The organism is Pseudoalteromonas sp. BSi20495 (genome assembly GCF_000241185.1).
GTDB lineage: Bacteria > Pseudomonadota > Gammaproteobacteria > Enterobacterales > Alteromonadaceae > Pseudoalteromonas > Pseudoalteromonas fuliginea.
Genome location: NZ_BADY01000069.1, coordinates 1 through 115,343 on the forward strand (window position 1 = coordinate 1; position 115,343 = coordinate 115,343).

Genomic DNA, 115,343 nt, shown 5'->3' on the forward strand with positions numbered 1-115,343 from the left:
CCTATCACGTAGGTCGGGCGAGCGTAGCGACTCCCGACGCAAAGATAGTGTAGCATTTCACTGTGGCTCTCCACCGCTGTGGGCACTACGACATCCTACTGCGTAGCGCACCGACCTCAAATTGTAGAGAGCCCGACTAGAAATAGTCGGGCTTTTTTACGTCTGCAGAAAAGTGAAAATAAAAGCGGTAGCCAGAGCCCATGCCGAACTCAGTAGTGAAACAAAACAGCTCGAAGGCGAGCCCCACGGAAGGCCGCCCTGACACAATGATAGTGTAGCATTTCACTGTGACTCTCCACCGCTGTGGGCACTATGACATCCTACTGCGTAGCGCACCGACTTCACATTGTAGAAAGCCCGGATCTAGCGATTCGGGCTTTTTTTACGTCTGCAGAAAAGTGAAATTCGCGCAATTAACACACACTACATCAACACCCATCACGTAGGGCGAGCGAGCGAAGCGACTCCCGACGCTAGAATCACAACAAAACCCCTCAATATCTCAGTCGGCCATTATCCCAGTCCGACCTCCCAATAAAGTAGCATTTGCTACGTGACTTTCCACCGCTGTGGGTACCACGACATTCTACTGCGTAGCGCACCGACCTCACATTGTAGAAAGCCCGACTAGAAATAGTCGGGCTTTTTTACGTCTGCAGAAAATTGAAATATAAGGGAATAGCGAACATTACTCACTCGAGGTCCTGCAGTCACAACTTATGTATTGTGTGGGGCAAGTATGTAGAGCATTAAATGTGTTTTGCTCAAATGTTGCAGTTTTGAATGTATGTATTTTAAAAATGGATAAACCGAATCACTTAATAAATGATATTGGTATGATTGATAAATAATCAAACCATTTTTTGAAGGGTATATGGGCTGATAAAGTCATCAGCCCATATATTTAATAATCAGCCAAGTAGTTAGCAATTGGATAAAAATACAGTAAGTTTTTTACCTATTTTTAAATGGTCGCTTGAAAGGTTATTCCATTGTTTTAGTTTGTTAATACTGACTTTGTAATACTTAGCGATTATCCATAGGCTTTCGCCTGATTTAACTTTATGCTCGATTTCTTGATCTGCAAGTATAGGGAGTATCAGCTTTTTCCCTGCGCGAATACGATTGCTTTTTAGATTGTTAAAGGCCTTTAACTGATTAACTGTTATTGCATGGCGTTTAGCTATGACACTGAGACTGTCGCCAGATTGAATGGTGTAGTGTTGCCATTGACTGTAATCATTACTTTTTTGATTTGCGAGCATTGCTTTAAACTCTATTTGCTCATCGGCAAGAACAACGATATGAGGCGCATCAATAACTGCTGGAAAGCGGTTCACACCGTAATTTAATGATTCGAGTTGTTGCCACTTCTCTTTGTTATCTATGATAACGGATCCCGAAACTGGTATTACCGCAATGGTATTTTTGTTTGCTATCGCAGGAAATGCCATTTTTTGGCTTTTGAGTAGTTGGGCAGCAGCAAGTAACTTAGGGACATATTGGCTTGTTTGTTTAGGTAGTTTTAAGCTGAAGAAATCGGTTGGCTTACCCTGCCTTTTATTATTTTTAATTGCTCTTAAAACGCGGCCTTCGCCTAAATTATAAGCCGCAATAGCATGATACCAATCGCCATCGAAACGTTTGTATAAATACTCCATAAAATCTAATGCTGCACGAGTACTGTCGATCACGTCTTGTCTACCGTCATACCAAGGTGAAATTTTTACTTTAAAATATTTAGCAATAGAGGGCGTTAGCTGCCAAAGACCAGACGCATGTTTATGAGAATAGGCGCTTGCATCAAAATCGCTTTCAATAAGTGGCATTAATGCCAGCTCTATTGGTAAATCTCGTTTTTCTATTTCAGTCACTATATGATAAAGATAGGGTGTAGCGCGGCGGCTTATTTCATCCATATAATTAGGGTGAGATAAGTACCAAGCAATGCGCTTGTTCACATCGGGGTGGTTTGAATTAGCAAAACTTAGCTGTGCGCGAATACGTTGCCAAACATCGTCCAGTTCTTTAGGATTTAAAGGCGCGATTTGTTCAATTGCTTTACTTTGTTGATTAATAACAGGCTTAGCTTTAATAATTGTTTTAGGGGCTGGTTGCTCTGGTGTTGTCTCACAGCCAGATAAAATAAAAATCAGTGGCAAAATGCCGATATATCGATTTAAAAACACGTAAAAACTACTCCGTAATATAAATGCAGCTAGCTAAAAGCCGGTTAGCTTAACATAGGGAATGTTATAAACAGCGCTATAATCACCCGTTTAAACTATTTTACAGGTGAGTATTTTAGATGGTATGTATTGTTAAACTCAGTTAAATTAATAGGGTTACAATAAGTTATCGATTTAGTATTGGCCAAACGGGCTTATTTTTTAGGGATGATGGATGCGTTTAATCTTACTTTTTTTATTTTTATCGACTTTGCTGAGCGTAAATATTGTCGCAGCCACACAAGTAACACCTCCTGTAAATATAGCTCCTTCGTTGCCTACTACGCAAAATAACCATGATTTGGTATACCAGCAATTATTTAGTATGCACAGCCAACTTGCTAGTTTGGATGAAAAACTACAACAACAAAAAACACTCGGTAATGATGTTAAAGCCCTAGAAGCGGCGCAGCAAGCGCTAACAATTCAACTATCTAGATTCCAAGCTCAACTCGAAGCGCAAGATAAACTACAAGCTAGTCAATTTACTGGTTTTGATGGGCGGATAAGTGATATTGCAAGTAACACTAATATGTGGGGGGTGGCATTTACAATTTTTGGTTTGATTATCACGGTTGCTGCAATCGCGCTCGGCTTTAGTGCAAAAAATAGAGCTGTTTACGAAGCCAAACTTGCTGCTAATACAGCTTCAGATAGTCATATGCTGCAATGGTTAGAAGATAATAAGGGTAAATTAATTTCTGAGACCAAAGTTGAACTCGAACAAGTCAGCTTAGAGTTAAAAGATCGAGCCGAAAAGTTAGCAGCAGAAGCGAGAGCTGCACTGAGTAAGATTGAGCATGATCTCATAGAAGAAAGTAAAAGAATTGTCACTTCAAATAAAGGAGAGGCAAATAAAGGCTTAAATAAACACAACAAACCTCCCACAGGGGCTTCAGCTAAAAGTTGGTTTAAAGTTGGTTTAAGTGCATTTGAAAATAATGAATACGATGATGCGTTAAAAGCTTGGGCAAAAGTACTGGAGTTATTAGACCAAAAAGAAGAGCCCGAACTTTATGCTATCACACTGACGAACCAAGGCATTACTTATGGTCAGCAAGACAAACCTGATGACGAGCTCAACAGCTACGCAACTTTGATTGAGCAGTACAAAGACTCATCGAATGAAGAGATTCTAATTCAAGTGGCTAAAGCGATGGGTAACCAAGGTATAAGATATGGTCAGCAAGGCAAGTATAATGATTCACTAAACAGCTGTACAACCTTGATTAAGCAGTTCAAAGACTCTTCGAATGAAGAGATTCAAATTCAAGTGGCTAAAGCGATGTATAACCAAGGCGTTACTTATGGTCAGCAAGGCAAACTTGAGGGTGAACTCAGCAGCTACGTAACCTTGATTAAGAAGTTCAAAGACGCGCCTAATGAAGAGGTTCAAATTCAAGTGGCTATGGCGATGTGTAACCAAGGAGTTGCTTATGGTCAGCAAGGCAAGCTTGATGACGAGCTCAGCAGCTACGCAACCTTGATTGAGCAATTCAAAGGCTCAGCGAATGAAGAGATTCAAATTCAAGTGGCTAAAGCGATGGCTCACCAAGGCATTACTTATGGTCAGCAAGACAAACCTGATGACGAGCTCAACAGCTACGCAACTTTGATTGAGCAGTTCAAAGGCTCATCGAATGAAGAGATTCAAATTCAAGTGGCTAAAGCGATGTGTAACCAAGGCGCTACTTATGGTGAGCAAGGCAAACTTGAGGATGCACTAAACAGCTTTATAACCTTGATTGAGCAGTTCAAAGACTCTTCGAATGAAGAAATTCAAAAAACTATAGCTAATTCAAGAGCAAATATGGCCGAGCTTGCTTTACTTTATGAAACGCCGGAACAGGTGCTTTGCCGTGTTACAGAAGTTGAAGAGTTCATAACTGACCAGCAGGTTTTAGCTGTAATGCAGTTTATTCGCTTTTTATTGGATGATAAAACGATTGAAGAGGTGCTTAGTGCTTTAGCAGAAATTCCAACAGAGATGAAATTAACGTGGGGGTTTAGTGAAATCAAAGATTATTTAACAACTAATTTTGAAGGTGAAAAGCTGCAACAGGTTCAAGCTATTGTGAGCTTTTTTGAGCAACATAAAGATATTGAAAAGTTAAGAATTGAGTTAGGGTTAAAAAGTTAGTTTTTGATTTTAATATCTTAATTTGTCGCCATAAATGACGACCTACACGTAGGACGTGCTTTCGCGCGTAAAGCAGTTTGCTGTAGGGTTGTTACTTTGTATTGTCGCCATAAATGACGACCTACAGCAGGCATCCTTGGGATAACTGAGCTACCTTTTTAAATGAAACTTTGTTTAGAAGAGGGAATTTTGGATGAGTTGGAGTGATTTAAAAAAAGGGCGAGTATCAATTCAGACCGGAGAATATTTTATTACTATCACATGCCAGAATAGGCGGAACATATTTAGTGACTATGAGCTTGCCAATACTTTTTGCAAATGTATTGCTGATAATGAATTTAGCCACCAGTGCCGCTGGTTAACATGGGTTCTTATGCCTGATCACTTTCATGGTTTATTACAGCTTAAAGGGGCTAAGTTAGGCAATGTTGTTGGTCATTTAAAGGGGTTATCATCTTGGCGAGTAAATAAGGTTCGTGGATTTCGTCAAAACGTGTGGCAGCCTGCGTATTATGATCATGCTTTACGAGAAGAAGAAAATAGAATTGAAATAGCAAGGTACATTGCAGCGAACCCTTTAAGGCGTAGCATAGTCAATAAGCTTGGTGATTACCCTTTTTGGAATTCAGTATATTTGTAGGTATTTGTCGCCATAAATGACGACCTAGAGTGGACGTACTTTAGCGCGTAAGGCAGTTTGTAGTAGAGTTAAGCTACTCTGTGTTGTCATCATAAATGACGATCTACACGTAGGACGTGCTTTAGCGCGTAAAGTGGTTTGTTGTAGGGTTGCTGCTTTGTATTGTCGTCATAAATGACGACCTACAGTGGACGTGCTTTCGCACGTAAAGTAGTTTGTTGTAGGATTGCTGCTTTGTACTGCCACTATAAATGACGACCTACACGTAGGACGTGCTTTAGCGCGTAAAGCAGTTTGCTGTAGGGTTGCTACTTTGTGTTGTCGCCATAAATGACGACCTACACGTAGGACGTGCTTTAGCGCGTAAAGTAGTTTGCTGTAGGGTTGCTACTTTGTGTTGTCGCCATAAATGACGACCTACAGTGGACGTGCTTTAGCGCGTAAAGAAGTTTGCTGTAGGGTTGCTACTTTATGTTGTTGCTGTGAACGACGATCTACTGATTACTCACCCAAACACACACCTAAAACATGCCCCTTGTGGTTTTTGTACATAAACCAAATCACCGCCGTGGTTGAGCATAATTTGCCGCGACAAGCTCAAACCAATACCCGAGCCTTGTTGTTTGGTAGTAAAAAAGGGCACGAATACCATATCGATAACATGTTCAGCAATACCAGGTCCGTTATCGCTGACTTCAATGTAAAGCTGTTGTGCGTGATTTTGCGCGAGGGTGAGTTGAATCGTTGGTGTTTTATTAGGATTTTGCGCGTTATGTTGTTGGCTTGTGGCGAGTACTTCAAGTGCATTTTTTACTAAGTTAACCAGTACTTGTTCTATTTGGCTGTTGTCGAGCATCACTAATTGTTGGGTATTAATATTAAGCTCAAAAGTAGTGCCTTGGCTAAATGCTTGCTGCTGATGTAATGCAACTATTTGTGTGAGCACACTAGCTAAATTATAAGGCGCTAATTTAGGTGTAGGTAAGCTACTTACTTGGCGAAAGCGTGCTATAAAATCGCCTAAATGCTCTGTGCGAGACGCAAGTGTAGTTAGTGCGAGCTGCAAGTCTTGCTTATCTTCAAGCTCATTAAAGCACAGCGTTTGCGGTAATAAAGTGGTGCACGTGTTAGCGAGTGATGAAAGTGGCGTTATAGAATTCGCTATTTCGTGAGTTAGCACTTTAGTTAAGCGCTTATAGGCCTGCTGCTCTTTTAACTGCAATTGGTCGTGAATAGACTGTATGCTGACAACGCGGCGAACTTTACCTTGAATTTCGGCGATACTGAGTGCAATTGATAATGTATCTTGCTGTTCACCTGTTTGCCAATGCAGGGTATTACGTACGTTTCGCTCGGCTTTTGAAAGAAGATCACCCACAGCGCCCAATTCACTCAAGTGCTTAATGTTTTTACCTAAAAGCTTACTTACAGCGGGGTTTGATTCAATCACTTGGCCACTGTTATCAGACACCAATACAGCCAAATCGACATGAATTAGTAATGCTTGTAAAAACTGAGCTTGTTGCTCGGCATTAAAGCGTGCGGTTTGCATTTGTGCTTTTACTTGATCGAACTGCTGGCGCATTGGGTGATACTGGCTAAGGCCTAACGTACTATCGCCATTAGCGAGTGCGCGAATAACTATTTCAGCTTGTTTTTGTTGGCGAGTAAATAGTGTGAAAATATGGGCGCTCAACGCAATACTAACCAAGACGATTAACAATAATGTTGCCGAGAAACCTTTATTAATAAGTAAGTAGCACAGTAATGCACTGCAGCTGCTTAATGCGACTAGGTTAAATCCGAGGGAAAAGTAAGGTCGCATGTTTATAATCCATACTTTTCAAGGCGACGATACATAGCACCGCGCGTTAAACCAAGCGCTTTGGCAGCGTGGCTTACATTACCTTGATGATGAGTAAGGGCAGCTCGAACTGTGCGTTGTTCAAGAATTTCTAAATCAAAAGTGTCGTATGAATTATTGCTATTAACGGCTGTATTATTCGCATTATTATTGTTGTTAGCGGTAGCGCCAACCACTGAACTCACATCAAGATTTTCGCCTTCACTTAATATTACCGCACGCTCTATTGAGTGGGCTAGCTCACGTACATTACCCGGCCATGAGTATTGGCAAAGTGATGTCATATCATCTGCTGCAATGGTTAAGTCGCGTTTGTATTTTTGTGAAAAATGATTTAGGTAATAATCTACTAGTAATGGAATGTCGTCACTACGCTCACGTAAGGGAGGTAATCTGATTTCAACAGTATTAATACGATACAGTAAGTCTTGACGAAAGCGACCGTCGACGACGGCTTGCTCAAGATTATCGTTAGTGGCACAAATGAGGCGAATATCAATATCAATTGTTTTACTGCTGCCTATCGGAGTTACTTGGCGGTTTTGCAATGCGGAGAGTAACTTAGCTTGATGTTCAAGAGGTAAGTTACCTAACTCATCTAAAAATAAACTGCCGCCTTGGGCAAGTTCAAATTTACCAATTCGATCAGCTTTAGCGTCAGTAAACGCGCCTTTTTTATGGCCGAATAACTCACTTTCAAACAGGTTTTGCGCTATTGCGCCCATATCTAAGCTCAAAAAGGTGTGTTCGCTGCGCATACTTGCTTGATGAATTGCGTGAGCGGTGAGCTCTTTACCTGTGCCACTTTCGCCAGTGACCAATATATTAGCGTCGGTTTGCGCGGCTTTTTCGATAGTATTAAATACTTGCTGCATTGCTGCGCTTTGCCCTAAAAACTCAAATGATGGCGTGTTTAATGCCTGATTAAGTCCCTGCTTTTGGCGAGTAAGTTTACCAACTTGTTGCTTGTCTTTTGCGTGCGAGAACGCAGCAGCAACCGCGCCAAGTAATTGCTCATTTTGCCAAGGTTTAGCAATAAAATCAGACGCACCTGCTTTAATGGCATCCACCGCAAGCTGAATATCACTGTAAGCGGTCATCAGTAGCACCACGATATTGGCGTCTTGCTCAATGATTTTTTTGAGCCAATAAAACCCTTCTTTGCCGCTAATCGAATCTTGGCTAAAGTTCATATCCAATAAAATCACGTCAATGGGCTGATCGCTTTCTCGTTGCTTGCTAATAATGCCAGCAATATCAAAGGGATTATCAGTAGTTTTGACGCTTTGATAGTGTTGCTTTAATAGCAAGCGTGCTGCAATGAGAATATCGGGATTGTCGTCAACAATTAAAACTGAGCCTGTGTGTTTCATGGTTTTTATTTTTATAGAGTTTTATTTAGCCTAAAACAAAAAAGGAACAGTGTCCATAAATGGACGCTTATTAAAATAAAAAGTGTTCTATAAACGGACACTTAAAGTATCTATCTGTATAAGTAATTATTCAAGCTGTTGTAATTAAAGAATAATTAAAGTTGGCATACGCTTTGTAATAGCTATAGGTAATTAGTTAAATTAAACCTGTATCAAGGCGGCAACATGGATAAGAAAATAGAACGCTCATTTACTCAAAAGTATTTTAAAAAATTCATCTTTGCAACGATGGCCTTGGGGGTTGCAGCGGCTGCGTATGGCTTTACGCAAACTAGCGATACAGGTCGTAGCCAACATGTTGAGCGCAGTAGCCTCACCGTTAGTACAGTTAAACAAGGTGCATTTAAAGATGCGTTGAGCTTACGCGGTCAAGTGGTGCCAAAAACCAGTATTTATCTTGATACTATCGCCGGTGGCCAAGTTGAGGAGCGTTTGGTAGAGCAAGGCGAATTTGTAGAAGCAGGCCAGCCCTTGGTGCGCTTGAGTAATACTAACTTGCAACTTGATGTTATGGGCCGTGAGGCTCAAGTAACAGAGCAGCTAAATTTTTTACGTAATACGCAAATGAATATGGAAACCAGCCGCTTAAACTTACGCCGCGACTTATTAGAAATAGAGTTAAAGATTACGCATTTAACGCGCCGTTTAAAACAAACTAAACCATTAGTTAAAAGTGGGGTGTTGGCGCAAGATAAATTAGCAGAGCTTGAGGAAGATTTAAGTTATTACCATGCTCGCAAGGAGCTAACGCTTGAGCGTCAAAAGCAAGAAAAGTCAATACGTGAAGTGCAAGTCGCACAGCTTTCCGATAGCGCTAAAATGCTCGAGAAAAACCTTCAATTTGCTCGTCGAAACCTCGATAACTTATTAGTAAAAGCACCGGTATCCGGTTATTTAAGCGAGCTTGATGTAGAAATTGGTGAATCAAAAAGCAGCGGCGCACGCCTTGGACAAATAGATATTCCTAACGAGTACAAATTAGTGGTGCGTCTTGATGAGTTTTATTTAAATCAAGTTCAGCGCGATATGGCCGTGATGATTGAACTTGATGATGACGCTATTACTGCCAAAGTGAGCAAAATTGATAGCCGCGTACAGCAGTCTCAATTTCAAATTGAAGTGGATTTACCCAGTAACATTAAAAGTATTAAGCGTGGCCAAAGTATTGACCTTGAGTTGATGCTTGGCAACAACAAAAACAATGCCTTATTGCTTAATCGAGGCGCATTTTTCACAAACTCGGGTGGTAATTGGGTTTACGTAATTGAGCAAGGTAGTGATAAAGCACTGCGCCGTGATATTCGTTTAGGTAAAAAAAATCAACATTATTTTGAAGTGCTCGAAGGGCTAAAAGCAGGGGATCAAGTAATTACCTCAAGCTACAGCAACTTCGATAAAGCACAGCAATTACAATTTTAAGGATAATAACAATGATCAAACTAACTAATTTAAGCCGTGTATTTCGTACTCAAGATGTTGAAACAGCTGCACTAAGCAATATTACTCTAACCGTAAAAGAAGGTGATTTTTTAGCAATTATGGGCCCATCTGGCTGTGGTAAATCGACCTTATTATCTATTTTAGGCATGTTAGATTCGCCAACAAGTGGAAGCTTTGAGTTTGCAGGTACTGACATTGCAGGTTATAGCGAAAAACAATTAGCAGAGTTACGTAAAGCCTCGATTGGTTTTGTATTTCAGAGCTTTAACTTAATTGATGAATTGACAGTTTATCAAAATGTAGAGCTGCCTTTGCAATATCAAAAAATTTCAAAAAGTGAGCGTAAAGAGCGTGTTGAAACCATTTTAAAGCGAGTGGGTATTGATCATCGAGGCGATCATTTACCGCAACAGTTATCGGGTGGTCAGCAGCAGCGAGTGGCAGTAGCGCGAGCTTTGGTGATTAACCCTAAGCTAATTTTAGCTGATGAGCCAACGGGTAATTTAGACTCAAAAAATGGTGATGAAGTAATGGCAATGCTCCGCGAATTAAATAAAGAAGGCACCACGGTAATTATGGTTACGCACTCTGATAAAGAGGGTAATTACGCAGATCGTTTAGTACGCCTACTTGATGGCCAAGTGATGCTTGATAAAGCAAATAACGTACAACAAACGGTGGAGGTTGCATAGCATGTTTGTAAGTTACTTTATTACAGCGCTGCGTTCGTTCAAACAGCAAAAACAACATTTTATTTTAAATGTATTAGGTTTAAGTATTGGCTTAGCTTCAGCTATTTTAGTGGCGTTGTTCGCACAAAATGAGCTGTCTTACGATAGTCAGCAGCCACATGCTGAACGTGTTTACCGCGTAGGCCAAGACTTCTCGAAGTTGGGCTTATTTGTGATCCCAATCTTCAATTATTCACAAGGAGCGAAGGCAGTCGAGTATAGCCAAGTGGAAGAAGTCTTTGGTTTGACTATGGTGTCGATGACTAGAGAGGCGATGGTTGACGTACAGTATCGCGATCAGGGTTTTAAGCTCAGCGATTTATATGGAGCAACTCCAAATATTGAGAATTTTATCAATATGAACACATTGGCTGGCGATTTAAAAAATGCTATGAGTACACCTGGTAGCCTAGCATTGAGTGAGTCTGAAGCACTGCGTATTTTTGGTTCTGTGAATGTTATTGGTAATACGCTACAGCACGAACAAGGGCAATATACTGTACGGGCGGTGTTTGCGGATTTACCAAGCAATACTCACTTTGCATTTAAAAACCTAGTGTATGTAAAACATGACCCGAGCAACCTTATGATGAATAGTAGCTACGTTTATATGCGTTTAGCGCCACAGGCCGATCCAATCGCACTTGCGGATACACTTTCTAAACAATACTTTAATGGGCAAATGGCGGGGCAAATTGCCATTGAATTTCACCCACTATTAGACTTACATTTAATAGCCAAATCACCATTTGAAATGAAAGCGGGTGGCGCAAAGCAAGTCGTGATGATTTGTGTGGGTTTGAGTGTGTTGCTTATTTTAATTGCGGGCTTTAACTTTATCAATATGACGGTGGCGCAGTCCACAAGGCGTGCTAAAGAAGTTGGGGTGCGTAAAGCACTTGGCGCAAGTAAAGGGCAGTTAGTAACGCAATTTTTAGCTGAGTCTATGTTGGTTGCGTTATTGTCGATGATTACTGCATGTGTATTAGTAGAGCTGTTATTACCGAGCTTTAATCAGTTAGTCGATCGTGAGCTAGTCGTAATTTATTTTTCAGCCTTTGGTTTGGGTATTATGAGCGTGGTGATTGCTGTAGGCATACTTGCCGGTTTGTACCCTGCATTGTTTATCTCATCATTTAGCGCTAAACGAGTATTAAGTGGCGATTTACAACGAGGCAGTACAGCTACTTGGGTGCGTAAAAGTTTATTAACCCTACAAGCTTCACTGGCAATAGGCCTGATCATTGCCTCGATTACGTTATTAAACCAATTATCTCACTTACAAAGTCTTCCTTTGGGCTATCAAACACAGCAACGCTTAGTGGTTTCAGAGTTGCCAGTGCAATCGGTATTTACGCAGCAGCCTAGCGCACTCATTAATCGCTTGACGGCTATTGATGGCGTAGAGCAAGCAACGATTATTGATACCCGTTTAACCGTTTCAATTAATAATACATTACAGCCAACTTGGCCCAATGGAGAATCATCAGGTGGAATAACCCCTGTGATAGGTTCTGGTTTTGATGTCGTAAAAGGGCTAGGTCTTACGCTCATTGCTGGTAGAGACTTTAGCCGTGAGTTTTCCTCAGACTGGGCGACGCGAGCAAACGGGGTTACAACGGTGGGTACAATTATTACAGAAACCGTTGCCAAGCAGGCTGGTTATAGCAATGTGGCTGATATTGTTGGACAAACAATTAAAGACACAGGGCGTAATGTGGATATGCGGGTTGTCGGTGTTGTAAAAGATGTAAAAATTGGTAATGCACAAGATGCAAATTCTAACATTATGTTTTTATGTGGCTTTAACTATTTAGCACCGGTATCTGAAGTGATTTTAACAGTTAATTTGCAAAAGCTCCCAGCTATAAAGCAAGAAGTGATCGCAGCCTTGGCTGAGGTGTCTAATATTTATGAGCCAAAAATAAACCTACTAGCTGAAAACTATAAAGCGGTTTTAAAAGCTGATGAGCGTGTTTCTCTTGTGGTACTTATTTTTACGGGCCTTGCGGTATTCTTAACCTGCTTGGGTACATTTGGTTTAGCTTCATTTGCCACAATTCGTCGCCAAAAAGAAGTGGCGGTACGCAAAGTACTTGGCGCATCACGTATTAGTATTATGAACCTACTGGCAAAAGAGTTTTTAATTTTAGTATTGGTGAGTGTAGCCATTGCATACCCAATAACCTATTGGCTGGTGGGTGATTGGCTCGCTAATTTTAATGAGCGTGTTGATCAAGCGCTGTGGGTTTATTTAATTGCAGCTCTTAGTGTTGCAGTAATTACTTGGCTCACGGTTGCAAGCCTTGCATTTAAAGCTGCAAGCACACGGCCATCGCTTACTTTACGTTATGAGTAAATAAAGCTCCGTGAATTAAAAAAGGGTTAGTGAACACACTAACCCTTTTTTGTATCGTAAATTTTATTGATACGAAATGTAATACCCAGGTACATGTGCTTGGGTATACAAATGCCCGTCAATGTATGAATCTTGTATTAAAGTTCCAATATTTGCAGCGTTAATACGCATACGAGCCACCATTTCATGGACTGCTTCAGCTGTAAAAACGTCTTCGACAGGAGGATCACCAACAAAATTAGTAAACCACGGAAACCAGCTATTATCATTGCCACTTACGCTTTGGTCGGGGTGGTAGATACCGGCCTGCCAGCGATCAAATTTCAGACTTTCTAAACTAAATAGGCCAAAGTTTGCTTGCGTCATACATGCATCAGCGGCTTGGTATTCAGGGTAGCCAGAACTGGCAGCAAACTGATTGCACACATTGTGTGGAAGGTTGCTGGTATTTGCTGCAGAATATTCTACAGCTCTAAACATAACAGGACGAGAAGAGCTACCTGCGGGGAAAATAATATTTGCCGCAACAGGAGAATTCCAACGTTCATTATACATCGCAATTGATAGGCCTAAGTCCTCTTTGTTTATTGCAACGTTATTTTCATGTGTCCATGAGCCGCCAGGATCAACAGGAGTGCCGCTGTTATCGAATATTGTTCCATGTTGGTTTGCCTCCAGTTGGTTAAGTAGGTTTGGCGTTGTATTGTCGACAACCGTTACTGGGATCATGCTACTAGCTGCACTAGGTGTATAATTTGTAGTTGGGTTGTTCAATGCTTTCCAACATAATAAGCCATAACCATAGCCGTCATTTATCATCGGGCAGTTTGCCATATTTGCAGATGATTGGTTGCTTTGATAAGTGTGATTAACCGATGCAGCTGCGGCTTCACCTGTACCTACTAATACTCCCCACGATTGAAGTGTTATTTGTGCATACGGTAGTTCACTTTCTGGTAAATAGAGTGTGGTGCTAGATATTAAGTTAAGCGCTAAATCGAACTCATAGAGCACTACGGGGCGCATTCTATTTTGCTTTTTCTTAGGGTACTGGGCTATCACGGTTTGCTTTGAAGGTGGGGTTAGGTACTTATCACTCACTTGTGCTAATAAATAAATCTGATTTTTTGATATATAGCTGCTTATAAATTTGTTTACGTTCCAAGTTGATAGCTCGCGAGACTTTATAATTTTTGCATTATTATCAGTCAGCTGTAGAGTACTATCTTGTTGCAAAAGCCATGTATTTTCACTCAAACCAATTACTTTAGTATGTTCAAAATTATATTGATTTTGTTGATCATGACTCAGTGTATTTATGATGGCATTACTATTGACTTGGTAGCTAGAAAATGATGTTTCTTCATTGTGATACTGATGTAAAGGCGCCGAATATTGACCAAATAAAGCGGTTAATTCAATTCTAATAGTGTTATCTAATTCTTTAACAACCCACTGATCTTGCGCCTGCTGGTGGAAAGTTATTGGAGTGTATTGACCCTCCTTATCTACACTGTATGCCTGCCATGTTGTTTCACACTTTGATATGCATAACTTAGACGAGCGAACAAGGGCATGTTGTTCCTGTGAGATTAGAGAATCTTGTTCGTCTTCAAATTTGAACCGTAATGGTGTGCCTTTTTCAGCGATCTCGAAAGAAAAAAGAATGCGCCGTTGGTTACCGCTAACATGCAATGCATTGTGATTACTCTGGCCTAATCTGAGTTTGGAATAGGTATTTGATGTGTGTACTTTATCTGTTTTACCTAAAAAAGCTGAGCCATTATTCTGTTTATGGCTTTGCTCTCCTTCTTGGAGTTCTAAAAATTGTAAACGTTGAATACACGCTTCTTCTTTACACGTTTGTAGCTGTATTTTACGTTGCTGGTATGTAAAATTAAACCAAGGCGTTTGAGCTAAATAGCTTTCTTGGTTTGCATAAAATAGTACTGGTAGAGTACTTGTATCGAATTGTTTTGCTATTGCTGCACAATGCATACTTGCTGTTATTGTAAGTGCAGTGATAAAAAATGTAAGTAGTTTTTTCATGATGGTTCCTTTGCTTTAAACATACAAAAGAGGGTAGGAAACACCTACCCTTTATAAGTTTGATCGCAGTGCTTAATATACAACCCCTTGCTGCTGAATAGCATTAACACCTTGATTTAGCTGAATAGATAGCCAGCCTTCTACATCACTACGAAGAGATGCGGTGTTATCAGGACCTGACTGGCTGGCATAAAACCATAAACCGGTAGGCATAGGTGCGGTAACATTTGGGCCACAAGTAAAGTGATTAGCGGCATACATTACAGCGCCAGAGCTACCAAACTCAAAATGACTATCAGAATAACCGCCATAACCTCGTGCTTTAACATGGGCTTCTGAGTCCAGCGTGAAGTGGTAAACTTCGTTGGGTTGCAACAAAAATGGACTTACGTCAGATGAATCAAATCGAGCTCGCATCGTCGAATTTACGCTCGCTTCGTTACCCGAACGGGTAATTATGCCTGCAATATTAGTAATTAAATCACTGGCAAGTTGTGCATCGAGTAAGCTACCCGCATTGTCATTCACTATTGCAGCAGTAATACCTAAAGCTGCTTTTATAGTGCCCAGCACCGAGTTAATATCCCATCCAGTGTTAAAGCTCATTGCTGCACCACCGGCTTTATTAAACAATACAATCTCAGGGGCAGAACCAGGTAAATCAACGGCAAACTTTGCGCCATCGGCAGAGTGTGCATTAGTGGCTTTTGACCAAATTTGTTTTGCGGTCCCTTTTACATGGAAACGCGAGGCATAAGTGCCTCTAACTTCTAAGTTTCCTGAACATGAATTACTTTGATTACAATCAAAACCCGCTTTATCGGCACACAGCATTTTTACCGAAAACTCAGTAGAGTTATGGCTTATTGTGTTGTCGTAGCCATAGGCTTTGTGTTTTGACCAACGCTCACCATCGCCTGAATGAAATGCGCCGTAAGCAGTACTGGTAAAGTTAAGTCCGTGTTTAGACATTCCTTTATTGTCACTAGATGTTTCAGGTGCAGGTGATGATGGGGTTGAAGGGTAATTTGTGACCACAGTACCAGAGCCTGTATTTGGCACTACCATTTGGCAGGCACAGGCTGACTTTGGACCACCCTTTGCATCTTTATTTAATAACTCTTTAATTTCATTATAAGTAGTTGGATCCATTTCCTTGTTATAGCTTAAAACAGAGAGCCCTTTTTTCTTAGGAGCCGCGTAAGTTTCAAACCACGCTTCAAATAACCGTGGATTGTTTATTTCGACAAACTCAGCTAACGAAACCATTTTTTGCATCGTTAACCATTGCTTAAAAAGAGCCGGCTTATATTGTATAAGGTAGCGTGGAAGGTAATAGCTATCCTCTGGTGAGTGATCAGCAAGCACCGTAGACCACAAATCAAGCGCATTTACGTCTATCTCTTTTATTTGGCTTAAGATTTCTTCGGCCTGATAAGTTGCTGTTAGTTTTTCAATATAATGATTGAGTACCGCTTCTTCGTCGTTTTCAGCCATAAAATCAAGCAAAGAAAGCGAGTCAGTAGACCACGCTGAAATAGTCTGCCAAGTTTGTTTGCTAACTTGAGCAGGTGCCATTGCACCATAATCATTTTCTAAAGCGGTAGTACGGTGGTTGGTATTTTCAACAGTACCTGCAAATGCAGTGGTGCTTATGATTGCCATATATACAAGAGAACCTAAAGCAAGTGGTGTCATTAATGTACGTTTCATTTTTATTCCTCCATAAATAATAAATAAGCACAAATAATGTGCCCTTTTATATTGCTTGTTTATTTTCATCACGAAAGGAATTAGCAGGGTCAGCAGGGGGCGAGTTTGGTAAAAGTGAGAAAAGTAAGGGGGTGTAAACATGCTGGGCATTATTTTTTGAATTGAATAAATATATATATTTTTAAATACAAAAGCTTAAAAATAAATTTACCCGTTTTTACCCAATTGCCCCATGATTTTAAGTGTGATTTACCTCTCTTTGATGCACACTTTTTGAGTTGATTTTGTATTTAATAGATATGTAAATACAGTCTCAACAATAGGATTAAGTAAATAAATGGAGGTAAATATAATGAAATATACAATTTTAATATCAAGTCTGTTACTAACAACCTTTGCACATGCTCATAGTGCAAAAATGTTGCAAGAAGAACTTCAAGCTAATGCGCAAAACTGCCCTAAAAAGCAAACAATATTGCTCGCTTCAATGAAAATATCGACAGGAACGTTTTCATTTTTAAAAAGTGATACAAGTAGTGGGTGTACGGAAAAAAGGCTTTCAGCATCAGGTCGAGAAAGCCCGATGTTAGATTGTGGTCAGTTTGATGATTGGCGTTTAGCTTACGATATGGGAAACAATATGTGTGAGTCGTTACACTCAAATATGATGCGTTTTGACAATACATTAAACCCAGATATGCAAATATTTACTCGCTTTGAAGGCCCTTATGAATTTAAAGGGGACGAACATCATCAAAAATTTAAAGCCAACATGGGTGTTACATTAGCGTGTTATGCCTGTGATACAGCAAAATAGCTAAACCGTAGCACGAGGTGATATAAGTGATACCTTGTGCTTTTTAATTCTGATTCAGGTTAAGTAACCTGAACTCTGGATAATAAATCTATCTCGAGCAGCTATTTTCAGCGCTAACTGCGTTGAATTTACTTGCAATAGGCCCGCTATTGACGCGTAAATTCGCCTTGTTTTCATTGAAAATCTCCGGCTAGAGAAAATAAATTTAAATATCACCATGATTCAATATGTTAGTAAATCTCTTAACCAGAGTTCAGGTTAAATAGTGAGGTGAGGCTTTAGCAAGTACTTCAAGCTTTTGTACTTGTTGTTTTAGTTTATGTAAATCATCATGCTCTTCATTGCAGTGGTTAATAACATAATGTGCGGTTTTTATTATATTACGCCAGCGAGGTTTTTTAGGCAGTGTTTTAATCGCTAAATAACGCTCTAATGTACGCACCCGCAGCCGACCATCATCAATGTTTACTTTCCACATTTTACTTTCTTCTGCAAGCTCAATTCTTGTTTTTGAGCTTGTTTGTTCCCAAATACTCAGCGATAGCGTCATAACTTCTACAATTAATTGGCGAGTGTCTTGCTCTGTGTCGGTAGCTTCGTTGGGGGCGGCGTTATTCACTGTATTTGGAGGTTTGCTTATTTGTGCTAAATATTTATAACTGAGCAACATTCCTGCCATAAAGGCACTAAATACCGCTAATACATTATAAAGAGTGAAATAGTTATGTTGCGGCTTATTTGGGAGAATATCGGCTTGCTTCAAGCGTAGCTGGTATAGATTGGCCGTATCTGTTCGATTTTGGCGTAACATTGTATTGTAATCTTCAAGCGTACTTAGCGCATCACGGTATTGTTTTGATTGCTGTTGTGACTGAGCGAGTGCGATGTAAAATAACTCTGTTAGTTGGCTGTTTTGATTGTGGTTTTCGGCTAACCCTTGTTTTAATAACACTTGCGCTTCAGTGTCATTACCTTCTAGTTGTTTTAGCTTTGCCTCTATTAATAGCGCCCGTTGGTCGACTTTGTCATTTTGAATAAGGCTACGGGTACGTTTTTGTGTTGCTAGCCATTTATGTGCCTCATTAAGTTTATTTTGAGCTAAAGCGATTTCAGCGAGTAGTAAGTAGGCGCGTGAAGCTTGAGTATGTGCACCGCTATTGTTTAACTGCGTAAGCGTTGAATTTATAAGATTTATAGCTTTATCAAACTGTAACTTTTTAAAAAACACTTCAGCTAAGCTTATCAGCGTATGGTTTGCCTTTGTTTGATTGCCAAGTTGTGTATGTAGTAAATGTGCTTGTCGAAATGACACGATAGCATCATCTAATTGATTAATATCTCGCGATATATTACCTAAATTATTTAAAGTAACGGCTTGGCGTTTTAAGTCGTTTAATTGCTTAGCAATGTCGTAACTGTTTAAAAATAAAGTTAAAGCGGTGTCTAAATCCCCAAGCGCTTGATATACATTAGCAAGATCATTCGATGTTTGACCTTCATAACTTAAGTTTTTTAACTGCGTAGCAAGCTTTTGTGTTTTATGAAAATAAGTAAGAGATTGAATATAACCTCTTTGTCTGTATGCATTAATACCGAGTTGTCGCGTTACATGATATTGCTGTGAAATACTTAAACTTTGGCTAAGTAGTTGCTCAAGCTCGGAGTTTGCTAAGGCTAAATCACCTGCTTGCCTATACAGTACAGCTAATTCTAATTTAGCCTCAAATGATGCTGTTGAGTGTGGCTTGAGTTTACTGATTTTTTGCTTGCAGGTTAAAATGTCACTCGTTATATCAACCGATTTATCCTGCTCACAAACACTTGCCGATACCGGATAAGAAAAAAGTAAAAATATAATAAAAACAATATTTAGAAACATCACTAAGTACGAGTTGCATTTTTGTTAAATTAAAAATAACACACTATTAACTTTACGTCATAAAGATTGCAGAGACTATTAAACGTCGCGTATTTTTTGTGCTGGATTTCCTGCAACCACGGTATTAGCGGTTACGTTTTTGGTTACCAACGAGCCGGCACCTATCACGCTATTATCGCCAATGGTAATACCTGCTAAAACAATAGCTCCTGCGCCAATCCATACGTTATTACCTATAGTTATTGGTGCTGCAAAGTTTTCTTTCTGTAGTCTTTGTTTGGGCTCAACTGCATGAGATACCGCTAATAGCTGAACATTAGGGCCAATTAAGCAGTCACTGCCAATCGTTATTGCACCTTCATCAATTGGTGCATCTAATACAGTGCAATTAATGTTTATAAAAGTACGATCACCAATAGTGATCTGATTGCCGTAATCGCAGTGAAAACCAGCTTCAATTATAACGCCCTCACCACATTCCAAAAATAACTCTCTAATACGTTTTAAGTTGCCTTTGCTCGGACTTTTATTAAATAGGCGGCAGGTGTCGCCAGTTTGTTTGCGCAGCGCTAAATATTCTTTGTTTAAACTAGTAAATACTTGCATGTGGTTTCTTTTAAAATAAAGCTTATGGCATTCTACCTTTATTATTATTTGATTAAAGCTGCTTTAATTTCATTCATTCACTTGTCATTTAACTTGTTTCGTTTAAAATCTAATAACTTTCGAAACGAAACTTAATTTATGACTAAACGAAACACACAACAACGTCGTCACAATATCTTGGTTCAGGTTAATGAGCTAGGTGAAGTCGTGGTTGAAAAGTTAGCACAGCAGTTTCAAACCTCCGAAGTAACCATTCGAAAAGATTTAACCGCGCTTGAAAAAAGTGGTTTATTGCTGCGCCGTTACGGTGGTGCTATTGCATTGCCTAAAGAGATTGTTAGCGATGAAATAGATTCAAAGCGCAAAGTGGCTATAGCTAAAGCTGCAGCCGCCCTCATAAAAGATCATAACCGAATTATTATAGATAGCGGACGTACTACAGCCGCAATGATCCCTGAGCTTGCAAATAAACGCGGGTTAGTTGTTATGACCAATGCCATTAAAGTCGCGAGTCGTTTACTATCACTTGAAAACGAGCCGACACTTTTGATGACCGGTGGAACATGGGACCCGCATTCTGAGTCGTTTCAGGGGCAAGTTGCCGAAAATGTATTATGCTCTTACGACTTCGATCAGCTATTTATTGGTGCTGATGGCATAGATGTAAAACGTGGCACAACCACTTTTAATGAGCTGGTGGGTTTGAGCCAAGTTATGGCAAAAGCGGCACGTGAAGTAATCGTAATGGTTGAATCCGACAAGATTGGCCGAAAAATACCAAATTTAGAATTACCGTGGAAAATAGTAACCACATTAATAACCGACAATGGCTTAGCTGACGATAAACGCAAAGCAATTGAGGCATGTGGTGTAAAACTAATTTGCGCAGAGATTATACAATAGCTACTTAGTAGCAAGTATTTAAAAAATTAATGGAGACACTATGTGTGGAATAGTTGGGGCAGTTGCAGAACGTCCAGTAAACAAAATTTTAGTTGAAGGCCTTAAGCGTCTTGAATACCGTGGTTACGATTCAGCAGGCGTAGCATTGCTTGATGGCAACACACTTAATACTGTTAAAGCAGTAGGTAAAGTAGTTAACGTAGAAGCAGCGCTAGAAAAAGCAGGCGTTAGCGGTCATACAGGTATTGCACACACTCGCTGGGCAACACACGGTAGCGTAACAGAAGCCAATGCACATCCACATGTTTCAAATAGCCAGCTTGCACTTGTCCACAATGGTATTATTGAAAACCATGCAAGCTTACGTGCTGCGCTTAAAGGTGACGGCTATGAATTTTTATCAGACACCGATACCGAAGTTATGGTGCATTTAATTCATCAATTACGCCAACAACACACTACATTGTTAGCCTCTGTTCAAGCAGCTGTTAAACAGTTTGAAGGCGCTTTTGGTACCGTTGTATTTGATAAAGACAACGATAACGAAATTATCGTAGCGCGCTCAGGTAGCCCGCTTGTTATTGGTTTAGGCCTTGGTGAAAACTTTATTGCCTCTGATCAGTTAGCACTATTACCAGTTACTCGCAGCTTCATCTTTTTAGAAGAAGGCGACGTAGCGCGTATTACACGTGACACAGTCGAAATTTTTGATGCAGACGGTAACGCCGTTGAGCGTGAAGTGATTGAATCAAACATTACGCAAGATGCATCAGGCAAAGGCGATTACCGCCACTACATGCTAAAAGAAATTTACGAGCAGCCACTTGCAGTACGTAACACGCTTGAAGGGCGTTTAAACGACGACCGCGTAGCAATTGATGCGTTTGGCGAAAGCGCTCAGCAAATATTTAAAGATGTAAAACATGTGCAAATTATTGCCTGTGGTACGTCTTACCATTCAGGTATGGTTGCACGTTACTGGCTTGAGCAGTTTGCGGGTGTTAGCTGTAATGTAGAAATAGCTTCTGAATTTAGATACCGTCAGTCGTTTGTTCATGAAAATAGCTTACTTGTGACTATTTCTCAATCGGGTGAAACAGCCGATACGCTAGCTGCATTACGCCTAGCTAAAGAGCAAGGTTACATGGCATCAATGACCATTTGTAACGTACCGGGTTCATCGCTTGTACGCGAATCAGACCTTGCCTTTATGACTAAAGCGGGCGCTGAAATTGGCGTTGCATCGACTAAAGCGTTTACTACGCAATTAGTTGGTTTGTTAATGCTTACAGCGTCTATCGCGCAAGAAAAAGGCCTTGATCAAAGCGCAATTGTAAATGCAATTAAAGTACTACCCGCTAAGCTTGAAGAAACACTACTGCTTGCTGATGGTATTGCAGACCTTGCAGAAGAGTTTGCCGACAAGCACCATTCATTATTTTTAGGTCGTGGCTCGCAATACCCAATTGCAATGGAAGGTGCGCTTAAGCTTAAAGAGATTTCGTACATTCACGCAGAAGCCTACGCAGCGGGCGAGCTTAAACATGGGCCACTCGCGCTTATTGATGCCGACATGCCAATTATTGTTGTAGCACCTAATAACGAATTACTTGAAAAGCTTAAATCAAACGTAGAAGAAGTACGCGCTCGCGGCGGCATCATCTATGTATTTGCTGATAAAGATTCACACTTTGAGTCAGACGACACCATGCGCGTTATCAACGTAAACCATGTAGATGACGTGATTGCCCCTGTTGTATATACAATCCCACTACAGTTACTTTCGTACTACGTAGCGGTAATAAAAGGCACCGACGTAGACCAACCACGTAACCTAGCTAAATCGGTTACTGTTGAGTAAAATCAATAGGTTGAGAATTACCTGTTAAAGCTAAAAAGGCGCTCAATGCGCCTTTTTTATTGACCTCAATACATGGATTTGTCGCATTGATTTTAGCGAGCACTCTCAGGTATGCGTAGGAGCGAGCTTTAGCCGCGAATGTTTATCTCCATGCTTCACGTTATACGCTTCAAGATTAAATCGTTGCCGCACACTCATGAACGGTTTTATTTATTAATGATTTATCAATTGTTTATTTTCAGTGAGTGATGAAAAATCAGCAAAGGAAATGTATAAATAAACAGAAAAACTATGCACATAATCTAGCTTATGTATAATTTTTTATAAAAAGTATACACCCAACCACCTCTAGATTAGATGCAGAATTCAGCGTTTCACAGGGCTTAATATCAAGGCGTTACTTTTATTAAAGACTGATTTTAACAATAGAACCACTATTATACCAATCGGCTTAAATATTTAACCATTCTAGCGGGGCTAAATAAAGCCTAACTGCGTTAGTCATTTTTCATGTACGACTGCATGGAAGCAGGAGGTAGAGCAATGCAGGAGCAATTGCCGAGAACAACTAGATATAAAAATTTTTGCCTAGTTATAGCGCAATTTCTTGTCATTAAAGGGACCCCATATCCATTTCTTGATCTAAAGCTGATAATTCAGCAAGTGATGCTAAACGCTGCTCTTCTAGGCGTTGTTTATATTGCATAAGATCGGCAAAAGCGACTTTTCTACGATTCCCCGTACGAGTAAATGGAATTTCTTGTGAATCGAGGAGTTTTATAAATGTTGGGCGTGACATGTTTAGCATATCAGCACCTTCTTGCGTTGTTAGCTCTGCATGAATGGGGGTGATGCTAACGGAGTTGCCTTGCCCTAGCTGAGTAAGTACTTCGATCATCATATTTAATGCGCTTGCAGGAATTGTTACTCCGTGAGATTTACCTAGTTGATCAACCACATTAATTCTTTGCGCCTCACCATTGGCTTGCATTACGGCTGATAGCTTTTGGCTACCAAGCTTAGCGAGTGCTATTTCTTCAGCACTGGGTAATTTTGTAGCTGTGTTCATTTTTTCTCTCTTACATTGACGAGTGCAAATTGTACAATGCGGTAAGTATCCGAAATATTCGCAATAAAGTCAACATTCGAAATATTCGAAAGTTTAAATTGAGGCCAGCAAATAACATTAACCTGTTCGCAACGTGAATATACAAATATCACGTCTTTCCTTTGGCTTTACTTGCTTGTATTCAAACATCATTATTACGGTGCTTGCCAAGGTTTTGTTAATAATTAGGTGGATTTTCAACCTCCCCAATACCAGCCAAGATAAATGATTATTCAGGCATATGAGATCAATATAATTTGCCTTAAAAAGCCTTTTTCGCTAGCCTCGATGCATTATTATTTTTTGTGATTTTTGCTATGAGTGAATACCAGTTATATGAATTTCAAGCCATTGATGCCCCTTTGACGCATCAACAAAAACAGTACATGCATGATTTATCTTCTCGGGCGCAAGTCACCGCTTATAGCGCGCAATATCAATATCACTATAGTGATTTTCCCGAAGATATAAACACGGTGTTGTTGTATGGTTTTGATTTGGCGCTGTATCAAGCCAATTGGGGAGCTGTGCAGCTATTAATTCGGTTACCAACAGGGTTAGTGGATGTAGATAAATTACGCGTATTTTGTATTACTGACTTAATTAGTGTGTACGAAGAGCCAGATTCAATTGTACTTGATATTAGTTTTGATGATGAAGAAGGTGGTCGTTGGATTGAAGATCAGGGTGAGCTGGCTGAAATTGCAGGCATCCGCGCTATGTTGCTAAATGGTGATTATCGCCCGTTGTATTTGGCATGGCTAAAAGCCGTGCAGTGGCAAAATGAAAGTGATGTTGCAGTCGCTAGCATGATGATACCTGCTGGTTTTAACTCTCTTGAGCCATCGTTGCAAGCATTGGCTGGCTTATTTGAATTAGAGAGAGATTTGATCACTGCTGTTGCTAAATATAGCCCTGAGCTTTCAGATGCGTCTAAGTTAATGGCCTTGGGTAGTTTATCAGCACAAGAGTGCACCAACTGGTTGCAACGATTGTTAGATGCAGAACCATTGTTAGTGGAAAAACTCACCCAACGATTGACGCTCAATACCGATGAAGTAGCATCTTCTGATCCAGTAACCGTGAGTTCCTTATTAAAGCAAGCGGAGCAAATAAAATCGCAACGCTTAGCAGCGATATCTGAAGCTAAGCAGCAAGAGCGCTTGGCATACCTTACTTCTCTTATACCTAAACAAACGCAGCTTTGGCAAACGGTGCTGGAGTTGATAGAGCAAAAGCAAGCCAAGCCCTATGACCAAGCGATTATGATCTTAATTGATTTATCTGAGTTAGCTCAAATGCAGCATCAAAGCGCTGAATTTAAAGTGAAAACAAATGAATTGCTGGCACGTTATTCAAACCGTTCAGCGCTAAAGAGTAGATTTAAATCAGCTCAATTACTTTAATTATTGTGCATCATTATTATTCCAGAAAATAATTACTTCACATATTACAACTTCAAACATCATAGAGAGGCGCGGCAAACTCGCGCCTACAAACATAACAACCCTGCCCGTAACTTGTCGCTCGAATCGCGCAGTTGTTACCTATAAAGTGATTTAAATCACTAATCCCTACTTAACGGGCAATAAATACGCTAAAATTGCAGGCTATTTTTAGTAATGAGCCCGCACCTTTTATGACCTCAGCCGCAAATCCTAGTAATTTCAATGAACTTGGCCTAATTCCAGAGCTAATTGCTCGATTGTCTGATCTTGAATACACACAACCGACGCCGATTCAGGCAAAAGCAATTCCAAGTATTTTGGCGGGAAGTGACTTAATTGCAGGGGCGAATACCGGCTCAGGTAAAACAGCAACCTTTGCATTGCCTATGCTACAAACGCTGTTTTTAGCGCAAGGCGTTAATAAAGCGCCGAGCAAAGGTAACTTTGTATCAGGGCTGATTTTAGTGCCAACACGCGAGTTGGCAACGCAGGTGGCTGATAGTGTTAAATCGTACTCAGCTAACTTTAATGGCGCGATTAAAACGGTGGCGGTGTTTGGTGGTGTGTCGGTTAACACCCAAATGCAGGCACTTCGTGGTGGCGCTGATATTATCGTGGCAACACCAGGGCGCTTGCTCGATTTAATCTCAAGCAATGCGATTAAGCTCGATAAATTAAATACCCTTGTACTTGATGAAGCTGACCGTATGCTAAGCCTTGGCTTTACCGAAGAACTTGCTGAGCTTCTAGCGTTAATGCCTGCTAAAAAGCAAACTATGTTGTTTTCAGCGACCTTTCCTGAGCAAGTAACGCAATTAACGCAAGAGCTGCTAAATAATCCAGTTGAAATACAAGTACAAAACAAAGAAGAGAGCACACTTGTACAGCGTGTGTTTAGTGTTAACAAAGGTGAAAAAACCACGGTTTTAGCGCATTTAATTAAAACCTATAAATGGCGCCAAGCGATGATTTTTGTGAACGCTAAAAAAGATTGTGAGCACTTAGCCAGCAAACTTGAAAAACGCGGTGTGAACGCGCAAGTATTCCACGGTGATAAAGGCCAAAGTGAGCGTACTCGGGTAATCGAAAAGTTTAAAGCGGGTGAGATTGAAGTGCTTATTGCAACCGATATTGCCGCCCGTGGTTTGGATATTGAAAAGCTACCAGTGGTGATTAACTTTAACTTACCGCGCAGCCCTGCTGATTACATGCACCGCATTGGCCGAAGTGGCCGTGCCGGTGAAGTAGGTTTAGCGTTATCACTAATTGATTACGAAGACTTTCATCACTTTAGAATCATCGAGAAGAAAAACAAACTACGTTTAGAGCGCGAAGAGGTTACAGGCTTTGCTGTAAACCAAGCAAACCTTGATGCCGCTCAGGCGCTTAAAAACGACAAACCAATGGCAAAGCCAGAAGGCACTGGTAAGAAAAAGAAAAAAATAAAACCGATGATATAGATGATGTATGGAGTGGCTGGCGCCGTAAGTAAAGCTACTTTTAATAGCGATATAAAAAACGAAAAAAGACGCAACTGCGTCTTTTTTATTGAGCTTGTATAATTAGAGCAATGTTTAACTAATAGCGTATTTTTTCTCAAACTCAGCCACTTGTTGTAAAACTTCATCAACACTTTCTTGTAATTCACTGCCCATTTTAGTGAGCTCATGAGGGAAGTCATCCTGCATCAACGTCATTAAGGCATACCAAATTGCTTTAAATTTGTCTTTTAAGGCATAACCGTTTAATTCGAGTAGCTCTTTTGTTTTATAAAACTGTTTTTTGGCCATAAGCAAAGTAAAGTAAAGAGCAATAGTGTTATCGTGAAACTTTATGTCATAGGTTCTATCATTACTATCAAGACATTGCATAAATAAATCATAACTTTGCGGTAGCTTTTCAGCCCATAATAAAACTACTGAATAAAGGGGGGTTATGTACTCACTTGGCTGCTCTTCATAGGCTGTTTTAGTCAGTTCAAGTGCTTTTCCGTATTCATTACCTAGCTGAAAATAAAGCGAGGCTAATTGCATCCCTGCACCTTCTACATCAGCATTAATTGCTTTTGTAAAGTAATCTTTTGCTTTATCAAGTAGTTGTTGTTCTTGGTATAAAAAGCCTAAATGTAAAAGAGCACTTTTTTCTTTTAGTTCAAGTGCTTGAAGGTAACGTTTTTCCGCTTTATTAAATTGTTGTTGATCTTGATGTAAAAAGCCTAGGTTAACAAGTGTATAAGAGTTTCCCTTTTCTATCGCCTTTAAGTAATACTCTTCAGCTTCAAGGTACAATTTCTTTTCATGATATAGGTAACCAATAACCCCTAAAACGTTAGCACTATTTTTTTGTGAACTTTTGAGTAATTTAATCGCCTCATCAATTTTATTTTCATCAGTGAGTTGCCATGCCTCGATAATAATTTCTCTATCTGACGCTGAAATGTCATTAACGAGAGTAGAGTTATTTGAAGTTAAATAGGCTTTCGTGCTTTCTTTCATTTCATGTTCGGTGTTTATATCTAAACCAGCATAGCTTAGCGCTTCACACATGTGATAAACGTAAGACTCTTGTATTTTACCATTACGAATAGCGCTCATAAAACCTTTGGCTCTACGTTCAAGATCTTCTGGGCTGCACCACGAGGTTAAAAAGTTAACTAACCACTCGACTTTTTGGCGATCTTTTTTACGGCCAAAACGCATTAAATACCAAATATTAAAAAATCGCTCTTCAATTTTATAAATCTTATTTTTACCAATGGAAATAGATTCTACGATGCCGTATTTAGTTTCTAATTGCTTAAGCTGGGCGGATACGGTTTTACTCTCTAGGCGGGTTTTTTTGGCAATTTCTTTAGTGCCGATGCCGTCCCAGTTCATTGCTATGGTGTGCGTTATATCTTGTAACGTTTCAGGTAGGTCGTCCATGCGGTGTTTATACAAAGGGGTAGCATCATCGAGTATTTTTAATAAGTCATCAAATGCATTACCGCCATCATCTACAAAAATATCAAATAGCATCACCATTGTTCTTGGTACACCACCGGTTAAGCGGCGTAAAGTTTCTATGCGCTCGGGGGTGTTTTTAATGATATCGGCTATTTTTTTCTTTTGTTGCTCATCGCCCATGCTGGCAAGAAAATCAAAACATTCCTGTTTGTTTAAACCGATAAGTTTAATAATCTTGAAAAATTCGTAAAACGGTTTTCCGTAGTCAAAATGCTGCTCTAGCATTTTGGTTGAGCCACCAACGATTTTGAGAGTTGGCGATGTGAGGAGAATTTCTCTGAGTCTGCGTTGCTCTTTTTCTTTTAGTTTGCCTAGTAGCTCGTCAATGTTGTCTATCAACAGTAATAGTTTTTTATTTTTCGCTTTTACTGCTTTTTCTAAGTATGAAAAGCTTTTTAGTTCGTAATCGGCATCGTCAAAATGGCTTTCCATATCATCATGTATGGTAGCAAAGTCATCTTCAGCTGTGCATTGTAAGTAATCAGCAATTTCTTCCCATAAGCGACTGAGCGAACGAATTTGATATTGTTCTTCTGAGAATTTTATAGGGATTAAAAGATCAGCTAGCGTTGGCTCAGCTTGAGCTGCGAGTTTTATTTTTCTTAATAGGGTTGTTTTACCCTGACCTCGCTGGCCGACAATTATAAAGTGTTGGCTAGGAACTGTGTAATCACTGTTTTTAATGTCATCAAAAATGTCGTCAAAATCATGATTTCGCACAACAAACTTAGCTAAAAATTCTGTTTCATCAATTTCATCAGGCGTGTATTTATAGCGTGAGTAATTAGTTTGCGACATTTTTGTTCCACCACATTCTTAAGATCGGAGAGTTAAATTGATAGGTTTTATTGTTGTCGTTGTTGTTAATGTAGCCATCGTATATTAATGAGTGCAGGCAATCTTTTGCTTCATTGCCGTCTAAGTTATGTTTACTGGCAATATTCATGATATCGAGCAAGTTAGTCTCTTTTTGGTTCGAGATAGCGTTCAGTACTTCTTTACTAAATAAATACTCATTTTTACCTAATGCGGTTTTTAGTTTACTTTGCCAGCTCTCAAAGTGATTGCGATTATCTAGTGCATTATGAATTGCTTGATCAATAACAGTTTGGTCAAGTTTTTGCTCTCTGCGGTATATTTTTTTAATTTCTTGCGTAATGAGTTGGATATAAAACGGGATCAGCCAGTGTATGGTTGTAAGTAAATAATCAATATCTGTTTGATTGATTTTAATCTCTGCACTTTGAAACAGTGCTATTGTAAACTTCTCTGCTTCGGGGGGAGTTAAAGGCGGGACTTTTATATTGTTTAAATCGTTGATGTGTTTAATAGCGTCAATTTTGGATACTACGCTTTCTAGACCTATTGAACCTGCGTAGATAAAAGTCACTTTTTGTGAAAACTTTTGATCTTGCCTTAACTCTCTATGGGCTTTGAGTAGGCTTATTGCGTTTTTAGGTTCTTCGTACTTTATTATGTTTTCAATGGTTTGAGCAAACTCATCAATCATAATAATGAGCTTTTTATCATGATCTAAATCTTTAATTAATCTGTGAAAAGCCTGCTTGTGATCTAGCATTTTGCCATCACCAAACTCAACGCCGTCCATCGTTATTGAAGCTATTTTTATGCTTTTAATTTTATCCCAGAAGTTTTTAGTTTTTGTTTTCAGGCTGGCAATGAAGTCTTCTTCCATTAGTGCATTAAAAACTTTTGACCAAAATTCTGCCTCGGAATCAGCAGACTCTGTATCAATATAAATGGGGATATAATTTGCTTTAGGTTCATCAACTATTTTATACATTATTGATGTTTTACCTACACGGCGAGGGGCGCAAAGGAGAATATGGCTACCGTTGTCTATTGCTTCCCATATGTCCTCTAGTTCATAGGGTCTATCCCAAAAGTTCGCACTTCTCGCAGCCTGACCAACAATGTTTTTCATACGCACCTCCTGACAAATTATATTTTGTTAGATTAGTTGGCAAATTATTTTTTGTCAAACGTTATGGCAAATTATAATTTGTTATTTTTTAAATTAGAGGAATCGTTTTTAAACGTATATTTGAGTAGATATAAAAAACCCGTGATTAGAAATCTAATTACGGGTTTTGTCATTTTGTGGCTTTAGCCCAAAACTTTAATTGGTCAATACACGATAAACTTAATGTTCGTGAGCGTGCTCTTCTTCTTGTGCTATACCTAACCAAGTGATAGCAGCAGGTGGGAAGGCTAGTTCTAGTTCACCTTCCACTTCTAGGTCTTCTAAGTGCACCTGTACAACGTGTTGAGCAATTGGGTCTGCAACGTAAGCAAACTGACTATTTTGCGCCACTGTCATACTAAACTTCATGCCTTCAGGCATGGTTGTTACGTCTTGTTCAGTGATATCAACTTGACCTGCAAGTTCCCAGTGCGTGTGACCGTCGTGCGCATGTGCCTTAAGTACGTTTAAAAAGCCTAAACTGTCTAGTACTAAAAAGTGCTCGCCATTGGCTGAAAACGAATATGATACCGCACTTGCGCCATCCGCAAGTTGCCATTCTACTTCTTCCATTTCTGCGGTTGCTGGTTTAATAGTTACAATGACAGCCTCGCCTCCGCCTCCGCCTCCGCCTCCGCCTCCGCCATGGCCAGATGCTATGCCAATAAAGCTCTCGCTATCTTCGTGGCCATAAATACTACCAATACGAAGATCGCCTACAACTACAATGTTTGCTATTTTTTCAGCTTCGTACTCATCACCTTGCTGGTGGGCAATCAATACACCATCGCCACAACCAAATACAACATAATCGTGATTTTGTGCTGCGCCGTGTAAATCGGGGCAGGTTACTTCTAACGTTTGCTCTAGTTCGTAATTACCATCGTGAAGATGATATACACCCACTTGATCGGGAAGTACTTTGGCATTAGATGTGCTACTTGCATCGTCTCGACGAATGGTTGAGAGTAAATGCTCACCGCGAGGCTCAGCTACACCATGCATGTTAATATCGTAGTTAATGCCAGTAAGTGTGGCTGTTGCATTGGTAATATCGTTATCGGTTAGCACTTCTACTGAGGCAGGCGTACCGGTTTCTGCATCGCCATCGTAAAATATTGCTAATTGCCCGTCGTGAGTTATTAAGTGTGTAGGGCGACTACCACTTGTTAGCTCGTAGCTGCTAAACGCAGGGCCTTGCTCATAATCATGCAAGTGCTCTGCGTGATCTTCGCGCCACATACCGCCGTCTATAAACCCTAGGTAATCTTGAGTACGATTAGCAATAACAGCATAACGAAAGCCTGGTGATGCAGATAACGTGTTTGAGTCATTGTTTAGTGTAAATGTATCAAGTAATTCGCTGTTGTCTAAATCAAAAAAGCTAGCTTCGTTACTGTCACCTGCCAGAACGACAAGTCTGCCAAGTGAGTGTATGGTATAGCCGTCGTCATGGTCGTGATCATCATCATGATCGTGCTCGTCTTCTACAACAATAGGATCTTTTTCCACAATGTTGGTTTCTGCATCACCACAGGCGGTAATTAATGTGCTGCTTACTGCAAGTGCTATCAATTTTAGTTTGAATAATTTGGTCATATTAGTTTCCCTTTATTTAAAATTCTTTTTAGAAGTAACCACGAATACCAAGTGCGAAACTTCGTCCTGGGCGTGGCGCTATCTCTTTTAAAAATGAGCTATGCACGCGTGCTTCTGTATCTGTTAGGTTTGTACCTTTTAAATACAGAGATAGGTCTTGATTAAGTATCGATAGGTCGTAACTCACACTGGCGTCAATTAGGGTGTAACCGTCTGTCGCGGTTTCTTCAGGAGCCGTGCGATCTTGATCTTGGTAGCGAGTTACATGAATATGCGCACTGAATTTTTCGGTTTGGTAGCTAAATTCAGTACCGAAACGCAGTGGAGGTGTACGCGGCAGGTCGCCGCCGTCTTTAAGGCGTGCACGTACATAATCTGAGAATAAATCTAACTTGAACTCATCTGTTAATTGCCACGCAATTTGCGCTTCAAAACCGTGTAAAATTACATCATCTGTTTTAAATAAATAAACGGGTAGCTCTTCTGAGTGCTCGTCCTCGTCGCCATGATTGTGCTCATCTTCATCATGGTTGTGGCCACTTTCGGCGTATAAGCCGGTATTTATTTGGTAGTAATAGTTGTCTACTTGGTTATAAAAAGCGTTAAATATAAAGCCAATATCACCTTGGGTTTTACGAAAGGTTAAATCAATATTATTGGCAGTTTCTAGGTCTATTGTTTGCTCAGACAAACCTAAATGGCCATCTTCATCTAAATCAAATAAGGCGCCAACTTCATAAGTTGCGGTGCCAATATGTGGCCCAAACGACAATAATTCAGACGCAGAAGGTGCGCGCTCTGAGCGCGATACCGAAAGCCCTAAGTTATAGTTAGGTGTAAAGTCCCATACTACACCGGCCGATAAACTGACTGGCGTAAATTCATGCTCTGCATCAAATACGCGAGTAAAATTGGTTTCTTCTTCGTGATTATGATCGTCATGTTCATCACTTTCATTATGTGCATGAGCATCAATACTTGGCAGTAATACATTGCTTACGTTAAGTTCTACGCGCTCTATTCGGCCACCTAACTGCACTAAAAAGTCGCCAAAGTGCCTTTCTTCCATTAACGCTACAGCAAAGCTTTCGGTCTCTGATGGCGGTGTAAAAGCTTCTTCACCTTGCGCCTCTACATCACTATTTTTATAGTGAAAACTAAAGCCGCCATTCCACTCGCTAAATTGGTTATGTAGTAGGTCTATGCGTAATTCGTTTGTTTCGTTTTTAAAGGTGGTGCCAACAGCGCCACCCTCAATTTCAGCGTGTTCGTAGTCGGTATGGCCAGCGCGCAGATTTACTTTGTTTAGCCACTTATTATTTAAATTGTATTCACCTAGTAATTGCACTTTGGTTTGCTCTAAATCGGCAAATACGCTTTCCTCGTCACTATGCTCACTTTCATCACCATGAGAATGACCAGGAATACCGTATTGGCGATTAAATTGCTCAACCGCTATTCCAATAAAGCCTCGCTCAAGTAAGTAACTTGTGCCGAGCGTAAAACCATCAGATTTTTCATTACTGTTTTCAACGGTGTAGTCGCCAGTACGTTCTTCGTTATTATGGTTTAACTGGGCTGCGACAGGTATTTCATAGTCATCGGCTTCACGCCAAAACGCATCGGCATAAAAAGCAAAAGAGTCTGTACCTGTAGTGGCATTAAACGAGGCTACTTTTTGGTTATCTACTGAGTTGTGCTCTACGTTCCATTCGCCGCGTGTTGTGCTGTCGGTTGGTACGCGGTTGTCAACTATATTTACAACGCCGCCAATAGCGCCGCTACCATAAAATAGAGTTGCAGGGCCCCGTAATACTTCAATTTGTTGTGCGGTAGACGCTTCTGATGCTACCGAGTGATCGGGGCCAACGCGCGAAACATCACTTACATCAAGACCATTTTGAGTTATGAGTACACGAGGGCCACTTAAACCACGAATAATTGGTGTGCTGGCCACCTTGCCATGAAAATTGGTATTTACACCGGGGAGTTTTTCAAGGGTGTCACCTAGTGTAGCGGCTTGATCGCGCCTTAATTGTTCGCCTGATAAAACGCTGACTGGTGAGGCTGACTCCATAGCCGACATATGAATTGGTGTTGCCTCAATGTCTATTACTTCAATAGGTGAGCGCTGAAGCGTAAACGATACAGAGCGTGTTTCATCTGTGTCTATAGTAATATCACGATGTAAATGCGCATAACCTGGCGCAACGATGTGAAGCTCTTTGAGTCCATTGTTTAGTTTGGCTATTACAAAGTGACCGTTTTTATCGGTGGTGACTTTTATGTCTGAGCCTTCAAGTTCTATTACAGCATTACTTATAGTACTGCCTTGTGTATTTACCACTGTGCCTTGAATGGTTTTTGCAAGCACGCTCGCGGGCAATAAAGCGGCTATTAAAAGAGCTAACTGTGACCTTTTTTTCATTCTACCTTACTCTTGGTATGTTATATTGTATCAATTGTGCTTCAAATGTTATAATGTAGCAAGTGTAATTAACGATTGTTATTTAAATGCTCATGCAAAAGTAAATATTTATTTTTAGACATTGATTAGTAGAGGAAAAAATGAAATCGAGTCAAAGTGTAATGGATCGTCTAGCAATAGGGCTTTCGTTAATGTGTACAGTGCATTGTTTTGCAACGCCAATTATTTTAGTACTTCTACCTAGTTTGGCAGCACTACAACTAGATAACGAACAGTTTCATATATGGATATTAATGGCTGTGCTACCCACAAGTTTACTTGCGTTAAGCTTAGGCTGTAAAAAACATAAACAGTTTAGTTATATGGCTTTTGGGATTGTGGGGTTGTGCTTAATGTTACTTGCTATTTTTATAGGGCATGAAGGTGCAGAAAAGGTGCTAACTTTAACTGGCTCAGCTTTTATAGCTGTAGCACATTGGTTTAACTACCGCCAGTGTCTTAAAAAAGAAGATGAGGATTGTCCGTGCTCAGGTAATTAATCTTATCAAATAGTTTAATGCCTATATTATGGTGGTATAGCTCTCATCGACTAAATGAATATTGATTTATATTAAAGACTCAGCTTTAAAAGGCGAGTTTTATACCAATCAGCAATAATACTTGATTAATTTGAGGGCTTAAACCTGATGCTAACTGTGTTAAAAGTTTCTGATATACGACTGCATGGATGCAGGAGATAGAGCAATGCAGGAGCAATTAGTGATAACAACTAAATAACGAAATTTTTGCTTTGTAATCGACACGATTTTCTTAACTAAAAATAGCTCACTTAATTAAGCAGATTGGTATTAAATTTAAAAACACTATAAAAACACACAAAAAAAGCGACTACCTAATAAGGTGTCGCTTTTTTAGTAAGCATTATTAGCTTACTTGTAAAAGGCTTCAACAGTGCCTTTTCTTGTAAGTAAAAGTGGTTGCCCGCGACGATCAAGCCCTTTTGGAGAAGCAAATTTTATCCAACCTTCGCTGATGCAGTATTCTTCAACATCAAAACGCTCTTTGCCGTTGAACGTGATACCAATATCGTGTTCAAAAACGTCTTCCACATGATGTGGGCTGCGTGGATTAATAGAAAGGCGATCTGGTAAAGCAGGTTTTGCGGTAGTGTCGTTCATGGTCATATTCTATATTGAATGAAGTATGCGCTATTGTAGGCAATACAAAGCTTTCGCTCAAGAGAGATAGTCGTAAATGTGTTTAAAAATGTACTAATTAATGAGTTGTGTATACAAATGAGATTGAGCTTGGAAAATATTTACAGAGGAGGATTTTGAAGATATTTGACTAAAAAATGATAAAGGTAAAAATATTAATGGGTTATCTCTAACCCACTAAATTGTTTAGCAATTAGATGCAAACAATGTTTTCGGCTTGTGGGCCTTTTTGACCTTGTGTAACAGTAAACTGTACACGTTGGCCTTCAGCTAAAGTTTTAAAACCGTCGCCAGAGATTGCGCTAAAATGTGCAAAAACGTCTGCGCCAGATTCTTGCTCGATAAAACCAAAACCTTTTGCTTCGTTAAACCATTTTACTGAACCAGTAGTTGTATTAGACATAATATGTATCCTAAAAAATTAATATAAGTGTGCCTGAAAAGAGGCAATTGAGCCGGAAAAAATAGTTAACTTGAGGATATCGTGTAGGATTATTACTAAAACAACTCGGTACTAACAAATAAAACAGAACTTCTTTCAAACTAGTATTCAAAATGGGTTATTGCTAACCCATTTAACGAAAGCAATTAGATGCTAACGATGTTTTCAGCTTGTGGGCCTTTTTGACCTTGAGTAACAGTAAACTGTACACGTTGGCCTTCAGCTAAAGTTTTGAAACCGTCACCAGAGATTGCGCTGAAATGAGCGAAAACGTCAGGACCAGATTCTTGCTCGATGAAACCAAAACCTTTTGCTTCATTGAAAAATTTAACTGTACCAGTTGTAGTATTAGACATAATAGTATCCTAAGAATTAATAAAAGTGCGCCTTAAATTAAGGCAATTTAACAGGAAGAAAACATACATTTAACTGAGGATAACGCGAAGGATTATTACTAATATCAACGTGGTACTTACAAATAAATAGGGTTTTCTATCAACCCGATGCGAAGCAGGATAACAGTAAGTTAAGCCGTATACCAAGCTTTATTGTGATTTTATTTTAGAAGTACTACTTTTTTATCTGTTAATTATTAGCCAGTTTACTAACACCTATGCAGATTTGTTTTTTAAAATTAAATTAAAGCTTTTTAAATCAGTTTGTTATGTTTTATTTGGTATTCTTTTAAGTGAATTAAATAGAAACCTCAAGTGCTTAAAACGTCTATCACTTATCTGTTTAATTTTTATATGGATCTTAGATTATTTAATTGACTGGCTCTAAATTGCAAATTTAGGTGCTAATAATGTAATCCAAAGTGTTTCAGTAATTATTTAAATAATCGATTTTATGTCCACTTTGATGGGTTTTACCCCTTTTTATATTTATGGAGGCAAGCGTAATTAAAAAATAACAAAAGGTTATTGGCGTTTTTAATCACTATATAAAAGGTGAAAAGTAACTACTTGTTATACGGGCGATACTCAGTTCTATCAACATAGGCGAGTGTAACTCAGTCGCTTTAAGCCAGAGTTATAGCATTTAACATGCTGCGCTTTTTATGTCTTTTTTTTGTAAAATATTAGTCACTTTTTGTTCACCAAAATTACCTTTTTTAGTCATATCTTTTTTCTATAGTGCAGCGGTTACTCATTTGAGATTTTTAACTTCAAGCAAAAAATAACCACTAAACAATGGGAATTATGAATGAAAATTAAAAAAGTCGCTGCGGCAATCGCTCTAACGTTTGCGTTTAGCGCAGTGAGCCATGCAGATGTACTACCGCAAAGCCAAAAAGGCAGCAGCTGGTATAGCGCTGCGCAAACTAAACTAACAACAAAAACAGAACAAGCGCAGGCTACACAAGCCACTAAAGCTAAAAATGTCATTTTATTTGTGGGCGATGGCATGGGTATTTCTACTCTTACCGCAGCGCGCATTTTGCAAGGGCAGCGTAATAACCAACCCGGCGAAGAAGGTTATTTAAGCTTTGAAGAGTTCCCATACTCTGCACAAGTTAAAACGTATAACGTAGATGCCCAAACTCCCGACTCAGCAGGCACGATGACGGCAATGATTTCGGGTGTTAAAACCGATGTTGGCGTAATTGGTGTAGATGAAGATATTGAACGCGGCTTGTGTTCAACAGTGGCAGGTAATGAATTACTTACAGCTACAGAGCTTGCTGAAATTAAAGGTCTTGCAACAGGCGTTATTTCTACAGCACGTATTACTCATGCAACCCCTGCTGCAACGTATGCTAAATCGGCTGACCGTAACTGGGAAGACGTATCCGATATGCCAGAAGATGCCGTAACGGGTGGCTGTGAAGACATTGCATCGCAACTGGTTAACTTCGAAAAAAACCTAGAAGCACGATTTGTAGGGACCGACGTAGACGGCCTTGATTTTGTAATGGGTGGCGGTCGTCGTCACTTTTTACCGAAAGACGAAACAGCTAACTCAACAGATGCAGTAAGTGCTATAGAAGGCGACCGTACTGACGAGCGCAACCTAGTGACTGAGTGGCAAACACAATACCCAGATGCTACGTACGTGATGGATCAAACAGGCTTTGATGCAATAGCGGATGACGCCACTAAAGTATTTGGTTTATTTAACGAATCCCATATGCAATACGAAGCTGACCGCGCAAACGATGTAGCGGGCGAGCCTTCACTTACCGATATGACCACTAAAGCAATTGAAGTGCTTGGTAAAAACGATAATGGATTTTTCTTAACGGTTGAGTCGGGTCGAATTGACCATGCGCACCACGCGGGTAATGCATACAACGCGCTTAACGACACCATTGAGTTTGCTAAAGCCGTGCAAGCTGCGGTAGATAACACCAACCCAGAAGAAACCCTGATTTTAGTAACCGCCGATCACAGCCATGTATTTACTATTGCAGGCTACCCTAAGCGTGGTAATCCAATTTTAGGTCAAGTAGTTGCAGTAGGTGCAACAACACCAAGCCTAGCCGCCGACGATATGCCGTACACCACAGTCGGTTACGCAAATGGCTTAGGTTTTAGAAATTTAGGCGACGAGACAAATGCTGATGCAAGTTACACAAGTGCTGCTGTTGCAGGGCGTGTTGAGCTAAATGGCGTTGATACAACAACCCCAGGTTTTCACCAAGAAGCAACCGTACCAATGGGCTCAGAAACACACGCAGGTGAAGACATATCTTTACATGCTAAAGGTCCTGGTGCTCAGCTAGCCCAAGGTGTAATTGAACAAAACGTTGTATTTCATCTAATTAATCAAGCTCTTGAATTAACTCAGCAATAATGGCGGCTAACATGAACAAATTAACGGTACTTTCTTTGGCAGTAATGGTCGCGCTTGCAGGTTGCTCGAGTGACGATAACAAAAATGAAAATAATATTATCGCAGTAGATAATACTATTGCAGTGGGCTCTGAGCAGTGCGTTAATGGCGGCGTAGAGACGCAAGTAGGCGCAGATACAAATAATAACGACGTGCTAGACAGCGATGAAGTTAACTCAACTAATTTAGTGTGTAATGCACCCGCAACGTCGCTAACAAGCGAGCAGTTAGCCTCGCTCACTAGCAATACGTGGTTTAGTGAAGCACAAACAAAATTGGGTGCAGCACAAACAGCCAGTAGCAACATTGTTACTGAATCAGGCAAAGCTAAAAACGTAATTTTATTTGTGGGCGATGGTATGGGTATTTCTACCATAACCGCAGCACGTATTTTAGCGGGTCAGTTAGAGGGCGAAATGGGTGAAGATCACCAGTTAAGCTTTGAAACTATGCCTTTTTCGGGCTTTGTAAAAACATACAACGTAGATGCGCAAACGCCAGATTCGGCAGGCACTATGACCGCAATGGCATCGGGCGTTAAAACCGATGCAGGCGTTATTGGTATTGATGAAGCGGTTGAACGTGGTAATTGTGCATCAGGCAAAGGGCACGAACTTGTTACCTCGTTAGAGCTTGCTGAAATTGCAGGCAAAGCAACAGGGATTATTTCGACAGCGCGTATTACTCACGCAACACCCGCTGCAACGTATGCTAAATCGGCAGAGCGTAACTGGGAAGATATCTCCGATATGCCAGAAAGTGCTGCAACATGTGAAGACATTGCATCGCAACTGGTTAATTTTGAAGCCAACCTAGAAGCACGCTTTAGTGGTGTTGATGTAGACGGTATTGACGTAGTAATGGGCGGCGGTCGTCGTCACTTTTTACCAAAAGATGCCGCGTTTAATTCAACCGATGCAGTAAGTGCTGTTGAAGGGGATCGAACAGATAACCGCGACTTAACCGCAGAGTGGAAAACGCAATATCCAAATGGCACGTACGTAATGGATCAAACCGGTTTTGATGCAATAAGTGACGACGCCACTAAAGTGTTTGGCTTATTTAATGAGTCCCACATGCAGTACGAAGCTGACCGCGCAAACGATGTTGCAGGCGAACCTTCGCTTTCACAAATGACCGAAAAAGCAATAAACGTACTTGATAACAACGAGCAAGGTTTTTTCTTAACGGTTGAGTCGGGTCGAATTGACCACGCGCATCATGCGGGTAACGCTTATAACGCGTTAAACGACACTATTGAGCTTGCCAAAGCCGTTAAAGTGGCGATGGAAAACACCAACCCAGAAGAAACATTAATAGTTGTAACTGCCGATCACAGCCATGTATTTACCATTGCCGGTTACCCTAAACGCGGTAACCCAATTTTAGGTAAAGTGGTTGCAGTAGGTGCAACGGAGCCAAGCTTAGCTGCCGACGATATGCCTTATACAACGGTTGGTTACACAAATGGTGGTGGCTTTAGAAACCTAGGTAGCGAGACCAATGCCGATGCAGGTTACGCGTTTGCACCGGTTACAGGGCGTGTTGATTTAACTGATGTTGATACAACCACACCGGGCTTTCATCAAGAAGCACTTGTACCAATGGGCTCAGAAACACATGCCGGTGAAGACGTAGGCGTTTATGCAATGGGACCTGGTGCACACTTGGTAACAGGCACAAACGAGCAAAGCTTTTTATTCCATGTAATGGACTTTGCCGCTGACTTTGTAAAAACCGCAGACGAAAAACTAGCGCAATAAATACCGGCTAGTTATAAATTTAGTTAAATATATCTAAATAAAAAACCCCGCCTACTTTGCGGGGTTTTTGTCATTAAGCTGACATTTTTAATCGTTATGTTATTGCCATAAACTTGAAATATAAATAAGAGATAGCTAAATGAAAAAAGCGTTATTAATAATTGCCACGCTTGTAAGTACAAGTAGCTTTGCCTCGCAATGTGATATTGATGCTAAGCATTTAAAAGCCGATTATAAAATTACCAACAGCCATAAAGCGCAGCAAAGTAGCGAGTCACTTACCCTTTGGCGAAACAACCAGCAAGTAGCGCATCAAAGTGAAGTAATAACCGAGCTTTGGCAGCACTTAGCCAATAATCAAATACGACCAATACGTTACTTTAATGCCCAGCAACGCGGCATTGAATACCAACCATCTGAAGTACGCGGCGTGCAAAATTGGAGTGCTAAAAGTCAGCTGGTGGATAACCACCTAATAAAAAAAATGACCTTAGTAAGCACACAAGGTAAAGGCTGCGATGAAGTAAAAAACTATACATTGAGCGAAAATGGCAACGACTTTAACCTCGTCCTTTTTTACGCATTCAAAATTAGTTAAAACATTTAGTATTAGTAATAAAAAAAGCCAAACAACTACCTTGCTTAGCCTTAATAATGTAAGCACTGATGAGCCATTAATTACCGCTCAATTTGCACAATGGGATCGCTTTCAAACCACAGATTACGCCGACATTGGCGATAACGAAAATGACCCGTTTTTAGTAAAAATGATAAACCTTGGTTTTATAGAACACAGCGCAACAGGTTTTTATAACCAGCAGGGCGAAGCTATTCAAGGCGGGCACCACCACTAGGTTTTAATTGAGTTTTAATGTGGCGTAGGACGAGCTTGCTGTGTTGGGGGTAAATTTATACTTCAGTCAGCAAGCTGTGGTGAGCTACCAACCGCCCTCTAAAATAAAGTGAATTTAAAATACTTCCGCCTAAACAATACCTCGAATAACCGTCCCTTCTTATAAATGAGCATAACTTTTTACTAATTATTTATAGTTGGCAATAACTTACGCTATTTGATACTAATAGAAGTCCACGCAATAGGGATGTTTGCAACAGTGCCTATTAACAAAGCTGTTATATGGGGAATTAAATGCGAGTACTTTTAGTTATATGCTTTGTATGGACTCACTTGTTATTTTCCTGCGGCAATGTTTAAACAAAGTTAGAAGTTGCTTCATATGACAAAGTATATATTTAGTCTTTTATTTGTTTTATTACTATCTGGGTGTGATTTTGAAGTAACTGGGGCCGATGAGAAATTTGGTACACAAAACTTTGTATCTGCTATTTCTCTAATTGAGCTACATAAAACCCGCAATGGGGTATACCCAAACACTTTAGCTGAACTGGATTTTTTAGGTGATTGGGATGGTATTTGGTTGTCCGCTGTTACATATGAAAAAAATGATGACGGCTACAATTTATATCTTGAAAGAGGCTGGGCTGGTAAGCCCACATTAGAGTTTCCTGTAAGCTTCAAGCAAGGTCTAGGTATTAAAAAAACCAATATAAAATGGGTAAAAAATTAATTACCAAAGGTGAAACAGTTGTTTATAAGGAGTTTGCGTTGAGAACACGTATTATGAATTTTATTGAGAAATCTAATCAGGTATTACTATTTATTGCTGCGATAGTTGTAATTTTTGCTATTGGTAAGAGCCTTATTAGTGATCTTTTTAAAAGTGGCTATTCTGCGCCTAAGGTTCAGGTGATTGAACATAGCGTAGCCCTTGATGAAGAACCAAAGTTACAAAAAAATTATATTGGTCAAATCAAAGATGTTCACATTTTAGAAATCACGTCTGACAAAATAATAAATCAAAAACCTTACAGCGCTAATGCTGAGATTATTATTTCATCAGCACTGAGTTTGAGTCGTAATGCAGTAAATTTAATGTTTACTAAAGCTGGCGAGAAAAACAAAGTGTTATTCAAAAATAACGTATTAATTGTAGGCTTTTCTCCGGTTCAATTAAAAGAAACCAGTTACCAAAGCGTTCTAAGTAAAAACATCTTCTCAGTTGTACAAAAAGATACAAATAAAAATGGCTTTTTAAATAGTGATGACCAAAAAGAGTTATTAGTTTCTGAATACGACGGCTCTGGCTTGAAATCTATTATGGATAATATTGAAGGCTATCAGCTAATTAGTAATAATATGGTATTAATTTATACCAAGCCGGAGAGTGAAGCACTTTATTATATTTTTGATGTACTATCAGGTGAGTTGGTTAAGCTTGATACACGCTTGTAGTTAGCTATTTACTTAAACACAAAACTTAATTGTGCGCTAAAAAGCGTTCTATATGGACATTACTATGCTCAAATCTATTACTGTTACTAAAAAGAATTATACCGACTATGCTGATTTTATAATAAAAAAGTTGTGTGCGCCTAAAGATAATAAAGGTTTAGGGTTTATAAAAAACATGATTGTATGGTTTGTGCTAGCCGTTGTTCTTATGACTTTTTTTCAGGTTGAGTCTATTCGCCTTTCTGACTTTCATTGGCCAAGTGGGTTAATTGTAGCAGTGCCATTTTTAATATTAATTATTGTATTTTTATACAATAATTATAAGTTAAAAGAGCAATCAATCCCCAATGAAAATGGCGTAATGATTGGCAATAAAACAATTGAATTTCAAGCTGATGGCATTTGCGAGACTAATCATCTTGGAAGTTACTTTTATAAATGGCAAGCCGTTGAAGCAATGGAAGAAAATAAAGGTGATTTATATATATTTGTAGACAAGTTATTGGCTTTAATAATCCCAGCTAGCACATTTACAAACGAAGCCGAAAAAGAAGAACTAAAAGCATTTATTAAAGCTCATATTTAGTCATGCGTAATTTTATAAATATTTACACCGTCTTAGTGTTTATTTTAATGCTTATACCTATTTCATCAATGGGAAGTGAAAAACCAGCTAACACTACCGATGAAAAATGGGGTAAGTATCTAGAGCATAGAGCTGCTTGGAATAAAATGCTTAAAGAGCGTTATGAAAATAAGTTAAAGCATACTCCGCCAAAACCGCCTTGGATTAAATTTCCAAATTATCATCCGAGCGATATATTTTGGAGAATGGGTGACGGCGAAAGCTACATAAGTGACTATTTTTCTATCTATTTTCAGTACGCTTCTAAGGCTGAAATAAATGCTTATAAGGTTAAATATCCTGAAAACTTAGATTGGCGTGGAACATATAAGCGCTTTGAACACTAACTAAAAAGTACAGCTATGCTTTCAGACAACTTATTTGATTGTAGCACTTATTCACAGTGCTATTAACTCACGCTAATAGCACATATCAGTTTTTAGACGCTACTCCAAATGAGCATCATCAGGCTTTTTAGGTTTACTCGCTACTTCTGTTAAGCCGTCTTCGCAATCGCCGCTATCGCAGGTATTTAAATCGCTTTGTGCTTGTTTATCTTGTTGCAGAACTTGTTTTAAATCTTCCATGCGTTGGCGCACGGCTACGCCGTAGCTGGCGTCGTCGCCCCACAGCTCGGCAAGTTGCACAACTGCAGCGCGGTCGTGGTCTCTAAACAGCTTACCGGCGCGTTCTGCATCTTGCTTAGTGTTACCTAATAACTCGAGTGCCTCTACGGCAAGGTTAATAGCTGAGTCGACTGTTTCGCGGTTAAACGCATCTACTTTTAAATTAAGTAACTGATACGCATGGCGGCGGTCGATTGCGCGAGCAACTATTTTAAGTTGCGGGTAGTTTTTATGCGCGAGCTTAATTATCTCAATGGTTTTATCGGGGTTATCAATTGCAATTACCAGCATTTGCGCGGTGTGAGCACCTGCGGCTTCAAGGAGTTCTTGGCGTGCGGCATCACCATAAAATACGGTATTGCCAAAACGGCGTAGTAATTCTATTTGGCTAGGGCTGTGATCAAGTACGGTAATTTCGTAGCCTTGCGCGTGCAGTAAACGCCCCATAATTTGCCCAAATCGTCCGTAGCCCGCAATAATTACGTGCTTAGCGGTGCTAATTTGCTCTGGCTTATCAAACTCAGGCAAAGCACTGCTGCTGCGTTTTTGTATTTGCTCATAAACCATAAGTAATAACGGCGCTATTAGCATTGATACCGCGACAACTAAGGTAACAAGGCTGGTTTGCTCGGGCGTTAAAATACTTAAGGTAGTGGTTACGCTTAACAGTACAAAGGCAAATTCACCGCCTTGGGCAAGCGCTAGGGCAAATAATAACTGCTGTTTACTGTTAATTTTAAAGGTAACGGCAAGGGCAAATAAAATGCAGGCTTTAACTACTATGAGTAAAACTACTAAGGCAATAACGGTACTAAACTCGTTAAATAGCAGTTCAAAGTTAATTGATGCGCCAACAGTTATAAAAAACAACCCTAACAGTAAGCCTTTAAAGGGTTCTATATCAGCTTCTAATTCGTGTCTAAATTCACTCTCGGCAAGTACAACGCCCGCTAAAAAAGTTCCCAATGCAGGCGATAAACCAATACTTTGCATAACCAGTGCAATAGCGACCACTAAAAACAGTGCAAAAATAGTAAATATTTCACGCATGTGCGTTTGGGCAATGTATCTAAATAACGGGGCCGATACATATTTACCGCCGGCAATAATAGCGGCAATAACCGCGACCGATACACATACTTGTTGCCATACAGGCCAGCTTGCAATAATCGAATCGCTGATTTCTTTTGAGCTAGTTTGCGGGGCAAATGCAAGCAGTGGCAATAGGGCTAAAATAGGAATAATTGCGATGTCTTGAAACAGCAATACCGAAAAAGCGTTTTGTCCGGCTTCTTGCTTTAGCCAGCCTTTTTCTTCAAGGCTTTGCAGTACAATAGCGGTAGAGGAGAGCGCCAGCATTAAACCAATGGCGAGTGCGGTTTGCCAATGCATGGCAAAAAACCAATAACAAAATGCAAAAATAGCCGCTGCCGATAGCACAACCTGTAAGCCGCCAAGCCCTAAAATAGAGTGGCGTAATGTCCATAAACGCGAAGGTTGTAGTTCAAGGCCCACTAAAAACAGCATCATTACTACGCCAAATTCTGCGAAGTGCATTACATCGGTTTGATCGCCCACAACACCCAGCGCATAAGGGCCAATGAGTATTCCGGCAATTAAATAACCTAATACTGAGCCCAGTCCGACTCGTTTAGCAATAGGCACAGCTACAATGGCTGCTGCTAAGTAAATTAAAGCAATTTCTAACACGCGTTTATCCTAATAACATCAAGGCTTTTAGAATGGCTTAGCTGCTTATAAAATACAATGGATTATATGGCTCAAAGTTGTTTATTTATCAGTAGTTATAACACTAATGGTTATAACTACTGGGCTAAAAATAGCACTTTATGTTGAAGGGCTTATTTGGGGGCTAAATATTACAAATACTTATAATTGCTGAGCTCGGTTGGCCTGAATCAGAATGGTAAATAGTAATGTTTGAGCTGATTGTATTTTCAACGTTTGTTTCAATTACTGTTACTTCAAATTCGGCAGATGCAGGTAGGTCGATATCCAATTCGCTATCGAGGTAGGTACTTCCGCTTTTTTGTAAAGTAAGTGGTTTTGTTTGATCAAAGCTAAATTGAAAGCTATCTGACGCTAAAAGTGTATCTACCATGTTAAAGCGTAGGTTAACGGTGTCGGGGCCTGAAAACTCAGCACACACAAATACTGAAACCTCAACAGCTTGTAAAACGGGCATGCTATTTTGGCCTATATCCACAGTAAAGTTGCTTTGCGTAATTGCTACGGAGTTGTATTCCCCAGCTGCAAGCCTTTGATCTGATGTTGTTATCGTTATTTTTTCGCCTTGCGCTAAATTAACCTCTTCATCAAAAAAGCCATTTGTGTTGGTGCTGTACTGCTGTCCATTAATTGTTAGCTGTGCATTGCTTATAGCGGCTTTTTGCACATTAGTGAGTTGCCCTTTAATACGACCGGTAAGTTGTGCAGAGTTAGTTACTGTAATTGAGAATTGCACACTTTTTGAAAATCCATCAGCATCAGTTGCTATAACGGTTAGCGTGTAACTACCTGTCATATCTGCGATAAATTCGGTAATACTTTGGTTTGTATTGCTTAAGCTGGTGCTCGAGCCTGAAGGCGCTGATAGCGTCCAAGCGTAATCGAGAGAGGTTCCTTCTGGGTCGTAACTTTGGCTTACATCAAATTTAACTGCATTGCCCACTACATCGTAGCGCGATTGCTCCCCCGTGAAGCTAATTACTGGCAATGCGTTTTGTATTACATCAATTGTTAGGGTTTTTGTGTCAGAGAACTGCACGCCATCGTTAGTGCGTAACGAAATAACCACTTGTCCCTCTACTGATGCGCTAAACGTTGGTTTTGATATTGTATTACTGCTAAGCGTTGCTTGGCCTTGCGACGAAATGATTTCCCATTGGTAGCTTAGTGACTGGCCTTCTGGATCGTAACTAGTTGAGGCATCAAGTAAAACTTGTTCATCAACCGTTATAGAGGTTTCATAAGTTACCAAAGTAATAGGCTTTTTATTGCTACTGGCATGCAGTACTGAGGTTGCTTGGTTTGAGCTTAATTGCCCATCAGACACTGTAAGCACTACAACGTAGTCGCCTTCTTTATCGGCAACAATAGAGGGCGTTGCTGATGTGTTGTTAGTCAGTTGCGATGCACTATTTACAGGCTTGGCTTGTAACTGCCAGTTATAATTCAGCGTATCTCCGTCTGGGTCGCTGCATTGTTGGCACTGCAAAGTGGTTGATTCGTTTAACGTAATATCACGTTCGGATTCAAGTGTTGCTATTGGGGCTTTATTGCTTGTGGTAACAGTTAAAGTAACTGATGCGATATCACTTTCGTTTTGTTGATCGGTAACAGTGAGTGAAAGCGCGTAATCTCCAGCTGTAGACGCTGAAAACCCAGCGGTATGATTTTGCATGTTTGAAAGAGCAGGCGTGCTGCCCTGGGGTTTTGCTGTAATTGCCCACGCATAACTAAGCGTATCGTTTTTATCGGGATCAGTACTTTGGTTACCGTAAAGTGTAACAACTTCATTTGGGGCAATTGTTTGATTTTCTACGTTTATAACCGCTTGTGGCGATGAATTAGAATTAAGCGATTCACTTTTTATGAGTACGACAGTGCTTGCTGTATCACCTTGTGAATCAGTAACGGTAAGCTCAACTTTAAACTCGCCTATTTCGTCTGCAACAAACTGGCTTTTTACTTGAGTCGCATTTTCAAGCGTTGCATTACTTGCTACGGGCTTGGTAATAAATTGCCATTTGTATTGATTAATGGCGCCGCTGGTTGTGCTACTTTGCGCGCCATTTAAAAGCACAACATCACCTTGTTTAACGGTTTGTGTGCTACCTGCGTTAGCAGTTAGTTGGGTACTTGCAGTAACGGTGAGTTGTTTTTGTGCCGGTGTGCTTGAAAGCTTGCCGTCACTCACGGTTAATACTAATTGGTACTCTTGTGCTTCAGATACTGAAAACTCAACGGTACTTTCATTATTAACCGTAATCGGTATTTCTACTTGTTCGTTTTTGCTGGTTAATTGCCATTGATAGGTGAGTGCATCGCCATCGGGGTCGCTACTTTGTGCTGCGCTAAACACGAGGGTGGTATTTACTTTAAACTTCGATTGCTCGGTGGTAATAACCGCAACAGGCTTTGTGTTAGTGCTGAGCGGTTTAGTTACTGTTTTGGAGTCTGAACCACCAGAGCCACATGCAACAAGCGTGAATAGAGTCGTGATTAGAATTAAGAGTTTCCATTTCATAGTATTAATATCCTTTTAATAAAGTCGAATACTAATATGTACCGAAATTAGCTATAAAGCAAAAAAATAAATCAAAATAGGTACTTTTTATATTATTTTAGGAAATAGTTAACGTGAAGCAGTGCTGCTTTTAAATAACTTATACTTTGAGAGGAGTGCTTTATGCCCAGATTGATAGGGCATAAAGTATATTAAATGGCAGTTGAATAACGCTTAAATAAAGTTAGTCAGCTACTTTTACTGAACCGCTAATATTATCGATACTTACATCGCCCGAGCCCGACTCAGTGATAGTCAGCCCCTTTGCATGATTAACGCGAATATCACCCGAACCATCTTCAATTGTTACGCTTGAACCAATATGCTCAATAAGCAGGTCGCCAGAGTTATCATCAACATTAACTGCACCGCTAATATGGCTTATTACTATATCACCCGATCCATCTTCAACGTTTAGCGAACCGGTTATGTTGCTCACGTGCATTTCGCCAGAACCATCGTCAATAGTTGCATTGCCGCTTACGTTGTTAATGTGAATACTGCCAGATCCATCGGTTAATTCTAAATTACCTGCGATGTTTTCAAGGTTTACTTCACCTGATCCATCGTCAACAGTTAGGTTTTTAGCACCGCTTATCGTTAAATCTCCTGAGCCGTCTTTTACATCAATATTGCTTTGCATAGCACTTATTAAAATGTCGCCAGAGCCATCATCAATATCTAAATTTAGATTACTTGGCACAGTAACCACTAAATTAATACTTGGAGATTGGCCACTGTAAAAGCTAATACCATTACGACTTTTATTTTGGGCAACAAGCTTTGCCTGTTTACCGTCTTGCTCGAGCGTTAGCTCGTATTCGTCTTCAATGTCGGCTGTGTAAATAGTGGCATCAACACTGATGCTGGTGGCCGTTTTTGAGCCTTTTATTTCAAGGCTACCTGCGCCGCTTAACACATTTAAATATTCTAAATTATTGCTTGGCAGTGATAGCTGTTTTGTTTGTTTTACTGAGGCAACGCTTGGCGATATATGAAATACACAGCCACTTAATAATAAAATGCCGCCAATAAGTGAAAGTGGTTTTGTAATGTTAGATACAGTTGATGAGCTCATGTTTAGTCCTTTGGTATTTATTATTTGTATTTATATAAACAATATAGAGCAAAAATGAGGCCGAAATGTAAGCTGTTGTTTTGTATAGGGTGGTGGTTTTTTATGAAAGTTGAAATACTAATAAGTGGTTAAAATAACTAATTATTAATATAAAAGGATGCGTGATGCATCCTTTTATAATTGCTCTGCTTTTATTAGTAAACTAATTAAAAGCTGTAAGTAATATTACCGTATAAAAAGCGTCCGTCTAATCCGTAAGGTGCATACGGTGTGTACGGGAATATTTGGCCAAAGTCAGAGTAACCAATGTTATCCACGGTTGCTTGTGGGTATTGATCGAACAAGTTGTTTGCACCAACGGCAAATTTCCAATATTCGTCTGGACGGTATGCCACTTCTAAGTCGGTGATCCATTTAGGGTCTAGGTATTCATCGCGATCAGCTGTAGTTGATATATCAGCGACTTCACCATAACGTGTGGCACGAAGCGTTGTTTGCCATTCGTTAAAGTTCCACACTGCTGATAAGTTCCATTTGCTATCTGGCGTGCCCTCTTCAAAGCGGCCTACTTCACGACGTGCAAACACTACGTAGTCGTCACCTAGTGAGTTAAGCTGTGCTGGGTTGTCGTTTACGTGTGTTACTTCGGTATCGTTAAAGTTAGCGGCTACGTTTAGGCGTAAATCACCTAAGTTGTCTAAATCTAGGTTATAAGTAGCAACAATATCAACACCTTGCGTGCGTGAGTCAATCGCGTTGGTAAAGTAACGTACGCTTTCGGTATTTAGCTCACCGGCATTTTGTAGTATTTCAACAACTGCATCGCCCTCTAAGTTTTCAGACAATACAATACGGTCATCAATATCAATACGGTATGCATCTACTGTTAAGCTAAAGCTGCCTTGCGTGTACATAAAGCCCGCAGTAACGTTTACTGACTCTTCAGCATCTAACGGCTGTGCGCCTAGCGCTTGCGCTGCTGCAGAATCGGTTGGGAATAGACCAACTTCAAATGGTTGGTTGTTCTCAAGTACAGTAGAGATTTGGCGGTACGAGCTTTGCGCTAAAGATGGTGCACGGAAACCTGTGCTAATTGCACCGCGCAGCGATAGGTTTTCAGTAATGCTGTAACGCGAAGCAAGCTTAGAAGTAAATGTGTCACCAAAGTCGCTGTAATCTTCATAACGACCCGCTAAAACTACGTTCCATTTTTCTGTTAAGTAGGTATCAAACTCAACAAATAAAGCGATGTTATGACGGCTTTCGTCAGTCGCACTTTCTGGTCCAAAACCAGCAAGTACTTGCGCGCCACCGGCTGCAATTGGGTTACCATCGCTATCAAGTGCGGTGATGTAAGACGCTTCTTCGCCTTCTTCAATTTTGTAGCTTTCGTGGCGGTATTCAGTACCTACGGTAAAAAATACGTCATCAGGTAAGCCTAAATCAAGTGTGGTATTGGCCGTTGCGTTTACTAAAAACTGATCGTAAACCAATGCACCGTTGTCAAATTCGTTTGGGCTGTCGGCACCTAGTGATGTGTTAATACTATTTATAACACCGAAACCAAAGTCGTTACGGCCGTAGTTGGTACTTACATCCCATGTCCAGTCGTTAGTTTCGCCTTTTAAGCCCAGCGCAAATGAGTAGTCTTGTACGTCTGTTTCAATTTGCGGCAAAAAGCCATCTGGGTACACTTCTAAAACGTTACGGCTGTCTTTTGCACGGCGGTAAAAACCACCTGAATTACCTTCACGCTTTGAGTAGCTACCAAATGAATAAAGGTTTAAGCCGTTATCTAAATCGTAACCCATGTTGTAAAACAACGCGTAATCTTCAAGGTCGGCTTTACCAAAGCGGTGGTTGTAACGATCGATAGTAAATTCGCGTGGGTCTAGGCTGCCATCATCAAGACGGCTGTATTGTTCGCGTGGGTCAAAGCCTGAGCGCTGAGTTGAGTCGTTATCACGGTACTCAATTGATACGTTTACAAAGCCGTTATCAGATAACGCAAAACCAGAGTTTGCGCTAACAGTGCGAGTTGCACCGTCGTTTACTTCGCGGTCGCCACCGGTATTAAACGCTAAGTCGCCGTTTGCATCTGCATAGGTGCTTTCTAGCTGAGGTACGCCAGCCATTTGAGTATCGTATTTACCGTACGTTACGCTTACGCTACCGCCTTCTGAGGCATCTTTAAGTACAATGTTAATTACCCCAGCAATTGCATCAGAACCGTACTGTGCGGCTGCGCCATCACGTAGTACTTCAACACGCTTAATGGCTGATGTTGGAATCATGTTCAAATCAACAGCGGTAGAGCCTCGGCCAACAACACCTGCTAAGTTTAATAGCGCACCGGCATGGCGGCGTTTGCCATTAATGAGCACTAGGGTGTGATCGGGTGCTAATCCACGTAAAACAGCTGGTTTTGCATGGTCAGTACCATCACCCATAGTGGCACTTGGGTAGTTAAAGCTAGGTACTTGGTTTGCTAGTATTTGGCTTATTTCTAGCTGACCCGTACTTTGCATATCACCGCTGGTAATAATATCTACAGGTACTGAGCTTTCGGCAATACTGCGTAAGCTACGGCGAGTACCTGTTACTGAAATCACTTCAATGCTTTTTTCGGCTTGAACATCTTGTTCTGCAGCAAATACAGAAGAATAGGGTGCACTAAGTGCAGAAGAAACGGCCAGGCTAAGTGCTACTTTTTTGGCTGATAATGGCTTTAACATGATGTTGATTCCCTTGAGGGCTGCTGACTATTGATTTTAAAAAGGAGCGCATCATATAGAAGCGACTACCCTAGTGCAAAGATAAAAACTATCTAAGATATTCTAAGTTGTTAACAAGTAAGCTGGGGCGTGTTGCCTTGGTGATTGAATTTGCAGCAGTATGTTTGGCTTTTAGGCAAGGCAGAGCCTATGTAGTGTGGTTACTCCCCATAAATAGGCGATAACGCAGCATAAATGCCAAACATGCGCTGCCCTTTGGGTTCTTTCTAGGAACGATTAACTCTTTGTTACTCAGTTTTTACTTAGCCCACTAGGTTACAAACCTCGCGCCGCGATTAAATCGCTCCTAGATTGAACAAATTTCAATCCACAAAGGCCAACACGCCCCAGTGTTTACGCGTGATATAGGCGTTTGGATCGTTGTAGTTGCAATCTTGTGTCGAATGGTTGCGAATTCAAGGGGATTTTAGATAAAAGTTAGTAATACGTAAGAAGGCCAAGCAAATGCTTGGCCTTTCAATTTTTTAAATTTAGTAATTTAAATTATTCAGGGGCAACTTCAAGCGTTGTAAATAATGCATAACGTCCTGCATCTACGCCTTCTTCATTTACGGTAACCTTGTTAGAGGTTTCGATTAGGTATAGGCCTGGCTCTTTCCACGTAATTGTAAACATCCCGTCTTTATCGGTCGTTACTTTTACTTCGCCACGCTCGTTACGGTAGCGTGTGTCGCCTTTTAAAATACTTACTTCAACGCCTTCACCAGCAGATTTACCATCTTGTAGTAACTGAAAACGTGCTTGTTCACCTACAAATAAATCGTTTGGATGCGTTGGACCGCTAAGCTCTAAGCCTAAACCTAACTGTGCAGGTTTTGAGGTGCCATTTCGGCTTACAAATGTATCTACTGTTGAAACAACCTTCGTTGTCGTTACATCTTTTGCATTGCTTGGTAATTTTGCGTCTGTTTTTTTACCAAATACGCGCTTGCGCTTACCTTCTTCATTTTTGTAGAAGGTCATGTACATTGGCTTTTGGGTCATTGCAATGTGGTAAGTGCCTTGCTCTGTTAAGCTTACAGCAGCTGAGCTTTTACGTTTTAAGTAATAAGCACGAATGGTGTCGCTTACTGGCTCACCATTAGGCGCAAGTGCCATTAATAATGTGTCGTCGTACTCGGCGCCTTTTTCTTTAGGTTTAAAGGCTTTGTCTGGTGCAAATATTTCGTTAGAGATACTAGCGTCAATCATTACGTAATGCGCTTTATCGCCTGATAAAGATGTATGCGAAGGTAGTAACCAGCGTCCGTGTGCACTTGCTGAAGTTGACACTAAAGCAGATAAGCTCAATGCGCCGATTAATGCGGTTTTTAATAAATTAATTTTCATTGTATTTCCTTAAATTCAAATGATTAAGTAGCAGCTACTTAGTGCTTACAGTGACGAAGCTTTTAGAAAACTCGTTTTTACCATCAATTGTCAGCTTGCCTGATTTAGTTAAATCGAGCTCAACGCGGGTGTAGTCTCTGCCGCCTTCTTCGCGTACAACTTCAATATTTAGTAAGTATTTACCTGGTTTTACTGGGTTACCGTCTAAATCATTACCTTGCCAATTTATGGTGTAAGTACCCGCGCGCTTGGTTGCGCCGCTAATGCCGTCAAAGTTGGCATCGCTTTTACCGGCTTTACGCCACCATTGGCGTAAGTCTTTAAACCATTCTGCTTTTTGCACCCAAAGTGCAAGCGTTGTAACGTGTTTGCGCTCAGGAGTTTCAAGCCAAACTGCAACGTAAGGGCGGTGATACGGTTGCACTTCTAAGTCAGGAAGCGTTAATTCAATCTCTAGCTGTGATGTTTGCGCATGCGCTGTTGTTTGAAAAAACGCAGCTACGAGCAGTAATGCGGCGCTTATAAATAATTTAAATTTAACCATTAAGACACTCCTTTTATTTGTGGAACCCAACATAAATATATAACCAGTGGAGTTGCCACTCCCAGTAAAGTTATCCATATTCCTGCTAAGCGTTTTTTTCTATTTTGAAACAAAATAATCATGCCGGTGATGGCAAATATAATCATTAGTACGGCAGATATATCAATCACCCAACTCCATATTTCACCGCTGTGGCGGCCTTTATGTAAGTCGCCAATAAGGCTTAAAAAGCCACCTGTTTGGTAATCAAGATTTAGCTCGCCAGTTGTAAAGTCAAGCTCTGCGTAGGCAAACCCAGCAGGTAGTGGGTAGTCGAGCATGACAAGCGCGTCTTCTTTTTCCCACTCAATGCTTTTTACTTTTGTAAGTGAATATTGCTCGGCTAGGTAAGCTTCTATTTCAGGGTAAAGCGTAGGTAACGTATTTAGCTGTTCATTCGCTTTGGTAACTAACTCAGCTGGAATTGCCGCCGTTACTTGGCCGTTATTTTTATCGTTTTTAAGCCAATCAATATGGTTGAGCACAATGCCGCTAACGCAAAACAAAATAAGCAGAAAAAACAAAGCTGTAGAAATATAAATATGTAGAGCGCGACTTGTACTATACAAAGTTCGCTTATTAATAAACGCCATAAATAGTTTAATGTTGTAAAATTTACAACATGATAATGATTTGCATTAGTCATTACAAATTTACTTACTTAACTTTACATTAAGATTTTACAAGTAGAGGGTATTTGTAGGGATGCGTTTAGTACTTAGGTGGAGTGGAGGGCCTTAAGATAAGGTAAATCATTACCGATATTTCTATCGCTGCAACGAGGTAAATAACCCAAATCGGGGCAGTAGAGTACAGTAAAAATATAAACCCAATTAACATGCCAATGGCGGCATAACATTTTGCTTTAACGGGAACCACTTTGTGAGCTTGCCACTGTTGTAATGTAGTCCCATAACGAGGATGGTTAAGTAACCAGTGTTCTAGCGCGGGCGATGAGCGAGTAAAACAAGTGAGCGCTAAAATGAAAAATATAGTGGTGGGCATAACAGGCAGTACAATGCCAATAATACCAAGTGCAACCAGTATCAGCCCTAGCATTTTTAGCCATAAATTTTTATAACAAACAAAGGCTGCTCTTATATTCACTTATACTCATTTTGTTTAATTACGGATACATTAAATTGTAGGCTAATTGAGGCGTAATTCGAAGTACTTATGCCAATTTTATTAAAAACATGATGATTATATAGTATTAAATAGTGACTCATTTCGTTAAAAATTTTTGCTTGGTTTTAGTGCGGTTTTTTATCATTTAATAGACCAAATATATAAGCAGATTGGTATGAAATAACAACAGCACGCAATAAAAAAGGACAAATGTATTTTGTCCCTTTTTTATTGTTAAATAGATTATGTGCGACTTTTTTAGAAATAGTAACCTAAATTTATATTGAAGCGACGCTCTGTATCGCCATCTCCTATCATTGTTCCGCCAATAAATGGCTGGTTACGCGCTTGAACATAATCAAAGTAGGTAAAAAAGGCACCGGCCGATACACTCACACCTGTTATATTCATCCATGTATTGGCGCTATCGTCTGATTTGTCGTATATGGTGCTGTAGTCGTTATAAAATTGTAGGGCATTTACAGGCCCCCATTCTACCGAATAATTGTAGGCAACGTTAAGGCTAGACATAGTTGCCTCGCTTGAAATCGTATCGTAATAGGCATAGGCTGCAACCGAAATACGGTCACTTTGATCGTCTAAGTCGTAGTCATACTCGCCATGTTGAAGCTGAATATTCCAGTTATTAATCTGACTATCAAGGTGTACAGCCCATGCACCATAACTACCTGCTCGGTCTACACCGTCATGTAAGCCGCCACTGAGTAGTGAAATACCAATATCTGTTGTTATGTTTTTATTGTGCTTAATTTGATATGTTGCACGCCCAGCAAAGGTATTGTACTCACCAAGCTCATTAGCTGGTTCTGCATATGTTCCTTCGCTTGCACTGCGGCTACCAACAATATCATAAGAATAACGATGGCTTTTATCTGATGCTGATCCGTCAACACCGCCAAGCTCGTCATTTTTGAAAAAGCCTAAGTCTAATTTCCAGTTATCTTTCAATTTGCGTTTAACGACAACACCTAAATCAAAATCATCTTCTAGGCCAATATAATAGTTGCTGCTAAAAAAGTAGTTATGAGAATTATAAGGACCGTTACCAAATGGCACTTGTGTAATGCCTGCTTGCGCTTCCCAATCATTTGTAAACTCATAACCTAGATAGGCATATTTAATTACGGTCATATAATCAAAAAAGCGAATTTCACCATTTACTGAGATATCGTTAATTTTTCCTGATACATTTAAACGAAAAATATCAAAATCGAAATCACCGTCACGATCTTTATTATCTTCATCGTATGAGGCCACGCTATAGTTAGCGCGAATTGCACCACCGAATTTAATACCGTCGTCTTTTTTTACTGGCTCTACAACAGTTGCTGTTTGCTGAGCCTTTTTACTAATTTTAGCAACTTGCTCTTCATGCTTTTTATTGATTTTCTGTTGTTTGGATTTCTCTTCGATTAATTGATTTTCGAGCAGCTGCATTTGCTGTTTTAGTTGTTTTAATTGGTTTTGAAGGGTGTCGAGATCCGTGGCGTAAGAAGTGCCAGTAACACCACTTAAAATTAATGCTAACGTTAATTTAGAGAGTTTAGTCATAGTAGCTGCTCAGATGTTGATTAAAAAATAAAAAATTCAAGGCGTCAAAAAACGCCTTACGTTTAGAGTAAGTACAAAACTTATGTGTTTTTATTATTTATTCTTTAGGAGCTTGAGTCAGCGCACCAACTTCTAGTAGGGGAGATGCATCTAATTTGTCAGCATCCATCATTGCGGCTACGCGCTGCATTGACGAGAGTAAAAGACTCTGTTCCCATTCAGCAAGTGCAGAGAACTTTTCAATAAAGTGTTCTTGCAATGGCTGAGGTGCTTTTTCAAGTAACTCTTTTCCTTTTTCTGTGAGGTATAAGCTCACTCGTCGTTTATCCATTTGACTGCGTACGCGTGTTACTAAATCTCTACTTTCGATTCTATCTAGAATATTTGTGACGGTTGCTGGGCTTAAATTGACATTTTGAGCAATACGACTGGCAGTTATGCCGTTTGTTTGGGAAACTTCCTGCATAATAAGCAGTTGTGGCCCTGTTAAACCCGCTGTTTTATTTAGTTGCTTAGAGTGCAAATCAATCGCACGGATCACTTTACGTAAAGAAACTAATAACTCGTCATATTTCTGCATTTTTTTATCTCGTCGAAAAAGCAATAGCTTGCCGTAATCGCGAAATGTTACACATCAAATAAATTGAATTCAAATTATATATTGTATTTCAACCCGCTTTTATTGGTTTTTAATGCTTAGAGCAGAAACTAATGTAAAATTATATTGTTCAAAATTTATTAAATATTCTTAGCATCTTGTATACATTAAGTTGCGCACAGTACGTAGGTTGTGAATAATTGGCAAGTCTTATTACATAGACTTTAGTATTATTCATTTACAGCTGTTAGTACAAAGTAATTGTTTGTGAGTTTACTGTAGATGTATTAATCGGCAATGAACAAATTCAGCAATCAATATTTAATATCAATAGCGTATACTTTAAGTATGCATTATTGTTTTTGCACAAATATTAAAAATCTTTAGTATCAGTATTATAGGGGAAGGTATGAAATTATCGCCATCAGTTAGCATTGAGCAAAGCGAAACCGGTCTTGAGTTTATTAAAATAGCTAGTGCAAAGTGCGATGCAAAAATATTTTTGCAAGGTGGGCAAATTACCGAGTTTATTCCTAAAAATAACAAGCCGCTTATTTGGGTGTCACAGAGCGAAACCTATCAAGAAGGTGTAAGTATTCGAGGTGGTATTCCAATTTGTTGGCCATGGTTTGGTACACATGCTAATGATGGATGGCCAGCCCATGGTTTTGCGCGCACAAGCGTATGGCAAGCCGATGAAGTACACGAATCTGATGAGCAAATTACAGTTAGTCTGAAGCTACCCATGAAACTTGTTAATACAACGTATTGGCCGCATCAGTCCGCATTAAAAGTTGAGTTTGTATTAAGCGATAAATTACAGGTTCGCTTGACGACCACTAACTTAGGAAGTGTGCCATTTAGCTTTACTCAAGCACTGCATACCTATTTTCCTACCTCAGACATTACAAATACTCATGTTGATGGGTTGCAAGGCGCGCAATATATTGAGTTTAGTGAAGGGCCATTTGTACAAAATGACATTGTAAGCTTTGATCGCGAAACCGACATGGTTTATACACAAGCAAATACAGAGCAAACCATTAATACGCCAGAAGGTGTTATTAATGTGAGCCGCGAAAATTCAAGTTCGTGTGTACTTTGGAACCCATGGATAGAAAAATCAAAACGCTTATCTAACTTTGCTGATGATGAATATAAAACAATGCTCTGCCTAGAGGCCGCTAATGTTTTAGGCGATAAAGTAACGCTTGAGCCAAAACAAAGCCACACCTTAATAACCACCATTAGTTGGTAAGTAATTAAAGCAGTAATAGGGATAAATAGTGTTTAACAATCAACAAATAATGGATTTGCCAAAGCATAGTGATATTAGGTTTAAGCCGTTGGCTGATAAAGCCTTATTACATACACAACTTAGCTCGCTTCTGTTTTATATTCCGCTAATTGGAGCGCTTATTGCTGTTTGTTATTTCAATGAAGCCTTTGCTAATAAGGCACAAACGTATTTGCTAATTGGTATGCCTATTTTGGTGGCCATATCTATGGCGTACAACATGATAAGTGTGAGGTTGCGAGGTTTTGCAGTGCGAAATCATGACATTGCTTTTAAAAAAGGCGTTATTTGGCAACAAGTGACGGTATTGCCTTTAGCGCGTGTACAGCATATGGAAATACACCAAGGGCCAATAGAGCGAAAACTTAGCCTTGCGAGCATTAAATTATTTAGCGCTGGCGGTATAAGTGCCGATTTACAAATTAGTGGGCTAACCCATGATGATTGTAAAAATATGCGCCAATTTGTACAAAATTACCGTCAAGACGACGCAACTACTCAGGCAACTTTAGTCGATGAGTAATACAACTATCGAAGATAAAGCGAGCCCTATTTACTGGCAAAAAGTATCGCCCTGGGCACTTTTATACTTTGTTGTGCACTTTAGTGTGCGGTTTGTAAAAGATGGCCTTTTAAACTTACTGCCTATGCTTGTGGTGTTTGTTACTCAAGTAGAAAATAAATTATTTTGGGCACAGGTTGCAGGCGGTATTGCACTAATTTTGCTACTTGTTTACTCATTTTTATATTATTTAAATTTTAAGTTTAGTATTAGTAGCGACAACGAAATATTGCTTAACAAAGGTGTATTTAAAAAAGAGCGACTTACGCTTAAATTTGGCCGCGTGCAAAACGTTAATATTGCCGAGCCGTTTTATTTTACCCCCGTAAACTTAGTTAATTGTATTTTTGATGCCGCAGGCAGTGTGTCACAAGAAGTTGTTTTACCTGGTGTTACTCAAGATTACGCACAGCAAATGCGTAAACAAATATTTGATTTTAAAGCGCAGCAACAGCAAGAAATACAAAATACTGAACAAAGCGAAACAGACACTATCGAAAACAGCCTAAGCATTAGTAATAAAGAAATAGCCAAATTTGGTTTAATGTCGAATATGGCTATTTTAGCAATCGCTGCTGTTGCCCCTTTTATAAACCTGATTGTTGATTTTTTAGAGAAGCAAATTATTGCGAAAGTAGAAGGCTTTTATCAACAAGAGCTTGGTATGCTGGCAAGTGCTGCTACTTTTGCGATGATCACCTTAATTGTTTTGCTAGTTTTGGTCGCTGTGATGCTATCGGTGACTATGTCGCTTATTCGTTTTTATAACTTTGAGCTTTATTTTAAAGGTCAAAAGTTTAAACGTATTGCTGGCTTGTTAGAGCGCCATCAGCTTTCTATGAGCATGGACAAGGTGCAATCTATTGTTATTAAACAAAACCTAATGGGGCGATTACTAAAGCGATTTACCGTGGAGTGTTTACAAGCAAGTAGCGGTGGAATAGCAGCCAGTGTTGCAGCTAAAAAAAATAAACAAACGTTAGTATTACCCGTATTAAATAGCGAGCAAGTTGATAGTGTATGCCAGTGGATTTACCCGTGGTTTAATAGTAAAAAACTCGCTTTTAAGCGCGCAGAACGAGCGCTTTTGTATAAAAATTTAGGTTTTTATTCATTGTTACCCAGTGCACTCGTGTTTGGCTTTTGTTTTATTGCTGATATTAATACTTTGATTAGCCTTGGTGTTTTGGTGGTGCTTTCTGGCTTGGTAACTTTATCGTATCAGCGTTATGGTTATTACATGCATGAGGATAATGGCCGATATTACATGGTTGTACGCAAAGGTATGATTGGCGTTCATTACCGTGTTTTTGAGCTTTATAAAGCGCAAAGTGCACGCAGTATAAGTACGTACTTAATGAGAAAATCAGGCTTAAAAAGCCTGTATATACAACTTGCTTCGGGCTTTGCATTTATGCCCTATATAAAGCAGCAAGATGCTGACTTTATTATTGATTTTACAATCAAACAGATTGAGTCAGATACTCGCAGCTGGATGTAAATCACCCTAATAAAACATGTGTAAATACTCATTTTCACATGTTTTATTACACTTTCTTACTGCCCATGAAAGACATTTAATAATACTCTAGATGGTATTAAGGAATTCTTTTAGGGACGCTCATGAAAAAAACACTTATCGCATCAGCTTTATTACTAGCAGCACCGAGCTTTGCAGCCGATTGGCAAACTATTCATACCGAACATTTTAATGTTCACTACAGTGTTGAGCATGCTGATTTTGCTAAATCAACTGCAGCAGAGCTTGAAATAGTACGCACCAAAGTGCTTGAGCAGCAAAACCGAGCACTTGATAAAACAGTTGATGTAGTGGTGTTTGATCCCCTAAATGCGGCAAATGGCTTTGCGCTACCTACCTCAAATAATCCTGTAATGGCGCTTTTTACAACCCCACCACAATCCGACACCGTTATATCAAACAGCGCTGGCTGGCAGCAGTTACTTGTACTGCATGAATATATTCACTTAGTACACTTAGCACAGCCAACACGCAATGACTGGCAGCAAAAAGTACGTGGCATATGGGATTTATACGACTTAACCTACAGTGATACACCGCGCTGGGTAGCCGAAGGTTATGCCACATTGATTGAGTCTAAAATGACGGGCCGTGGGCGTTTATTTGATAACTACTCAGAGTCAATACTGCGAGAATTTGCTCAGCAAGGTGCTTTGCCAACCTATGGGCAATTAAATGGCGAGCAGGGCTTTATGGGCGGCTCAATGGCGTATTTAATGGGGAGCCGCTTTTTAAATTGGCTAGAGCAAAACTATTCAGAGCAAACACTCGATAGTGTTTGGACGCGAATGCAAGGCGTAAAAACGCGGGATTTTGATGAGGCATTTAGCGGTGTGTTTGGGCAAAGTGCAGCCAAGCTATACCGCCGATTTATAGCTGAATATACCTATAAAGCAATGCAAATAGAGCAAGGGGAGGTGTTACTTAATAGTGAACTTTGGCTTGAACTTAACTTATATGCAAGTAACCCCGCACTTTCAAAAGATGGTAGTAAAATTGCAATTGTTGAGCGAGATAAAGAAAGTAATACCAAGCTTATAATTTATAGCACGGATGACAACATTAAAGCGCAAGAAGAGTTTACTAAAGCGCAAAAAGAGCTACTCGAAAACGATGCACAAGACATCCCCGATGCAGCGCCAAGTGTGTTTAAGCGCGAACAAAAACAAGTGCTTAATCAAATTAATCGAGCCGGTATTGCAAACCCGCAATGGGTAAATAATACAACGTTATATTTTAATGCGTACAGCAATGAAGAGTCGGGTATTTATAACAAAGTGTCTGACATATTTAGCTATAACACTGACACTGGAAATATTACACAACTTACCGAACTTGCTGGTATACGACGATTTAGCGTAACCAGCAATGGTGAAACCTTATATGGCGAGCAAATAAGAGATGGCTACTCTGAATTAGTAAAGGTTGATCTAAACACGCAAACCATCACACCATTATTTACAAAAAGCCTTGAGACAACTTACGATTACCCAATACTCAGTCCTGATGAAAGTAAATTGGCTTATTCATCAACGTCATTAAATGAAAATTGGCAGTTGTATATACAAGGTGTAGGCGGCGAACAGCTATCAGTACCTATGCCAAACGGGTATCAATATTTAAGTCAGCCGAGCTTTAGTCTTAATGGCGAGTCACTTTACTTTGTTGCAGGCTTAAATAGCGCTACTGATATTTATAACTACAACATAGAGAGTAAAACACTTACCAAGTTAACTCAGGGGCAGGAAGCCGTTGCCCACCCGATTGAAATGGCCGATGGCTCGTTACTCTATTTTTCGATAACCGCAGATGGGCCAAATATAAAAACACTGCCAAAAGCTATAAAGAGCACTGTAGTTACTGAATTTTCGGCTAACAAAAAAGCACCGCTGCTAATTGTAAACGAACATACGCTTCCAAAAGCTAAAATATATACGCACCAAACAACGCAGCAGACAAATTACAACGTACTCGATCAGCACGCTACTTTTGCACTAGGAACGCAGTATTATTCGGCTTCTACCAGTTTGTTAGATTTAAGCATTAAAAGTAGCGACTTATTAAAGCAGCTCGACTTGCAAGCGGGATATAGCACTGATTTACACGATGGAGCACTGCACGGTGGTTATGTGCAGGCAAAATATAATGCGCTTGATGTAAAACTGAGACTTGCACTGTTTGACTATGATTTAAATACATCGCGCCAGTACCAAGCAAGTTTAAATACCGACATAGATGCCCGTGGTGGTTTTGCTGCAGTAAGTTACCCAGTTAAATTTGGGCAGCTAAGTTTAACGCCAGAGATTGCCTACAATTACACTGATTATAAGATAAGCCATAAAAGCTGGACGCGTTTAGGCGTTGCTCAAAATTGGCAATATGATCGTCAAGATTTTGCGATAGGCCAAAGTGTTTATGCGAGTTGGTACGATGGCAGTAGTAAAAGTAGTAATTGGCAAGGCTACGATTTAGCCGCCAAAATTTTTGGTAAGGCGTTTGGTATTCCTCTTTATGCAAACTTTGATCAAAAACAGCGTGATGACAATAGCCTTGCATTAGGTGGTTTTAGCTCAAATCTTATTAATCAGCAACAAAGTAGTGAACATGTACTTTCATCTGATCTGCCCTTTTACAGCGCAACTGCAAAGCGCTATCAAGGCTACGGTGGCGGCTTTAGCTTTAAAGAAGGCATGCCGTGGCTTTATTATAAGCAACATCAACTCGACGACACCGTATACGCACAAAGCTACGGCTTAAAATACCAAGGTGATTTTAGTTTTGGGATGGGGCCCGCGGGTGTAAACGACTTAACCTTTAATATGGGACTGTCGCGAGTAGAAGGCGACAGTTTTGAAGATGAAATGCGTGCTTGGCTGAGCTTCTATTATTCGTTATAAATATTAATCGGCTAAGTTACTTTTCCATCTGCAAGGATAGTAACTTAGCTTGATATATATCGAGCTTTTGGTTATCACGCTCTAGTTTAATTGCTTTTTCAAGTAAGGTTTGTGTTTGTTTGGTATTGCCTTGTCGATAGCGAACTTTTGCGAGTTCCAAGTATAACTCAGCAATGTAAGGCGCTTTAGTAATGGCTTGCTCAAGGTTTGCTTTAGCTTGATGAACGTGGCCAGCTTGTAAGTTGTTTTTAGCGATCACTAATAATTCGTATGGGTCTTTTTCTTTATTAACTAATTGTGAGGTGAGCTCTTTAACAAGCTCTTTGTCGCCTAACTCTTCAGCTAAAAGCTTATAGTTGCTGATTAAATTAATGCTTATCTCGTTATTGCTAAGTGCTGTTTGGTAGATGTTTTTAGCGCTTTGTAAATCACCAACTCGGCGATGTAAAATACCAGCTATGTTAAATAGTTCTGCATCATTTGGTGTAAATTTATTCGCTTGTAAAATAAGAGAGTAAGCCGTATTAAATTGTTTTTTGGCAAGTGCGTTTGTCGCTAAGTTACTATAAAACTTAGCTAGCAAATCGTTATAAGTTGCACTACCAGAATAGATACTACCTTGAGTCGGGAAATAGTCTATCAGTGTTCCTGCTCTAATAAATTCGATATAATTATCTTCTTTCTTTACTTTGGGAGCATATACCTTTGTCCTAAAGTGATTAGCCACATAGACTATGTTGCTTTCTTTGGCATACACCGGTTCGCTGGTCACTTCCTGGAAACTTGTATCGAGACTTAAGGTTTGTGCGTAGCTTTGTGTTAGTACCGCTAGACTAATGCAATTACCTTGCGATAATTTAAGGGCTTGCTTTGAAGTAAGTGTATCGCCATGGTACTTGAAGTTTTCTAACCGACCTTCTAGATAATTAAAAATAACTTGATCAGCTCGGGTATCTGCTAGATTTTCATTTGCATAGGTTAAGAATTTTTGCTTTTCTGCTTGAGGCAATTCAAAAATGCTTTGCTCGGTTGGTGTGCCCAAGCGCTCAAAAAGCGAATGATTTATAAGACTGGATAACTGTACTTTTTGAGCCGGAGTAATTGCCGGTGTATTTTTACATGCAGTTAAAAAAAGACAAAATATTAATATTATAAACTTCATAAACCACCTCAATGTGAACTTTGACTTTACATTGAGGTGGTTTTCAAATCAAGCGTTAACTATGCCTCGCTTACTTAAGCGATTTTTTTGTGACTGTTTTTTACGTTTTCGGCGGGTAAACCATAAGTAAAAGCCGGTTCCGGCTAGCCATACCGGACTTAAGCCAATTACACACCACAGTATTTTACTAGTAAGACCTGCGAAATAACCAAAGTGAAGTTTTCTGAAGCTATCAATTACTTGCCAGCCAATACCAACTTCGCGAATATCCCAGTTGACCATGTGGTCACCAGTCAATTTATTGTAGGTAACAGTATTGGCGTATTCACTGGCAAGCGGGTTGGCAGTTTTAACTTCTCCAAATACGGTAATATTTTCATCCGGTTCTAATGGCATAACCAAAAAAGTGCTATTAAAAGTAGTTATTTGTTGTTTGCTATTATCTAAAATATCTTGAAACGAGATATCTGCACTATGTAGCTTTTTGGTTAGCACAAAATGTTCTTCTTCTGCGTGCTCTATTACTTCGTGATACCAAACAGCCCAGTTAAAGTAGCCACCTGTAATCGCTAAAATAATAATGATAGGGGAGCCAATAACACCGGTCATTTTATGGATATCGCTAAGGACTATTTGTAGTGTCGCACGCCAGCGTACACTAAACAGACGTTGCCAAAACTTGCGATAAATAATGAGGCCTGTAATGCCTAAGATTAATAAAAACAAAGCAAAAAAGAAGCCTAAAACAGTACCTGTTTGGCCAGGTAAACTTTTTAAGTCATTTAGTAAAAATGTGTAATGTAGTTCTAAAAACCAATCAGTAAAGTAATGGCTAGTGCCTACTGGCTCCGATAAAATATCACCTGTGTACTGGTTTAAATGAAACTTATACCATTGCTCTGTACCGCGTTTAACTAAGTAAACCCGATCAGCAGTATCATTGTTAAAAATCTCCCAGCTACCCACTAGATACTCAGGGTAAGCATGTTCTGCTTTAGCGATTAATTTATCGATTGTTATACGCTCTGGCAACGCTTTTACAACAAAGTGACTATCAGGCATAAGTAAGCCATCTATTTCACTTTTAAAAACTAATACACTGCCTGTAATACTAATGACAATGAGTGGAATGATTGCAATAAGGGCAATCCAGCTGTGGATCTTAAAAAGTATTTTTCTCATGGATGGTTTTATATGCAGTAGCTAATGACCTGCGCATGATAACAACTATCATTTTTATTTGTAAGTTGCAGTAATGAATTTCAATAAAACAAACAAACTGTGAACTTAATTCTACGGTTTTTGTATACTCAGCTTGCCAGTACCTAAAACAAGTTTTTGCTATTTAGTTGAGTTAAATTTACGCGGCTCTACAATGCCGCGCTCATAGTAAAAGCCTTTTAAAACATATGTTTAATAAATGTTTTTATTTCCATTTCTAGTTAACATTTATGTAACGAGTGAGGTTGCTTTGGCGCATTATTTGCCTATATTGTCTTCTTTTATTTTGGTTTTTAGTTTTTTACCGCTACTAAACAAAATTCGAAAAAATCGTAGTGTCTCAGGTTTATCACTATTGATGATGACGTTTGGGTTAGCGCAAAGCCTTTATTTTATAACCTACAATATTTACTTTGAGCGCTATTATATTGCATTACCATTTATTGTAACCGGTGCGTTAAGCGGGCTTATTTTGTATTTTTTTGCACGTTTCAACGCAGCTAAACGAGAGCGCGTACAGCTGGTTACTATGTTAGGTTTTTCGTTACTGCCTTTTTCACTGCTTTTGAATTCAAACCTCGATACTGCAACGGTATTAAGCGCTTTAACGTATGTTGGCCTTGTGATGAGTTCGGTACGTGTTATGCCGCAAACTTATAAAACATTGCGTACGGGTAATGTAAGTAATTTAAGCGCGCGCTACTTTAGCTTGCAGTTTATTGCTGGTATTTGCGGCTTAGTTGTTGAGCTTTCAAATGCAGCCACAAGTACTGCGCACTTACTTATGTTTATTATGTTGTTGCTTACAAACGCTGTGCAATTTGGCTGTATGCAATATTATAGAGTGCGACCTGTAATGGCTTAAAGCTAAAATAAAAGTGCTAATTGAGTTTAGGTGTGGCAGTTTTAAGCTATTAATCATTACAAAGTTTAAACAATGCAATTAACTATTCATCAAATTGATGCGTTTACGAATGAGTTATTTAAAGGTAACTATGCGGCAGTGATCCCATTGAAATCGTGGCTAAGTGACGATTTAATGCTAAAAATTGGCGCTGAAAATAACGTATCTGAAACGGCTTTTACCTGCCAGCAAGACGATGGCAGTTTTGTTATTCGCTGGTTTTCGCCGTTAATGGAAATTGACTTTTGTGGTCATGCCACACTTGCGGCTGCCTATGTTTTATGTGAAGAGCATAATATATCGCAAATTCGCTTTATTGCTGATGCGGTGGGCGAGCTAATCGTTAATAAAAACGCTGATGGCAGCTTTGCAATGACCTTTCCGAAACAAGTACCGGTTGAAGTGCAAAATGTACCGCAGCAATTGCTTGATGGCTTGTCTATACAACCGAGTAAAGTGCTTAAAAATCGCCAAGCTTACTTTGCTATTTATGAAAATGCCGATCAAATACTTGAATTAAAAACTAGCTCAGAGCTTTTAAAAACGCTTTATCCACTTGATGTAGTGGCTACTGCTCCAAGTGCTGAATATGATTTTATATCTCGTTATTTTTGGCCTGCAAGCGGTGGCGACGAAGATTATGTGACAGGTTCTATTCATACTGGCTTGGCACCTTACTGGGCGCTGCAATTAGGTAAAACTACGTTAAGCGCTTATCAGGCTTCAAGCAGAGGCGGGCAGCTAACTTGCGAAGTGGGTGATACAACCGTCACCTTAACCGGGCATGCTGTAAGGTATTTAAAAGGCACTATTTATATTTAATCTTTATTGTTCTTGTTATAAAAAAGGCCACGTTAAATGTGGCCTTGGTTTTACTCAATTGTTAGAGCTGCTTTACGCTTCTAGCGCTTTTGCAATTAAGCGATCAATATATTTTTTATGCGCTTTAGTCGCTGTATCTGCACCCCATGCAACACTGGTATCGGCTATTTGAGTTAGCTGATATAACGCAGCGGTTTTAGCTAGGTTATCAAATTTACTTGCTTTACCAAGGCCTGCAATCGCGATTAGCTGGTTAACATACTCAATTTGTAAGTTGTGGCTAATAGAGTTGGCGTCTTTGCTTTTCACAAAAATGCTGGCAGTTAAATCTTGCATAAACTGAGTTAGGCTATATTCATTACCGTATAGAGCGGTGTCAGAAATACGCAGTAACACAGCAGGGTGTAATAGCTGCGCAAGTACAGACTTTTGCATACCTAAAATCATTTGGTGTGCTTTAGGGTCTTCATTTTTGCCAAAGTGATTAAAGCCACGACGTTGCAGCTGTAAGTAGCTATAAAGAGGTTGCATGTTTTGTAGTACATCTGGCGCAAATACAAACTTTGCTAGTATATCCATTGCTTGTGTTTGACGCTCAAGCGATACCGGTGTAAATGGTTTATCTGCATTTGTATCACCTACTACAGCGCGCTCAACGTACACACCACCAATCTGGCGAGAAACAACACCGGCTTGAGCTCGGTACTGACCAAATAAGCTATTAGCAGAGGTAACAAGCTGTTGGTAAGACTCACCTTTAACCGTTGCTTTATCTTTTAGCTCAGTAAATAGTTTATTAATTAGTGCCATACGATCTGCGCCATAGGCAGCAGGGTTTGACGACAAATCACCAATCATTACACGTGGATCGATATGGCGACCCGGTGCACGCATATCGTCTGCATCGTTACCAAAGGCAAGGGCATGTTCACTTGAACGAGCAAGTATTTTTTCAAGTCTAGCTTGCTCAGCCGCTTCATCTGCAAGTGATACGCTATAACCGTAATTAATTGCCCAATCATCATAAGGACCAGGTTTTGTTTGAAAAATATCACCTTGCTGCATACCAATTGGGGCAATGTTAGCCGGTGCATAATCCATTACAGAACCGGTTACTATGCCTTGGGTTTTGTTTTTGTCGTGTACTTCTTTTTCATCCCACAAAATAGATGATTTCATATTGTGGTTAAGACCTAAAGTATGACCAACTTCGTGAAGTACCAATTGCGTTAGACCTTGGCTAAGCATTTCTTTATCTTCAATTTTGTCGCCGCTAGCAAGGCCTTTGGCAAGCATTAGATTTTGTTGAATCTCATGCCCAAGAGAGCAATTTAGCTCGCCGGTATCTGTTGCTTCACCGTGGCTCATTGTTCCTTGGGTGAAAAGTGTGTCGTAAATCCAGCGGTTTTTCATAAATACAAGCTCAAGCATAATATCTGAGCCCAGTATTTCGCCTGTTAATGGGTTAGCAAGTGCTGGTCCGTATCCGCCAAATGGAGGCTTAGGTGACGAAGTCCAACGTAGTACGTTGTAATTAATATCGCCCGCATCCCAATCCGCATCGTCTGGTTGTACTTTTACTTCCAGCGCATTTTTAAAACCGGCTTTTTCAAAAGAAGTATTCCATGTTAAAACTGCATCACGAATAGTATCGCGCCATTCAACTGGTGTCGTATTCTCTATCCACCAAGTAATTGGTTTTACTGGCTCTGAAAGTGTTGCACTAGGGTCTTTCTTTTGTAAGTCCCAGCGTTTTATAACATCTTGATAAGGTGCCCAATCGGTAGATGTCATTTGATCAAATTGGTTGGTAAAATAACCAATGCGAGCATCATCCATACGGGGTGCATAATTGTTGCTAGGAAGAGCAACAAACGAGTGCTGCACTTTTACCGATACGCTACGCGGATCGCTTACTGCATTAGAGCCACGTACAGTAGGGCTTGGGTTAGTAAATACGTAATCAACTACTACGTCTAAGTTATTAGGGTATGGACGCTGTTTAATAATGCGTGATTTTTTATCGTCTAGTTTACCTACTTTAAAGCGTTTTTTAGCGTTTTTATCTGCTGGATTTGGCGTAGGTGATACTTTATGAAGTGCTTCGCTTAAAAATAACTTATTTACATTAAATGCTATTTTACCGTCTTCTTCTTTTTCTATTTTAATGCTCGCAAGTACCGCTTCACTAATATTGGCATCACTCGCTTTTGAAATCGCACTGCTTTCGTCAAATTTGTAGCGAGGTGTTTTACTAATAATATCGATACGGTCAAAGTATTTTCTAAATTCAATTAACTTAGTTTCACGGTATGCACCACGATAATGGCCTGCATCTGTAACGCCATCGACAGTGTGCGCAAAATACACAAACGGCGTATTGAGTTGGGATTCGTTAATCACCATAAGGTGCTTACCGGTTTTTTCGTCTTGATAAAGGCTAAATATACCGGCAAATTCGGTTTGTCCTTTGATCATTTCGCTAAGTGTTTTTGACTCTTTTTCGTCGTTTTTATCGGCTGCAAATGCATGGCTGCCAAACGCTAAGCTAAGCGCAAGGGTGATGGACGTTAATTTCATTTTGAGACTTTTAATATTTGTTAATTTAATTGGACTGTACGTAAATTAATTTAATTTCGCACATCTTCGCGATGAAATTTAAGCGTTTAAAGCTAATTAATTGATATTAATAAATAAAAGTTTGTAACAAAATATAACGAATGAGATGAATCACCATTTCATTCATCTTTTATACTTATATAAAGTTGTAATTTGGATGTATTTGCAACAGTTGCTTACAAATGTCATCTTAATGTTTCTTATAGCTCTGGTATTATGGTGTTAATAGAATTTTAGGGATAAATAAGATATGCAATCAAATTCACTTAGATGGGTTTTTCCATTCGTCGCGCTTGCTTTAGGTATCGTTGGTTTTATGGCAATTAACGCTATTGCAAAAGAATCAGAAAAAAAAGAAGTTATTGATGCTCGTCCAACGGTGCAAGTTGAGCCTGTGGCAGCAAATGATCACCAAGTTATCATTAATAGCTACGGCGAAGTAAAACCACTTGAAAATACACAGCTTTCGGCGCAGGTGTCGGGCGAGGTGTTAAGTTGGCACCCTAATTTTGTAGCCGGTGGTGTAGTTGCTCGTGGCGAGACGCTGTTTACTATTGAAAAAGATAACTATGAAGGTGCAGTACTTGTTGCAGAGGCAGAGCTTGCCCGCGCGCAAGCCGGTTTAATTGAAGAGCAAGCTCAAGCGCAAGTAGCCGAAGACGAAGCCAAGCGCTTTCCAAGTAAAGCGCGTACCGATTTATTTTTACGTAAACCTCAAGTGCTCAGTGCACAAGCATCTGTTAAGTCGGCGCAAGCTGCATTAAAGCGCGCGCAACGTGATTTGGATAATTGTGATGTAACAGCCCCTTATGATGCGTTGGTAATTAGCCGAAATATAGGTGTTGGACAATTTGTCGCTATGGGTTCGCAAGTTGCTGAGCTCAATAATATTGAGACCGCTGAAGTGATTATTCCTATCGCAGGATTCGATAGCGTTTTTTTGCCAGAACGTATTAAAGGCATTACCGCCACGATTATTCAAAAAGGCCTAAACAGCTTTACCCGAGAAGGTGTAATTGACCGCGACCTAGGAATTGTTGATAACGCTACGCGTATGAGCAGTTTAGTGGTGCGTATAGAAGACCCATACGGTCTTAAAAATAAACAACCAGCGATTAAGTTTGGTAGCTACGTACAGATAAATTTTGCCGGTGCAATGCTTAATAATATTTACCGTTTACCGCAAGAGTTAGTTAATAACAAAACCGTATGGATCGTTAATGAAGAGCAACAGCTTGAGCCACGCAAAGTCACAGTTATTCGTGAAGAGGGTGAGTACTTTTACATCAGTGATGGTTTGCAAGCAGATGATAAGTTGGTGATTACTTTGCCAGAATATCCGCAAAAAGGTATGGCTGTAAAAATTGCGGGCCTTCAAGATACTAAAAAAACAGAGGCACTTGAAAATGCTTCCACTGAAAAATTATAAAGGTAGGCTGAGTTATGAGTAACACTGAACTACCAAATACAGCGTCTAACGCTGAAAAACAAACCGGTATTATTGCTTATTTTGCCAATAACTCCGTTGCTGCCAACCTAATGATGATTTTTATTGTGGTGATGGGGATTATTAGCTTTCTAAATATCCAACGTCAAATGTTCCCTAATGTAGAAATTAACTACATTAATATTGAAGCTAACTATCCTGGCGCTTCACCACAAGAAATAGAAGAAAGCATACTTATAAAAATAGAAGAGTCACTAAAAGATGTGACCGAAATTAAAAAAGGCGTGTATCGCGCATTTAGAAATGGCGGTACAGCAAGCCTGGAAATAAACACCGATGCAAAACTTACCGATGTGCTTGATAAAGTAAAGTTACGTGTTGATGGTATAGCAACGTTCCCAGCCGGTATGGAACCGGTCACCATAAGTCAGGTTGAGTTTAGGCAAGATGTAATAGGTATGACGCTTGTTGCTGACCTACCTCTTACTGAGCTTAAGCCTATAGCAAACCAAATAGAGGATGAGTTACTACAGCTATCTAACGTGTCGTTAGTGGTAAACGATGTTCCTCTTGATGAAATAGCAATTGAAATAGAACCCGATACGCTTCGTCAATATAACCTAACCCTTAGTGATGTAATGAATGCAGTGCGTCGTTACTCAGCTAACTTTTCGGCGGGGCAATTAAAAACAGACGCAGGTGTTATTTCTGTACGCGTCGAAAATCAGTTTTACTCAGGTGAAGAATTTAGACAAATACCGGTAAAAATAGGGGCTAATGGCGCTAAAGTGTTACTGCAAGATATTGCCGTGATTAAAGATCAGTTCACTGAGGGTGAGCGTTACTTTAAATTCAATGGTGAAAATGCGGTTTATATATCGGTAAAAGCGACTGAAGAGCAAAGTATTATCCCAGTTGCTGATTCAGTAAAAGCATTTATAGAATTAAAAAACAAAGAGCTACCCCTGGGGGTTCGTTTAGAGCCATTAATGGATTTCACGTATTACTTAAATGCCCGCTTAGATATGATGGTTACAAACCTCATTCAGGGCGCTATTTTGGTTGCAATTATGCTATCAATCTTTTTACGCTTTAAGTTGGCATTATGGGTAATGATTGGTTTACCAGTGTGCTTTTTGGGCGCAATGATGATGATGCCACTGTTTGGTGTAACCATTAATATTTTATCACTTTTTGCTTTTATTATGGTGCTAGGGATTGTGGTGGACGACGCCATTGTCATAGGCGAAAGTGCCTACACCGAAATAGAGAAAAAAGGCGGCGGTGTTGTTAATGTGGTTAATGGCGCAAAACGCGTAGCAACCCCCGCAACTTTTGGTGTACTAACTACCATTGCAGTATTTGCTCCATTTACGTTATCTACAGGTCCAGAAAGTGCCTTCTTTTATGGTATAGCTGTGGTGGTAATGCTGTGTTTGGTATTTAGTTTGATTGAATCAAAGTTGATATTGCCTGCCCATATTGCCCACACTCATTTTTCACCAATAAAAGAGGGGGGCTGGCGAGATCGGTTTAATACGCGATTTTTTGGTTTTGTAAATGGCCCATATAAGCGCTTTGTTGTACGTTGTGTTGAATGGCGTTGGTCAGTATTATTTTCATTTATCGCCCTGTTGATCGTAACCTTTGCTTTAATCTCATCAAATCAAGTTCGTACTGGGTTTATGCCAAAAATTCCGCATGACTACCCACAAATAAATCTAGAAATGAATGACAATGTATCAGACATACAAACAATAAATGCTATTCGTGAAATAGAGGCGATGGTGATTGCGATTGATGAAGATACCGAGCGCAAATATGGTCAAAAACTCATAAGAGATATTTTAGTATTTAACCAAGGGCGCACCGAAGCCCAAGTGCTTGTACCTCTTGTTGATGAAAGTGTGCGTCCTTATAACGCGTTTGAATTATCACGCCGTTGGCGCGAAGCCATGCCTGATATTGCCGGTGTTAAATCATTAACCATTTATGATGATGTAAATGGAGGAGGCAGTGACGGCGAATTTGGTTATTTATTATATGGCTCAGATATTGATACATTAAATAATGCTGGTCGTCGCTTTATAGAATTGCTGCAACAGCAAGAAGGTTTGTTTGATATTAGCTCAACAATAGACCCTGCCAGTAAAGAAGTGCAAATGAGCCTAAAACCGGTCGCTTACGATTTAGGTTTAGACTTAGCTTCTATTGCAAATCAAGTTGGGGCAAGCTTTTACGGTGGTGAGGCTCAACGTGTTATTCGCCGAGGCGAGGAAGTACGTGTAATGGTGCGTTACCCTAAACTGACTCGAGAGGCATTTTCGTCACTTAAGCATGCGGTTGTTACTACCCCGCAAGGTCGTGAAGTACTGCTTGGTGATGTAGTAGAGCTAACAGAAACACCAGGTATTAGTTATATCCGCCGTGAAGGGGGCTATCGTACTGTGTATGTTTATGGAAACATAGATGAAGAAGTGATTGAGCCAAACGAAGTTGTTGAGCAAATTAAAGAAAAATTACTACCACAACTTAAAGAAGAGTACCCAAGTGTTAAGTCAGAACTTGGTGGCGCCATTGAAGAGCAACAAGATCAAGCTAATCAGCAGAAGATGTTTTTCTTCGGTGGTATGATTTTGGTGTATATTTTATTAGCCGTACCCCTTAAGAGTTATGCGCAACCACTTATTGTTATGTCGGTGATTCCATTTAGCTTAACGGGAGCAATATGGGGGCATTACTGGTTTGGTTTGGATATAACTTTAATGTCTGGCTTTGGTATTATTGCAGCAGCAGGGGTGGTTATAAACGACTCACTCGTTATGACCGATTATGTGAATCAGGCCCGTAAAACAGGTGTTAGTATTAAAAATGCTGTAATAGATGCCGGTTGTGCTCGGTTCAGACCTATATTACTTACTTCAATCACTACATTTGCAGGCGTATTGCCCATTATGTTTGAAACAAGCTTACAGGCTAAGTTTGTAATACCTATGGCGGTAGCGCTTGGTTTTGCAGTGATGTTTGCAACATTAATAACACTTATATTAGTGCCATGTTTGTACATTATATTAAGTGATATCGGTAAGGTGTTTCCACGCATTTTGGGTGGGATTAGGGCTGTATTTAAACGTCGCCCGCAGAAGGTTTAGCTCAATAAATAACATACGGGCTTAAATGCTGGGTACAAAAAAGCACTGAATAATTAACCATTCAGTGCTTTTTATCATTTGTTGTTACTACATTAAGTATTAAAACAACAATAATTAATCTTTAAATTGCTTATGGCAATCTTTACAGCCTTTAGCCCATGCGCCAAAAGCTTTACCAATTACGGCCTTATCGCCTGATTGAGCAGCTACTGCTAGCTCATCTGCGTATTGTTGGAATGCAGTTGCTTTTTTCATAAAAGTATCGTTTTCAGCCCAAACAGCAGCAAGTGCCGCTGTATCGCCTTTATCAGTACCTTCGTAAAAAGCTTCCCATGGCATTTTTGAAAGTGCAGCTGCGTTGTTAGCACGCTTTTTAAATTGCTCTGCGTCAAAAGGTACTTTGCCTTTTAGCATTGCACCCATATCGCTTATTTGTACTGAGATCATTGAAAATGCAGCTTGGCGATACTCAATGGCGTCACTTGGCTCTTTAAATGCAGAATTTGCCGATACGCTAAGTGCGCATGTTGCTAGCGCGATTGTTGCTAAGATTTTTTTAAATTTCATATTTGCCCCTGTTAAAGTAATTGTTAATTTTGTTCTACATTAGCTTCTTTGAATGTTCAAGTTAATATATGTGCTTAATAATTGTTTCTTTAACTAAGCATACAATGATTACCCTATCGTTACATCTATTGTCTTTATTGTTAATGACTGTAAACACCTCGTTGTTATTTTGGTTCCTATTGTGTAACTTCCTCTTATCATAAAAATAACTAACAAAGAGAGTTTATGAAAAATAATATTTTTAAAATGTCAGCATTGTCTGCTGCAATAGTGGTTTCACTTTCTGGTTGTGGAAGTAGTGATGACGATAATAAAAATAGTGTACCATTAGTTACTGACGTAGCGCCTAAAGCGAGTGATGTTGTTGTCGTAGATTTAAAGCAATGGATCCCTGTTACTGCAGAATTAAAAGCCAGCGATAACGATGGCGATACACTTACATTTAGCTTCACTGAAAATGGTGAAGAAGTGGCTGCAGAAGATGGCGTATTCACATTTAGTCACGGCACTCTAACTTTAGAGGGAGCATCATTTACTTATGTTCCAATGTTGGATGGTGATGCTGTTATTGATTACACAGTACACGCAAATGGTAAAATGGCTTCTGCGCAAATAAGTATTTCAGGAGTTGTTGGTGATCCATTAGCCAACCAACAATGGCACTTAAATAATACAGGTCAAAAAGCATATTCATTAAGCGATGAAATGAAGCAAGGCTTAATCAATTTATACGTAAATCAATTAGGTAATACCGAAGAAGAAGCGCAAGCAAGAGCTAATGCTAGTTTTTCTACTGCTGAAGAAGAAGGGCTTGTTGCTGGTGAAGATATGAATGTAACAGCCGCTTATGCTCAAGGCATTACAGGTGCTGGTGTAACTGCTGTTGTTGTTGATTCAGGTATGGAAGTTCGCCACGAAGATTTAGTGGATAATGTATTACCAAATCGTTCTTTAAATCTTAACGCTGAAGCGCTGGATCGTACAGATCCTACAAGTACATCAAACAGTGGTGATCACGGAACAAGTGTCGCCGGCTTGATTGCTGCAAAAGGTTGGAATGGCAAAGGCGGCCGTGGTGTGGCACCAGACGCAGGCTTGATCGGAATGAATTACCTTGGTGGAGATAAAGTAGCACAAACAGATTTACTTGTTCATGGTTTCCCTGGTAGTGGTATTAGTACGTCCGAGAATATTTCAGCCTTTAACCGTAGTTACGGTATTACGTTCCCTGCATTCTTTGGCTATTCAGAACTAGATGAAGTAATTGAATCCTACCCTAACCTCAACCTTCGTGATGGTAAAGGTGCGCTAAACATGAAATCTAGCGGTAACTCATTCGTTGATGGTGACAGAGAAGGCTCGTTTTGTATTGATAATGGTGCTAATGAATTAGGTTTAACTTGTTACAATGGTGCTTTTGAGCCAAGCCAAGGTCATCCTTATTATTTAAGTGTTGCTGCAGTAAATGCTAACGGTAAACATACTAGTTATTCTACAGCGGGTGCCAACGTAATGGTGTCGGCTCCAGCGGGTGAATATGGTCGTTTTGCTCCTGCAATGGTAACAACGGATCAAATGACTTGTATTAATGGTTATTCAGGTTTTAATGGTGGCTCTATTGCAGCATGGGCTGCGGCTTACGGTGAAGAGACTGCTGCAAGTCAATATCCATTTAACTACCCAGGTCATGCAGATAATGCAAGCTGTAACTATACTTCGACGTTTAATGGTACATCGTCTGCTGCGCCAAATGCATCGGGTGTGGTATCGTTAATTCTTTCAGCTAATCCTGATTTAACATGGCGTGACGTTCGCCACATCCTAGCGTCAACAAGTACTTTAATTGATGCAGATAATGCTGCTGTTAAATTAGCAATTGGTGAAGGCGAATTTGTTGCTCACGACGGTTGGGTTGAAAATGCTGCAGGTTATAACTTCAACAATTTGTATGGTTTTGGTCGTGCAGATGCTGGTGCCGCGGTTTCTATGGCTAAGGCTTATGATGTTACGTTAGGTGAGCAAGTTATTACTCAATGGAGTGGTGTTGGTTCAACAATTTCTGAAGATGCACTTGCACTAGAAATTCCAGATAACAATGCAACGGGTCTTACACAAGAAATTGAAGTGACTGAAGAGCTAAGCATTGAAGCAATGCAGTTTAAGTTAGATGTAAGCAATGCTGAAATGAGCTTTGGCTTAAGCGATGGTACACAAACTTCAGCCGGTACAGATTTAGCTATTGAAGTTACATCACCAGCGGGTACACGCAGTGTATTACTGTCTTCTAAACAAGCGATGCTATACCCAGCATACAATACTTCAACTGGGTTCAGTAGTGGGTATGTTTTAAAAGATGCAGTAATGCTTTCAAATGCGTTTTATGGTGAGTCGACTAAAGGTACTTGGACAGTTCGTTTACTAGATACAAGTGCAAATAGTTATGCATTTAGTAAAGCCCCTGATAATATCTTTGGTGGCGTAATAACAGGTATTACTAACAATAGCTCAGCGAGTATTTTAGAGGGTGTGTCTTTACGCGCATTCGGTCACGCAGGTCAAGAGTAAGGATTATCAAAATGAAAATAAATAAATTAATAGTATTAAGTACTGCTGCGTGTATTTCTGTAAGCGCTACGGCAAACACAAGCTTTGATGAAAGGATTCAATTACCAAAAAAACAAGTGTCTAGTGTCAAGTATACTAAGGCTGACTTTGGCTCTTATAAGGTAGAGAGAAACTTGCGCCTAGTGCCTTCAAGTGTTGCTGCCGATGAGCATGTAGTTATGCAAAAAGGCGATATGGCGGTTGTAAGCATTGCAAGTACATCTGATTTAGTAACTAAAGGAACTTTAGTACGTAACGTTCTAACTAATAGCTTAAGTACTTTATCAGGTAATATTACGGTACTTTTAAAAGATGGTTTTACTGCTAGCGACATTGCTGTAGCAGCTGGATTAAAAGTGGTGTCTGTATTTCCTGGTACTAAGATTGCCGTTTTAGCTGTGAATGATGGGCAAGATATTTTAGTTTCAGTAGAGCAGTTAAATGCTTCAGGTTATGCTAAAGAAGCCAGAATTGAAGTGCTAGAGACGATTTATACTGCACGATAAGTTATTTAATATAAGCCCCGAGTAACATTAGTTACTCGGTTTTTTTGTGAAAAAGTTAATCGTTTATATCAATATCTGCAAATATCATCCCGCGGCGCATGCTTCTAGTCGCTAAAAACACCTCACCAAGTAACGACATAAATGCGCATATAAGCAAAGCCATTGCTGCTACAAAACAACAGGCAATTGTAACGCCTAAGTTTATAGATTGAATATGCGATAAAAATAACAACATAACCACGGCACATACAAGTAGTGCGCTCAATACACTTAAGCTAAAAGCAAGATGTATACATCGAGAACGCTTTAAAAGGGCGCGCAGCTCTGTAGCGAGTGATTTATTAAAGTCTTCGTCTGTACTTACTTTTAGCTTGCGCTCTAACTGACGTGCTCTATCGGTGATTCGTGCTAAACGATTAGATAAAACACCTAAAGTAGCAGCAATACCCGTGATTAAAAATACAGGGGCAACAGCTGTTTGTATAACCTTAGCCATTGTTAATATATTAATTACGTCGTTATTCATAATTCTCTTTTTACATCTATTACTTTTTCTATACGGATAAGAACAGTAATATAAAAAATAGAATTAGGAAAGTTAAGCATCAGCTCAAATGTACAAGTCATTATAAAAATATAACGATTGTAGATACCATCTCTCAGAACCGAGTACAAACCTAATTTAAAGCTAATGCGGACTGATACCTTGTTTGGTTCTTTATCACCCCAAAACAAATTTGAATTAGCTTTCTCATTGCTGCACCTAACGCTTGCATCTTTGTTTTCCCAGCAGCTAGAAGTCGATTTTTTTGTACTTTAATATCTGGGTTATGGGTTCCAGCACTAACTGCTGCTAAAAATATTTTGGATCGAATTCTTGATGGACCAATTTTACTCAGTGTCGTTCTCCCTTTAAACGAACCTGATTCATTTAGCTTAGGTATTAGGCCAACATATGCTGCAGCTTGCTTAGCTGTTGAAAAGTTTTTAGCTGAAAATAAATAGACTAACTCTCGGGACATTACCTTACCTATACCGATGACACTCATGAGTAAATCATGGTTCTTTTCATGGTAGGACAAGCAGAGATAATAGTATCGATTTCGTTTTCAATCTCTTGAATTTCGTCTTCTATGATCCTAATAATACGAGTAATTGAGAGTAATACTCTATCATGAGCATCGCTGATTTCACTTGCTTCAAGTCGGTTGTTTTCTCTTAAACGATCTTTTTCTAAAAGCGGATAATCTGCGAGTTAAAGCCTTGATATTTCTGGTATTAGCATCATCAGGCTTCCATAAATGAATCAGCTCATTTTGAGCGGCCCCATATCTTGCGAGCATATACGCATCTGACTTGTCAGTTTTATGGATTAATCCTAGTGCTTGCGAAAATTTCTTAGCTTTGCCAGGATTTGAAATAAAGATTTGGAAGCCCATAGTTTATAAATACAGGGCTATTGCTTCATGATAAACCCCTGTGGATTCCATCGTAATGATAATGTCATTAGGCTGACATTTAGATAGCTTCAAGATCCAATCATTGATGGCTAAATAGTCAATATTTCTGTTTTTGAAGCATTTGAATTTGCTGCCGCTCTTGCCTTGATTTAATAATAAACAGAGATCGAGCGTTTCTTTGCTTACATCAATTCCAACATTTAATCTCATATCAATGACTCCACTTGTACATACAGCATCATTAGTAAATCACTAAGTGCTCGGATACCATCCAGTATTAGAGAAAGTAAAATCAGGGGATAATCTACAGTTCAATGTTAAACATTACGTGGTACAACATCCTCACTGATTTTAGAGCTTGGAGATAGCTAATCATCCAAAACCTCAAGATACAAGTGGTGCAGTGATTTTGGCCACCTATCAAGAAAGAAAGGCTATGCTAATAAACATACAAATTTGGGTGAAAAAATGACGAAATTAAAAATGGGGGAGATTACTAATATACAAAGGACTTTTTGTTAAAAGGCTCAATAAATTAGTGCCCATTAGGTTTCTAGGCTTAAGGTGTTTTTACCTTTTGAAAGTATTAAGATTACATCATTAAAATGCAGCTGATACTTTGAAGTGAAACTATAAAGTAATGGCTTACAATTTATTTTCATCACCCTAAGTGAATGTCATATTATTTAACGGGTCAGCTTCTTGAAAAATAAAACTGCTGGGTTAATGTGTCAGCTTAGATCCAATATGTAGCTCTTTTTTAGATTAAAAAAGAGTTGTTAAATTATAGAAGGCTATAGATTAGTTTTAGAGATTGCTAAAGCAATCTCTAAAAGTCGTTCAACTTAAAATGTTGGTAAACCTTCATCGCATTTAGGAGGCTCGGGTGAACAAATGTAACCTGCTGGTGGCTTCCCAAATATCGGGCATGCAATTGCCCCTATGATACCTGGAGGAAGAGCTATTGGTAATGGAACAGGACATACTATTGGTGGGTCAAGTCGACCACCACCAGTTGAGGTAATATGAATCTCTTTTTGTGTATATGCACCACTTTTATGCTTTACTTTAATAGTATGATAACCTTGGTTTAGCGTTTTTGTAGATGTATTAGTATTATTGAGATTTGATATGCTTTTAGTGCCTTTAGTACCCCAGTAAATAGTAAAATCTTGATGTTTTGAATCGAGTTCGTTTACGATGCAATTGCGTAATGAGGTTTGGAGTGTAACTGTATTGCCATTAATGGTTGTCTTAATTATCGGGGATAATGCAGTACTAGGACTTAGTAAATCTTTATAGCCTAAGTTACTACGGTAAAACTGCTTATAATTGCGATTTGATTTATATTGTAGAACTTTTGTTTTCCAAGTTATACCAGCGCGTATATCAGCACTTAGTAAGCCAGCAGTAACTCTTTCATTTACAAAATCACCATCACCATCACCACATCTATTTCCAACGTAACCGAATAATTTTAATGGTATAGAAGGTTGTAAACCTACTTCAGCATAAACAGAGCCCCAATAAAGACGGCCGCGAATTGCCGCATTTATGTAGGGTTCAATTTCGGCTTTTGCAGTAACTTGGTAAGCCAAATTGTCGCTATTTAAAGTTTGGTCCGCGTTATTAAATGACTCACTTTGTTTTACACACTTACTTTTGTCACAAACATAACTAAATGTTCCTTCGCTTAAGAATGGCTTCACCATTCCGATCTCACCTCCTGCAGAAAGCTTTAAATCACCCGTACCAGCACGTACATAAGTTTTTACATCGACTTGTACAGGTATAAATCCGACCATGAAAATGTTGTCATATACTTTAGCTTGAAAAAGTTCAAATTCTTTTCCTTTAAATGTTCGTTCTGCTTTACCATATAGACCCAGAGAGCCTTCGAAGCGGTAATTTAATTTTGAGTCTAAAAAATCAACGCGAACTTTATACTTAATCCCCCATTTCTTCTTGTATCGGTAATCAACTCTTGCAGTCGTATCGGCTTTTACTGAGCCGATAACATCCATTCCCACTGAACCATAAGCCCCTTTGTATAATTCAAAGCTTTTATCAATATCTTTATTTATGCTTTTTTGATATTGCTTTGTGCGGCATTTATATTTTCTAGGACATGAACTTCCATATTCACTGTTTAGTGAATCGCTATCCAAATCTTCATCAACGTCTAGGCCCCACTTTGCAATATAAGCATCAGCTTGAGACTGAGAGGATATAGCATCAGCTTCTGCATCTATGATTGTCAACATACCGGATGACAAGTCGTCAGAAGAACTGATTGAGTTTAATGGAGTGCTAGTATGTTTACTGAAAGTTAATGGAGAATTAAAGTCTTCAACTGTCTCTTGATATGCTTCAAAAGATAGACCAGCATTGTTATACGCATTTTGTGCGCCAGAAGCAGAGTCAATAAAATATAGCTCTTTTTTTATAGTTCTTCCATCGACACTTACATACTCAACTTTACGAATTTCGTAACCTTGCTTATCTAGTGAACCCTGTATTATAGAGCTCCTAACATCAGAGGGCGCTCTTGGCGCAAGGTGATCATTACTGGCAGCAGCCTGAAATGAAAGCAATAAAGTTGCTATTTTTAGGATTGTAACGCTAAATTTCTTCACTTTCTTTTTTCCTTTTTAAAAATGAGTGATGCACAATACCCAACATGGGCACTAAAGTAAATGAATTGTATATTTTTGTTTTTTTCATTGTTTTTTGTTGCGTTTTTGATGCCTGTTAATTTATATGTACGTAATGCTATGATGGCAGTTATTTTACAGAGTTAATATTCTCAACTTTTGCATTCATACGTCGTCGCAAGCAAGGGTAAACTTAAAAAATACTTTGTAGGTACTAAATAAAGGGAACTTCGGCTCTAATGCCGATCATTTAAGAAATAGCTAATAGCACTTGAACGATCTTCTAGGTATGTAAGAATCCGAATTATTTTGTAGAATTCGGATTTTTTTATGCAACTTTCTAACGCTCACGATATTATTAACAACATCAAACCTAATGATGTTGAAATACTCGCAGGTTTACTTCCTTTATTCCGTATAGAAGAAGCCTATGCGCTGACCGAAACCGTTACACCATTAAAATAAAAACTTTAAAATCAATGGTTTGGTTATTAAAGGGTATGGTTATTTATAATGACAAATCTATGGCTGATGTTGTTAACATACTCGATGTTGTTGACCGAAATGGGAAGCCATTTATTGCGCCAAGCGTTTTAACTTAGCGTCGTAAGAGCCTGAATGAAGCCGCCATGAAAGCGTTGTTTGAATGCCCCCAAAGACACTGGCATAGACTACTTTGCTTGGTGTCGATGGTGTTGCTTGGCGTACGGATGACTCCCCCAAAACAACGAGGCCTTTACAAAACCGACCAATATACAATATCCACAAGTCAGAATGGTGTGTCAAATGGAGCTGAGTAGTCATTTAATAACGGGCAACGCTTTGATGATTACAAGGTCAATGAAATGGTGTTGGCTGAAAAGCTTATAGAAACCATACCGGATAACAGTCTCGCTTTATTCTTTAGGGCTTTTACATAAATGGCAAACGATCGGCAGTGAACGTCATTGGTTAATACCACTGAAAAAGAATGTGCAATATAAAGTTATTCAGACATTAGGGCATAGTGATAAATTAGTCCAGCTTAGCAGTAACCCAAGGGCAAGTGAAATGTGACCTACGCTAGCAGATATTGAGGATCTATACAGTCAGCGTTGGGAGATAGAGCTTGGTTATCGTGAAGAAAAGCAATATATGCTCGGTAATCGATTAACATTAAGAAGTCGTCTACCAGCGCTTGTAAAGCAAGAACTGCGGGGAGTGTTGCTGGCTTATAATATGGTGCGATATCAGGTGATAAATATGTGCCACACATTAAAAGGTGATTATTTACCTTACCAACTAAGTTTCAATGGTAGTTTAGCTCAAATAATGAGGCTACTCGTAGGATTGCCTAATCCAACATCTGGCGCAATACCACGTCAATTAAAATACTTGTATGGCATGGCAGAAAGCCTAATTCTAAAGCCCCGAAGAGAGCGAGGTTTTCTTCGTTCAGTCAAGCCAAAACCGCAGCGGTACGCTAGAAATAAAAAAGTCTTGAACGGCATTAGAGCTTTGACTCCCTTTTTACATAGCTTCACAAACTAAATCACAACAGGAGTTATTTTTAGGTATATTTAATTACTTAATAAAAATTAAATACAACAAGGACTTTGACTGATGAAACGTACTCCATTCGCACTTGCTGCATTATCGCTAGCTATTTTAAGTGGCTGTAATCAAGCCCCTGAAGAAACCAAAAAAAATAATACACAAGTTAAAACGGTTCAAGTAGCCCAAGCTATTGCCCCAGTTGCTAAAAAAGTGCCTCATGAGATGACTATTCATGGTGACACACGTGTAGATAATTACTATTGGTTACGTGATGACGAACGTAAAGCGCCAGAGGTGATTAACTATTTAGAAGCTGAAAATACATACACAGATGCAATGCTTGCACATACCAAAACGCTGCAAAGTGAATTGTTTGAAGAGCTAAAAGGGCGTATCCAAAAAGACGATGATTCAGTCCCAGTTAAAAACGGTGATTATTTTTACTCAACGCAAACACGCGGCGATAACGAGTACACTACTTACTTACGCAGCAGCGATTTTGCAGGTACGGATCAGCAAGTTATTTTAGATGTAAATGAGCTTGCGAAAGGCCATGATTATTATGCAGTAAGTGGCTTAAATGTAAGTCCGAATGGCAATTTAATGGCTTATGGCGAAGATACTGTTAGCCGTCGTATTTATAGTATAAAAATAAAAGATTTAACAACCGGTAAATTACTCGAAGATACACTTGAGGGCACCAACGGCGGTATAGTTTGGGCAAACGATAATAAAACTGTTTATTACATTAAAAAAGATTTACAAACTCTACTAGGTTACCAAGTGTATCGTCATACATTAGGTACATCGCAAGCTGATGATGAGCTAATTTACGAAGAAACTGATACCAGTTACTACATGGGTATGAGTAAAAGCAAAGATGAGTCAGAGATTTATATTTGGCACAGTAGCACGGCTGCATCAGGCGTATCTGTATTAAGTGCTGATGATACTAAGGCAATGCCTAAACGCTTAATTGAACGCGAAGCTGGGCTGGAATATGAAATTTCGAAGTTAGGAAATACTTACTACATTGTAACTAATTTAAACGCAGTAAATTTTCAGCTAATGAAAGTGGATGTTGATAAAGCGGGTAACAAAGCTAATTGGCAAAGTGTGATCCCAGCGCGTGATAATGTCAAACTAGAGGGCATTGATTTATTTGGTAACTACCTAGTATATCAAGAACGTGAAATGGGTCAGTCAAAACTTATTGCTCGCAATTTAAAAACAGGTAAAGAGTTACCACTGAGCTTTAACGACAGCGCTTATACAATTAGCACTTATGGCAATAATGAGATTGATAGCGATACGTTACGTGTTTACTACACAAGCATGACAACGCCTGATTCATCATACGATGTAAATTTAGCAACAGGCAACAAAACATTACTTAAACAACAAACTGTATTGGGCGACTTTAGTGCTGACAACTATGCCTCAGAGCGCATTTTTGTAACTGCGCGTGACGGTATAAAAGTACCGGTAAGTTTGGTTTATCGTAAAGATGCGTTTAAAAAAGACGGTACAAATCCATTGCTGCAGTACGGTTATGGTTCGTACGGGGCAACGATGGATCCAACGTTCTCCAGCTCACGCTTGAGCTTGTTAGACCGTGGCTTTGTATTTGCCATTGCTCATGTTCGAGGCTCGCAAATGTTAGGTCGTCCTTGGTACGAAGACGGTAAATTACTGACAAAAAAGAACACGTTTAATGACTTTGTGGATGTAACCAAAGAATTAGTGACTCAGAAGTATGGTGCAAAAGGGGAAATATTTGCTCGAGGTGGAAGTGCTGGCGGCTTATTAATGGGCGCTGTAGCAAACCAAGCACCAGAGCTTTATAAAGGCATGGTTGCTGCGGTGCCATTTGTCGATGTAGTAACCACTATGCTAGATGCGAGTATTCCGCTTACCACAAACGAGTATGGCGAATGGGGTAACCCGAACGAAAAGGCCTATTACGATTACATGCTATCTTACTCGCCATACGATCAAGTCTCTAAGCAAGCATATCCTAATATGCTAGTAACGACAGGCTTGCACGATTCACAAGTTCAATACTTTGAGCCTGCAAAATGGGTTGCAAAACTTCGTGATTATAAAACGGATAACAATAAATTACTGTTTAAAATAGATATGGAAGCAGGGCACGGTGGTGCATCGGGTCGCTTTAAGCGCTTAGAAGATACCGCATTCTATTATGCGTTTATTCTTGATTTAGCAGGTATTAAAAAGTAACGAACCTGTTGAGCTAAAACAGGTCATTATGTGAATATAAAGTGCTTCTTAAAGAAGCACTTTTTTTTGTGGTAGGTTAAAACTAAATATAGTGCCTTTACCAAGTTCACTGTGTACATTAATTTCGCTGTCCATCAGTTTCAATAACCCCCGACATATAGCTAGCCCTAAGCCGCCTTGCTGACGACCCGCTTTATTTGAATTAGTGGCTTGATAGTGAGGATTAAAAATAGCACTCAGTTCATCTTGTTTTATTCCAACGCCAGTATCTGAAACATGCACGAATAGCTGATTGTCGCCACTGCGCTTTACATGCACTGCAATGCTACCACCGCTAGGCGTATGCCTAATAGCGTTGTCAATTAAGTTACTTAATACGCGTTCTAATTTTGCGATATCGGCTACAACAGGGAAATCACAAATTGCAGGTTCTACCGATAAATGAATACCCTTTTTATTTACAGCTAAGCTAAATTTAGCAATGCAGTCATAAATTAACTCGCCTAAATTAAAGGTTTCTTTATTTATGTTTATTTCGCCATTTTCTAAATGGGCAAGTTCAAATATTTGCTCTATGAGTAATTTTAATTGTCCGCAATTATTAAGCGACACTTGTAAGTATTCTTGTTGTTCTTTTTGACTTAATTGCTCACCAGATTGATTTAAAACCTCTAAAAATCCTTGCAATGATGCAAGTGGTGTACGTAGGTCGTGCGATAAGTGAGTGAGTAACTCTTTGCGTTGTTTATCGCTCTCTTCAAGTGCTTTAAATTGCTCATTAATGCGGGTAAGCATTGCTTGAATACTGCGACCCAAACTATGTACTTCATTGCTTTTTTGTGTTGAATAGTTACTTAGCTTGGTGTCGGTAAGGCTGTAATTAGCTGCTTCGATATTGCTTACATCACGGGCTAAACGCTGTATTGGATTGGTGAAAAAACGCAGTAAAATTAGCATTGCAATGAGTAAAAAGGCTAAAGCGGAGCCAAGCCATAAAGCGGCTAGCCATAGCCTGTCATTATTTTTTATAGTATTGAGGGAGGTATCGTAGGCTTCACCGCCAATAATTACATATAGGTAACCTTGTAACTTGTCGTGATTAAATACAGGCGCAACCGAAAATATTTTTTGTTGGTCTTTATTGCGCGGATTATCACCATAGATAGGTGCTGCTTTAGGGTCATTAATGAGCTTTTTTAAAGGCGCTAAATCGATATAGTTACGCTTAACTTTTCCTGGTTTTGCTGAGTAAGTAAGAATTTTTCCGGTTTCGTCTACAAAATAAAATTCAAACGCAGGACCTAATAGCATTAAAGTATGAAAAAGGTTTTCGAGCGCTTTATAGTCGTAAACACCTTCTTTTATCAATGGGTTATCTTGTACTAAATGCTCAGCTAACACTAAATGCAGATTTTGCTCACCATGGTGTTTTGAAGTAAGTTCTAATTGTTTGCTCCAGCCATAAACAAGTGCACAAATAAAACAAAATATAACAACTAACGATATGGCTAATTTTTGGTACAAAGATAATTTCATAATAGGAGTCTTAATTTAGTTGGCTAGGGTTTAGTTTATAACCCACACCCCAAACTGTTTCTATAATGGGCATTTTCTGGTGCTCTTCTAGCTTGGCGCGTAAGCGGTTTATGTGCGAATTAACTGTGTGCTCGTAACCACTATGTTGATATCCCCATACTTTATCGAGTAATTGTTGGCGACTAAAAACATGACTAGGGTGGCGTGCAAAATAAACAAGTAAATCAAATTCGGTGGCGGTAAGGTTGAGTGCTTGCTTGCCTAAATAAACTTGGTGCGAACTGAACTCAATGTGGAGTGAGCCTACGTTTAGCGTTTGTTCGCTATCAACGGGTGAGTTATCGTTATTCTGACTGGCAAGTAATTGTGCTCTGTGGCGCAGTTGGGTCTTTACTCTGGCTTGTAACTCACGCGCAAAAAATGGTTTACAAATATAATCATCTGCGCCCATTTCAAGACCAATCACTCTGTCCATATCGCTACTGAGCGCGGTCAGTAAAATCACAGAGGTAGTAGGATAATGTTCTTTTATTTTTCGGCATAAACTCAAACCATCCATTTGCGGTAAGTTTATATCGAGTAAAATGAGTCCGTAGGGGTGCTTAGCTATTTTTTTTAAAGCAAGCTCGGCACTCACAACATGATCAACATGTAAGTTAAGTGAAGTAAGCTGCGTGGTAATTAATTTACCTATTTCTCTGTCGTCTTCTACTACTAATAATTTTTCGTGACGCATGTATAACCTCGTAAAAAGGGGGGCATCCGTGCTCCCTTACTTCCCCATTACAAGCTGGTATGTCAACGCGTAAATATCGTTAATATTAATTACTGAGTTCGAGTAATGACAACTTTCGCCAATGGATTATCAAATTTATGTTCAGGGCTTAGCACTGAACTTGATAGCCCGTCTTCATTAGTAACTACACCAGGGTGTCTTGCTACAAAATCAACATCATCGCGGGCTTCATTAAAGCCTTCGCCGTCATCCACAGGACCCGGTAATGTACCAGCTGATTCTGTATTTGCTTCCGTACCTGCATCATAAGCAACGGTGGTGCGCATAATAGACTCACCAACGGCTAATGTAGATACATCTACAGCACTAAGACCGGTAAACCCATCATTTGTATTCACCATCATAGTGGCAACCGATAGTTTTAGTACTTCAAGCGTGTCGGTAGTAATCGTGATTGTGGTATTTGCACCAGGTCCAACTGGACCTTCACTCGATGCATTAGCAATACCATTTTCAAATGTAAGGAGTTGGCTGTTATCCCCGCCTTCAGCCATTGTTTCTAATGCCACTGATGAAGGACTGCCTATTTGCCATAGCGTACCTTCATGGTGTGCAATAACGGCAACTGGTGAAAATGGTTGACCAGCAGTTAAATTACTTACAGTAACGTTAAATTCATAGCTGGTAGCTGTCGGTGCTGGTGTTGGTGCAACTACTTGATCAGGCTCGTTGCTATCATTGTCGCCACATGCTGCAAGAGTAGTTGCAAGCGCTAGTATTAAAGCGCTTTTTTAAAGTTTTTAAAAGATGACATTATAGCGCTCCTACTTAACCGTAACGGTTAGTTTTGCTACTGGGTTTAACCATCTGTGCACTGTATTGCTTAAGTCACTATTACCAGCGGTTAGATCGTCATCACCTAAGTTACCAGGATGAATATGAATATTAATATTGCTATCGGTGCTTGTTAAACCAGCACCACCGGTACCAGCATTACCACCAGGAGCAGCTGGAATACCAGGCGTACCTGGTGCACCTGAACCTTCTACTACAAGTTCATTATTTTGTTCAGTACCTGCATCGTAAGCATTTAAAAACACAGTATACGTTCCAGCTTCAGTTGGAATTTTCCAGCTATCAAGACCGACAAAACCGTCATTTGTAGGAAGTAGCATTGCGGCAACAGAAAGGTATTCGTTACCATCAGATGTCGTTAGGGTTGCCATTGCAGATACTGTTGGCGCAAGTAGACCTTCAGCCGGGTTTGCAGCCATATCACTACCTGCGGCAGTTGCTTGCGCAACTAGTTCTGCAATATTTCCGCCCTCAGCCATTGTTTGTAATGCGGTAGAGGCTTCCGTTGCTACTTCGAACAGTTTATCTTCACTGTCGTGAGCAGTTATTAATACGGGTGTAAAATGGATGCCTTGAGTTAAGTTGGTTATTTTTAAATCTAACTCTGCGGCCATAGTTGATTGGCTAGCTGCCGCTAAAAGAGTTGCAATTGTTAATGTAGAAGCTTTCATTATTATTTCCTGTAAGTGATGATTCGAGTTAAGTATTGAATAATCGTCTCCAGAAACTCTCACAAACTTATCACTTTTTTATCACAAGATTTTACGCTGTGATTTTTTGCTAATACAGCAGTTGATTTATGGACATTTGTTTAATTAAAAGGCAACATACATGAAACAAAAAGGAGAGTGTTATGGAAGAAAATCAACAGGTTGAACCAGTTAATAAAGATGACCGTACGTGGGCTATGCTATGTCATTTAAGTGCATTAGCTGGATTTATTGTGCCGTTTGGCTCAATAATTGGGCCATTAATTGTGTGGTTAATTAAAAAAGATGAAATGCCTATTGTTGACGTACATGGCAAAAAAGCACTTAACTTTCAGATAACTATGGCAATTGCCTACCTCGTTTGTTTTGTACTAATATTTGCAGTGATAGGTTTAATATTACTGCCTTTAGTGGCAATTTTTGGGTTTGTAATGGTTGTACTGGCGAGTATTAAAGCTAACGAAGGAAAAGAGTTTAATTATCCGTTTAGTTTAAATTTGATAAAATAAACACACAGTTTATTTTTATACCCATTGCATTAAATTAGTGATCTATTATAGCGATGAGAAAATAGCTCAATAACAAGGCTAAAATTATGATACATAGTTGTTCTATATAAATAATTTTTAACGTAGTTAGTGAGTTATTTAATACGCTAGAATGATCATGTTTTTAATAAAATTGGTATTATAAACCCAGCTATAGGCTGGGTTTTTACGTTTAGTTATAAGGGCATTATGCTTTATCTCACGTTATTTATTAGCGCATTTATATCTGCCACATTATTGCCCAGCTCTTCTGAGGTGATAATGGTGGGAATGATTGCCCAAGGTAAAGTTAATTTATGGCTTATGTGGTGCGTAGCAACGCTTGGAAATGTACTGGGAAGCTGCGTTAATTACTGGTTAGGCACGCAGGTACTGCGTTTTAAAGATAAAAAGTGGTTTCCTGTATCGCAAAAAGGGCTTGATAGCGCACAAAAACAATTTAATAAATATGGTGTATATAGTTTGTTATTTGCTTGGTTACCGGTTGTGGGAGATCCATTAACAGTAATTGGAGGCATATTTAAAGTACGGTTTAGTACTTTTTTGTTGCTAGTAATGCTAGGCAAAGGCGCGCGCTATTTAGCGGTTATCGCCCTTGCCGTTGGATTCGAAAAACTCATTTAGATACAAAAGTTATTTCGCCCAATCAAGTGTTAACGACACTGAGTCGGCAAAACGCAGTGCATGCGGTTTATCAACACGTGCTTTAGCGTAATGAACACTTGGGTGCGAGTGACAAACCGCAAGAATTTCAGCAACTAATTTTTCGAGCAGTAAAAAGTGCCCTTGCTCTACTAAACTAATCACTTCTTTGGTGATCACTTTATAATTTAGTGCTTGGTCTACTTCATCCGTTTTACAGGCATCATCAGCAGGGTAGTGAATCTCCAGATTGATCACTACGTCTTGCTTTTTTTCACGCTCATCGGGGTTAAAGCCAATAAATGTACGCAGTCTCAAATTAGTAACGTTAATAATTGCATTAGCCATAGGTTAACCTTTTATAAGCTGCAAAAATTCGTTACGCGTTTTAGGATCGCTTCTAAAGTTACCTAACATTACTGATGTACGCATGCTTGAATTTTGCTTTTCTACACCACGCATCATCATACACATGTGTTTTGCCTCAACAATAACGCCTACGCCCTTAGCGCCTGTCACTTCTTCAACTGCTTTAGCGATTTGATGCGTTAGCTGTTCTTGAATTTGAAAACGGCGTGAAAACATATCAACAATACGGGCAAATTTAGACAAGCCTAATACTTTACCGTTTGGAATATAAGCAATATGGCAGCGGCCAATAAAAGGCAGTAAATGATGTTCACACATAGAGTAAAGCTCTATGTCTTGCACTAACACCATGTCGTCAGCATCAGACGTAAATACCGCTTTATTAGTTATTTCATCAAGTGTTTGACGATACCCCTGCGTTAAATATTCCATTGCTTTTGCAGCACGTTTTGGCGTATCAAGTAAGCCTTCGCGGTTAGCGTCTTCGCCTACTGCGGTGATGATTTTTTGGTAACTTTCTTTTAATTCATTATGCATAAATATCTCAGTTTATTTAGCTTATTTACTTTAAATGACGACCGCCATCTACAGGTAAAGAGCGCCCTGTGATGTATTGGCTTTGTAATAGTAAATCAATGCTATTGATAATTTCTTGGCATCCGGGTTCAATGCCCATTAATGATTTTTTAAGGGTCTTAGCGCGATATTGCTCATCGTCATGTTCATTAAAAATAATGAGCGATGGAGCAACCGAGTTCACTTTTATGTTTGGCGCATATTTAGCGCTAAACGATTTAGTTAGGTTGTCGAGTGCTGCTTTACTTGCTGCGTAAGCTAAATGTTTAGGGCTGCCTGTTTCAACTACATAATCAGTGAGGTGAATTATATCGGCAGGTACTTTTTCATTTTGCTGATATTTTAAAAGCAGCTCTGCGCACATTAAATTAATTAAATACGGTGTTTTGGCATGTATACGCATCATATTATCAAACAGTGCTGCGAAGTCAGGATTGTTAGCTTCGCAGTCCCAGCTTGATGCGTTATGTACAATAGCGCGCAGCGATGATGTATGCATATTAAGCGTATTTATAAATGCACTAATACCGTCATCGGTACTAAAGTCAGCATAAATACATACAGCGCCTTGTTGCTCTAATTTATCAACAGCGCCGTGACGAGTACGATACGTAATAATAACAGCCTGCCCTTGGGCTATATAATGCTGAGCTAGCGCTAAACCAATACGTTGTCCTGCGCCGGTAATTAAAATGGGCGATGTCATATAATGCAGTGTTCTCTTTGGCGGGTAATTAATAAATATTTGCGTGTTAATTTAGTAAAATATACGCAGTCTCTTGATCTGTCGATCAAAAAAGCAATTAATCATTAATGGTATTAATTGCTTTATTTTATTTGCTAAAACATTAATCGTAAATTGTCGGAATTGGTTGGCGCTTATGTTGTGTACGCGTGTAAATACTCACAAGCTTTTGTTCAACATTATTAGACACAGGTTTACCTTCTAAAAAGTCATCAATTTGCTCATAGCTTAAACCAAGTGCTTCTTCATCTGTTAAGCCTGGGCGGTCACTTTCTAAATCAGCTGTAGGTGCTTTATCTACTAATAAAGCTGGCGCACCTAGTGCAGTTGCAAGCGCACGAACTTGGCGTTTTGATAAACCAAAAAGCGGCGCTAAATCGCATGCACCATCACCAAATTTGGTATAAAAGCCAGTAATGTTTTCAGCACTATGGTCAGTACCTACGACTAAACCTTGGCAAAAACCTGCAATTTCATACTGAGCAACCATACGTTGGCGTGCTTTAACGTTGCCTTTAATAAAATCTATCTGAGCTTGCTCAGGAAGGGCTTCGCCGCTACCAACTATAGCTGCAAGCGCTTGCTCATGCAGTGCATCGGCTGCCGGTTGTACGTTAACGGTCATACGTTTACTTGGCTGAATAAAATCAACCGCCATTTGGGCTTCGTCTTCATCGGCTTGTACGCCATAAGGCAAGCGAACAGCAATAAATTGATACTTATCAGCGTCTAGCTCTTCATTTAGCTGGTTGACTGCTAATTGGCACAAACGTCCACAAGTTGATGAGTCAACGCCACCACTTATACCGAGCACTAACGACCTTGAGTAAGCTGCCACTAAGCGTGCTTTTATAAAATTAACTCGACGGATTATTTCTGCGTTTATATCAATTGTTGGCTGAACTTTCATTTCAGCCATAATTTCGGCGCGCATGGCCAGCTCCTATAGTCTTATATAAACTTATTATGTGATTAAGCGTTTAATAATTAAAGCCCTAAATGGGCTTTAATCTGACGTAGTTCTGTTTTTAGTTGCTCAACTTCTGCGAGTAGTTCGTCTAACTCACTATTTTTAAGTGCATTAACTTTTGGCTCATGAGTATTATTTGTTAAGTTAGTTTGCTGGTCTGCGAGCTGATGTATATAGCGACTTTCTCGCTTACCAGGTTCTCGTTCTAACTTTATTACGTAATCATTTTCAATAAGCTCATTTAGTGCACTCTCTACTTCGTTTACATTATTAAACTCAGCAAGTCGAGTACTTCGAGTTCTCAGCTCTCCTGGTGTCTGTGCGCCGCGTAATAGCAGTAAACAAACAATAGCGCGCTGTTGCTGTGAAAATTGTAAATTACTAAATTCAGTATTACAAAAACGATGGTCGTATTTATTTACGCGACCAGAAAGGCCTTCGTCTATTGTAACCAAACGCAGTTCGATTAGTTCATCAAGTATATTTTGTACGTCGTTTTCAGTGAAATTTACAACAGGATCGCGATTAGACTTTTGATTACATGCATTTGTAAGGCCATTTAACGATAGCGGATAATGCTCTGGCGTCGTACTTTGCTTTTCTAGTAAGCAACCAATAACACGTTGTTGATTTGCTGATAACTGCATAAATAATCTCAAATTAGTAAGCGTATTTTATTAGCTTACACTTTTATTGGGTATCAAGCCATTGGCTAAGTTTAGGTTGTAAAGCGGCTAGATCGAGAGGTTTACTCAAATAGTCGTCCATTCCAGCGGCAAGGCATTTATCTTTATCGCCCTGCATAGCATTTGCGGTTAAGGCTATTATAGTAATATTTTTATTATACTTACCTGCATCGCCTTTTCTTATCGCTTGTGTTGCCTGATAACCGTCCATTTCTGGCATCTGGCAGTCCATTAAAATAAGCTCATAAGGCTCGCCTTGCTTTGTATTGAGCTTAACAATTGCCTCAAACCCATTTTGTGCAATATCAAAGCTCACTCCAGCCTGTTTTAATAACGCTGAGGCGACTACTTGGTTTACTTTATTATCTTCCACTAATAAAATTTGTGGTTGAGAAAAGTTAGTAGCGACCATTTTTGTGAGTTTGTTTTGCAACTGAGCTTGCTTTTGTTGTAGTTCTATAAACTGATCATTAGTGAGTGAATCAAATAAATCAGAAGGCGTTAGCGGTTTGAAAATCATACAATCAATCTTTATCGCTAGCTTTGATTCCTCTTTTGAGTAGCTCATAGGTGCCATTATTACTAATTTACAGCCTTGTATATTTATAAATCCTTTTAGAGCAGTAATGCATTCTGGCGACGCTTTTTCAAAAAAGTAGTAATCAATTAAAATGGCATCAGTATTTTGAACCTCATTATGTGAGTAATTCAATATTTGTTGATAGTCATTGATGCAATCTACACTAGCGCCCCAAACAGAGAGCTGCTTACTTGCTGTATTAGCATTTAAGCTGCATTCATCAATTATTAAAATATGCTTATCTTTAATTAAATGACTCGGTAGATCTTGCTCTTTACTGAGTCGAGGTTGTATCTTTATTGTGAAAGAAAAAGTGCTGCCTTGGCCTTTCACGCTGGTTACACTAACCTCTCCGTTCATGAGTTCACAAAGCTGTTTTACTATCGCAAGGCCTAATCCTGTACCACCAAACTGACGCGTTGTTGAGGCATCTGCCTGTGTAAAGGAGTTAAACAATGTCGCTTGTTTTTTAAAGTCGATACCAATACCAGTATCAATAATAGAGCATTGTAAAAATGAACCGTTGGTTGTGTCATTTATTTTTGCCACAATTATTACTTCACCATTTAAGGTGAATTTAACAGCGTTACCGATCAAGTTATTTAAAATTTGACGTAGCCTGTTTGGGTCGCTAATTATTTCGCTGACTGTAATTTGAGTGGCATCTAAAATAAGCTTGGTATTGTTTTGCTCTACTTTTAAGGCGAACGATTCAACCACCTCACCTAATAATTTAGGTAAGTTAAATTGTACATTGTCGATATCGAGTTTACCGGCTTCTATTTTTGAAAAGTCTAAAATGTCATTAATTATATTAAGTAATGATTGAGCAGAAGATTGGGCTAACTCTATATGGTGTTCTTGTTGTTGATCTAATTTTGTTTGCTTTATTATATTTAACATTCCGAGCACGCCGTTCATTGGGGTGCGAATTTCGTGACTCATACTCGCTAAAAACTCACTTTTTGCGGCAACTGCTTGTTCTGCTGTTTCTTTAGCCGTTACTAGCTCTTGTTCAGTTTCAATACGTTGCTGGCTAGAATGTAGGCTACCTATCAATGCGGCGACAGCGATTAAAAAACTTTCCTCATTTTTAGTCCAATTACGTTTAATTCTACATTGCTCAGCACAAATAATACCCAATACACCACTGCCTGCAGGTATAATTACACACAGCATAGATTTGATCTCTAACGGCAATGAATAATGTGTGGAGAGGGGCGCCAAGGTTGAATTTTGTAAAACATCAGAAGCATTAAATACAGCTTGATGGTCAATAGTATTAAAAAAGTCCGGGAGGTTTTTCCTAAGCCAAAGTAACTCTATTTTATCTGCTGAGTTCAATTCACTGTGCACGGCAAATGGAATTAGTTGGCTTTTGCCTTTATCAAAAAACCGTATGCTGGCGCGCTCAATTTGAAATGCTTGGCAAATAGATTGTGTAATTATGTCCTTGGATTGGCTTAGCTGGCCGTTTAAAATTAATTTATTTATAGTAAGCGAGGCTAAAATTTCGTTATGCAACGCTATAGAGCTACTTTCTAATTCAACTTTTTTTCGGGTATCTATATTCTGCAATGATCCAAAAATTCTTACACATCGTCCGTTTTTTTGCTCTGCCTCACCATGCACAAGCACCCAAATTGACTCTCCTTCTGCATTCATTACCTCCAGCTCAACTTCGTATTTTTCGCCGAGTTTTATAGCACGTTCAATCAAAGGTTTAATGGTTTCTCTGCTCGTGCCTTTTTTAAAGTAGCTCAAATCTATTGGCCACTTAGGTTGGGTATTTAATGGGTATTTGAATATTTTTTTGGTCATATCTGACCAATACACTTGCTGAGTTTCTAAATTAAATGACCATGCGCCGATTTGTGCTAAATCACTCATTGTTTCGAGCATTTTCTCGTTTTGTTGTTGGCGATTAAGCATTTTTAAAAAGAATAAAAACGCCCAAGTCAGTAATCCACAAATAATAATAATAGCCAAACGCAATGGCCAAATAGCTGAATGAGGCGGATTCCAACCGAGCTTTGGGGTAACGTATAGTTGCCAGCTTCCACCTTGGAAGTTCAAAGTGAATTCAAGAGGGTTTTGTTCAATAATATTTGAGTTCCCATAAAAAAACTCCCCCTTTTTACCTAAACCATTGCGACCTTGTATGGCAACGAGATACTCCTTTTCAAGTTCATAGATTCCAGAGTTGGTATAAATTTTTTGAATATCGAGCACAACTGATAACAAACCCCAAAATTCATTTTTAGGAGGGGTGTATACAGGGACTCTGGCTATTAATGCCTCACCTCCTTGCACTAAAGTGAGTGGCCCAGCCATGATGATCGTGTTTGTGTCGCGGGCTCTAATTGCATCTGCACGTTGATTTTTGTTATTTAAAAAATTAAGACCTATCGCTTTTTCATTTCCTTTTAAAGGATAAGTCATTTGAATAACCATATTTGGGGCGCCGCCAATATTACGCAGTTCTTTTGAGGTATTGAAAAGAGGGGCGGCAATCTGTGCAAAGCGTTCTTGCTCTAAGTTTGGCTCTACGGCTACAGCAACACCTAAGCCACGCACTAGTTGGATATTAGAAACTAAAGTCGATTCAAGCTGGGCGCGATAGGTGCTTACTTCGGAGAGGATTTGCAATCGATGGGCGTCTTTTGCTCGATTATAGTTAATACGCTCAAGTACCACACAAACCAATACAGTTAATGTAAGCGATAGCCAAAAGGTCAGCTTAAAGTTATGAACATTCGTTTTTTTATTATTAATCGATGGTGGCATTAGCTGCATGTTGGCGTTAATTAAGGCAAATTAACTATAGCTAATTTATTACGAAAATGAAAACAGCGCTAGAGCCTGTTGGTCTTTCGAGGTTAAAAAATTAATCCTGAAAGGTCAACATGCCCTTAAATACGCCGTTTATTTTTTATAATTAGTAGTTTAGCGAGTTACGAATCGCTAACTTCACGTGCCCAATGATTTTGCTTTGCTACATGTAGCTTGCGGTAACCATCAAGTAGCGCCGCATGCTTTTTAAAGCCTTCAAGCGATAAACCAGGAAAAGTTAAACCGTTAAACTGCTTTTCACCTTCGGCAATTTCTATAGCCAGGGCTACATTATTAGCACCAAACATTAAGCCTAGTGCATCTTGGTAATCGGCGTATTCGCGCTCGTCATCGTATTTAATTTCAAGAATCGCTTTTAAACAGCGGAAGTGGCGCATTGCCTCTTCGTTTACTTGGCCTGTATGAAGTATCCAGTCAACCCAATCAATGGCTTCTTCGCTGCCTGCAGCTAAACATAGATGTGCTTTAAGCTCACCAATGCGCAGTGTGTGCCATGGTGTGTCGGCATCGGTTGCAAGGCCAATAAATTCTGCGGCGCGGATAATATCGCTGTGGCCTGCTTCTTCAAGGCTGTCGTAAATGTCCATCCATTGCTCTGCATCGTACTGATCAAGCGATAAGAAGGTTTCGCGGAATTTAGCGCCTTCGTTGTTGTTGCGCCAAATGAGCTCATCAACAGGGTAAATGTCTGACATGCCCGGTACTAAAATACGACATGCGTATACGTTTAGATGCGTGTAATCCATGATGTAGATATCATGATCCATGCTGTGAATCAGGTCAGTACAGAAGTTATATTCTTGCTCTGTTGTGCCGCTAAAGTCCCAGTGTACAAATTCAAAGTCAGGTTTTACACGGAAGAAATCATGCGAAATCAAACCGCTTGAATCAATAAAGTGCAGTTCAATGTTCTCTGGTGTTGCTACTTCATCGTTATCAAATGTTGCAGGTTGGAATACATCTAGCTGATCAAGACGACGACCTTGTAGTAACTCGGTAACGGTACGTTCAAGCGCAACTTCAAATGATGGGTGAGCACCAAAAGAAGCAAATACAGAGCCATCTGTTGGGTTAATAAGCGTTACGCTCATTACAGGGTATTTGCCCCCAAGTGATGCATCGGCAATACGTAAATGAAAGCCATGGCTGCGAAGTTCTTCACACGCTTCGTGAATTTTAGGGTATTGCTTAACAACGTCTTCAGGCACGATTGGTAAACAAATGCCTTCGGCGATGATGCGGTTTTTAATCGCGCGCTCAAATACTTCTGATAAACCTTGTACGCGCGCTTCAAATTTCGTGTTACCTGCGCTCATACCGTTAGATACAAAAATATTACCAATAACGTTTACCGGGATGTATACGTCTTGGTTATCGCGTTGGCGAGTGTAGGGCAGGGTACAAATGCCACGATCAATATTGCCTGAGTTAAAATCAAAAAGGTGTGATGCGTTCAGCTCACGCTCTGGGTCAAAGTAATCCCATAAGCTCTCATCCATAATGCCTTGTGGTACTTCATCGCCTTCAACTTCAAACCATTTTTCACTTGGGTAATGAGTAAATTCGCCATTAGCAAATTCTTCACCTAGGTAAAAGTCTGCAAAAAAGTAGTTACAGCTTAAACGCTCAAAGTATTCACCAAGTGCTGAGGCAATAGAGGCTTTGTCGGTTGCGCCTTTACCATTGGTAAACATAACACCGCAGTCACTGTCTTTTATATGAACCGAATAACAGTTAGCTACAGGGTTAAGCCAAAGCGCTTCTTCAACATTAATGTTTAGGGCTTTAAGCTTGTTTTGCATGGTAGAGATTGACGATTCTAGGTCGCGGTCTTTACCTTTGATAAATGTTTTTTCAGTCATATTGATCTCAACTAGTTCTGCACGATGTGTGGAGCTGACATTATCGTGGATTTTGATGTTTATTTCACCCTTTGCGAGCAAGAACATTATTATTTAATAAAACTGTGGTTATTATATGCTCTCAACGCTTGGTGAAAATTATCAAAGGAAAGGCCGATGTTTAAATTAATCAAATGGTTACTGTTATTGACTGTTATTTTAGGGTTGGCGAGTACCGCCGTTGTTTATGGCGTACTTAGTTTAAGTTTACCGGCTCTTGACGGAAGCGGGCGTAGTAACGCGGTAGTAGAGCCTGTAAAAATTTCGCGCGATGTATTAGGGCAAGTAGTAATAAACGCCAATAGCCGAAACGACGCTGCCTATGGTTTAGGTTATGCACACGGGCAAGACCGATTTTTTCAAATGGATTTATTAAGGCGTAATGCAGCAGGCGAGCTAAGTGAATTATTTGGCGAAGCAGCGCTGGGGCTCGACAAAAAAATGCGCTTTCATCAATTGCGTAAACGCAGCCAAATTATTTTACAAACGCTGCCAGAGGCAGATAAGCAATTACTTAAACGTTACGCTCAAGGTGTAAACGAAGGTTTAGCGCAAGTAGGGTATTCAAGCTTTGAATATTTACTAACAGGTGCAGCACAAAAGCCATGGCAAAGTGAGGACAGCCTACTTGTGATATTTAGCATGTACCTAGATTTACAAAGCGCCACATTTGAGCGCGACCAAGCACTCATTCAAATTGAGCAAGCGTACACAAAGCAAATGGTTGATTTTTTAACGCAGCCGAGTAAGTACCAAGCCGCGCTTAATGGCAGTAGATTAGCGCCTTATAGCGGCGGCATACCTACTTTGCCAACTCAAACACAACACACAGTTAAAAGTATTGAAGCCAATCAAGAGCGCGGCAGTAATAACTGGGCTGTTACGGGAACGCTTACTAAAACAGGCGCTGGTATGGTGTCGGATGATATGCATTTATCGATGGCAGTGCCTGTAATTTGGTACAGAACACAGCTAAATTACATGCAAAATGGAGCGCCTACCCAAGTAACTGGTGTATCGCTGCCAGGCGCACCTGCCATTGTAGTGGGCACAAACAATAATATTGCATGGGGATTTACGAATGGCTATTTAGATACAGCCGATTGGATTGCCTTAAATGATGACAGTAAAACATGGCAAGTTGATGAGTCGATTGCATTACCCGATGGGGAGGTCGAAAACTACTCATTAATACTCAGTGAATACGGCCCTGTAAAATACATTAACGAAAAACCTTATGCATTGAGCTGGGCCGCACATCAACCTTATGCCGTTAATATGCAGTTATTAAAATTAGAGCAAGCCAAAAATGTAGATGATGCACTTGCTGTTGCTAGCGATGTGGGCATTCCGGTGCAAAATTTAATGGTGGTAGATAGCCTAGGTAGCGCAGCGTGGAAAAACATGGGCGGTATACCGGCTCGTAAAACGCCTAGCGAACTTGGTGTAAATGCCGACGACTACTCAGCGCTTTGGCAGCAAAACGAATTACAACGGCCCTTTGTTAAAAATCCACAAAGTGGGCGATTATGGACTGGTAATTCTCGCGTGGTATCGGCTGAAGATAACGCGCGTTTTGGTAATGGTGGTTATGCACTCGGTGCGCGTTCAAGTCAAATTCGCGATAGATTATTTGAAAAACAAACATTTGCTGAGAGCGACTTTTACGCATTACAACTTGATAATCAAGCTCGCTTTTTAATGCCTTGGCATGCTCTGCTATTAAAGCAATTAAAAACCGATACAACTAAAAATCAGCAATATATAACAGCACTCGAAAATTGGCAGCAATGTGCATGTTCAAACTCCATAGGGTATACCTTAGTTAAGCGCTACCGCGATGAAGTGATTAATATTTTATTTAGTAATATGGAAGACGAATTAAATAAACAACAAGGCACACTTAAATACGTAAAACGAGATTTAGAGCCCGCAGTTTGGCAGCTTATTAACAACAAACCCAACACATGGATAAACCCACAATTTAAGAGCTGGGATGCACAATTACACGGTGCATTTAGCCAAACTATCACTAAGCTTACAGAACAATTTGGCAATAACGTACAAAGCTGGCAGTGGGGCAAGGTAAATGAGTTAGTGATAGAGCATCCATTTGCAAAGCAAATGCCGTTACTTGCTAAGTTATTAAATATGCCTACAGCTACGGGTTTTGGTGATAGTTACATGCCTGCTGTACAAGGGCGTAGTTTTGGCGCATCGCAACGCTTTATTGCTCAACCTGGGCATTTAGAGCATGCAATTATGGCTATTCCTGGTGGGCAATCGGGGCATCCATTATCTGAATTTTATAGAGCGGGTTTTAGTGATTACGTTGAGGGCAAGCATACATCTTTATTGCCGCAAGAATTAATACATCAAATAGTAATAAAGCCTACGCAATGAACTAAAGTATAGCTAAACACGTTCTATATTAATTAATTCATACAACAGAGAACTAGAATGAAAAAAATACTACCCGCATTAATAACAGGTTTATTACTAAGCACATCAGCGCAAGCCGATGAGGGTCCAGTAACAGCACAAAAATTAAGTGACCATGTATACGTATTATTTGGGCAAGGCGGTAATATTGCAGCAAGTGTAGGTGATGACGGCATTTATATTATTGATGATCAGTTTGCCAAACTCTCAGATGATATTAAAAAAACGATTAGCGATTTAAAACCAGGTAGCGCAGAGTTTGTTATTAATACGCACCATCATGGCGATCATACCGGTGGCAACGAGAACTTTGCTAAAGCGGGCGCGCACGTTATAGCGCACGACAACGTACATAAACGCTTAAAAGAAAAGCATGGAGAAGGGTCCGATTTTTTACCCCGCATTAGCTTTGGTCACGATTTAAAACTGCATTTTAATAACGAACACGCGCATGTAGTGCATTACGAACATGCACACACCGATGGCGACTCAGTTATCTTTTTCAGTAACGACAACATAGTGCACATGGGCGACATTTACTTTAATTTTGGCAGCTTACCGTTTGTTGATGTAGATAGCGGCGGCAGCGTTGATGGTATTTTAGCGGCAGTAGACGATGTAGTTAAACAAATCGACGACAACACTAAAGTAATACCAGGACACGGTAAGGTAAGTGACCGTTCAGGACTGATAGCGTATGGTAAGCTAGTTCAAAACGCGAAAGACGTAATGCTAAAAGCAATGCAAAATAATGCAAGCTTAGAGCAAGTACTTAAAGCCGATCCATTGGCTGAGCTGAATCTTGAATACGCAGGCTGGTTACCAAAAGAGAAAGTAACCACACTTTTTTATCGCAGTTTAAAGTAGTACATCTAAAGTAAAAAACATGATACAAAGCTGAGTGTATTCTTGATTTAATCGAGCGTGCATTCGGCTTTTATTTTCTTATGCCTAAAGGAGTTGTGTATGTCGGCAGAAAAAACCCATCTTGAAATTTGTAACTTAACCAGAGAGCAATATCCGCAAATTAAGACCTTGATGGATCAAGCGTATCCCGACTTAGGTGGTGCGTGGCCAAGTCATACCATTTTTAGGTTAATAGACCAATTTCCTGAAGGGCAAATAGGTATTGTAGATGACGGCGTGCTGGTGGGCTTAGCGCTGAGCGTACAAGTTGATTACACACGTTTTTCAAACCCGCATACCTACGAAGACATTGCAGATGGTCACGACCGTGTATTTAGCGATACCGACGGCGATGCACTATATGGCTTAGATGTTGCCATTAGCGAAACTCACAGAGGCATGCGTTTAGGTCGTCGCCTTTATGATGCCCGTAAAGAACTGTGCCGCCAATATAACCTACGCGCTATTTTAGCGGGTGGTCGTATTCCACGTTATTACAATCACAGCAGTGAAATGACGCCAATGGAATACATTGCAAAAGTAGATCAGAGAGAGCTATACGATCCTATTTTAAGCTTTCAGCTATCTAACGATTTTCAGGTAAAGCGTTTACTTAAAAAGTATTTACCAGAGGATCAAGAGTCAGTTGGTTACGCCACTTTACTTGAGTGGAATAACATTATGTATGAACCAACCGACACGGTACTTGAGTCAACTAAATCAATTGTGCGTGTAGGTGCCGTGCAATGGCAAATGCGTTGTGTTGAATCGGTTGAAGAAATGCTAAAGCAGGTTGAATACTTTGTAGATACCGTATCTGACTACAAAAGTGATTTTATACTCTTCCCTGAGTTTTTTAATGCGCCATTAATGGGCTTAGGAAATCAAAGCAACCAAACTGAAGCAATTCGTTATTTAGCTGAATACACCGAAACGTTTAAAAACGCGATGTCGCGTATGGCAATAGAATACAACGCCAATATTATTACCGGCTCTATGCCACTTGCCGAAGATGATAAAATTTATAATGTGAGCTATTTATGCCACCGCAGCGGTAAAATAGACGAGCAACGTAAAATACATATTACCCCGCATGAGCAAAACGATTGGGTTATTCAAGGCGGCGATAAAATTGCCGTGTTTGATACCGATGCCGGTCGTGTAGGTATTCAAATTTGTTATGACGTAGAGTTTCCTGAGCTTTCACGCATATTGGCCAAACAAGGTTTAGATATTTTGTTTGTGCCATTTTGGACCGATACCAAAAATAGTTATTTACGTGTGCGCCATTGTGCACAAGCGCGTGCAATAGAAAACGAATGTTATGTTGTTATTGCAGGCTCGGTAGGTAACTTACCACAAGTAGAAAGCCTTGATGTGCAGTATTCGCAATCAGCTGTATTAACGCCATCGGACTTTTCGTTCCCGCACGATGCAACACTTAACGAAGCCACGCCAAACACCGAAATGCTATTATTTAGCGATCTTGATATGGATAAACTTAAAATTCTTCACAGCGAAGGCACTGTGCGTAACTTAAAAGATCGCCGCGAAGATTTATATGAAGTTATTTTGAAAAAGAGAGACGTTTAATGGCGTGGGTGTACTTAATTATTGCTGGGTTACTTGAAATTGGCTGGCCGATAGGTTTAAAAATATCGCAAAACCCAGAAACCCGGTGGCAAGGCATCGCAATAGCTATTACATTTATGGTCGCTAGTGGCTTTATGTTGTGGCTTGCCCAAAAGCAAATATCAATGGGCACATCATACGCCGTATGGACAGGTATTGGCGCTGCCGGTACGTTTTTAGTCGGCATATTGTTTTATAACGATGCCGCAACGTTTGGTCGTATTGCGGGAGTATTAATGATTATTAGTGGTGTGATAACACTAAAAATCAGCTCTTAGAATCAGTTCTTAAAGCTATAAAAAATTATAACAGCGCAGGTATAAAAGCCTGCGCTTTTTTATGCCCTTAATTCGGCAACATAACCAAAACAGCGGCAATGGCTATGAGTATTAAGCCTGCAGTATCTTGTTTTTTAAGTGGCTGCTTTAACCAAAGTACGGCAATTAACATAGTAAAAAATACTTCAACCTGTCCAAGTGTTTTAACGTAAGCAACATGTTGTAAGCTCATTGCACTAAACCAGCCAATAGAGCCGATACAACTAAAAACACTAATTGCGGCTGTAGTACCTTTGTATTGCCACAGTTTACTAAGTGTTTGCGGCTCTTTTAATAATAAATAGCCCAGTAGTATTAGTGTTTGTAGGCTAATTACAAACAGCAAAACCCAAGCTGCTGAGTGAGGAAATAGTAATCCTGAGTTTAAACTCGCTTCTCGTACCCACAGGGATGTAAGTGCAAAGCAAGTACCACAAGAAAGTCCTAGTAATGCCGTTTTAGCATTAAAGTGTTTAACGCTTGTTATGCCGCTGAGTAGCAATACGGCAACAGCGCCAAAAAACACACCAAGCCAACCGAGTAAAGAAAGTGCCGAGCCAAAAAATAATACACCTAAAATGGCAGCTACTAACGCCTCGCTTTTGGCAAGCCCAGCACCTACGGCGTAATTATTCATTTTAAATAACTTAACCATTAAACCAGTGGCAAGCATTTGCATCACACTTGCGCCTACAATAAATGCCCAAAAGGCATTATTAAACGTAGGCATGGCGGTATCTTGATATTGATACAAACCATATAAATACACGCCAGCAATAGGGCCTGCGATAATAAAGCGGGAGAGGGTTACGCCAGCCACACTCACATCGTTACTTAATTTACTTTGCAGGGCATTACGCCATGCTTGCATGAAGGCGGCTAAAAAAGTGAAAAATATCCAGGTCATGGTCGTCATCGTTAAAATGTAAGGCAGTAAAGTTAACAAGCTTTGTGATGTAAAGCGATGCATTAACCGTGATGTTGAATATTCATCATCTGCGACATTATGTCGCACAAGATTGAAGATAAATTTAGTTATAGTAAGCCTGATGTTATTGCTAGCCGCTAGAGTTTGCCATAAAACGCATCTGGCGGCTTTTTTACATTGGTTGTGTTATTTTATCTAATTAACAATAACTCAGAATACCACTATGACTATTTTAATTGTTTGTGCTTTATTGGCTGTATTAATGCCATACATTGCTAGAATCCCTGCCGTAATTGAGTTAAATAAACTCGGCGGATACGATAATAAACATCCTCGACAACAACAAACTCAATTAACCGGTTTGGGAGCACGTGCTTTGGCAGCTCATCAAAATTGCTTTGAGTCGCTAGCTGTTTTTGCGGTCGCGCTTGCGATAGTTTTAGGTACTAACAATGCAAATGCAGTGACTGAAACCCTTGCCATGACACATATTATTGCACGTGTTTTATTTTGTGTTTTTTATTACTTAAATCTTGATATTATTCGCTCAATTATGTGGTTTATTGGTTTGGGGTCAGCCATTGCCATGATTGTGGTGAGCTTATAGCTTTATAGCGTAAAACCACAAAGCAAGCAGCCTAAAAGGGCGCTTGCTTTGTAGTCTTGAAAAATCTAATAAAGTTAGTGCGATACTTTAATTCGCTCTATTAAATCGGTATTAGCAACTTCATTGTTTATTGCAAAATCGAGCTGTACAAGTACGTTTTGATAACCCATTGATGAGGGTTTATATTGCCACTGTCTTAGCGCCTTTTTAGCTTCACGGTCAAATATGGCTTCAGGCTTTGCACTAACAACAGAAACATTAGCGGTTTCACCATTGGGAGTTATATCGTACTTTAATACCACTGAGCCACTGATGCCTTGTTGAGCTGCTTGTTTCGGATAAAGGGGTTCAATACGCATTGTCGGTGAAATGTGATCCTCTTTAGTCATTGCCTCTGGTTGCTTTGCAATCGCCAATCCACTTAGCATACTTGCTGCAACAAGTAATAAGCCACCTTTAGCAAACTTTGAATGTTTTCCGCTGTGTTTTATATTAGTAAGTCGTTGTAACATGGTTTTTTTATCTCCGTAGTGTGAATAAGCCATAAGTCCTGTGGGCGCATTTGCCGCACAGCTTATTAAGGCTTTGCTGTATAAAATGTGTTGTTGTGTGGTTTTATTGGCAAGTACCCGTTCATCACAAGTCAGCTCTTGTAGTCGGCGCATGCTTGCGTAACAAGCCCAAGCTAGTGGGTTAAACCAAAGTAAAATAGTAGGCAGTAATATAAGTGCGTTTGTTAGGTTGTCTTTGCGTTTAATGTGTACGTTTTCGTGCTCTAAAATAAGCGCTAATGTGGCTTTATCAAACTGGGTATTGTGGTTACTCGGTAACACTAGCTTGCTGTTTAAAATCCCGATCACCATTGGCGTGGCCACATATTGGCTGGTATAGGCATTAACACCAGCGGTAAGAGTGCCTTCAAATTGGGTTAACTCAGTTAACTGCAGGCTTTTAACAAAACGGGTATGTGTAATAAAACTAGCTATTAATAACCCTGCGGTAATAAGTAGATACATGAGCGCCCAGCTAATACCTACCTCGTTTGTAAAAGGTTGGTTGGGGGTGATTAAGTAGTGACTAATATTACTGTTTTGCAGTGGTTTAATTGCGTTTGGTAAATTAGCAATCACCAATGCTGCAGGTAATAGCCATGCTAATTTATATACAAATCGCGAGCCAAGGGCTTTTAAACCAAATCGCTCGAGTAAAATAAATCCACAAAACAAAATACTTAATAGTAGTTGCTGCTCAATCAACCAATTAAACCCAGTTTGAATAACCATGTTAATCCCTTACTTTTGGTTTTTTTCCCAGTCATCTATAACTTTTTTAAGCTCGTTTATATCTTGCTGAGAAAGCTGCTCCGATTTAGCAAAGCCACTCACAAGTGGCGCAATACGCCCACTAAAAAATCGCTCAACAAAGTTTTGGCTTTCTTTTAGGGTGTAGTCGGCGCGCTCCATACAGGGAGTATAAATATACTGGCGACCTTCTTTTTCAAATGTAAGTGCGCCTTTTTTTACTAGTCGACCTAGCAGGGTTTTAATGGTTTTTTCGTGCCATTGCTTATCGTCGCTTAAGCGCTCAATTATTTGGCTCGCGGTAGCGGGGTAGTTAATCCAAAGTGCGTCGAGCACGTCAAACTCTGCTTTTGATAATTCAATCATGCTATTGCCTACAAATGTAATCTTTAATTTAAGACTACACCTGTAATCTATTTTTGCAAGTTTATTTTTAACTTTTTGAGATGTAGTTAAGTGACTTGGTATTAGATTTTTGAAATGTCGGTTTTATTAATTTGTATATATTGGTTTTCAGGTAGGTTTAGTTTTGAAAGGGTGAGGTCACTAAATTGCGATCTATATAAATCAATAACTTTGTATCCGCAGTAATGCGCCATTTTACGTATTTGCCTGTTTAGCCCTTGTTTTAAAACAATACTAAACTGATTACTGGCTATTTTATTTACTTCACAAGGCAGGGTTATGTGTTTATCAACGGGTACGCCTGCTGCCATTTTGTCACAAAAAGCATCGTCTAAAGGCTTATTTACGGTGACTAAATAATGTTTAGGCTGGTGGAAATCAGGATGTATTAGTTGGTTACAAAAACCCCCATCGTTGGTCAAAATAAGCAAACCACGAGAGTCTTTATCAAGGCGACCAATAGGGTAAACACGGGTAAGTGTAGGCAAATGGTGAATAAGGCTGACAGGGTCATCAATATTTAATTTGCAGTCAATGCCTACCGGCTTGTGATACGCAAAATAAACTAAATCGGCCGCGCCTTTAATTTCTTTTTCGTTCACTATTATTGTGTCTTGCTCATCAACGTGATCAATATGATTCGCTGGGCGATTATTTACAGTCACAACACCTTCATCAATTAACCGCGATGCTTGTTTACGAGAGCAAATACCTGCATGGGCAATATATTTAGCGAGTCGGATTTTTGTGATCATAACGTGTGACGCCAGCGGCTAATAAAAATTTGATCGCGATTATAGCAAAGCTGCGTATCTATGAGGTTACTTTTAAAAAAGGTGGTTGTTATGGGTATGAAATTCTCAGAATTAAAAAAACATGAGCCATTACAAAAGGTGGTTGCGCATTCTCTTGAAATGGCATTATACCAAGTCTCTGTAATTATAAATAATGTCGAATACTATGTGACAGAGGAAAATGGTGAGTTTATAAAAGCACTAAGCCCACTGCATATTCAAAAGCGTTTTGAAAAAATAGCCTATGCACAAATGATGCTACGCCATACAAGTGCTTACGATGAAATGTGCGGTCAACCCGAAAAAACAGCCAGTAATATGCTTGAAGTCCCATTTGGAAAAAATAATCTGTTTTGATTGAGCTAGTTTGCTAGTATCAGCTCTTTAAGGGCGGCACATGTATCAATTAACAGCAGATAATACTGATGCGTTAAACGTAGCGCTTCGCGCGCAAATGGTTGAATTTAACGCCCAGCATTTTGATGCGCAAAGGCTGCCACTAGGCTATAAATTTACTGATGAGCAAGGCGAGCTTGTTGCCGGTATTAGTGGGTGTGTGTTTGGTAATTGGCTAATGATTAACTGGCTTTGGTGTAGCGATATTGCGCGAGGTAAAGGGCTTGCAGATAAACTGCTAACGGCACTTGAACAAGCTGCTATTGAGCTAGGTGCTACAACTGCTCAGCTTGATACACTTGATTTTCAAGCAAAACCCTTTTATGAAAAGCGCGGGTATAGTGTTAAGTATCAACTTAATAATTACCCACGCTCAGGTACGCGTTACTTTATGGAAAAGCCACTTTAATTTTTGTTGGCTATTTTTCTTTTAGTGGCTTGCCTTCAAAGGTAATACCTAAAAAAGGTGTTGCCTCTGGTGCTAACATAAACGTGCGAATGTTCATGTGATCATCCCCTTTAGGGTTTTGCAGCACGTCTTCTCGGTAAAACTTACCAAAACAATCCAACGTATTTTGTTTACTTAAATCGTTTAATTTAGCAAACGCAAAAATTTTACACGAGCCGTTGTTCTCACTCGCAGCGCTAAGTAATCCATGGTTATTAAAGCCACATGCAGTAAAGTCGTAATTTGCTTCTATCACCGCCATTGTATCGGTAAATTGAATACTTTTTGGGTTTTCAGCAAGTGCTTTTAAATAGTTATTTAGTGTCATGTGTTACCTTTGGATTTTTAATTATTTAGCGCTCAACTCTAGCTCATCTGTTTGCTGATTTATATTGAATTTAAATCGCGATAAAAAGTTCATTCCTAGCAAACCTTGCCCACGTGTGTTTTCAATGCTCAACACTTCAAAACCATAAATAATTTGCGAGCCCACTCTAAACGATTCAATTTGATAACGCTTTACAACAATTTGACCATTAGCTGTGTTGACCGTTACATCGCCTAAATATAAGGGTTGTGGCGAAATTTGCTCAATTATACTAGTAGGTAGCGAGGTTATGCTTGCGCCTGTATCAATCATTAATTCGGTCGATAGATTATTATTTATTTCGGTGTTTATTAAGTAGTGCGCGCCGTAAGGCGTTAAAGCAACGAAGTCGTCTTGCGATTGTGCTTTATTGATCATAGCTTGCAGTGTTTGCACTTGGCTTTTCAGATTGTGCTGGTTTGGCATTCGATCAAGGGTTGCTTGTGCGCTAATTAAATCACCTTGCTGATAGTAGGCATACGCAAGCGGATATAAAAACTGTGCGTTTTCGCTTTTATAGTCGAGCCAAATTTGTGTTTGCTCAATAATAGCTTGCCAATTTTGTTGCTCAGTTAATGTGTGTAATTCGTTTTGAGTGAGCGTATTTAAACGTGTATTTACGTTACTTTGCTGATCAGCAGGCAGTAATAAATTAAGCTCAAATAAAGCAATAATGGCATTTTGTGTTTGCTCGCTATTTATTAAATACTCAACCTGTAAATTAAGTAACTCTACGTTATAAGGGTTGTTATTTAATAGCGCATTGAGAAATGATTCGCTGAGTAATAAATTGCTATTTAGCCATGTTTTAAGCTGCACTAGCCACGATGAATAAAGGTTTATTGCGATTTCTGGATTGCTGCTTTTGAGTTGTTGATAGCTACTAAGTGCGGCTTCAAATTGGTGTTTTTTAAACTGCTGCTTTGCCGTATTTAATAGCGTATTTTGCTGTTTAGGCGATATGCTTTTTTCAGTACCTTGCGTTTTTTGTACTTTGGTTGGCGCGGGCTGCGGCCACAATAAATAAGCGTTAAGGCTAAGTGAGCCAATTAATAACAAGGTAATTGGCTTGGTATAGTGGCTCATTGTGACCTCTTATTTAATGCAATTGGTATTATTTAATAAAGTGCGTTAGGGCATGAATATTGGCTATTTCAATATCAGCTAGCCCTTTATAAGCATAATTGGCGTCTTGATCGTTTAACCATACCGATTGGCAACCGGCATTATTTGCGCCTTGTACGTCGGTATCTAGGCTATCGCCAATGTGTAAAATTTCACTTTTAGCAACGTTTAAGTGCTCGGCGGCTTTATCAAATAAGGTGCTGTGAGGTTTTGCTTTACCGTGCATACCGGCTTGTAATACAAGCGAAAATTTATTGTGTAAGTTAAAGCGTTCAATTTCAACATTACCATTAGTTATAGCAACCAGCGTAAAGTGCTGGGCTAAGTTATCTAGCAGCTTTAGTACGTCATCGGTTACCACTATTTTACTGCGCGCATCGGCAAAGGCGTTGTAGGCAGCATCGGCATGATGCTCTACCTCTTCCTCATTCAAATCTAGTTTAGAAAGGGCTAAGCGCAATGTATGTTGGCGCCATTTAGTGACGTTATCAGCAAGTTCAGGTAACTGTAATACGGCCTCATTGCGGCATTGTTGCCAGTATTTTGGGCCTTGGGCTAAGTAGCTAGGGAGCGCATTTAAATAATCTTGCTGCGCTTTAACCGCTGCTTTTATGATGGGGTGATTGTTGTAAAGAGTGTCGTCTAAATCAAAGCTCATGACAGAAAATGGCTTAATAGCACGATTAAATCGGATCATTTTTATTTACCTAATCAGTTCGTTTTTTTGCACGAGGGTGAGTGTTGTCGTACACCTTGGCTAAATGTTGAAAATCTAAATGTGTATACACTTGTGTAGCCGACAAACTGCTGTGCCCTAGTAATTCTTGCACGGCGCGTAAATCACCAGATGATTCTAAAATATGTGACGCGAACGAGTGGCGCAGCTTATGCGGGTGAACCTGCGAGCTAATACCTTGTTTTATTCCCCACTCTTGCATACGCAGGCGTACTTGGCGAATCGAAATACGATTTTTTTGGCTACTTAAAAAAATGGCTATTTCATCGGGCTTTGTAAACTGAGGGCGTATTGTGAGCCATTTTTTTAATGCGTCTAACGCTTTTTTACCCACCGGAATTAACCGCTCTTTATTGCCTTTACCACGCACTAAAATTTCGCCATTGGCAGCGCTAATATCTTGCATGTTAGCGCCAACTAACTCGCTTATACGCAGCCCTGATGAATACATCAACTCCATCATTGCTTTATCTCTAATAGCGAGAGGTTCGTCGTCGGGTATTTCGAGCAAGCGTGCCATTTGATCTACATCGAGGTTTTTAGGTAAAGGCTTTGCAAACTTAGGGCCTTTTATACCCACTGCCGGATTATGGTAATGCGATTGCTCGGCAATGTTTTTTGCTTTTAAAAACTTATACAAACTGCGAATGCAGCTGAGCTTTAAGCTAATAGTACGGCCACTTAATTGTTTTGAACGCAGTGCCATGCTGTAGCGGCGAATATGCTCGCCTTGCACGCCAAACCAGTCATCACATAATTTGTTAAAATAAAGAGCTGCAAAGCTAAGCTGGCTTACGTATTGATTAACTGTGTGCGCTGAATATTGTTTTTCAAACTTTAAATAGTCGCTAAATAGCATTATGGGTGTGCGCCAATTGTCGCTTAATTGGGTAATGTTAGGCGCGTCTTCACTCATGCTAGTTCAAGTAAACGTAGTTGTAATGAACGTACAAAATCGAGAGCAAATAAATTATCTTGTGTGGGCTCAAAATGGTTAGCATTATTGCTACCAAAAGCCAATATGGCAATTGGGTTTACAGCCTCTCCAATTAAGTAAATAGCCGTTGATTGTGTTGTTTCATTAAATAACAACAGGCTTTCTTGTTGATCTATGCGGCCTAAATAATGGCTTGAATTAGTTAGGCGGTGAGCAATCAGTTCATCATAATTTTTGTTGTACTTTAATAATTTACAATTGCTTATTGTTGGGTTTGTGCAAATAATATTTTGTAAGTTACTTGCTAATGTATTGAAGTCGTAGTTACTCCAAAGCTGGCGATGACATTGACTAAATAAGCGATAAACAAACTCGTTTTGAGTTGCGTGTTGGCTCATGGTCTCTATTTGGTTTTTTAAAAGCGTATTATGCTCGCGTAGCTGGCGTTGTTGAATATGTACTAGCGATGTTGTACCTTGAGTTTGCTGCTGCAGTTCAAGTTGGACTAGTAGTTCTGGATGCTGAATTAAAAAATCAGGGTGTTGCTGCAAGTAATCAATAACTTGCTCTTTATTTAGCTCGGTCATAGCGCGACTTGTCCATCGAATACATGCTCTGCTGGGCCTGTCATACGTACTGGGTGACCTTCGCCACTCCAGCGTACTTGCAAACTTCCACCTGGCAAATCGACTTGAACGGTTGTTGATAATTTATTTTGAATATGACCAATAACCATTGCTGCACACGCGCCAGTTCCACACGCTAGGGTTTCGTTAACGCCGCGCTCCCAAACTCTTAATTTAATGTGCTCTTGCGATACAACCTGCATAAAGCCAATGTTCGCTTTTTGCGGAAAGCGTTCATGGTTTTCAAGCAATGGACCCAATATATCAACTTGGGCGGTAGTGATATCGTCAACTTCCAGCACACAATGCGGATTACCCATAGATACCGCGCCACTAAATACCGTGTGCTCTTGCGTTCTAATAATATAAGTAAGCTCACGCTTGCTGGCTTTTAAAGGGATTTTACTTGGCTCAAAATTAGGATGGCCCATGTTAACCGTTACTTGACCGTCTTTTTCTATGTAGAGCGTTAAGTTGCCCGACTTGGTCGATACACTAATTTTGTGCTTGTTAGTAAGGCCTTTCATACGTACAAAACGGGCAAAACAGCGTGCGCCGTTGCCGCATTGCTCTACTTCGGTACCGTCGGCATTAAAAATTCGATAATGAAAGTCGAGATCGGGAGAGTACGGCGCTTCAACCATCAGTAATTGGTCAAAGCCAATGCCAAAATGGCGATCTGCCAGTTTTTTGATTTGATCTCGCGACAAAAAAACATTTTGTGTAATGTTATCAATCACAACAAAGTCGTTGCCTAAGCCGTGCATTTTGGAAAAATTAACTAACATAGCGCTCTAATTCGGTTTTGCTCTGTGCTAATCATGCCACAGAGCAGCTAGTAGACAAAAACGTTTATGGTAAAACTTTCTCACCTTGATAAAGGCTTTCAATAGTTTCGCGTTCGCGAATAAGGTGATGCTGCTGACCATCTACCATTATTTCTGCAACACGCGGGCGCGAGTTGTAGTTTGAGCTCATGGTAAAACCATATGCCCCCGCACTTCTTTGTGCGAGTAAATCGCCTTGTTTGAG

89 protein-coding genes and 5 pseudogenes (1 of these 94 running past the window's edge) are annotated in these 115,343 nt (G+C 39.6%); 39 read left to right on the forward strand and 55 right to left on the reverse strand.

Annotated features, from left to right (window positions below):
- Window positions 1-923 precede the first annotated feature (923 nt).
- The gene (locus P20495_RS11060) at window positions 924-2,189 is read right to left on the reverse strand and encodes a LysM peptidoglycan-binding domain-containing protein (RefSeq protein WP_008136006.1); all 1,266 of its coding nucleotides are present in this window, start codon (window positions 2,187-2,189) and stop codon (window positions 924-926) included.
- A gap of 214 nt (window positions 2,190-2,403) precedes the next feature.
- Here P20495_RS11060 and P20495_RS11055 point away from each other — a divergent pair, with 214 nt between their 5' ends.
- On the forward strand, window positions 2,404-4,368 hold the full coding sequence (locus P20495_RS11055) for a tetratricopeptide repeat protein (protein WP_008136007.1): 1,965 nt from the start codon (window positions 2,404-2,406) through the stop codon (window positions 4,366-4,368).
- Between the two features lie 193 nt (window positions 4,369-4,561).
- Window positions 4,562-5,008, forward strand: coding sequence for a transposase (locus P20495_RS21560; protein ID WP_008136011.1), 447 nt, complete (start codon window positions 4,562-4,564; stop codon window positions 5,006-5,008).
- Between the two features lie 505 nt (window positions 5,009-5,513).
- On the opposite strand, the gene P20495_RS11045 is transcribed toward P20495_RS21560, so the two are convergent.
- Together P20495_RS11045 and P20495_RS11040 are read right to left on the reverse strand one after the other, a co-directional pair.
- Window positions 5,514-6,833: a PAS domain-containing sensor histidine kinase gene (locus P20495_RS11045; protein WP_008136012.1), complete on the reverse strand. Its 1,320-nt coding sequence runs from the start codon at window positions 6,831-6,833 to the stop codon at window positions 5,514-5,516.
- Between the two features lie 2 nt (window positions 6,834-6,835).
- Window positions 6,836-8,245, reverse strand: coding sequence for a sigma-54 dependent transcriptional regulator (locus P20495_RS11040; RefSeq protein ID WP_008136013.1), 1,410 nt, complete (start codon window positions 8,243-8,245; stop codon window positions 6,836-6,838).
- Between the two features lie 225 nt (window positions 8,246-8,470).
- On the opposite strand from P20495_RS11040, the gene P20495_RS11035 reads away from it, so the two are divergent.
- Genes P20495_RS11035 through P20495_RS11025 form a run of 3 tightly spaced genes read left to right on the forward strand, consistent with a single transcriptional unit; the run spans window position 8,471 to window position 12,835 of the window.
- Window positions 8,471-9,724 carry an efflux RND transporter periplasmic adaptor subunit gene (locus P20495_RS11035; RefSeq protein ID WP_008136015.1) on the forward strand — a complete coding sequence of 418 codons (1,254 nt, stop codon included), beginning with the start codon at window positions 8,471-8,473 and terminating at the stop codon, window positions 9,722-9,724.
- Between the two features lie 11 nt (window positions 9,725-9,735).
- A complete protein-coding gene (locus P20495_RS11030) occupies window positions 9,736-10,437 on the forward strand; it encodes an ABC transporter ATP-binding protein (RefSeq protein ID WP_007377361.1) in 702 nt (233 codons plus the stop codon).
- 1 nt (window position 10,438) lies between these two features.
- Window positions 10,439-12,835, forward strand: coding sequence for an ABC transporter permease (locus P20495_RS11025; protein ID WP_008136018.1), 2,397 nt, complete (start codon window positions 10,439-10,441; stop codon window positions 12,833-12,835).
- Window positions 12,836-12,898: 63 nt separating this feature from the next.
- On the opposite strand, the gene P20495_RS11020 is transcribed toward P20495_RS11025, so the two are convergent.
- Complete coding sequence (locus P20495_RS11020; RefSeq protein WP_008136020.1) at window positions 12,899-14,884, reverse strand: hypothetical protein; 1,986 nt, start codon at window positions 14,882-14,884, stop codon at window positions 12,899-12,901.
- 72 nt (window positions 14,885-14,956) lie between these two features.
- A complete protein-coding gene (locus P20495_RS11015; RefSeq protein WP_008136022.1) occupies window positions 14,957-16,597 on the reverse strand; it encodes a hypothetical protein in 1,641 nt (546 codons plus the stop codon).
- 352 nt (window positions 16,598-16,949) lie between these two features.
- Between P20495_RS11015 and P20495_RS11010 the strand changes: the two genes are divergently transcribed.
- The gene (locus P20495_RS11010; protein ID WP_007377366.1) at window positions 16,950-17,414 is read left to right on the forward strand and encodes a hypothetical protein; all 465 of its coding nucleotides are present in this window, start codon (window positions 16,950-16,952) and stop codon (window positions 17,412-17,414) included.
- A 253-nt stretch (window positions 17,415-17,667) separates the two neighbouring features.
- Here the strand turns inward: P20495_RS11010 and P20495_RS11005 are convergent, their stop codons facing one another.
- Window positions 17,668-19,293, reverse strand: coding sequence for a tetratricopeptide repeat protein (locus tag P20495_RS11005; RefSeq protein ID WP_008136024.1), 1,626 nt, complete (start codon window positions 19,291-19,293; stop codon window positions 17,668-17,670).
- Between the two features lie 78 nt (window positions 19,294-19,371).
- Entirely contained in the window at window positions 19,372-19,899 is a 528-nt protein-coding gene (locus P20495_RS11000; RefSeq protein ID WP_008136025.1) for a sugar O-acetyltransferase, read from the reverse strand.
- A 138-nt stretch (window positions 19,900-20,037) separates the two neighbouring features.
- Between P20495_RS11000 and P20495_RS10995 the strand changes: the two genes are divergently transcribed.
- Window positions 20,038-20,802 carry a DeoR/GlpR family DNA-binding transcription regulator gene (locus P20495_RS10995; RefSeq protein ID WP_008136027.1) on the forward strand — a complete coding sequence of 255 codons (765 nt, stop codon included), beginning with the start codon at window positions 20,038-20,040 and terminating at the stop codon, window positions 20,800-20,802.
- A 40-nt stretch (window positions 20,803-20,842) separates the two neighbouring features.
- Entirely contained in the window at window positions 20,843-22,663 is a 1,821-nt protein-coding gene (gene glmS, locus P20495_RS10990) for a glutamine--fructose-6-phosphate transaminase (isomerizing) (RefSeq protein ID WP_008136029.1), read from the forward strand.
- A gap of 613 nt (window positions 22,664-23,276) precedes the next feature.
- Here the strand turns inward: glmS and P20495_RS10985 are convergent.
- A complete protein-coding gene (locus P20495_RS10985; protein ID WP_008136032.1) occupies window positions 23,277-23,732 on the reverse strand; it encodes an excisionase family DNA-binding protein in 456 nt (151 codons plus the stop codon).
- Between the two features lie 356 nt (window positions 23,733-24,088).
- On the opposite strand from P20495_RS10985, the gene P20495_RS10980 reads away from it, so the two are divergent.
- Both P20495_RS10980 and P20495_RS10975 read left to right on the forward strand, forming a co-directional pair.
- Window positions 24,089-25,177: a hypothetical protein gene (locus tag P20495_RS10980; protein ID WP_138950657.1), complete on the forward strand. Its 1,089-nt coding sequence runs from the start codon at window positions 24,089-24,091 to the stop codon at window positions 25,175-25,177.
- Between the two features lie 233 nt (window positions 25,178-25,410).
- A pseudogene (locus P20495_RS10975) lies at window positions 25,411-26,711 on the forward strand (DEAD/DEAH box helicase).
- Between the two features lie 82 nt (window positions 26,712-26,793).
- On the opposite strand, the gene P20495_RS21970 reads toward P20495_RS10975, so the two are convergent.
- The 4 genes from P20495_RS21970 to P20495_RS10955 form a co-directional block, all read right to left on the reverse strand.
- The gene (locus tag P20495_RS21970) at window positions 26,794-29,022 is read right to left on the reverse strand and encodes an NACHT domain-containing protein (protein ID WP_008136041.1); all 2,229 of its coding nucleotides are present in this window, start codon (window positions 29,020-29,022) and stop codon (window positions 26,794-26,796) included.
- Window positions 29,009-30,169 (reverse strand): ATP-binding protein, encoded by a 1,161-nt coding sequence (locus tag P20495_RS10965; protein ID WP_008136043.1) that lies wholly within the window; start codon window positions 30,167-30,169, stop codon window positions 29,009-29,011. The genes P20495_RS21970 and P20495_RS10965 overlap by 14 nt, the downstream gene beginning before the upstream one ends.
- Window positions 30,170-30,388: 219 nt before the next feature.
- Window positions 30,389-31,807: a hypothetical protein gene (locus P20495_RS10960; RefSeq protein ID WP_008136045.1), complete on the reverse strand. Its 1,419-nt coding sequence runs from the start codon at window positions 31,805-31,807 to the stop codon at window positions 30,389-30,391.
- 28 nt (window positions 31,808-31,835) lie between these two features.
- On the reverse strand, window positions 31,836-34,235 hold the full coding sequence (locus tag P20495_RS10955) for a TonB-dependent receptor (RefSeq protein ID WP_008136046.1): 2,400 nt from the start codon (window positions 34,233-34,235) through the stop codon (window positions 31,836-31,838).
- A gap of 140 nt (window positions 34,236-34,375) precedes the next feature.
- On the opposite strand from P20495_RS10955, the gene P20495_RS10950 reads away from it, so the two are divergent.
- Window positions 34,376-34,774: a MerC domain-containing protein gene (locus P20495_RS10950; protein WP_007377375.1), complete on the forward strand. Its 399-nt coding sequence runs from the start codon at window positions 34,376-34,378 to the stop codon at window positions 34,772-34,774.
- Window positions 34,775-35,164: 390 nt separating this feature from the next.
- On the opposite strand, the gene P20495_RS10945 is transcribed toward P20495_RS10950, so the two are convergent.
- From P20495_RS10945 to P20495_RS10935, 3 genes are all read right to left on the reverse strand, one after another.
- Window positions 35,165-35,413 (reverse strand): DUF3297 family protein, encoded by a 249-nt coding sequence (locus P20495_RS10945; protein WP_007377376.1) that lies wholly within the window; start codon window positions 35,411-35,413, stop codon window positions 35,165-35,167.
- Between the two features lie 232 nt (window positions 35,414-35,645).
- Window positions 35,646-35,855, reverse strand: a complete 210-nt coding sequence (locus P20495_RS10940; RefSeq protein WP_007377377.1) for a cold-shock protein — start codon at window positions 35,853-35,855, stop codon at window positions 35,646-35,648.
- A gap of 185 nt (window positions 35,856-36,040) precedes the next feature.
- Window positions 36,041-36,250 carry a cold-shock protein gene (locus P20495_RS10935; RefSeq protein ID WP_006792548.1) on the reverse strand — a complete coding sequence of 70 codons (210 nt, stop codon included), beginning with the start codon at window positions 36,248-36,250 and terminating at the stop codon, window positions 36,041-36,043.
- 850 nt (window positions 36,251-37,100) lie between these two features.
- On the opposite strand from P20495_RS10935, the gene P20495_RS10930 reads away from it, so the two are divergent.
- From P20495_RS10930 to P20495_RS10905, 7 genes and pseudogenes are all read left to right on the forward strand, one after another.
- On the forward strand, window positions 37,101-38,690 hold the full coding sequence (locus P20495_RS10930) for an alkaline phosphatase (protein ID WP_008136049.1): 1,590 nt from the start codon (window positions 37,101-37,103) through the stop codon (window positions 38,688-38,690).
- An 11-nt stretch (window positions 38,691-38,701) separates the two neighbouring features.
- Window positions 38,702-40,492, forward strand: a complete 1,791-nt coding sequence (locus tag P20495_RS10925) for an alkaline phosphatase (protein ID WP_008136051.1) — start codon at window positions 38,702-38,704, stop codon at window positions 40,490-40,492.
- 139 nt (window positions 40,493-40,631) lie between these two features.
- Window positions 40,632-41,346, forward strand: a pseudogene (locus P20495_RS20505) (hypothetical protein).
- Window positions 41,347-41,727: 381 nt separating this feature from the next.
- Complete coding sequence (locus P20495_RS10920; protein ID WP_008136059.1) at window positions 41,728-42,078, forward strand: hypothetical protein; 351 nt, start codon at window positions 41,728-41,730, stop codon at window positions 42,076-42,078.
- Entirely contained in the window at window positions 42,063-42,803 is a 741-nt protein-coding gene (locus tag P20495_RS10915; protein ID WP_008136061.1) for a hypothetical protein, read from the forward strand. Before P20495_RS10920 ends, P20495_RS10915 begins: the two co-directional genes overlap by 16 nt.
- A gap of 64 nt (window positions 42,804-42,867) precedes the next feature.
- Window positions 42,868-43,389 carry a YcxB family protein gene (locus P20495_RS10910; protein ID WP_008136062.1) on the forward strand — a complete coding sequence of 174 codons (522 nt, stop codon included), beginning with the start codon at window positions 42,868-42,870 and terminating at the stop codon, window positions 43,387-43,389.
- A 2-nt stretch (window positions 43,390-43,391) separates the two neighbouring features.
- Complete coding sequence (locus P20495_RS10905; protein ID WP_008136064.1) at window positions 43,392-43,775, forward strand: hypothetical protein; 384 nt, start codon at window positions 43,392-43,394, stop codon at window positions 43,773-43,775.
- A 99-nt stretch (window positions 43,776-43,874) separates the two neighbouring features.
- Here P20495_RS10905 and P20495_RS10900 read toward each other — a convergent pair whose 3' ends face one another.
- The 10 genes from P20495_RS10900 to P20495_RS10855 all read right to left on the reverse strand — a co-directional run bounded on the left by P20495_RS10900 (window position 43,875) and on the right by P20495_RS10855 (window position 57,428).
- Entirely contained in the window at window positions 43,875-45,764 is a 1,890-nt protein-coding gene (locus P20495_RS10900; RefSeq protein WP_008136066.1) for a monovalent cation:proton antiporter-2 (CPA2) family protein, read from the reverse strand.
- Window positions 45,765-45,927: 163 nt separating this feature from the next.
- The gene (locus P20495_RS10895) at window positions 45,928-48,324 is read right to left on the reverse strand and encodes a PKD domain-containing protein (RefSeq protein ID WP_008136067.1); all 2,397 of its coding nucleotides are present in this window, start codon (window positions 48,322-48,324) and stop codon (window positions 45,928-45,930) included.
- Window positions 48,325-48,547: 223 nt separating this feature from the next.
- On the reverse strand, window positions 48,548-49,441 hold the full coding sequence (locus P20495_RS10890) for a hypothetical protein (protein WP_007377385.1): 894 nt from the start codon (window positions 49,439-49,441) through the stop codon (window positions 48,548-48,550).
- Between the two features lie 206 nt (window positions 49,442-49,647).
- Window positions 49,648-52,176, reverse strand: coding sequence for a TonB-dependent siderophore receptor (locus P20495_RS10885; RefSeq protein WP_008136070.1), 2,529 nt, complete (start codon window positions 52,174-52,176; stop codon window positions 49,648-49,650).
- A gap of 543 nt (window positions 52,177-52,719) precedes the next feature.
- Window positions 52,720-53,565, reverse strand: a complete 846-nt coding sequence (locus tag P20495_RS10880; RefSeq protein ID WP_008136072.1) for a DUF4198 domain-containing protein — start codon at window positions 53,563-53,565, stop codon at window positions 52,720-52,722.
- Between the two features lie 34 nt (window positions 53,566-53,599).
- Window positions 53,600-54,109, reverse strand: coding sequence for a DUF2271 domain-containing protein (locus P20495_RS10875; protein ID WP_008136074.1), 510 nt, complete (start codon window positions 54,107-54,109; stop codon window positions 53,600-53,602).
- Window positions 54,109-54,741: a PepSY-associated TM helix domain-containing protein gene (locus tag P20495_RS10870; protein ID WP_008136076.1), complete on the reverse strand. Its 633-nt coding sequence runs from the start codon at window positions 54,739-54,741 to the stop codon at window positions 54,109-54,111. Before P20495_RS10870 ends, P20495_RS10875 begins: the two co-directional genes overlap by 1 nt.
- A gap of 118 nt (window positions 54,742-54,859) precedes the next feature.
- Complete coding sequence (locus tag P20495_RS10865) at window positions 54,860-55,255, reverse strand: YbaN family protein (protein ID WP_033015673.1); 396 nt, start codon at window positions 55,253-55,255, stop codon at window positions 54,860-54,862.
- A 279-nt stretch (window positions 55,256-55,534) separates the two neighbouring features.
- Window positions 55,535-56,848, reverse strand: a complete 1,314-nt coding sequence (locus P20495_RS10860) for a porin (protein WP_008136080.1) — start codon at window positions 56,846-56,848, stop codon at window positions 55,535-55,537.
- A 97-nt stretch (window positions 56,849-56,945) separates the two neighbouring features.
- Entirely contained in the window at window positions 56,946-57,428 is a 483-nt protein-coding gene (locus P20495_RS10855) for a MarR family winged helix-turn-helix transcriptional regulator (protein WP_007377393.1), read from the reverse strand.
- 427 nt (window positions 57,429-57,855) lie between these two features.
- On the opposite strand from P20495_RS10855, the gene P20495_RS10850 reads away from it, so the two are divergent.
- The 4 genes from P20495_RS10850 (at window position 57,856) to P20495_RS10835 (ending at window position 63,742) form a co-directional block, all read left to right on the forward strand.
- On the forward strand, window positions 57,856-58,704 hold the full coding sequence (locus P20495_RS10850) for a D-hexose-6-phosphate mutarotase (protein ID WP_008136082.1): 849 nt from the start codon (window positions 57,856-57,858) through the stop codon (window positions 58,702-58,704).
- 28 nt (window positions 58,705-58,732) lie between these two features.
- Entirely contained in the window at window positions 58,733-59,266 is a 534-nt protein-coding gene (locus tag P20495_RS10845; protein WP_008136083.1) for a PH domain-containing protein, read from the forward strand.
- Entirely contained in the window at window positions 59,259-60,806 is a 1,548-nt protein-coding gene (locus tag P20495_RS10840; RefSeq protein ID WP_008136086.1) for a PH domain-containing protein, read from the forward strand. The genes P20495_RS10845 and P20495_RS10840 overlap by 8 nt, the downstream gene beginning before the upstream one ends.
- Before the next feature lie 122 nt (window positions 60,807-60,928).
- On the forward strand, window positions 60,929-63,742 hold the full coding sequence (locus P20495_RS10835) for a hypothetical protein (RefSeq protein ID WP_008136087.1): 2,814 nt from the start codon (window positions 60,929-60,931) through the stop codon (window positions 63,740-63,742).
- 16 nt (window positions 63,743-63,758) lie between these two features.
- Here the strand turns inward: P20495_RS10835 and P20495_RS10830 are convergent, their stop codons facing one another.
- Both P20495_RS10830 and P20495_RS10825 read right to left on the reverse strand, forming a co-directional pair.
- A complete protein-coding gene (locus tag P20495_RS10830) occupies window positions 63,759-64,904 on the reverse strand; it encodes a lipopolysaccharide assembly protein LapB (protein WP_008136089.1) in 1,146 nt (381 codons plus the stop codon).
- A 48-nt stretch (window positions 64,905-64,952) separates the two neighbouring features.
- On the reverse strand, window positions 64,953-66,086 hold the full coding sequence (locus P20495_RS10825) for a PepSY domain-containing protein (RefSeq protein WP_008136091.1): 1,134 nt from the start codon (window positions 66,084-66,086) through the stop codon (window positions 64,953-64,955).
- A gap of 289 nt (window positions 66,087-66,375) precedes the next feature.
- Between P20495_RS10825 and P20495_RS10820 the strand changes: the two genes are divergently transcribed.
- Together P20495_RS10820 and P20495_RS10815 are read left to right on the forward strand one after the other, a co-directional pair.
- On the forward strand, window positions 66,376-66,990 hold the full coding sequence (locus P20495_RS10820) for a PQ-loop repeat-containing protein (RefSeq protein ID WP_033015705.1): 615 nt from the start codon (window positions 66,376-66,378) through the stop codon (window positions 66,988-66,990).
- Between the two features lie 72 nt (window positions 66,991-67,062).
- A complete protein-coding gene (locus tag P20495_RS10815) occupies window positions 67,063-67,851 on the forward strand; it encodes a PhzF family phenazine biosynthesis protein (RefSeq protein ID WP_008136094.1) in 789 nt (262 codons plus the stop codon).
- Window positions 67,852-67,923: 72 nt separating this feature from the next.
- Here the strand turns inward: P20495_RS10815 and P20495_RS10810 are convergent, their stop codons facing one another.
- The gene (locus tag P20495_RS10810; RefSeq protein ID WP_008136096.1) at window positions 67,924-70,431 is read right to left on the reverse strand and encodes a zinc-dependent metalloprotease; all 2,508 of its coding nucleotides are present in this window, start codon (window positions 70,429-70,431) and stop codon (window positions 67,924-67,926) included.
- Between the two features lie 289 nt (window positions 70,432-70,720).
- Between P20495_RS10810 and P20495_RS10805 the strand changes: the two genes are divergently transcribed.
- Both P20495_RS10805 and P20495_RS10800 read left to right on the forward strand, forming a co-directional pair.
- On the forward strand, window positions 70,721-71,899 hold the full coding sequence (locus tag P20495_RS10805; protein ID WP_008136098.1) for an efflux RND transporter periplasmic adaptor subunit: 1,179 nt from the start codon (window positions 70,721-70,723) through the stop codon (window positions 71,897-71,899).
- 14 nt (window positions 71,900-71,913) lie between these two features.
- A complete protein-coding gene (locus P20495_RS10800) occupies window positions 71,914-75,069 on the forward strand; it encodes an efflux RND transporter permease subunit (RefSeq protein WP_008136100.1) in 3,156 nt (1,051 codons plus the stop codon).
- Between the two features lie 114 nt (window positions 75,070-75,183).
- Here P20495_RS10800 and P20495_RS10795 read toward each other — a convergent pair whose 3' ends face one another.
- Window positions 75,184-75,636, reverse strand: a complete 453-nt coding sequence (locus P20495_RS10795; RefSeq protein WP_008136102.1) for a cytochrome c — start codon at window positions 75,634-75,636, stop codon at window positions 75,184-75,186.
- Window positions 75,637-75,861: 225 nt separating this feature from the next.
- On the opposite strand from P20495_RS10795, the gene P20495_RS10790 reads away from it, so the two are divergent.
- On the forward strand, window positions 75,862-78,201 hold the full coding sequence (locus tag P20495_RS10790) for a S8 family serine peptidase (protein ID WP_008136103.1): 2,340 nt from the start codon (window positions 75,862-75,864) through the stop codon (window positions 78,199-78,201).
- Window positions 78,202-78,212: 11 nt separating this feature from the next.
- Entirely contained in the window at window positions 78,213-78,746 is a 534-nt protein-coding gene (locus tag P20495_RS10785; protein ID WP_008136104.1) for a hypothetical protein, read from the forward strand.
- Between the two features lie 55 nt (window positions 78,747-78,801).
- Here the strand turns inward: P20495_RS10785 and P20495_RS10780 are convergent, their stop codons facing one another.
- The 4 genes and pseudogenes from P20495_RS10780 to P20495_RS10775 all read right to left on the reverse strand — a co-directional run bounded on the left by P20495_RS10780 (window position 78,802) and on the right by P20495_RS10775 (window position 82,842).
- The gene (locus tag P20495_RS10780) at window positions 78,802-79,272 is read right to left on the reverse strand and encodes a DUF2721 domain-containing protein (protein ID WP_008136105.1); all 471 of its coding nucleotides are present in this window, start codon (window positions 79,270-79,272) and stop codon (window positions 78,802-78,804) included.
- 151 nt (window positions 79,273-79,423) lie between these two features.
- Complete coding sequence (locus P20495_RS22715) at window positions 79,424-79,795, reverse strand: IS110 family transposase (protein WP_008136106.1); 372 nt, start codon at window positions 79,793-79,795, stop codon at window positions 79,424-79,426.
- 150 nt (window positions 79,796-79,945) lie between these two features.
- A pseudogene (locus P20495_RS22720) lies at window positions 79,946-80,416 on the reverse strand (transposase).
- Between the two features lie 635 nt (window positions 80,417-81,051).
- Complete coding sequence (locus tag P20495_RS10775; protein WP_008136108.1) at window positions 81,052-82,842, reverse strand: hypothetical protein; 1,791 nt, start codon at window positions 82,840-82,842, stop codon at window positions 81,052-81,054.
- A gap of 348 nt (window positions 82,843-83,190) precedes the next feature.
- Between P20495_RS10775 and P20495_RS20515 the strand changes: the two are divergent.
- Both P20495_RS20515 and P20495_RS10770 read left to right on the forward strand, forming a co-directional pair.
- Window positions 83,191-84,390: pseudogene (locus tag P20495_RS20515) on the forward strand (transposase).
- A gap of 72 nt (window positions 84,391-84,462) precedes the next feature.
- On the forward strand, window positions 84,463-86,637 hold the full coding sequence (locus tag P20495_RS10770; RefSeq protein WP_008136111.1) for a S9 family peptidase: 2,175 nt from the start codon (window positions 84,463-84,465) through the stop codon (window positions 86,635-86,637).
- Window positions 86,638-86,685: 48 nt separating this feature from the next.
- On the opposite strand, the gene P20495_RS10765 is transcribed toward P20495_RS10770, so the two are convergent.
- The 4 genes and pseudogenes from P20495_RS10765 to P20495_RS10755 all read right to left on the reverse strand — a co-directional run bounded on the left by P20495_RS10765 (window position 86,686) and on the right by P20495_RS10755 (window position 90,435).
- Complete coding sequence (locus P20495_RS10765) at window positions 86,686-88,173, reverse strand: cell wall metabolism sensor histidine kinase WalK (RefSeq protein ID WP_008136112.1); 1,488 nt, start codon at window positions 88,171-88,173, stop codon at window positions 86,686-86,688.
- Between the two features lie 10 nt (window positions 88,174-88,183).
- Window positions 88,184-88,909, reverse strand: coding sequence for a response regulator transcription factor (locus P20495_RS10760; protein ID WP_007377304.1), 726 nt, complete (start codon window positions 88,907-88,909; stop codon window positions 88,184-88,186).
- Between the two features lie 89 nt (window positions 88,910-88,998).
- A pseudogene (locus tag P20495_RS20520) lies at window positions 88,999-89,723 on the reverse strand (spondin domain-containing protein).
- A 10-nt stretch (window positions 89,724-89,733) separates the two neighbouring features.
- On the reverse strand, window positions 89,734-90,435 hold the full coding sequence (locus P20495_RS10755) for a spondin domain-containing protein (RefSeq protein WP_007377306.1): 702 nt from the start codon (window positions 90,433-90,435) through the stop codon (window positions 89,734-89,736).
- A 182-nt stretch (window positions 90,436-90,617) separates the two neighbouring features.
- Here P20495_RS10755 and P20495_RS10750 point away from each other — a divergent pair, with 182 nt between their 5' ends.
- Complete coding sequence (locus tag P20495_RS10750) at window positions 90,618-90,983, forward strand: DUF4870 domain-containing protein (protein ID WP_008136117.1); 366 nt, start codon at window positions 90,618-90,620, stop codon at window positions 90,981-90,983.
- A 228-nt stretch (window positions 90,984-91,211) separates the two neighbouring features.
- Window positions 91,212-91,646 carry a YqaA family protein gene (locus P20495_RS10745; protein WP_033015687.1) on the forward strand — a complete coding sequence of 145 codons (435 nt, stop codon included), beginning with the start codon at window positions 91,212-91,214 and terminating at the stop codon, window positions 91,644-91,646.
- 9 nt (window positions 91,647-91,655) lie between these two features.
- On the opposite strand, the gene folX is transcribed toward P20495_RS10745, so the two are convergent.
- The 7 genes from folX to ycaO form a co-directional block, all read right to left on the reverse strand.
- A complete protein-coding gene (folX, locus tag P20495_RS10740; RefSeq protein ID WP_007377309.1) occupies window positions 91,656-92,012 on the reverse strand; it encodes a dihydroneopterin triphosphate 2'-epimerase in 357 nt (118 codons plus the stop codon).
- Between the two features lie 3 nt (window positions 92,013-92,015).
- Complete coding sequence (gene folE / locus P20495_RS10735) at window positions 92,016-92,570, reverse strand: GTP cyclohydrolase I FolE (protein WP_007377310.1); 555 nt, start codon at window positions 92,568-92,570, stop codon at window positions 92,016-92,018.
- Window positions 92,571-92,595: 25 nt separating this feature from the next.
- Window positions 92,596-93,315 (reverse strand): dihydromonapterin reductase, encoded by a 720-nt coding sequence (gene folM / locus P20495_RS10730; protein WP_008136123.1) that lies wholly within the window; start codon window positions 93,313-93,315, stop codon window positions 92,596-92,598.
- A 142-nt stretch (window positions 93,316-93,457) separates the two neighbouring features.
- Entirely contained in the window at window positions 93,458-94,288 is an 831-nt protein-coding gene (nadE, locus tag P20495_RS10725; protein WP_008136125.1) for an ammonia-dependent NAD(+) synthetase, read from the reverse strand.
- A gap of 53 nt (window positions 94,289-94,341) precedes the next feature.
- Window positions 94,342-94,971 carry a YceH family protein gene (locus tag P20495_RS10720; protein ID WP_007377313.1) on the reverse strand — a complete coding sequence of 210 codons (630 nt, stop codon included), beginning with the start codon at window positions 94,969-94,971 and terminating at the stop codon, window positions 94,342-94,344.
- Window positions 94,972-95,014: 43 nt separating this feature from the next.
- Window positions 95,015-98,377: an ATP-binding protein gene (locus P20495_RS10715; RefSeq protein ID WP_008136126.1), complete on the reverse strand. Its 3,363-nt coding sequence runs from the start codon at window positions 98,375-98,377 to the stop codon at window positions 95,015-95,017.
- Between the two features lie 167 nt (window positions 98,378-98,544).
- Window positions 98,545-100,305 (reverse strand): 30S ribosomal protein S12 methylthiotransferase accessory factor YcaO, encoded by a 1,761-nt coding sequence (gene ycaO / locus P20495_RS10710; protein WP_008136128.1) that lies wholly within the window; start codon window positions 100,303-100,305, stop codon window positions 98,545-98,547.
- Between the two features lie 156 nt (window positions 100,306-100,461).
- On the opposite strand from ycaO, the gene P20495_RS10705 reads away from it, so the two are divergent.
- The 4 genes from P20495_RS10705 (at window position 100,462) to P20495_RS10690 (ending at window position 105,602) form a co-directional block, all read left to right on the forward strand.
- Window positions 100,462-102,747 carry a penicillin acylase family protein gene (locus P20495_RS10705; protein ID WP_008136130.1) on the forward strand — a complete coding sequence of 762 codons (2,286 nt, stop codon included), beginning with the start codon at window positions 100,462-100,464 and terminating at the stop codon, window positions 102,745-102,747.
- A 57-nt stretch (window positions 102,748-102,804) separates the two neighbouring features.
- The gene (locus P20495_RS10700) at window positions 102,805-103,653 is read left to right on the forward strand and encodes an MBL fold metallo-hydrolase (RefSeq protein ID WP_008136133.1); all 849 of its coding nucleotides are present in this window, start codon (window positions 102,805-102,807) and stop codon (window positions 103,651-103,653) included.
- Between the two features lie 99 nt (window positions 103,654-103,752).
- Complete coding sequence (locus tag P20495_RS10695; protein WP_008136135.1) at window positions 103,753-105,285, forward strand: bifunctional GNAT family N-acetyltransferase/carbon-nitrogen hydrolase family protein; 1,533 nt, start codon at window positions 103,753-103,755, stop codon at window positions 105,283-105,285.
- On the forward strand, window positions 105,285-105,602 hold the full coding sequence (locus P20495_RS10690) for a multidrug efflux SMR transporter (protein WP_008136137.1): 318 nt from the start codon (window positions 105,285-105,287) through the stop codon (window positions 105,600-105,602). Before P20495_RS10695 ends, P20495_RS10690 begins: the two co-directional genes overlap by 1 nt.
- A gap of 67 nt (window positions 105,603-105,669) precedes the next feature.
- Here the strand turns inward: P20495_RS10690 and P20495_RS10685 are convergent, their stop codons facing one another.
- Window positions 105,670-106,548, reverse strand: a complete 879-nt coding sequence (locus P20495_RS10685; RefSeq protein WP_374700023.1) for an EamA family transporter — start codon at window positions 106,546-106,548, stop codon at window positions 105,670-105,672.
- Window positions 106,549-106,792: 244 nt separating this feature from the next.
- On the opposite strand from P20495_RS10685, the gene P20495_RS10680 reads away from it, so the two are divergent.
- Window positions 106,793-107,176, forward strand: a complete 384-nt coding sequence (locus tag P20495_RS10680) for an MAPEG family protein (RefSeq protein WP_008136139.1) — start codon at window positions 106,793-106,795, stop codon at window positions 107,174-107,176.
- Window positions 107,177-107,250: 74 nt separating this feature from the next.
- On the opposite strand, the gene P20495_RS10675 is transcribed toward P20495_RS10680, so the two are convergent.
- The 3 genes from P20495_RS10675 to P20495_RS10665 all read right to left on the reverse strand — a co-directional run bounded on the left by P20495_RS10675 (window position 107,251) and on the right by P20495_RS10665 (window position 109,637).
- Window positions 107,251-108,459, reverse strand: a complete 1,209-nt coding sequence (locus P20495_RS10675; protein WP_008136141.1) for a M56 family metallopeptidase — start codon at window positions 108,457-108,459, stop codon at window positions 107,251-107,253.
- 9 nt (window positions 108,460-108,468) lie between these two features.
- The gene (locus P20495_RS10670; protein ID WP_008136143.1) at window positions 108,469-108,843 is read right to left on the reverse strand and encodes a BlaI/MecI/CopY family transcriptional regulator; all 375 of its coding nucleotides are present in this window, start codon (window positions 108,841-108,843) and stop codon (window positions 108,469-108,471) included.
- Between the two features lie 101 nt (window positions 108,844-108,944).
- The gene (locus P20495_RS10665; protein ID WP_008136144.1) at window positions 108,945-109,637 is read right to left on the reverse strand and encodes a pseudouridine synthase; all 693 of its coding nucleotides are present in this window, start codon (window positions 109,635-109,637) and stop codon (window positions 108,945-108,947) included.
- A gap of 90 nt (window positions 109,638-109,727) precedes the next feature.
- On the opposite strand from P20495_RS10665, the gene P20495_RS10660 reads away from it, so the two are divergent.
- Both P20495_RS10660 and P20495_RS10655 read left to right on the forward strand, forming a co-directional pair.
- Complete coding sequence (locus P20495_RS10660; RefSeq protein WP_007377325.1) at window positions 109,728-110,033, forward strand: DUF6482 family protein; 306 nt, start codon at window positions 109,728-109,730, stop codon at window positions 110,031-110,033.
- A 40-nt stretch (window positions 110,034-110,073) separates the two neighbouring features.
- Window positions 110,074-110,481 carry a GNAT family N-acetyltransferase gene (locus P20495_RS10655; protein WP_008136147.1) on the forward strand — a complete coding sequence of 136 codons (408 nt, stop codon included), beginning with the start codon at window positions 110,074-110,076 and terminating at the stop codon, window positions 110,479-110,481.
- A gap of 10 nt (window positions 110,482-110,491) precedes the next feature.
- Here P20495_RS10655 and P20495_RS10650 read toward each other — a convergent pair whose 3' ends face one another.
- The 7 genes from P20495_RS10650 to lysA all read right to left on the reverse strand — a co-directional run.
- Complete coding sequence (locus P20495_RS10650) at window positions 110,492-110,848, reverse strand: HopJ type III effector protein (RefSeq protein ID WP_008136149.1); 357 nt, start codon at window positions 110,846-110,848, stop codon at window positions 110,492-110,494.
- 21 nt (window positions 110,849-110,869) lie between these two features.
- Window positions 110,870-111,973, reverse strand: coding sequence for a retroviral-like aspartic protease family protein (locus P20495_RS10645; protein ID WP_008136150.1), 1,104 nt, complete (start codon window positions 111,971-111,973; stop codon window positions 110,870-110,872).
- 28 nt (window positions 111,974-112,001) lie between these two features.
- Window positions 112,002-112,709: an HAD-IA family hydrolase gene (locus tag P20495_RS10640; RefSeq protein ID WP_007377329.1), complete on the reverse strand. Its 708-nt coding sequence runs from the start codon at window positions 112,707-112,709 to the stop codon at window positions 112,002-112,004.
- Between the two features lie 10 nt (window positions 112,710-112,719).
- The gene (locus P20495_RS10635; protein ID WP_008136153.1) at window positions 112,720-113,664 is read right to left on the reverse strand and encodes a tyrosine recombinase XerC; all 945 of its coding nucleotides are present in this window, start codon (window positions 113,662-113,664) and stop codon (window positions 112,720-112,722) included.
- A complete protein-coding gene (locus P20495_RS10630) occupies window positions 113,661-114,272 on the reverse strand; it encodes a DUF484 family protein (protein ID WP_008136155.1) in 612 nt (203 codons plus the stop codon). The genes P20495_RS10635 and P20495_RS10630 overlap by 4 nt, the downstream gene beginning before the upstream one ends.
- On the reverse strand, window positions 114,269-115,099 hold the full coding sequence (gene dapF, locus P20495_RS10625) for a diaminopimelate epimerase (protein WP_007377332.1): 831 nt from the start codon (window positions 115,097-115,099) through the stop codon (window positions 114,269-114,271). Before dapF ends, P20495_RS10630 begins: the two co-directional genes overlap by 4 nt.
- A gap of 64 nt (window positions 115,100-115,163) precedes the next feature.
- Window positions 115,164-115,343, reverse strand: the end of a protein-coding gene (gene lysA, locus P20495_RS10620; RefSeq protein ID WP_008136156.1) for a diaminopimelate decarboxylase. 1,074 nt of this gene lie beyond the right edge of the window; only the last 180 of its 1,254 coding nucleotides appear in the window; its start codon lies off the right edge, out of view — the gene reads right to left on this strand; it ends in the stop codon at window positions 115,164-115,166.

Bases quoted from the DNA above. Each gene is read 5' to 3' on its own strand.
- P20495_RS10895 (WP_008136067.1), bottom strand. From the start codon at position 48,324: ATGAAATGGAAACTCTTAATTCTAATCACGACTCTATTCACGCTTGTT.
- P20495_RS10800 (WP_008136100.1), top strand. From the start codon at position 71,914: ATGAGTAACACTGAACTACCAAATACAGCGTCTAACGCTGAAAAACAA.
- P20495_RS10985 (WP_008136032.1), bottom strand. From the start codon at position 23,732: ATGAACACAGCTACAAAATTACCCAGTGCTGAAGAAATAGCACTCGCT.
- P20495_RS10720 (WP_007377313.1), bottom strand. From the start codon at position 94,971: ATGCAGTTATCAGCAAATCAACAACGTGTTATTGGTTGCTTACTAGAA.
- P20495_RS10640 (WP_007377329.1), bottom strand. From the start codon at position 112,709: ATGATCCGATTTAATCGTGCTATTAAGCCATTTTCTGTCATGAGCTTT.
- P20495_RS10855 (WP_007377393.1), bottom strand. From the start codon at position 57,428: ATGCAGAAATATGACGAGTTATTAGTTTCTTTACGTAAAGTGATCCGT.
- P20495_RS10680 (WP_008136139.1), top strand. From the start codon at position 106,793: ATGACTATTTTAATTGTTTGTGCTTTATTGGCTGTATTAATGCCATAC.
- P20495_RS10785 (WP_008136104.1), top strand. From the start codon at position 78,213: ATGAAAATAAATAAATTAATAGTATTAAGTACTGCTGCGTGTATTTCT.
- P20495_RS10910 (WP_008136062.1), top strand. From the start codon at position 42,868: ATGCTCAAATCTATTACTGTTACTAAAAAGAATTATACCGACTATGCT.
- P20495_RS10860 (WP_008136080.1), bottom strand. From the start codon at position 56,848: ATGACTAAACTCTCTAAATTAACGTTAGCATTAATTTTAAGTGGTGTT.
- P20495_RS10830 (WP_008136089.1), bottom strand. From the start codon at position 64,904: ATGAAGTTTATAATATTAATATTTTGTCTTTTTTTAACTGCATGTAAA.
- P20495_RS10660 (WP_007377325.1), top strand. From the start codon at position 109,728: ATGGGTATGAAATTCTCAGAATTAAAAAAACATGAGCCATTACAAAAG.
- P20495_RS10810 (WP_008136096.1), bottom strand. From the start codon at position 70,431: ATGAAATTAACGTCCATCACCCTTGCGCTTAGCTTAGCGTTTGGCAGC.
- P20495_RS10925 (WP_008136051.1), top strand. From the start codon at position 38,702: ATGAACAAATTAACGGTACTTTCTTTGGCAGTAATGGTCGCGCTTGCA.
- P20495_RS10650 (WP_008136149.1), bottom strand. From the start codon at position 110,848: ATGACACTAAATAACTATTTAAAAGCACTTGCTGAAAACCCAAAAAGT.
- P20495_RS10955 (WP_008136046.1), bottom strand. From the start codon at position 34,235: ATGAAAAAAAGGTCACAGTTAGCTCTTTTAATAGCCGCTTTATTGCCC.
- P20495_RS10840 (WP_008136086.1), top strand. From the start codon at position 59,259: ATGAGTAATACAACTATCGAAGATAAAGCGAGCCCTATTTACTGGCAA.
- P20495_RS11035 (WP_008136015.1), top strand. From the start codon at position 8,471: ATGGATAAGAAAATAGAACGCTCATTTACTCAAAAGTATTTTAAAAAA.
- P20495_RS10805 (WP_008136098.1), top strand. From the start codon at position 70,721: ATGCAATCAAATTCACTTAGATGGGTTTTTCCATTCGTCGCGCTTGCT.
- P20495_RS10695 (WP_008136135.1), top strand. From the start codon at position 103,753: ATGTCGGCAGAAAAAACCCATCTTGAAATTTGTAACTTAACCAGAGAG.
- P20495_RS10790 (WP_008136103.1), top strand. From the start codon at position 75,862: ATGAAAAATAATATTTTTAAAATGTCAGCATTGTCTGCTGCAATAGTG.
- P20495_RS10765 (WP_008136112.1), bottom strand. From the start codon at position 88,173: ATGAAATTATCTTTGTACCAAAAATTAGCCATATCGTTAGTTGTTATA.
- P20495_RS10960 (WP_008136045.1), bottom strand. From the start codon at position 31,807: ATGACCAAATTATTCAAACTAAAATTGATAGCACTTGCAGTAAGCAGC.
- P20495_RS21560 (WP_008136011.1), top strand. From the start codon at position 4,562: ATGAGTTGGAGTGATTTAAAAAAAGGGCGAGTATCAATTCAGACCGGA.
- P20495_RS10935 (WP_006792548.1), bottom strand. From the start codon at position 36,250: ATGTCTAATACTACAACTGGTACAGTTAAATTTTTCAATGAAGCAAAA.
- P20495_RS10645 (WP_008136150.1), bottom strand. From the start codon at position 111,973: ATGAGCCACTATACCAAGCCAATTACCTTGTTATTAATTGGCTCACTT.
- P20495_RS10670 (WP_008136143.1), bottom strand. From the start codon at position 108,843: ATGATTGAATTATCAAAAGCAGAGTTTGACGTGCTCGACGCACTTTGG.
- P20495_RS10915 (WP_008136061.1), top strand. From the start codon at position 42,063: ATGGGTAAAAAATTAATTACCAAAGGTGAAACAGTTGTTTATAAGGAG.
- P20495_RS10715 (WP_008136126.1), bottom strand. From the start codon at position 98,377: ATGCCACCATCGATTAATAATAAAAAAACGAATGTTCATAACTTTAAG.
- P20495_RS11020 (WP_008136020.1), bottom strand. From the start codon at position 14,884: ATGAAAAAACTACTTACATTTTTTATCACTGCACTTACAATAACAGCA.
- P20495_RS10940 (WP_007377377.1), bottom strand. From the start codon at position 35,855: ATGTCTAATACAACTACTGGTTCAGTAAAATGGTTTAACGAAGCAAAA.
- P20495_RS10920 (WP_008136059.1), top strand. From the start codon at position 41,728: ATGACAAAGTATATATTTAGTCTTTTATTTGTTTTATTACTATCTGGG.
- P20495_RS10690 (WP_008136137.1), top strand. From the start codon at position 105,285: ATGGCGTGGGTGTACTTAATTATTGCTGGGTTACTTGAAATTGGCTGG.
- P20495_RS10815 (WP_008136094.1), top strand. From the start codon at position 67,063: ATGCAATTAACTATTCATCAAATTGATGCGTTTACGAATGAGTTATTT.
- P20495_RS21970 (WP_008136041.1), bottom strand. From the start codon at position 29,022: ATGTCGCAAACTAATTACTCACGCTATAAATACACGCCTGATGAAATT.
- P20495_RS10755 (WP_007377306.1), bottom strand. From the start codon at position 90,435: ATGAAAGCTTCTACATTAACAATTGCAACTCTTTTAGCGGCAGCTAGC.
- folE (WP_007377310.1), bottom strand. From the start codon at position 92,570: ATGCATAATGAATTAAAAGAAAGTTACCAAAAAATCATCACCGCAGTA.
- P20495_RS10835 (WP_008136087.1), top strand. From the start codon at position 60,929: ATGAAAAAAACACTTATCGCATCAGCTTTATTACTAGCAGCACCGAGC.
- P20495_RS10685 (WP_374700023.1), bottom strand. From the start codon at position 106,548: ATGACCTGGATATTTTTCACTTTTTTAGCCGCCTTCATGCAAGCATGG.
- P20495_RS11030 (WP_007377361.1), top strand. From the start codon at position 9,736: ATGATCAAACTAACTAATTTAAGCCGTGTATTTCGTACTCAAGATGTT.
- P20495_RS10665 (WP_008136144.1), bottom strand. From the start codon at position 109,637: ATGATCACAAAAATCCGACTCGCTAAATATATTGCCCATGCAGGTATT.
- P20495_RS10870 (WP_008136076.1), bottom strand. From the start codon at position 54,741: ATGGCGTTTATTAATAAGCGAACTTTGTATAGTACAAGTCGCGCTCTA.
- P20495_RS10880 (WP_008136072.1), bottom strand. From the start codon at position 53,565: ATGAAAATTAATTTATTAAAAACCGCATTAATCGGCGCATTGAGCTTA.
- P20495_RS10635 (WP_008136153.1), bottom strand. From the start codon at position 113,664: ATGAGTGAAGACGCGCCTAACATTACCCAATTAAGCGACAATTGGCGC.
- folM (WP_008136123.1), bottom strand. From the start codon at position 93,315: ATGACATCGCCCATTTTAATTACCGGCGCAGGACAACGTATTGGTTTA.
- P20495_RS10705 (WP_008136130.1), top strand. From the start codon at position 100,462: ATGTTTAAATTAATCAAATGGTTACTGTTATTGACTGTTATTTTAGGG.
- P20495_RS22715 (WP_008136106.1), bottom strand. From the start codon at position 79,795: ATGAGTGTCATCGGTATAGGTAAGGTAATGTCCCGAGAGTTAGTCTAT.
- P20495_RS10760 (WP_007377304.1), bottom strand. From the start codon at position 88,909: ATGCGTCACGAAAAATTATTAGTAGTAGAAGACGACAGAGAAATAGGT.
- P20495_RS10750 (WP_008136117.1), top strand. From the start codon at position 90,618: ATGGAAGAAAATCAACAGGTTGAACCAGTTAATAAAGATGACCGTACG.
- P20495_RS10950 (WP_007377375.1), top strand. From the start codon at position 34,376: ATGAAATCGAGTCAAAGTGTAATGGATCGTCTAGCAATAGGGCTTTCG.
- P20495_RS10875 (WP_008136074.1), bottom strand. From the start codon at position 54,109: ATGGTTAAATTTAAATTATTTATAAGCGCCGCATTACTGCTCGTAGCT.
- P20495_RS10655 (WP_008136147.1), top strand. From the start codon at position 110,074: ATGTATCAATTAACAGCAGATAATACTGATGCGTTAAACGTAGCGCTT.
- P20495_RS10890 (WP_007377385.1), bottom strand. From the start codon at position 49,441: ATGAGCTCATCAACTGTATCTAACATTACAAAACCACTTTCACTTATT.
- P20495_RS10995 (WP_008136027.1), top strand. From the start codon at position 20,038: ATGACTAAACGAAACACACAACAACGTCGTCACAATATCTTGGTTCAG.
- P20495_RS11000 (WP_008136025.1), bottom strand. From the start codon at position 19,899: ATGCAAGTATTTACTAGTTTAAACAAAGAATATTTAGCGCTGCGCAAA.
- P20495_RS11040 (WP_008136013.1), bottom strand. From the start codon at position 8,245: ATGAAACACACAGGCTCAGTTTTAATTGTTGACGACAATCCCGATATT.
- P20495_RS10965 (WP_008136043.1), bottom strand. From the start codon at position 30,169: ATGAAAAACATTGTTGGTCAGGCTGCGAGAAGTGCGAACTTTTGGGAT.
- P20495_RS10780 (WP_008136105.1), bottom strand. From the start codon at position 79,272: ATGAATAACGACGTAATTAATATATTAACAATGGCTAAGGTTATACAA.
- P20495_RS11055 (WP_008136007.1), top strand. From the start codon at position 2,404: ATGCGTTTAATCTTACTTTTTTTATTTTTATCGACTTTGCTGAGCGTA.
- P20495_RS10945 (WP_007377376.1), bottom strand. From the start codon at position 35,413: ATGAACGACACTACCGCAAAACCTGCTTTACCAGATCGCCTTTCTATT.
- P20495_RS10795 (WP_008136102.1), bottom strand. From the start codon at position 75,636: ATGAAATTTAAAAAAATCTTAGCAACAATCGCGCTAGCAACATGCGCA.
- P20495_RS10930 (WP_008136049.1), top strand. From the start codon at position 37,101: ATGAAAATTAAAAAAGTCGCTGCGGCAATCGCTCTAACGTTTGCGTTT.
- ycaO (WP_008136128.1), bottom strand. From the start codon at position 100,305: ATGACTGAAAAAACATTTATCAAAGGTAAAGACCGCGACCTAGAATCG.
- P20495_RS11015 (WP_008136022.1), bottom strand. From the start codon at position 16,597: ATGAAACGTACATTAATGACACCACTTGCTTTAGGTTCTCTTGTATAT.
- P20495_RS11045 (WP_008136012.1), bottom strand. From the start codon at position 6,833: ATGCGACCTTACTTTTCCCTCGGATTTAACCTAGTCGCATTAAGCAGC.
- P20495_RS10850 (WP_008136082.1), top strand. From the start codon at position 57,856: ATGAAATTATCGCCATCAGTTAGCATTGAGCAAAGCGAAACCGGTCTT.
- P20495_RS10980 (WP_138950657.1), top strand. From the start codon at position 24,089: ATGAGTGAATACCAGTTATATGAATTTCAAGCCATTGATGCCCCTTTG.
- P20495_RS10630 (WP_008136155.1), bottom strand. From the start codon at position 114,272: ATGACCGAGCTAAATAAAGAGCAAGTTATTGATTACTTGCAGCAACAC.
- P20495_RS10885 (WP_008136070.1), bottom strand. From the start codon at position 52,176: ATGTTAAAGCCATTATCAGCCAAAAAAGTAGCACTTAGCCTGGCCGTT.
- P20495_RS11025 (WP_008136018.1), top strand. From the start codon at position 10,439: ATGTTTGTAAGTTACTTTATTACAGCGCTGCGTTCGTTCAAACAGCAA.
- P20495_RS10675 (WP_008136141.1), bottom strand. From the start codon at position 108,459: ATGGTTATTCAAACTGGGTTTAATTGGTTGATTGAGCAGCAACTACTA.
- P20495_RS10770 (WP_008136111.1), top strand. From the start codon at position 84,463: ATGAAACGTACTCCATTCGCACTTGCTGCATTATCGCTAGCTATTTTA.
- P20495_RS11005 (WP_008136024.1), bottom strand. From the start codon at position 19,293: ATGTTTCTAAATATTGTTTTTATTATATTTTTACTTTTTTCTTATCCG.
- glmS (WP_008136029.1), top strand. From the start codon at position 20,843: ATGTGTGGAATAGTTGGGGCAGTTGCAGAACGTCCAGTAAACAAAATT.
- P20495_RS10905 (WP_008136064.1), top strand. From the start codon at position 43,392: ATGCGTAATTTTATAAATATTTACACCGTCTTAGTGTTTATTTTAATG.
- folX (WP_007377309.1), bottom strand. From the start codon at position 92,012: ATGGCTAATGCAATTATTAACGTTACTAATTTGAGACTGCGTACATTT.
- P20495_RS11010 (WP_007377366.1), top strand. From the start codon at position 16,950: ATGAAATATACAATTTTAATATCAAGTCTGTTACTAACAACCTTTGCA.
- P20495_RS10745 (WP_033015687.1), top strand. From the start codon at position 91,212: ATGCTTTATCTCACGTTATTTATTAGCGCATTTATATCTGCCACATTA.
- P20495_RS10700 (WP_008136133.1), top strand. From the start codon at position 102,805: ATGAAAAAAATACTACCCGCATTAATAACAGGTTTATTACTAAGCACA.
- dapF (WP_007377332.1), bottom strand. From the start codon at position 115,099: ATGTTAGTTAATTTTTCCAAAATGCACGGCTTAGGCAACGACTTTGTT.
- P20495_RS10825 (WP_008136091.1), bottom strand. From the start codon at position 66,086: ATGAGAAAAATACTTTTTAAGATCCACAGCTGGATTGCCCTTATTGCA.
- nadE (WP_008136125.1), bottom strand. From the start codon at position 94,288: ATGCGCGCCGAAATTATGGCTGAAATGAAAGTTCAGCCAACAATTGAT.